The organism is Catellatospora sp. KI3, from assembly GCF_029948125.1.
In the GTDB taxonomy this organism is placed as follows: Bacteria; Actinomycetota; Actinomycetes; order Mycobacteriales; family Micromonosporaceae; genus Catellatospora.
Genome location: NZ_JASAMB010000018.1, coordinates 56,739 through 170,517, shown reverse-complemented (window position 1 = coordinate 170,517; position 113,779 = coordinate 56,739). Strand labels below are relative to the sequence as shown.

The 113,779-nt window shown below is 71.9% G+C and carries 100 protein-coding genes and 2 riboswitches (1 of these 102 running past the window's edge); of the genes, 53 read left to right on the top strand and 47 right to left on the bottom strand.

What is annotated here, in order from left to right; translation table 11 throughout:
- Positions 1–223: 223 nt before the first annotated feature.
- Both QEZ54_RS26195 and QEZ54_RS26190 read left to right on the top strand, forming a co-directional pair.
- Positions 224–442 carry a hypothetical protein gene (locus tag QEZ54_RS26195; RefSeq protein WP_281307367.1) on the top strand — a complete coding sequence of 73 codons (219 nt, stop codon included), beginning with the start codon at positions 224–226 and terminating at the stop codon, positions 440–442.
- Between the two features lie 258 nt (positions 443–700).
- A complete protein-coding gene (locus tag QEZ54_RS26190; RefSeq protein WP_281307366.1) occupies positions 701–2,323 on the top strand; it encodes an ABC-F family ATP-binding cassette domain-containing protein in 1,623 nt (540 codons plus the stop codon).
- Positions 2,324–2,553: 230 nt separating this feature from the next.
- On the opposite strand, the gene QEZ54_RS26185 is transcribed toward QEZ54_RS26190, so the two are convergent.
- Positions 2,554–2,694 (bottom strand): DUF6131 family protein, encoded by a 141-nt coding sequence (locus QEZ54_RS26185; protein ID WP_348650572.1) that lies wholly within the window; start codon positions 2,692–2,694, stop codon positions 2,554–2,556.
- 112 nt (positions 2,695–2,806) lie between these two features.
- Entirely contained in the window at positions 2,807–3,220 is a 414-nt protein-coding gene (locus QEZ54_RS26180; protein ID WP_281307365.1) for a hypothetical protein, read from the bottom strand.
- 169 nt (positions 3,221–3,389) lie between these two features.
- Between QEZ54_RS26180 and QEZ54_RS26175 the strand changes: the two genes are divergently transcribed.
- Positions 3,390–3,572, top strand: coding sequence for a hypothetical protein (locus QEZ54_RS26175; RefSeq protein WP_281307364.1), 183 nt, complete (start codon positions 3,390–3,392; stop codon positions 3,570–3,572).
- Positions 3,573–3,645: 73 nt separating this feature from the next.
- On the opposite strand, the gene QEZ54_RS26170 is transcribed toward QEZ54_RS26175, so the two are convergent.
- The gene (locus QEZ54_RS26170) at positions 3,646–3,858 is read right to left on the bottom strand and encodes a CsbD family protein (RefSeq protein WP_281307363.1); all 213 of its coding nucleotides are present in this window, start codon (positions 3,856–3,858) and stop codon (positions 3,646–3,648) included.
- A 152-nt stretch (positions 3,859–4,010) separates the two neighbouring features.
- Between QEZ54_RS26170 and QEZ54_RS26165 the strand changes: the two genes are divergently transcribed.
- The 4 genes from QEZ54_RS26165 (at position 4,011) to QEZ54_RS26150 (ending at position 10,106) form a co-directional block, all read left to right on the top strand.
- Positions 4,011–5,198: an LCP family protein gene (locus QEZ54_RS26165; protein WP_281307362.1), complete on the top strand. Its 1,188-nt coding sequence runs from the start codon at positions 4,011–4,013 to the stop codon at positions 5,196–5,198.
- A 56-nt stretch (positions 5,199–5,254) separates the two neighbouring features.
- Entirely contained in the window at positions 5,255–6,631 is a 1,377-nt protein-coding gene (locus QEZ54_RS26160; protein WP_281307361.1) for an FAD-binding oxidoreductase, read from the top strand.
- Positions 6,632–6,744: 113 nt separating this feature from the next.
- Entirely contained in the window at positions 6,745–8,964 is a 2,220-nt protein-coding gene (locus QEZ54_RS26155; protein ID WP_281307392.1) for an ATP-dependent RecD-like DNA helicase, read from the top strand.
- A gap of 140 nt (positions 8,965–9,104) precedes the next feature.
- A complete protein-coding gene (locus QEZ54_RS26150) occupies positions 9,105–10,106 on the top strand; it encodes an NAD-dependent epimerase/dehydratase family protein (RefSeq protein WP_281307360.1) in 1,002 nt (333 codons plus the stop codon).
- Between the two features lie 130 nt (positions 10,107–10,236).
- On the opposite strand, the gene QEZ54_RS26145 is transcribed toward QEZ54_RS26150, so the two are convergent.
- A complete protein-coding gene (locus QEZ54_RS26145) occupies positions 10,237–10,740 on the bottom strand; it encodes a nucleoside deaminase (protein WP_281307359.1) in 504 nt (167 codons plus the stop codon).
- Between the two features lie 212 nt (positions 10,741–10,952).
- On the opposite strand from QEZ54_RS26145, the gene QEZ54_RS26140 reads away from it, so the two are divergent.
- The 5 genes from QEZ54_RS26140 (at position 10,953) to QEZ54_RS26120 (ending at position 14,388) form a co-directional block, all read left to right on the top strand.
- Complete coding sequence (locus QEZ54_RS26140; RefSeq protein WP_281307358.1) at positions 10,953–12,236, top strand: citrate synthase; 1,284 nt, start codon at positions 10,953–10,955, stop codon at positions 12,234–12,236.
- An 83-nt stretch (positions 12,237–12,319) separates the two neighbouring features.
- Complete coding sequence (locus tag QEZ54_RS26135) at positions 12,320–12,919, top strand: sulfite oxidase-like oxidoreductase (protein WP_281307357.1); 600 nt, start codon at positions 12,320–12,322, stop codon at positions 12,917–12,919.
- Positions 12,889–13,653 carry a ferredoxin reductase gene (locus tag QEZ54_RS26130; protein ID WP_281307356.1) on the top strand — a complete coding sequence of 255 codons (765 nt, stop codon included), beginning with the start codon at positions 12,889–12,891 and terminating at the stop codon, positions 13,651–13,653. The genes QEZ54_RS26135 and QEZ54_RS26130 overlap by 31 nt, the downstream gene beginning before the upstream one ends.
- A gap of 14 nt (positions 13,654–13,667) precedes the next feature.
- Positions 13,668–13,961, top strand: coding sequence for a DUF6510 family protein (locus QEZ54_RS26125; protein WP_281307355.1), 294 nt, complete (start codon positions 13,668–13,670; stop codon positions 13,959–13,961).
- Positions 13,962–13,998: 37 nt separating this feature from the next.
- The gene (locus QEZ54_RS26120; RefSeq protein WP_281307354.1) at positions 13,999–14,388 is read left to right on the top strand and encodes a PPOX class F420-dependent oxidoreductase; all 390 of its coding nucleotides are present in this window, start codon (positions 13,999–14,001) and stop codon (positions 14,386–14,388) included.
- A 3-nt stretch (positions 14,389–14,391) separates the two neighbouring features.
- Here QEZ54_RS26120 and QEZ54_RS26115 read toward each other — a convergent pair whose 3' ends face one another.
- From QEZ54_RS26115 to QEZ54_RS26105, 3 genes are read right to left on the bottom strand one after another with little or no spacing between them, the layout of a single operon-like run.
- Positions 14,392–15,573 carry an ABC transporter permease gene (locus QEZ54_RS26115; RefSeq protein WP_281307353.1) on the bottom strand — a complete coding sequence of 394 codons (1,182 nt, stop codon included), beginning with the start codon at positions 15,571–15,573 and terminating at the stop codon, positions 14,392–14,394.
- Positions 15,573–16,256 (bottom strand): ABC transporter ATP-binding protein, encoded by a 684-nt coding sequence (locus QEZ54_RS26110; RefSeq protein ID WP_348650575.1) that lies wholly within the window; start codon positions 16,254–16,256, stop codon positions 15,573–15,575. The genes QEZ54_RS26115 and QEZ54_RS26110 overlap by 1 nt, the downstream gene beginning before the upstream one ends.
- 20 nt (positions 16,257–16,276) lie before the next feature.
- Positions 16,277–17,629 carry an efflux RND transporter periplasmic adaptor subunit gene (locus QEZ54_RS26105; RefSeq protein WP_281307351.1) on the bottom strand — a complete coding sequence of 451 codons (1,353 nt, stop codon included), beginning with the start codon at positions 17,627–17,629 and terminating at the stop codon, positions 16,277–16,279.
- Between the two features lie 160 nt (positions 17,630–17,789).
- Between QEZ54_RS26105 and QEZ54_RS26100 the strand changes: the two genes are divergently transcribed.
- A complete protein-coding gene (locus QEZ54_RS26100; RefSeq protein WP_281307350.1) occupies positions 17,790–18,155 on the top strand; it encodes a hypothetical protein in 366 nt (121 codons plus the stop codon).
- Here the strand turns inward: QEZ54_RS26100 and QEZ54_RS26095 are convergent.
- From QEZ54_RS26095 to QEZ54_RS26055, 9 genes are all read right to left on the bottom strand, one after another.
- Positions 18,094–19,005, bottom strand: a complete 912-nt coding sequence (locus QEZ54_RS26095) for a GNAT family N-acetyltransferase (protein ID WP_281307349.1) — start codon at positions 19,003–19,005, stop codon at positions 18,094–18,096. The genes QEZ54_RS26100 and QEZ54_RS26095 overlap by 62 nt on opposite strands.
- Positions 19,005–19,919 (bottom strand): GNAT family N-acetyltransferase, encoded by a 915-nt coding sequence (locus tag QEZ54_RS26090; RefSeq protein ID WP_281307348.1) that lies wholly within the window; start codon positions 19,917–19,919, stop codon positions 19,005–19,007. The genes QEZ54_RS26095 and QEZ54_RS26090 overlap by 1 nt, the downstream gene beginning before the upstream one ends.
- A gap of 35 nt (positions 19,920–19,954) precedes the next feature.
- Positions 19,955–20,329, bottom strand: a complete 375-nt coding sequence (locus QEZ54_RS26085) for a carboxypeptidase-like regulatory domain-containing protein (RefSeq protein ID WP_281307347.1) — start codon at positions 20,327–20,329, stop codon at positions 19,955–19,957.
- A 106-nt stretch (positions 20,330–20,435) separates the two neighbouring features.
- Positions 20,436–21,422 (bottom strand): trypsin-like serine protease, encoded by a 987-nt coding sequence (locus QEZ54_RS26080; protein WP_281307346.1) that lies wholly within the window; start codon positions 21,420–21,422, stop codon positions 20,436–20,438.
- Positions 21,423–21,641: 219 nt separating this feature from the next.
- Complete coding sequence (locus tag QEZ54_RS26075; protein ID WP_281307345.1) at positions 21,642–23,591, bottom strand: M14 family metallopeptidase; 1,950 nt, start codon at positions 23,589–23,591, stop codon at positions 21,642–21,644.
- Between the two features lie 75 nt (positions 23,592–23,666).
- Entirely contained in the window at positions 23,667–25,091 is a 1,425-nt protein-coding gene (locus tag QEZ54_RS26070; protein ID WP_348650571.1) for a trypsin-like serine protease, read from the bottom strand.
- Positions 25,092–25,211: 120 nt separating this feature from the next.
- Positions 25,212–26,192: a TAXI family TRAP transporter solute-binding subunit gene (locus QEZ54_RS26065; protein WP_281307344.1), complete on the bottom strand. Its 981-nt coding sequence runs from the start codon at positions 26,190–26,192 to the stop codon at positions 25,212–25,214.
- Position 26,193: 1 nt separating this feature from the next.
- Positions 26,194–26,616: a roadblock/LC7 domain-containing protein gene (locus QEZ54_RS26060; protein ID WP_281307343.1), complete on the bottom strand. Its 423-nt coding sequence runs from the start codon at positions 26,614–26,616 to the stop codon at positions 26,194–26,196.
- Complete coding sequence (locus QEZ54_RS26055; RefSeq protein WP_281307342.1) at positions 26,613–29,150, bottom strand: nitrate- and nitrite sensing domain-containing protein; 2,538 nt, start codon at positions 29,148–29,150, stop codon at positions 26,613–26,615. The genes QEZ54_RS26060 and QEZ54_RS26055 overlap by 4 nt, the downstream gene beginning before the upstream one ends.
- Positions 29,151–29,441: 291 nt before the next feature.
- Here QEZ54_RS26055 and QEZ54_RS26050 point away from each other — a divergent pair, with 291 nt between their 5' ends.
- Positions 29,442–31,079 carry a PQQ-dependent sugar dehydrogenase gene (locus QEZ54_RS26050; protein WP_281307341.1) on the top strand — a complete coding sequence of 546 codons (1,638 nt, stop codon included), beginning with the start codon at positions 29,442–29,444 and terminating at the stop codon, positions 31,077–31,079.
- A gap of 55 nt (positions 31,080–31,134) precedes the next feature.
- Here the strand turns inward: QEZ54_RS26050 and QEZ54_RS26045 are convergent, their stop codons facing one another.
- Together QEZ54_RS26045 and QEZ54_RS26040 are read right to left on the bottom strand one after the other, a co-directional pair.
- Entirely contained in the window at positions 31,135–32,154 is a 1,020-nt protein-coding gene (locus tag QEZ54_RS26045; RefSeq protein ID WP_281307340.1) for an OmpA family protein, read from the bottom strand.
- Entirely contained in the window at positions 32,154–32,816 is a 663-nt protein-coding gene (locus QEZ54_RS26040; protein ID WP_281307339.1) for a helix-hairpin-helix domain-containing protein, read from the bottom strand. Before QEZ54_RS26040 ends, QEZ54_RS26045 begins: the two co-directional genes overlap by 1 nt.
- A 328-nt stretch (positions 32,817–33,144) precedes the next feature.
- On the opposite strand from QEZ54_RS26040, the gene QEZ54_RS26035 reads away from it, so the two are divergent.
- A complete protein-coding gene (locus QEZ54_RS26035) occupies positions 33,145–34,515 on the top strand; it encodes a cellulose binding domain-containing protein (RefSeq protein ID WP_281307338.1) in 1,371 nt (456 codons plus the stop codon).
- 94 nt (positions 34,516–34,609) lie between these two features.
- Positions 34,610–35,101, top strand: coding sequence for a MaoC family dehydratase (locus QEZ54_RS26030; RefSeq protein ID WP_281307337.1), 492 nt, complete (start codon positions 34,610–34,612; stop codon positions 35,099–35,101).
- Position 35,102: 1 nt separating this feature from the next.
- Here QEZ54_RS26030 and QEZ54_RS26025 read toward each other — a convergent pair whose 3' ends face one another.
- Together QEZ54_RS26025 and QEZ54_RS26020 are read right to left on the bottom strand one after the other, a co-directional pair.
- A complete protein-coding gene (locus QEZ54_RS26025; protein WP_281307336.1) occupies positions 35,103–35,306 on the bottom strand; it encodes a hypothetical protein in 204 nt (67 codons plus the stop codon).
- A 27-nt stretch (positions 35,307–35,333) separates the two neighbouring features.
- Positions 35,334–36,386 carry a hypothetical protein gene (locus QEZ54_RS26020; protein ID WP_281307335.1) on the bottom strand — a complete coding sequence of 351 codons (1,053 nt, stop codon included), beginning with the start codon at positions 36,384–36,386 and terminating at the stop codon, positions 35,334–35,336.
- A 290-nt stretch (positions 36,387–36,676) separates the two neighbouring features.
- Between QEZ54_RS26020 and QEZ54_RS26015 the strand changes: the two genes are divergently transcribed.
- Both QEZ54_RS26015 and QEZ54_RS26010 read left to right on the top strand, forming a co-directional pair.
- Positions 36,677–39,673 (top strand): EAL domain-containing protein, encoded by a 2,997-nt coding sequence (locus tag QEZ54_RS26015; protein ID WP_281307334.1) that lies wholly within the window; start codon positions 36,677–36,679, stop codon positions 39,671–39,673.
- Positions 39,674–39,773: 100 nt separating this feature from the next.
- Positions 39,774–40,502, top strand: coding sequence for a helical backbone metal receptor (locus QEZ54_RS26010; protein WP_281307333.1), 729 nt, complete (start codon positions 39,774–39,776; stop codon positions 40,500–40,502).
- A gap of 280 nt (positions 40,503–40,782) precedes the next feature.
- Here the strand turns inward: QEZ54_RS26010 and QEZ54_RS26005 are convergent, their stop codons facing one another.
- The 3 genes from QEZ54_RS26005 to QEZ54_RS25995 all read right to left on the bottom strand — a co-directional run bounded on the left by QEZ54_RS26005 (position 40,783) and on the right by QEZ54_RS25995 (position 45,937).
- The gene (locus QEZ54_RS26005; protein ID WP_281307332.1) at positions 40,783–42,225 is read right to left on the bottom strand and encodes a carboxylesterase family protein; all 1,443 of its coding nucleotides are present in this window, start codon (positions 42,223–42,225) and stop codon (positions 40,783–40,785) included.
- Positions 42,226–42,350: 125 nt separating this feature from the next.
- Positions 42,351–43,997 carry an FAD-binding dehydrogenase gene (locus QEZ54_RS26000; protein ID WP_281307331.1) on the bottom strand — a complete coding sequence of 549 codons (1,647 nt, stop codon included), beginning with the start codon at positions 43,995–43,997 and terminating at the stop codon, positions 42,351–42,353.
- Positions 43,998–44,296: 299 nt separating this feature from the next.
- Positions 44,297–45,937 carry a PKD domain-containing protein gene (locus tag QEZ54_RS25995; RefSeq protein ID WP_281307330.1) on the bottom strand — a complete coding sequence of 547 codons (1,641 nt, stop codon included), beginning with the start codon at positions 45,935–45,937 and terminating at the stop codon, positions 44,297–44,299.
- 222 nt (positions 45,938–46,159) lie between these two features.
- Here QEZ54_RS25995 and QEZ54_RS25990 point away from each other — a divergent pair, with 222 nt between their 5' ends.
- The gene (locus tag QEZ54_RS25990; protein ID WP_281307329.1) at positions 46,160–47,122 is read left to right on the top strand and encodes a 2-oxoglutarate and iron-dependent oxygenase domain-containing protein; all 963 of its coding nucleotides are present in this window, start codon (positions 46,160–46,162) and stop codon (positions 47,120–47,122) included.
- Positions 47,123–47,252: 130 nt separating this feature from the next.
- Entirely contained in the window at positions 47,253–47,600 is a 348-nt protein-coding gene (locus tag QEZ54_RS25985) for a hypothetical protein (RefSeq protein WP_281307328.1), read from the top strand.
- A gap of 379 nt (positions 47,601–47,979) precedes the next feature.
- Here QEZ54_RS25985 and arfB read toward each other — a convergent pair whose 3' ends face one another.
- Positions 47,980–48,393 (bottom strand): alternative ribosome rescue aminoacyl-tRNA hydrolase ArfB, encoded by a 414-nt coding sequence (gene arfB, locus QEZ54_RS25980; protein ID WP_281307390.1) that lies wholly within the window; start codon positions 48,391–48,393, stop codon positions 47,980–47,982.
- Positions 48,394–48,670: 277 nt separating this feature from the next.
- Between arfB and QEZ54_RS25975 the strand changes: the two genes are divergently transcribed.
- The 5 genes from QEZ54_RS25975 to QEZ54_RS25955 all read left to right on the top strand — a co-directional run bounded on the left by QEZ54_RS25975 (position 48,671) and on the right by QEZ54_RS25955 (position 56,373).
- Positions 48,671–49,945: an extracellular solute-binding protein gene (locus tag QEZ54_RS25975; protein ID WP_281307327.1), complete on the top strand. Its 1,275-nt coding sequence runs from the start codon at positions 48,671–48,673 to the stop codon at positions 49,943–49,945.
- A gap of 108 nt (positions 49,946–50,053) precedes the next feature.
- The gene (locus tag QEZ54_RS25970) at positions 50,054–50,986 is read left to right on the top strand and encodes a sugar ABC transporter permease (RefSeq protein ID WP_281307326.1); all 933 of its coding nucleotides are present in this window, start codon (positions 50,054–50,056) and stop codon (positions 50,984–50,986) included.
- A gap of 62 nt (positions 50,987–51,048) precedes the next feature.
- Positions 51,049–51,924: a carbohydrate ABC transporter permease gene (locus tag QEZ54_RS25965; protein WP_281307389.1), complete on the top strand. Its 876-nt coding sequence runs from the start codon at positions 51,049–51,051 to the stop codon at positions 51,922–51,924.
- Positions 51,924–54,365 carry a glycoside hydrolase family 2 TIM barrel-domain containing protein gene (locus QEZ54_RS25960; protein WP_348650574.1) on the top strand — a complete coding sequence of 814 codons (2,442 nt, stop codon included), beginning with the start codon at positions 51,924–51,926 and terminating at the stop codon, positions 54,363–54,365. Before QEZ54_RS25965 ends, QEZ54_RS25960 begins: the two co-directional genes overlap by 1 nt.
- A 31-nt stretch (positions 54,366–54,396) precedes the next feature.
- Positions 54,397–56,373 carry a cellulase family glycosylhydrolase gene (locus QEZ54_RS25955; RefSeq protein WP_281307325.1) on the top strand — a complete coding sequence of 659 codons (1,977 nt, stop codon included), beginning with the start codon at positions 54,397–54,399 and terminating at the stop codon, positions 56,371–56,373.
- 551 nt (positions 56,374–56,924) lie between these two features.
- On the opposite strand, the gene ribA is transcribed toward QEZ54_RS25955, so the two are convergent.
- Positions 56,925–57,545: a GTP cyclohydrolase II gene (gene ribA / locus QEZ54_RS25950; protein ID WP_281307324.1), complete on the bottom strand. Its 621-nt coding sequence runs from the start codon at positions 57,543–57,545 to the stop codon at positions 56,925–56,927.
- A 279-nt stretch (positions 57,546–57,824) separates the two neighbouring features.
- On the opposite strand from ribA, the gene QEZ54_RS25945 reads away from it, so the two are divergent.
- The 3 genes from QEZ54_RS25945 (at position 57,825) to QEZ54_RS25935 (ending at position 61,446) form a co-directional block, all read left to right on the top strand.
- Positions 57,825–59,168 (top strand): MFS transporter, encoded by a 1,344-nt coding sequence (locus QEZ54_RS25945; protein WP_281307387.1) that lies wholly within the window; start codon positions 57,825–57,827, stop codon positions 59,166–59,168.
- Complete coding sequence (locus QEZ54_RS25940; RefSeq protein WP_281307323.1) at positions 59,165–60,628, top strand: aminotransferase class V-fold PLP-dependent enzyme; 1,464 nt, start codon at positions 59,165–59,167, stop codon at positions 60,626–60,628. Before QEZ54_RS25945 ends, QEZ54_RS25940 begins: the two co-directional genes overlap by 4 nt.
- A 167-nt stretch (positions 60,629–60,795) precedes the next feature.
- The gene (locus tag QEZ54_RS25935; RefSeq protein WP_281307322.1) at positions 60,796–61,446 is read left to right on the top strand and encodes an NAD(P)H-dependent oxidoreductase; all 651 of its coding nucleotides are present in this window, start codon (positions 60,796–60,798) and stop codon (positions 61,444–61,446) included.
- Positions 61,447–61,536: 90 nt separating this feature from the next.
- On the opposite strand, the gene QEZ54_RS25930 is transcribed toward QEZ54_RS25935, so the two are convergent.
- The 4 genes from QEZ54_RS25930 to QEZ54_RS25915 form a co-directional block, all read right to left on the bottom strand.
- Positions 61,537–61,947 (bottom strand): hotdog fold thioesterase, encoded by a 411-nt coding sequence (locus tag QEZ54_RS25930; protein ID WP_281307321.1) that lies wholly within the window; start codon positions 61,945–61,947, stop codon positions 61,537–61,539.
- A gap of 142 nt (positions 61,948–62,089) precedes the next feature.
- Positions 62,090–62,587: a hypothetical protein gene (locus tag QEZ54_RS25925; RefSeq protein ID WP_281307320.1), complete on the bottom strand. Its 498-nt coding sequence runs from the start codon at positions 62,585–62,587 to the stop codon at positions 62,090–62,092.
- Between the two features lie 108 nt (positions 62,588–62,695).
- On the bottom strand, positions 62,696–62,992 hold the full coding sequence (locus QEZ54_RS25920; protein WP_281307319.1) for a GlsB/YeaQ/YmgE family stress response membrane protein: 297 nt from the start codon (positions 62,990–62,992) through the stop codon (positions 62,696–62,698).
- A 92-nt stretch (positions 62,993–63,084) separates the two neighbouring features.
- On the bottom strand, positions 63,085–64,107 hold the full coding sequence (locus tag QEZ54_RS25915; RefSeq protein WP_281307318.1) for a lactonase family protein: 1,023 nt from the start codon (positions 64,105–64,107) through the stop codon (positions 63,085–63,087).
- Positions 64,108–64,241: 134 nt separating this feature from the next.
- Between QEZ54_RS25915 and QEZ54_RS25910 the strand changes: the two genes are divergently transcribed.
- A complete protein-coding gene (locus QEZ54_RS25910; RefSeq protein ID WP_281307317.1) occupies positions 64,242–65,801 on the top strand; it encodes an NAD(P)-binding domain-containing protein in 1,560 nt (519 codons plus the stop codon).
- Between the two features lie 90 nt (positions 65,802–65,891).
- On the opposite strand, the gene QEZ54_RS25905 is transcribed toward QEZ54_RS25910, so the two are convergent.
- From QEZ54_RS25905 to QEZ54_RS25895, 3 genes are all read right to left on the bottom strand, one after another.
- Entirely contained in the window at positions 65,892–66,545 is a 654-nt protein-coding gene (locus QEZ54_RS25905; RefSeq protein WP_281307316.1) for a nitroreductase family protein, read from the bottom strand.
- Positions 66,546–66,628: 83 nt separating this feature from the next.
- Complete coding sequence (locus tag QEZ54_RS25900) at positions 66,629–67,732, bottom strand: glutamate--cysteine ligase (protein ID WP_281307315.1); 1,104 nt, start codon at positions 67,730–67,732, stop codon at positions 66,629–66,631.
- 197 nt (positions 67,733–67,929) lie between these two features.
- On the bottom strand, positions 67,930–69,069 hold the full coding sequence (locus tag QEZ54_RS25895; protein ID WP_281307314.1) for a M20/M25/M40 family metallo-hydrolase: 1,140 nt from the start codon (positions 69,067–69,069) through the stop codon (positions 67,930–67,932).
- 203 nt (positions 69,070–69,272) lie between these two features.
- On the opposite strand from QEZ54_RS25895, the gene QEZ54_RS25890 reads away from it, so the two are divergent.
- Positions 69,273–69,827 (top strand): carboxymuconolactone decarboxylase family protein, encoded by a 555-nt coding sequence (locus tag QEZ54_RS25890; RefSeq protein WP_348650573.1) that lies wholly within the window; start codon positions 69,273–69,275, stop codon positions 69,825–69,827.
- Positions 69,828–69,858: 31 nt separating this feature from the next.
- On the opposite strand, the gene QEZ54_RS25885 is transcribed toward QEZ54_RS25890, so the two are convergent.
- The gene (locus tag QEZ54_RS25885) at positions 69,859–70,863 is read right to left on the bottom strand and encodes a HAMP domain-containing sensor histidine kinase (protein ID WP_281307312.1); all 1,005 of its coding nucleotides are present in this window, start codon (positions 70,861–70,863) and stop codon (positions 69,859–69,861) included.
- Complete coding sequence (locus tag QEZ54_RS25880) at positions 70,856–71,557, bottom strand: response regulator transcription factor (RefSeq protein WP_281307311.1); 702 nt, start codon at positions 71,555–71,557, stop codon at positions 70,856–70,858. The genes QEZ54_RS25885 and QEZ54_RS25880 overlap by 8 nt, the downstream gene beginning before the upstream one ends.
- 132 nt (positions 71,558–71,689) lie before the next feature.
- On the opposite strand from QEZ54_RS25880, the gene QEZ54_RS25875 reads away from it, so the two are divergent.
- The 10 genes from QEZ54_RS25875 to QEZ54_RS25830 all read left to right on the top strand — a co-directional run bounded on the left by QEZ54_RS25875 (position 71,690) and on the right by QEZ54_RS25830 (position 85,479).
- Positions 71,690–72,268, top strand: coding sequence for a DM13 domain-containing protein (locus QEZ54_RS25875; protein ID WP_281307310.1), 579 nt, complete (start codon positions 71,690–71,692; stop codon positions 72,266–72,268).
- A 113-nt stretch (positions 72,269–72,381) separates the two neighbouring features.
- Complete coding sequence (locus tag QEZ54_RS25870; RefSeq protein ID WP_281307309.1) at positions 72,382–72,858, top strand: hypothetical protein; 477 nt, start codon at positions 72,382–72,384, stop codon at positions 72,856–72,858.
- A 141-nt stretch (positions 72,859–72,999) separates the two neighbouring features.
- Positions 73,000–73,485, top strand: a complete 486-nt coding sequence (locus QEZ54_RS25865) for a helix-turn-helix domain-containing protein (RefSeq protein WP_281307308.1) — start codon at positions 73,000–73,002, stop codon at positions 73,483–73,485.
- Positions 73,486–74,007: 522 nt separating this feature from the next.
- Complete coding sequence (locus QEZ54_RS25860) at positions 74,008–75,198, top strand: ROK family transcriptional regulator (RefSeq protein WP_281307307.1); 1,191 nt, start codon at positions 74,008–74,010, stop codon at positions 75,196–75,198.
- A 43-nt stretch (positions 75,199–75,241) separates the two neighbouring features.
- Complete coding sequence (locus tag QEZ54_RS25855) at positions 75,242–76,882, top strand: sugar ABC transporter ATP-binding protein (protein ID WP_281307306.1); 1,641 nt, start codon at positions 75,242–75,244, stop codon at positions 76,880–76,882.
- Positions 76,879–77,919: an ABC transporter permease gene (locus tag QEZ54_RS25850; RefSeq protein WP_281307305.1), complete on the top strand. Its 1,041-nt coding sequence runs from the start codon at positions 76,879–76,881 to the stop codon at positions 77,917–77,919. Before QEZ54_RS25855 ends, QEZ54_RS25850 begins: the two co-directional genes overlap by 4 nt.
- Positions 77,920–78,014: 95 nt before the next feature.
- Positions 78,015–79,070 (top strand): substrate-binding domain-containing protein, encoded by a 1,056-nt coding sequence (locus tag QEZ54_RS25845; RefSeq protein WP_281307304.1) that lies wholly within the window; start codon positions 78,015–78,017, stop codon positions 79,068–79,070.
- Positions 79,071–79,109: 39 nt separating this feature from the next.
- Positions 79,110–80,300: a Gfo/Idh/MocA family oxidoreductase gene (locus QEZ54_RS25840; RefSeq protein WP_281307303.1), complete on the top strand. Its 1,191-nt coding sequence runs from the start codon at positions 79,110–79,112 to the stop codon at positions 80,298–80,300.
- 101 nt (positions 80,301–80,401) lie between these two features.
- Positions 80,402–81,406 carry a sugar phosphate isomerase/epimerase family protein gene (locus QEZ54_RS25835; RefSeq protein WP_281307302.1) on the top strand — a complete coding sequence of 335 codons (1,005 nt, stop codon included), beginning with the start codon at positions 80,402–80,404 and terminating at the stop codon, positions 81,404–81,406.
- A gap of 137 nt (positions 81,407–81,543) precedes the next feature.
- Positions 81,544–85,479 carry a ThuA domain-containing protein gene (locus tag QEZ54_RS25830; protein ID WP_281307301.1) on the top strand — a complete coding sequence of 1,312 codons (3,936 nt, stop codon included), beginning with the start codon at positions 81,544–81,546 and terminating at the stop codon, positions 85,477–85,479.
- 437 nt (positions 85,480–85,916) lie between these two features.
- Here QEZ54_RS25830 and QEZ54_RS25825 read toward each other — a convergent pair whose 3' ends face one another.
- Together QEZ54_RS25825 and QEZ54_RS25820 are read right to left on the bottom strand one after the other, a co-directional pair.
- Positions 85,917–86,786, bottom strand: coding sequence for a phytoene/squalene synthase family protein (locus QEZ54_RS25825; protein WP_281307386.1), 870 nt, complete (start codon positions 86,784–86,786; stop codon positions 85,917–85,919).
- Between the two features lie 208 nt (positions 86,787–86,994).
- Complete coding sequence (locus QEZ54_RS25820; protein ID WP_281307300.1) at positions 86,995–87,771, bottom strand: peptidoglycan DD-metalloendopeptidase family protein; 777 nt, start codon at positions 87,769–87,771, stop codon at positions 86,995–86,997.
- Positions 87,772–87,975: 204 nt separating this feature from the next.
- On the opposite strand from QEZ54_RS25820, the gene QEZ54_RS25815 reads away from it, so the two are divergent.
- Positions 87,976–89,985: a BTAD domain-containing putative transcriptional regulator gene (locus QEZ54_RS25815; protein WP_281307299.1), complete on the top strand. Its 2,010-nt coding sequence runs from the start codon at positions 87,976–87,978 to the stop codon at positions 89,983–89,985.
- Positions 89,986–90,080: 95 nt separating this feature from the next.
- On the opposite strand, the gene QEZ54_RS25810 is transcribed toward QEZ54_RS25815, so the two are convergent.
- Entirely contained in the window at positions 90,081–91,154 is a 1,074-nt protein-coding gene (locus QEZ54_RS25810) for an N-acetylmuramoyl-L-alanine amidase (protein WP_281307298.1), read from the bottom strand.
- A 198-nt stretch (positions 91,155–91,352) separates the two neighbouring features.
- Positions 91,353–92,336, bottom strand: a complete 984-nt coding sequence (gene ftrA / locus QEZ54_RS25805) for a transcriptional regulator FtrA (RefSeq protein ID WP_281307297.1) — start codon at positions 92,334–92,336, stop codon at positions 91,353–91,355.
- Positions 92,337–92,441: 105 nt separating this feature from the next.
- On the opposite strand from ftrA, the gene QEZ54_RS25800 reads away from it, so the two are divergent.
- The 3 genes from QEZ54_RS25800 to QEZ54_RS25790 all read left to right on the top strand — a co-directional run bounded on the left by QEZ54_RS25800 (position 92,442) and on the right by QEZ54_RS25790 (position 96,987).
- Positions 92,442–92,900 (top strand): rhodanese-like domain-containing protein, encoded by a 459-nt coding sequence (locus tag QEZ54_RS25800; protein ID WP_281307296.1) that lies wholly within the window; start codon positions 92,442–92,444, stop codon positions 92,898–92,900.
- Positions 92,901–93,166: 266 nt separating this feature from the next.
- Positions 93,167–93,353, top strand: a riboswitch (cobalamin riboswitch).
- Positions 93,354–93,499: 146 nt separating this feature from the next.
- Positions 93,500–95,980 (top strand): ribonucleoside-diphosphate reductase subunit alpha, encoded by a 2,481-nt coding sequence (locus QEZ54_RS25795; RefSeq protein WP_281307295.1) that lies wholly within the window; start codon positions 93,500–93,502, stop codon positions 95,978–95,980.
- A complete protein-coding gene (locus QEZ54_RS25790; RefSeq protein ID WP_281307294.1) occupies positions 95,971–96,987 on the top strand; it encodes a ribonucleotide-diphosphate reductase subunit beta in 1,017 nt (338 codons plus the stop codon). The genes QEZ54_RS25795 and QEZ54_RS25790 overlap by 10 nt, the downstream gene beginning before the upstream one ends.
- 3 nt (positions 96,988–96,990) lie before the next feature.
- Here QEZ54_RS25790 and QEZ54_RS25785 read toward each other — a convergent pair whose 3' ends face one another.
- On the bottom strand, positions 96,991–97,716 hold the full coding sequence (locus tag QEZ54_RS25785) for an HD domain-containing protein (protein WP_281307293.1): 726 nt from the start codon (positions 97,714–97,716) through the stop codon (positions 96,991–96,993).
- 64 nt (positions 97,717–97,780) lie between these two features.
- Complete coding sequence (locus QEZ54_RS25780) at positions 97,781–98,635, bottom strand: MHYT domain-containing protein (RefSeq protein WP_281307292.1); 855 nt, start codon at positions 98,633–98,635, stop codon at positions 97,781–97,783.
- 214 nt (positions 98,636–98,849) lie between these two features.
- Here QEZ54_RS25780 and QEZ54_RS25775 point away from each other — a divergent pair, with 214 nt between their 5' ends.
- A complete protein-coding gene (locus QEZ54_RS25775) occupies positions 98,850–99,461 on the top strand; it encodes a thymidylate kinase (RefSeq protein WP_281307291.1) in 612 nt (203 codons plus the stop codon).
- A gap of 316 nt (positions 99,462–99,777) precedes the next feature.
- Positions 99,778–100,710, top strand: coding sequence for a sigma-70 family RNA polymerase sigma factor (locus tag QEZ54_RS25770; RefSeq protein ID WP_281307385.1), 933 nt, complete (start codon positions 99,778–99,780; stop codon positions 100,708–100,710).
- 103 nt (positions 100,711–100,813) lie between these two features.
- Here the strand turns inward: QEZ54_RS25770 and QEZ54_RS25765 are convergent, their stop codons facing one another.
- The 4 genes from QEZ54_RS25765 to QEZ54_RS25750 all read right to left on the bottom strand — a co-directional run bounded on the left by QEZ54_RS25765 (position 100,814) and on the right by QEZ54_RS25750 (position 104,420).
- Complete coding sequence (locus QEZ54_RS25765; protein WP_281307290.1) at positions 100,814–101,791, bottom strand: C40 family peptidase; 978 nt, start codon at positions 101,789–101,791, stop codon at positions 100,814–100,816.
- 8 nt (positions 101,792–101,799) lie between these two features.
- Positions 101,800–101,932, bottom strand: a riboswitch (cyclic di-AMP (ydaO/yuaA leader).
- A 300-nt stretch (positions 101,933–102,232) separates the two neighbouring features.
- Positions 102,233–102,967 (bottom strand): PIG-L deacetylase family protein, encoded by a 735-nt coding sequence (locus QEZ54_RS25760; RefSeq protein WP_281307289.1) that lies wholly within the window; start codon positions 102,965–102,967, stop codon positions 102,233–102,235.
- 29 nt (positions 102,968–102,996) lie between these two features.
- Positions 102,997–103,713 (bottom strand): serine/threonine-protein kinase, encoded by a 717-nt coding sequence (locus tag QEZ54_RS25755; RefSeq protein ID WP_281307384.1) that lies wholly within the window; start codon positions 103,711–103,713, stop codon positions 102,997–102,999.
- Positions 103,714–103,820: 107 nt separating this feature from the next.
- Positions 103,821–104,420 (bottom strand): thermonuclease family protein, encoded by a 600-nt coding sequence (locus QEZ54_RS25750; protein WP_281307288.1) that lies wholly within the window; start codon positions 104,418–104,420, stop codon positions 103,821–103,823.
- Positions 104,421–104,563: 143 nt separating this feature from the next.
- Between QEZ54_RS25750 and QEZ54_RS25745 the strand changes: the two genes are divergently transcribed.
- From QEZ54_RS25745 to QEZ54_RS25715, 7 genes are all read left to right on the top strand, one after another.
- Positions 104,564–104,977, top strand: coding sequence for an organic hydroperoxide resistance protein (locus QEZ54_RS25745; RefSeq protein ID WP_281307287.1), 414 nt, complete (start codon positions 104,564–104,566; stop codon positions 104,975–104,977).
- Between the two features lie 4 nt (positions 104,978–104,981).
- Positions 104,982–105,449 carry a MarR family transcriptional regulator gene (locus QEZ54_RS25740; protein ID WP_281307286.1) on the top strand — a complete coding sequence of 156 codons (468 nt, stop codon included), beginning with the start codon at positions 104,982–104,984 and terminating at the stop codon, positions 105,447–105,449.
- Positions 105,446–106,438, top strand: coding sequence for an NADP-dependent oxidoreductase (locus tag QEZ54_RS25735; RefSeq protein ID WP_281307285.1), 993 nt, complete (start codon positions 105,446–105,448; stop codon positions 106,436–106,438). The genes QEZ54_RS25740 and QEZ54_RS25735 overlap by 4 nt, the downstream gene beginning before the upstream one ends.
- Positions 106,439–106,514: 76 nt before the next feature.
- A complete protein-coding gene (locus tag QEZ54_RS25730) occupies positions 106,515–106,931 on the top strand; it encodes a Rieske (2Fe-2S) protein (RefSeq protein ID WP_281307284.1) in 417 nt (138 codons plus the stop codon).
- Between the two features lie 101 nt (positions 106,932–107,032).
- Complete coding sequence (locus QEZ54_RS25725; RefSeq protein ID WP_281307283.1) at positions 107,033–107,980, top strand: hypothetical protein; 948 nt, start codon at positions 107,033–107,035, stop codon at positions 107,978–107,980.
- Between the two features lie 3 nt (positions 107,981–107,983).
- Entirely contained in the window at positions 107,984–109,690 is a 1,707-nt protein-coding gene (locus QEZ54_RS25720; protein ID WP_281307282.1) for an insulinase family protein, read from the top strand.
- A 132-nt stretch (positions 109,691–109,822) separates the two neighbouring features.
- Complete coding sequence (locus QEZ54_RS25715; RefSeq protein ID WP_281307281.1) at positions 109,823–111,250, top strand: hypothetical protein; 1,428 nt, start codon at positions 109,823–109,825, stop codon at positions 111,248–111,250.
- A 102-nt stretch (positions 111,251–111,352) separates the two neighbouring features.
- Here QEZ54_RS25715 and solA read toward each other — a convergent pair whose 3' ends face one another.
- The 3 genes in view from solA to QEZ54_RS25700 are tightly spaced (each overlapping or abutting the next) and all read right to left on the bottom strand, a layout consistent with a single transcriptional unit that may run on beyond the window.
- Positions 111,353–112,480 carry an N-methyl-L-tryptophan oxidase gene (gene solA / locus QEZ54_RS25710; protein WP_281307280.1) on the bottom strand — a complete coding sequence of 376 codons (1,128 nt, stop codon included), beginning with the start codon at positions 112,478–112,480 and terminating at the stop codon, positions 111,353–111,355.
- Entirely contained in the window at positions 112,477–113,217 is a 741-nt protein-coding gene (locus QEZ54_RS25705; protein ID WP_281307279.1) for an amino acid ABC transporter ATP-binding protein, read from the bottom strand. The genes solA and QEZ54_RS25705 overlap by 4 nt, the downstream gene beginning before the upstream one ends.
- On the bottom strand, positions 113,214–113,779 hold the 3' portion of the coding sequence (locus QEZ54_RS25700) for an amino acid ABC transporter permease (RefSeq protein WP_281307278.1). 172 nt of this gene lie beyond the right edge of the window; the window shows 566 of its 738 coding nt (coding positions 173–738); its start codon lies beyond the right edge, outside the window — the gene reads right to left on this strand; the stop codon is at positions 113,214–113,216. The genes QEZ54_RS25705 and QEZ54_RS25700 overlap by 4 nt, the downstream gene beginning before the upstream one ends.

Below are 113,779 nucleotides of genomic sequence, written 5' to 3'. Positions count from 1 at the left end.
TGTCTGATCGACAACGCCGTCATCTGCCATTTCCGTCCATCCCCGTGAGTCGACTCCCGACTCGTCGCGATATCACCTCGCGACCGGGCGGGAGGTTGCACCGGGGACAGAAGAATTTTCGCCTCTGCCTTGCCGTCGACCGCACCCACTGCTCACCTAGGCCGAGCACGCAGTCTCGGCCGCAGATCGGGGTCGACGACGCGCCAGAAGGAGGATTCGTCAGATGAATGGCACGGCGCGCGTGGGTCTCGGGATGTTCGGCGTCTCCATGATCATTCTTTTGCTCACCGCGCCACTCATTGACAATCGCCAGATACTGGCGATCAGCTTCGCTGCGGAGTTCGTAATCCTCGGCGTCGTCTTCCTCCATGCTGGACTGACTCGCGGATCCCCACGTCGCGACGAGAACGCCGAGCGGTGCGTGACTGGGCCAACCGAGTAGATCGAGATGCCCAGGGAGCATGGCAGGGCCATGCTCCCTGGGCTGAATGCATGCAGCCTGCTGAGGAAACGGGTTGCACCTGCGGACTGAAACGCGGCACTATCGAGAACGCCCACGTTGCCTCCACCGGGAGCCTTTGCACATGTGATTCACGGGACGCGCTGAGCCTTCCGCTCGCCCTGCCTGACCGGCCCTACGGCCGTCGGCTCCCGTGCGCCTGTTTTCCGGCGCATCACCCTGTGCTCGCACTCATCCGCCGTGGGGATCACCTTGCTAAAAGCCGTCTCTCTTTCCCATCACTACTCCGGCGACACCCTGTTCGCCGGAGTCGACCTGGTGCTCGGCGCCGGTGACCGGGTCGGCCTCGTCGGCCCGAACGGCGCCGGCAAGTCCACCCTCCTGCGCATCCTGACCGGCGGGCTCAAACCCGCCACCGGCCACGTACGCCGAGCGCCCGGCACCCGCCTGGGCTGGTTCGCCCAGCAGGTCCCCGACCCCGACGACACCGTCGGCCGCTTCCTGGCCTCCGGCCTCGGTGAACTCGACACCGTCCGCACCCGCCTGGCCGATCTGGAGCAGGCCCTCGCCCGAGGCGAAGACGTCCTCGCCGAGTACGGCCACATCCAGGACCGCTGGACCGCCCTCCAGGGCTGGACCGCCGAGACCCGCCTCGCCGAGGTACGCGACCGCCTGGACCTGTCCCATCTCCCCGACGACACCCCGCTGCGCCACGTCAGCGGCGGCGAGCAGGCCCGCCTCACCCTGGCCCGGGTGCTCCTCGACACCCCCGACCTGCTGATCCTCGACGAGCCCACCAACCACCTCGACGCCGAGGGCATCACCTGGCTCGGCGACTGGCTGGCCGCCTTCTCCGGCGGGCTCCTCGTGGTCAGCCACGACCGCGCCTTCCTGGACCGCACCGTCACCCGGATGCTCGAACTCGACGGCATCCACGACGAGCTCCAGACCTACGAGGGCGGCTACACGGCATACCGGGAGGAGAAGGCGAGGCGCTGGCAGCGGCTGCTGCTCGACTACGAGGCGCAGGAGAAGGACCGCACCCGCTGGGAGGCCGACATCGCGCGTACCCGCGAGCAGGCCGCCGGGGTGGAGCAGTCCGTCCGCAGCGGCCTGGGCTCCGACAAGATCCGCCGGTACGCGAAGAAGGTCGCCAAGAAGGCCAAGGCCCGCGAGCGCCGCCTGCGCCGGCAGATGGACTCCCTGCGCTGGATCGACCGGCCCGAGACCCGCCCGGTCCTGGCCCTGGCCTTCCCCCAGGAGGCGACCCCGGACGAAGTGGTCGTCCGCACCCGCGAGCTGGCCCTGTCCCGCTCCGGCCGCACCCTGCTCGACCCTGTCGACCTCACCGTGTACGGCGGGGACCGCATCCTGCTGACCGGCGTGAACGGCGCGGGCAAGACCACCCTCCTGCGCGCCCTGGCCGGCGATGTCCCGACCGGCGGCACCGTCGAGGCTCCGGCCGGGGTGTCCCTGCTTCCGCAGACCCACGACGACCTGCGCCGCCCGACCTCCGTCCGCGACTTCTTCCGCGGCCACGTCCCCGTCTACGCCGACGACGCCGAGCGCCTGCTCGACGCCTACCTGTTCGACTCCGACCAGTGGGACGCCCCGCTGCGTACGCTGTCGGCGGGGGAGCTGCGGCGGCTGCTGCTGGCCGTGATGGTCAACAGCCGGGCCCGAGTGCTGCTCCTCGACGAGCCGACCAACTACCTGGACTTCGACTCCCTCGACGTGATCGAGGTGGCACTCCGCGAGTTCCGGGGCACCCTGATCACGGTCACCCACGACGCGTACTTCGCGGCCGCGGTGGGCCACACCCGCCACTGGCACCTGACCGGCGGCAAGCTGCTGGAGCACTGACGCGCACCCCCCGACCAGAGGCCGTGACCGGAGATCATGACCGGAGATCGTGACCTTGGAGGCCAGCCCAGCCGATGATCGCGGCCAGCGGTCGAAACCCCGGCCCGTAGCCGCTCTCCTGACCGCAAACGACGATCTTCACGCCTGCGGTGAAGGTTCCAGCGCCGAGACGTGACGCGGCGGGCCCGATCGGGCCCGCCGCACGTCATGCTCCTACCGGTAGGGCACTCCTACCAGTAGTGTCGTCTGCCGCCCACGGGGCGGCCGACCGAACCGGCGATCCACAGCACCGCGCCGATGATCAGCAGGATGATGCCGATCGTCCACAGCAGCGAGATGTGCAGGAAGTAGCCGAGGAGCAGCAGAATCAAGCCGAGGATGATCACTTGAGGCCTCCCTCGCAGGCAACCTTTGCCTACATCGCGGAGGTACCCGGCCGCATCGGCCGGTAAACGAGCGAAGATCGCCGGTATGCGGGCAGGATCAGACCGGGGCGAGGACCGGCTCGCGGCGCTCGGCGGCGGCCGTGTCCACCAGCCCGAAGCCCGCGCTGCCGTGCAGGGCCAGGGCGCGCAGCCGCACCATCGCGACCTTGGTCGCCACGTCGGCCATCGGACCGGGCCGGTGCGCCCAGAACGTGGTGAGCAGCGGCTGGGTCAGGTCGGCGAGTACAGCCGGGTCGGTGCCCGGCGGCAGGGCCGCGACGGCCTGGCTGGTGGTGGCGATGGCGTGGTCCAACCCGGCCTGCCAGCCGGGTCCGATCCGGCCGGTGCCCGGGTACGCCGGGTCCGAGCGCCACGCCTGCCACTTGTCCAGCAGCGTGATCAGCTCGGCGCGCAGCTCTTCCGCCCGTTGGGCAGCATCACTCAGAGTGCTGAGCTGTTCACTGGTGGTCATGGCTACACACTCTACGGTTTGCGGCGACCGCAGGTGTCCACAACACGGCACAAGAAAAAGCGGTGCCGGACCGACATGATCACCATACACCTGGCGTCCGTCTTGTCCTGGTTTGCTGAAAACGCCACGCGGGTACGTGAACGGTGTTCCCGACCTGAGGAGGACGGTCATGGCAGGCCACAGCCCAGAGCGCGACTTCATCTCGCCGGTGCCCGAGTCCGACCTGGAGCGGGCGCAGGAGGACACCGAGCGTGAGCACGAGCGGCACCGCGAGGACACCGAGCGGCTGACCGACGACGACCCGCGCGACCCCCGCAACCCCACCGAACCCTTCTCCGGCTCCGAGCACTGAGCTAAAGATACGGGCGGGGGCCGGTGGCTGGTGCCACCGGCCCCCGCCCTATGGCAGAGATGAATGCTCAGGATCAGGACCTGCCGCGCATCGCGTCGGCCGCGGCGTCCTTGGTGTCGTTGAAGGTGTCCTTGGCCTTCTCGCCGGCCTTCTTCATCTTCGCCGACGCCTGGTCCATGTTGCCCTCGGCCTCCAGGCGCTCGTTGTCGGTCATCTTGCCGGTCGCCTCTTTGGTCTTGCCCTTGAGGTCTTCGGCCTCGTTGCTGATCTTGTCCTTGATACCCATGACCAACTCCCTCGGTGCGGTTGCGGCGGTCGGGTTCCCCCCGCACATACCCCGTCGGGACGCCTCGAAACCTCCCCAAACCAATTCAACGGACAAAAACCCATAAACGGTAATAATCGGCTGGTATGGTCTGTCGCCAGGTGAGCCCCCGGATGGAGAGACCCGCGATGACCCTGCCCAAGCGCCCCCGCCGCCGCCTGCCGTTCTGGGGGTTCGTCCTGGCCGGGGTCGGCCTGCTCGTCCTGTCGCTCGGCTTCGGCGGCGCGCTGCTCACCAAGTCGTACCTGCAGAGCCTCACCAGCTCCGTGGAGACCGGCTCGGTGCTGGAGGGGGACGCGCTCAAGCCCGCGCCCACCATCTCCGGGCGCACGCTCACCGGCCCGCTGGACATCCTGCTGCTCGGCCTGGACACCCGGCACGGCTGGGCCGACGGCAGCGGACGCGCCGACACGATCATCGTGCTGCACATCCCGCGCGAGCACGACAAGGCGTACCTGATGTCGATCCCGCGCGACGCGCTCGTCGACATCCCGGCGTATCCGCAGGCCGGGTTCTACGGCAAGCGGAACCGCATCAACGCCGCCTACACCTACGGCTCGCGCAACGGCCTCGACTGGCAGGGCGGTGCCGCGCTCACCGCCAACACCATCCACCAGCTCACCGGGCTGCAGTTCGACGGCGTCGCCGTGATCGACTTCGACGGCTTCAAGGACGTGATCGAGGAGCTGGGCGGCGTGCACATGTGCGTCGATCGCGAGACCAAGTCCGACCACTACATCGTGGTCGACGGCAAGCCTGAGAAGGCGTACGGCAAGCGCAGCGGCGTCTTCCTGCCCAACAGCTACGTGCACCCGGTCGGCTGCCGCGACATGGCGGGCTGGGAGGCGCTGGACTTCGCCCGCCAGCGCAAGAGCGGCCCCAACGGCGACTACGACCGCCAGCGCCACCAGCAGCAGCTGCTCAAGGCGATGGGGGAGAAGGCGGCCACGGTCGGGGTCGTCACCAACCCGCTCAAGGTGACCTCGCTGATCAAGTCGGCCGGCAGCGCGCTGCGGATGGACACCGGGCACGCCGACCTGTTCGACTTCCTGTGGACGCTGCGCGGGCTGCGCAGCAGCGACCTGGTGCTGCTCAAGACCAACAACGGGACGTACCTGCGCGGCAAGGTCAAGGGCACCCAGGCGATCAGCTACGGCACGCTGGAGATGTTCGCCGCCGCGAAGGCCGACACCCTCGACGCGTACGTCACCACCCACCCCGAGTCCGTGTACGGCGACGGCACGGTGCCGATCGGCGCCCCGCCCACCACCGACCCGCACCCGATCCGCGCAGCCGACTGACCCCCTGAACCCCGGCATTTATCCTGGTGGGGAGCTGTGCCAACGGGGGGTTGGTCATGACCGTGCTGGGAACCAGGGCGCTGGGCGGACTGCGGGCCGGATTCGCCGGCACCGTGCTCACCCGTGACGACGCCGCGTACGAGAACGCGCGCACCCTGTTCAACTCGATGATCACCAAGTGTCCGGCCGTGATCGCGCAGTGCGCCAACACCGCCGACGTCGCCCGCGCCATCGCCTTCGGCCGCGCGGAAGGGCTTGAGATCGCGGTACGCGGCGGCGGCCACGGCGTCGCCGGGACCGCCCTGTCCGACGGCGGCATCGTGCTGGACCTGCGCCGGCTGAACCGGGTCACGGTCGACCCGGTCGCCCGCACCGCGGTCGTCGGCGGCGGCGCGACCATGCGCGACCTGGACCGGGCCGGGCAGCCGTTCGACCTGGTCACCACCGGCGGCCGGGTGTCCACCACCGGCGTCGGCGGGTTCACCCTCGGCGGCGGCTCCGGCTGGCTCGAACGCAAGTACGGCCTGGCCTGCGACAACCTGCTCGCCGTGGAGCTGGTCACCGCCGACGGCCAGACCGTGACCGCGAGCGAGAGCAGCCACCCGGACCTGTTCTGGGCGCTGCACGGCGGCGGCGGCAACTTCGGCGCGGCCACCTCGTTCACCTTCCGGCTGTACGAGCTGCCGCAGGTCGCGGTGGCCCTGCTGCTGTGGCGGCCGGAGGCCGGACCGGAGGTCGTGTCGGCGTACCGCGAGTTCATGGAGTCGGCGCCGGACGAGGTCGGCGGCGGCGTCATCTACCTGACCGGCCCGCCCGAGGAGTTCACACCCGAGCACCTGGTCGGGCAGCTGGCCTGCGCGATGCTGGTGGTCTACGCCGGGACGCTGGAGGAGGCGCGGCAGGTCTGCAAGCCGCTGCTGGGGCTGGGGCACGAGGGCGAGCTGCTGGTCGAGGTGCCGTACGCGGAGCTGCAGGGCATGTTCGACGACCCGCCCGGCTACCGCAACTACTGGTCGGCCGAGCACCTGGAGTCGCTGCCCGACGCGGCGGTGCAGCGCTACTGCGAGCGGGCCCGCGACATGGTGGTGCCGTCCCCGTCGCAGCACGTGCTGTTCCCGTACGGCGGCGCCGTGGCCCGCTCGACCGCCGGCTACCCGGTGCCGTGGCGCCGCGCCCCCTGGGTGGTGCACCCGCTGGGCCTGTGGACCGACCCGGAGGACGACCGGCGCGCCATCTGCTGGGCCCGCGACACCCGGGCCGACATGAAGCCCTGGTCCACCGGCGCGGTCTACTCCAACTTCATCGGCGCCGAGGGCGCCGAGCGGGTCGTGGCCGGGTACGGCCTGGAGAACTACCGCCGCCTGGCCGTCGTCAAGTCCCGCTACGACCCCGACAACGTCTTCCACCTCAACCCGAACATCAAACCGGGCTGAGCCCGGGTCCGCCGGGGCTGCGCGTCTCCCGGTTCGTCGCACGGATGCGGCACGATGTCGGGGTGACCGCGCAGACATCCGCCCCCGGGGACGCCCCCGCCCGGCCGCCCGGTGTGGTGCTGTCGGCGGTGCTGGAGCGGATCACGTACGCCAACGAGGAGACCGGCTACACCATCGCCCGGGTCGCCACCGAGAAGCGGGGCGACGACCTGCTCACCGTGGTCGGCGCGCTGCTGGGCGCCCAGCCGGGCGAGAGCCTGCGGATGACCGGCCGCTGGACCTCCCATCCGCGCTACGGCCGCCAGTTCGAGGTGTGGAACTACACCACGGTGCTGCCCGCCACCATCGTCGGCATCGAGCGATACCTCGGCTCCGGCCTGGTCAAGGGCATCGGGCCGAAGCTGGCCGAGCGGATCGTGGCCCACTTCGGCGTGGACACCCTGCGCGTGATCGAGCAGACGCCGCAGCGCCTGATCGAGGTGCCGAAGCTGGGCCCCAAGCGCACGAAACTCATCGCCGCGGCGTGGATCGAGCAGCAGGCCATCAAGGAAGTCATGATCTTCCTGCAGGGTGTCGGCGTCTCCACGTCCCTGGCCGTGCGCATCTACAAGCAGTACGGCGACGGCTCGATCACCGTGGTGCGCGAGGAGCCGTACCGGCTGGCCGCCGACGTGTGGGGGATCGGGTTCCGCACCGCCGACACCATCGCGCGGGCGGTGGGCATCGCCCACGACAGCCCGCAGCGCGTCAAGGCCGGATTGCAGTACACGCTGAGCGAGGCCGCCGACGCCGGGCACTGCTACCTGCCCGCCCCGAACCTGGTCGCCGACGCGGTGAAGATCCTCGCCGTCGCCGACAAGGAGGGCCGCGACCTGGGCGTGCCCGCCGAGCTGGTCACCCGCTGCCTGGCCGAGCTGGTCGACGACGAGGGCGTGGTGCGCGAGCAGGTCCCCGGCGTCGAGGACGGCACGGTGCCCGCCGTCTACCTGGTGCCCTTCCACCGGGCCGAGCGCGGACTCGCCCAGAGCCTGCTCGGGCTGCTGAACACCGGCCGCGACCGGCTGTCGGCCTTCGCCGGCGTGGACTGGGCCAAGGCGCAGGCCTGGCTCAAGGCGCGCACCGGCCACGACCTGGCCCCCGAGCAGGAGCAGGCGGTGCGGCTGGCGCTGACCGAGAAGGTGGCGGTGCTGACCGGCGGTCCGGGCTGCGGCAAGAGCTTCACCGTACGGTCGGTGGTGGAGCTGGCGCGGGCCAAGCGCGCCAAGATCGTGCTGGCCGCGCCCACCGGCCGGGCCGCCAAGCGCCTGGCCGAGCTGACCGGCCACGAGGCGACCACGGTGCACCGGCTGCTCAAACTCCAGCCCGGCGGCGACCCGTCCTACGACCGCGACAACCCGCTCGACGCCGACCTGGTCGTCGTCGACGAGGCGTCCATGCTGGACCTGATCCTGGCCAACAAGCTGGTCAAGGCCGTCGCGCCCGGCGCGCACCTGCTGCTGGTCGGCGACGTGGACCAGCTGCCCTCGGTCGGCGCGGGCGAGGTGCTGCGCGACCTGCTCAACGCCGACGTCATCCCGCGCGTGCGGCTCACCCAGATCTTCCGGCAGGCGCAGGAGTCCGGCGTCGTCGTCAACGCCCACCGCATCAACCGGGGCGAGTTTCCGCAGCTCAAAGGCTTCCCGGACTTCTTCTTCTTCGAGTGCGACGACACCGAGGCGACCGCGCCGCTGGTCGTCGACCTCGTCTCCAAGCGCATCCCGAAGCGGTTCGGGTTCGACGCCCGCCGCGACATCCAGGTGCTCACCCCGATGCACCGCGGCCCGGCCGGCGCGGGCAACCTGAACCTGCTGCTCCAGGAGGCGCTCACGCCCTCGGTCGAGGGCAGGCCGGAGCGCCGCTTCGGCGGCCGGGTGTTCCGGATCGGCGACAAGGTCACCCAGATCCGCAACAACTACGACAAGGGCACCGCCGGGGTCTTCAACGGCACCGTCGGCGTGGTCACCGGCCTGTCCCCGGAGGACCAGTCGCTGACCGTGCGCACCGACGAGGACGAGGACGTGCCCTACGCGTTCGACGAGCTGGACGAGCTGGTCCACGCGTACGCGATCAGCATCCACCGCTCGCAGGGCTCGGAGTATCCGGCCGTCGTCGTCCCGCTCACCACCGCCGCCTGGATGATGCTCCAGCGCAACCTGCTCTACACCGCCGTCACCCGGGCCAAGAAGCTGGTGGTGCTCGCCGGCTCCACCCGCGCGCTGGCCGTCGCCGTGCGCACCCTCGGCGCGGGCCGCCGCCACACCGCCCTCGACCACCGCCTCCTCCCCCTCGCCTGAGGGTAAGGAAGGGCCCCTTCTTATCGCTTTCCGTAGTAGAAGGGCCCCTTCTTGACGGTGTCGGCCGGAGCCCGGGAGCGGGCTACGCCGAGTGCGAACGGGGTGGCAGGCCGGCGCGGGCGGCGGTGATGCTGGGTCGCATGCGACTGCTGGTGCTTGGTGGGACTGTCTTTCTCGGACATGAGGTGGCGGCGCAGGCCGTCGCGGCCGGACACGAGGTCACGTGCGTGGCACGGGGCGTGTCGGGCAGGGTGCCGGACGGGGTGCGCCTGGTCGCCGCCGATCGCGATACCCCCGACGGTCTGTCGGCCCTCTCGGGCGAGTCCTTCGACGCGGTGATCGACGTGGCGCGCCGCCCGAGCCACGTCCGCAGCGTGCTGGACCAGCTCGGCGACCGGATCGGGCACTGGGTGCACGTCTCCAGCTGCTCCGTGTACGCCGACCACAGCGTGCCCGGCCGCACCCCGGCCGACACGCCGCTGCTGCCCGCGGCCACGCCCGAGCAGGACGACGCGGTCGGCGCGAACTACGGCCCGGCCAAGGTCGGCTGCGAGCGGGTGCTGCTCGAAGCGCTCGGGCCGGACCGCGTGTTCCTGTGCCGGGCCGGTCTGATCGTGGGCCCGGGGGACCGGTACAACCGGTTCGACTACTGGGTGTCGCGGCTGGCCCGGGGCGGCGAGGTGCTCGCGCCGGGGGCGCCCGACGAGTGGGCGCAGTGGGTGGACGTGCGCGACCTGGCCGCCTGGCTGCTGCACGCGGCGCGGCACCGGCTCGCGGGCGCCTACGACGGGATCGGCGCGCCGCTGCCCCGAGGCGAGTTCTTCGCCGGCGTCGCGGCGGCGCTGGGCACGAACCCGGAGCTGACCTGGGTCGACCAGGACTTCCTGCTCGACCACGGCGTGAACGAGTGGATGGGCGAGCGGTCGCTGCCGATGTGGGTGGCGCTGCCGGAGTACGACGGGTTCATGTGCCGGGACGTCAGCGGCTCGCTGGCCGCCGGGCTGGTCACCCGGCCGCTGGCCGACACCGTGCGCGACACGTACGCCTGGCTGCCCGCCGCGACCGACCGGGCCGTCCCCGCCAGCGGCATCACCCCCGCCGACGAGGCTGCCCTCCTGGCCGCCTTCCACGCGTCCCGCTGAGCGCCGCGCGCGCCCGAGGTCGGGTGCAGTTTTGGGGAAAGTGCCGGAATCTTGGGCCCGATTCGAGCACCTTCCCCGAAACTGCACGAACGCCGCCGTCGTGGCGCGCGCCGGCGCCGGGCGCCGGGCGTCAGAAGGGGATTTTGTCGATCTTGTCCTGCCAGGCGCGGAAGGGGTCCATCAGGTTCGGGGTTACGACCTGAACGACGGGGGTGGACCACAGCTGCCGGGGCATCTCGAACAGGTTGTAGAATCGAAGGTCGTCGAAGCCGTTGCGGGCGGCGTCGACGCGGGTGGCGCCGTAGACGACGCGGTCTACGTGCGCCCACAGGGCCGCGGCCAGGCACATCGGGCAGGGCTCGCATGAGGAGAAGAGCACCGTCCCGGGGATCTGGAACGCCATCAGCTGGCGGCAGGCGGCCCGGATGGCGGTGATCTCGGAGTGGGCGGTGGGGTCCAGGTCCTTGACGACCCGGTTCACGCCCTTGCCGATGATCTGGTCGCCCTTGACGATCAGGCTGGCGAACGGCCCGCCGCCGAGTTCGACGTTGGTCACCGCGGACTGCACCGCGATGGCCAGGAAGGCCCGGTCGGCCTCCTCGGTCATGATCGTCGAGTGGGGCAGCGTCGCCACCTACTCAGGGTATGCCCAGACCCCGGCCCCGCTGCCTGATCCGGGGGCACAAGGTCTCATAAATCGGCCCAAAATCGGGTAAGTGCCGTTAAAGCACGGGCGGTTCGGCGTGATTCTCCCCTCAGCGAGGGCTACGGCAGGTGCCGAACCGCAGGGCTTACGGTGAAACTTAACTACTGATAAAGGATCTCCCGATAAAGCGAGGGAAAGTCGTGGCGGATGTGAACCTGGAAACCCCGGGCGGACACCTCTCCCTGGATGTACAGCCCGCCGTCGAGGGCGCCTCTGGCCTCGACATCGGCAAGGTGTTGAAGGAGACGGGGTTCGTCACGTACGACCCGGGCTTCGTCAACACCGCCGCCTGTACCTCCGCGATCACGTACATCGACGGTGACGAGGGCATCCTTCGTTACCGCGGTTACCCCATCGAGCAGCTGGCGGAGAAGTCGACCTTCCTCGAGGTCTCCTACCTGCTGATGTACGGCGAGCTGCCCACCGCCGCGCAGCTGAGCGAGTTCTCCGACCGCGTCCGCATGCACACGCTGCTGCACGAGGACATGAAGCGCTTCTTCGAGGGCTTCCCGAAGGACGCGCACCCGATGGCCGTGCTGTCGGCCGCCGTCAGCGCGCTGGGCACGTTCTACCAGGACAGCCTGGACCCGTTCGACAACGACCAGGTCGAGATCTCGACCGTGCGCATGCTGGCCAAGGCGCCCACCATCGCGTCGTACGCCTACAAGAAGTCCATCGGCCAGCCGATGCTCTACCCGGACAACTCCCTCGGGTACGTCGACAACTTCCTGCGCATGACCTTCGGCGTGCCGGCCACGTCGTACGAGATCGACCCGGTCTTCGCCAAGGCGCTGGACCTGCTGCTCATCCTGCACGCCGACCACGAGCAGAACTGCTCGACGTCGACCGTGCGCCTGGTCGGCTCGGCGCAGGCCAGCCTGTTCGCCTCGGTTTCGTCGGGCGTGAACGCGCTGTCCGGGCCGCTGCACGGCGGTGCCAACGAGGCCGTGCTGTCGATGCTGGAGCGGATCCGCGCCGAGGGCGGCGACGTGCAGTCGTTCGTGCGGAAGGTCAAGGACCGCGAGGACGGCGTACGCCTGATGGGCTTCGGCCACCGGGTGTACAAGAACTACGACCCGCGCGCCGCGATCGTCAAGAAGGTGGCGCAGGACGTGCTCGGCCGGATGGCCAAGCCGGACCCGCTGCTGGACCTGGCCATGCAGCTGGAGGAGATCGCGCTGGCCGACGAGTTCTTCGTCTCGCGCAAGCTCTACCCGAACGTGGACTTCTACACCGGCCTGATCTACAAGGCCATGGGCTTCCCCACGAAGATGTTCACGGTGCTGTTCGCGCTGGGCCGCCTGCCCGGCTGGATCGCGCAGTGGCGCGAGATGATCAGCGACCCGGCCACCAAGATCGGCCGCCCGCGCCAGGTGTACATCGGCTCGCCGGAGCGGAACTTCGTGCCGCTCGACCAGCGCTGACGACTGCTCCCAGACCGCCCTTCGCCCCGCTCCCGGCTGGCGAAGGGCGGTTTTTCGCTGCTCAGGTGTGGTAGCTGTAGTGGATGGGCATCGTCTCGCCGGGGTTCCACGGGCGGCGCTCGGCGGCGGCGCCGGAGCTGCCGCCGGGGCAGTACCTGACCGAGGACTTCCCCGTGCTGACCGCCGGGCCGACGCCCCGGGTGCCGACCGACGCCTGGGAGTTCACGGTCGTCACGGAGGCGGGGCAGCGGTACGCGTGGAGCTGGGCTGACCTCATGGCGCTGCCCGGCCAGACCGTCACCGTCGACCTGCACTGCGTGACGAAGTGGTCGAAGCTGGGCACCACCTGGACCGGGGTCAGCCTGGACACGCTGCTGGAGAACGTCGAGACCGCGGCCGACTACGCGCTGGTGCACTCCTACGGCGGGTACACCACGAACCTGCCGGTGGAGGACCTGCTCGACGGGCAGGCGTGGATCGCGTTCAAGTACGAGGGCGAGGACCTCGCGCCCGCGCACGGCGGCCCGGCCCGGCTGCTGGTGCCGCACCTCTACCTGTGGAAGTCGGCCAAGTGGGTGCGCGGCATCCAGCTGCTCAACGAGGACGAACCGGGGTTCTGGGAGAGCGCCGGCTACCACGACTACGGTGACCCATGGCGCGAGCAGCGGTATCAGGGGGACTGAGCCGGCGGCTGGAGTGGCGCGTGGCGCGGCTGGTCGAGCGCCGCGCCGAGACGCCCAGCGCGCAGACGCTGGTCCTGGACGTGCCGGACTGGCCGGGGCACCTGCCCGGCCAGCACGTGGACGTGCGGCTGACCGCCGAGGACGGATACAGCACGCAGCGCAGCTACTCCATCGCCTCGGCGTCCGACGGCTCGCGCCTGGAGCTGACCGTGCAGCGGGTCGACGACGGGGAGGTCTCGCCGTACCTGGCCGACGTGCTGGCGGTGGGGGATCCGGTGGAGCTGCGCGGGCCGGTGGGCGGCTGGTTCGTGTGGCGGCACACCGACACCGCGCCGGTGACGCTGGTCGCGGGCGGCTCCGGGATCGTGCCGCTGATGGCGATGGTGCGCACCCGGCGCGCGGCGGGCAGCAAGGCCCTGTTCCGGCTGCTCTACTCGGTGCGTACGCCGCAGGACTGCATCTACGCCGACGAGCTGCGCAGCCGTGCGCGCGACGACTTCGGCCTGGACGTCGCGTACGTCTACAGCCGGCAGGCGCCGCAGGGCTGGCCCGGCGAGCCGCGGCGGCTCGGGGTGGCCGACGTGAACACGCACGGCTGGCCGGCCGACTTCCAGCCCGCCTGCTTCGTGTGCGGGCCGACCGGCTTCGTGGAGACGGTCGCCGACATCCTCATCGCGCTCGGCCACGAGCCGCGCCGGGTGCGCACGGAACGCTTCGGCCCGAGTGGCCCCTGACCGAGAGGGCGATCATGACTCCGTTCCACGGCCCGTATGACGACGGCGACTACGCCGACGGCAACGCGCTGGCCGGGCCGCTGCGGGAGATCTTCGCGGTGGACCTGACGGCGGCCAGCGGCAGGTGCGCCCACTGCGGCGCCGAGGGGCCGGTGGCGCTGCTGCGGGTGTACGCGCACGCGCCCGGCCTGGTCGCGCGCTGCCCCTCCTGCACGGAGGTGGTCATGCGGCTGGTCCGGGGCCCGAACAGCGCCTGGCTGGACCTGCGCGGCGCGACCAGCATCCGCATTCCGCTCGGCGTTGAATGAGCCTTCTGTGCGATTTAATCCCGGTAGATTCGATCTTATGCCGATTCTGACCGAAGCAGACGTCGCCCTGCTCAACGAAGCCCAGCTCGCGCACGTCGCCGTGACCGCCTTCGACGGCTCGCCGCACGTCACCGCCGTGTGGATCGACACCGACGGCGAGCACATCATCTTCAACACCGCCAAGGGCCGGGTGAAGTACGACGCCCTGGTCCGCGACCCGCGCGTGGGCATCTCGGTGGTCGACCGCGCCGACGACTACCGCGCCCTGTGGGTGCAGGGCACCGCCGAGCTGGTCGAGGAGGGCGCCCGCGCCCACATCGACAAGCTGTCCAACAAGTACCTGGGCAAGGACTACCCGTTCGCCAAGCCGGGCGAGGAGCGCGTCATCGTGAGGATCACGCCGACCGCCAAGCTCGGCCAGGGCTGACCCTCACTCGGTGCGCAGCGCCGGTACGGGGTCGAGGCGGGCGGCGCGCAGCGCGGGCACCACCCCGAACACGACCCCGACCGTCGCCGCGACCGCGACGCTGAGCAGCACCGACCACCAGGTGAGCGCGGCGGGCACGGGGGTCAGCCGGTCGATCAGCACCGACCCCAGCGCGCCGGCGCCGACGCCGGCCACGCCGCCGGCGCTGGTCAGCAGGACCGCCTCGGCCAGGAACTGGGCGGCGATGTCGGCCGGCCCGGCGCCCAGCGCCCGGCGCAGCCCGATCTCGCGGACCCGCTCCCGCACCGACACCAGCATGATGTTGGAGACGCTCACGCCGCTGACCAGCAGCGAGATCCCGGCGGTGGCGGCCAGCACCGCGCCGAGCAGGGCCAGCACCCGGTCCAGCACCCCCACGATCTGGTCCTGGGTGACGACGCTGAACTCGGTCTCCGGATGGCGGGCGGCCAGCTCGGCCGAGATGCGCCGGGTCAGGTCGGCCAGCTGCGCGGGCGCGTCGGCGCGTACCGCCATCAGATCCACCCGGCCGGTGCCCAGCAGCCGCTGCGCCGTCGTGAGCGGGATGTGCAGCTCGTCGTCGCGGTCCACGCCCAGGCTCTGCCCGAGCGGGGCGAACACCCCGATCACCCGGAAGCGCACCCCGGCGACGCCGACCTGCGCCCCGACCGGGTTCGCGGCGCCGAACAGCGTGCGCGCGACGGTGGCGCCCAGCACCGCGACCCGCCGCGACAGGTCCACATCGGTGGGCGACAGGTAGGTGCCGGCCGTCAGCTGCCGGGTCAGCACCCGGGGCGAGTTGTCCAGCGCGCCGACGACGCTGGTGAACATCCTGGCGTCACCGGCCCGTACCGTCTCGCCGGAGGCGACCGAGGCGGACACCCGGTCCGGGTCGCCGACCACCCGCGCCACCGCGTCGACGTCGGCCAGCTGCATCCGGGACGTCGCGGGCATGCCCACCTCCAGCTTGCCGGGCACCACCAGCAGCAGGTTCGAGCCCAGGCTGGACACGGTCCCGGCCACCTCCTGGCGGGCGCCGCTGCCGACCGCGACCAGCGCCGTCACCGAGGCGACCCCGACGGCGACCCCGAGCATGGTCAGCGCGCTGCGCAGCGGGGCGGCGCGCAGCGACGCGGCGGCCACCCGGCACGCCTCGGCGAACCTCATCACCACTCCGTTCCGGTGTCGGCGGTGATCCGCCCGTCGTGCAGCACGATCCGCCGCCGGGCGCGGTCGGCGATGCGGCGCTCGTGCGTGACGATCGCCAGGGCCACCCCGCGCTCGGCGTTCAGCTCCTCCAGCAGCCGCAGCACCTGCTCGCCCGAGGCCGAGTCCAGGTTGCCGGTGGGTTCGTCGGCCAGCAGCACCGCCGGCTCGGTGACCAGCGCCCGTGCCACCGCGACCCGCTGCTGCTCGCCGCCGGACAGCTGGCCGGGCCGGTGCTGCGCCCGGTGCGCCAGGCCGACCCGGTCGAGCAGGTCCAGGGCGCGGCGGCGCCGCTGCGGGCCGGGCACGCCCCGGTACACCAGCGGCAGGGCGACGTTGTCGACCGCGCTGGCCTGCGGTTGCAGGTGGAAGCTCTGGAACACGAAGCCGATCACGCTGCTGCGCAGCCGGGCCAGCCGGCCCGCCGGCAGCGTGCCCGCGTCCTGGCCGTCGATGAGGATCCGCCCGGCCGTGGGCCGCTCCAGGCCCCCGAGCAGGTGCATCAGCGTCGACTTGCCGGAGCCGGAGGGTCCGGTCAGGGCCACGTGCTCGCCGCGGCCGATGCGCAGGTCCACCTCGCGCAGGGCGGCCACGGCGCTCGGGCCGACCCGGTACTCCCGCGACACCTGCCGCGCCTCCAGCACCGCCGCGCCACCGGCGGCCGTCACTCGACGGTCATCCCCTCGCGTACGTGCTCCAGCCCCGCGGCCACGACCTGGTCGCCCTCGGCCAGCCCTTCGAGGATCTCGGTCCGCCCGTCGCCCGCCGCTCCGATCTTGACGGCCTGGGCCACCGCCTTGCCGGCCCGGACCAACCAGACGAAGCTCTGCCCGAGCTTGGTGAACAGCGCGTCGGTGGGGACCGACAGCTTGGCGTTCGTGTCGCCCACCGGCAGGTGCGCCACCGCGGACATGCCGGGCAGCGGCACCGGGTCCAGCTCGCCGTTGAAGGCGAACTTCGTCCGGTACGACACCCCGCCCCGCGCGGCCCGGGTCGGCAGCACGTCGATCGAGGTGATGGACGCGTTGAACCGCGCGCCCGGCGCCGCCTCGATGCTGACGGTGGCCTCGTCGCCGTTCTTGACGTTCAGCACGTCGGTCTCGTCGATCTCGCCGACCAGCGACAGTTCGGTGGTGTCGACGACGGTGACGATGGCCCGGCCCGCGGTCACCGGGTCGCCGACCTCCGGGGTGTCGTTGACGCCGACCTCCCCGGTGCCGCCGACGCCGACGTCGATGCCGGTGATGCTGGGCAGCAGGGACGCCAGCGGCCCCTGCGGCAGGCGGTCGGCCAGCAGTCCGGCGATGACCGAGTTGCTCTCCGGCCCCCCGGGCTGCACCGTGCCGTCGATCGGGGCGACCAGGGTGAGCGCGTCCACGGTGTTCTGCGCGGCTTCGGCGGCCGACTGGGTCAGCAGCCGGGTCACCGCGTTGAGCCCCACCAGGATCTCGTCCAGCTTCTTCAGGTTGTCACGTACGTCGTCGGCGAACTCGTCGAGGTCGTCGATGGTGTCGTCGAGCAGGTCCTCCTGCTCGTCCAGCTCTTCGAGCAGGGTGTCGCGCAGCTCGCCCGGGGGGATGAGGAGCTCGGCGAGGTCGCGGTAGAAGTCGATCGTGTTCTGGTCGTTGTCCTTGCGGTCCTCGATCAGGTCGTGAAGATCGGCCGGGGTGATCTTCTTGATGTCCTTGACCCGGCTGGCGGCCTGCCGGGCGAGGGCCAGCCGCTGCATGGCCAGCGGGGATTCGATGCGGCCCAGCACCTCGCCCCGGTGCACGAACTGCCCCGGCTGCACGGTCAGCTCCACCAGCACCCCGCGGGCGGGGGCGCGCAGCGTGGCCGAGTTGCGCGCGGCCACCTGCGCCGGGACGTCGATGAACTCCGAGACGCTCGCGCGGCGCACCTCGTCCAGCACGATGGCCGGGTCCGGCTCCTCGACCGCCGCCGCGGCCATGGTGAAGGGCAGCGTGGCGGCCGTCAGTCCCAGTACGGCGCGGCGGGCGGTGGAGGCACGGGTCACCCGCGCCAGCCTAGGCCGCATCGTGTCACATTACGGACTTATCACCCTCGTGTCCCGCGAACTTCCCCCGTCGCAGGGCCGATCGGACGATCCGGCGCGGATCCCCGCGGTCGTAGGGTGTCGCAATCTTGACAGCACATTCACAGGGGATCGCGTACCCATGTCGAAGAGAGCCGCGCCGTACCTCCTCCTGCTCATCGGGCTGCTGCTGGCTGTCGGCGGCTTCCTGCTGCGCGACACCAAGGTCACCTGCGCCGGCGAGGAGTTGAGGCCCGGTGAACCGTGCGTCGAGTACTCCGACACCAGCCGCACCGCCTACACCTTCGACGAGTTCTCCGCCAAGCACGAGCGGCAGACCCTGGTCATCATGGGCAGCGGTCTGCTGCTCGTGGGGTGGGGCGCGGTAGGCGCCTGGCGCCAGGGCCGCAAGCAGGACACCGGCGCCTGGGCCGCCCCCGCGCCGGTCACAGCTCCTTCAGGTACGACTGCTGGCTCGCGAATATCTCGTAGCCGAACCAGTCGTTGACCGCGAGTATCGGCGCGTTCTCGTAGTTGTTGCAGGTGAAGGCGGTGTGGATGCCTGCCTGCGCGGCCAGGCGCAGCGACTCCCACTTGACCAGCCGGGCCAGCCCGCGCCCCCGGTACGCCCGCAGCGTCGACGTGGTCTGGGTCATCGCCCGGCCCAGGTCCCGGTTGCCCTCGACCAGCGTCAGCGCGGCGGGCACCCCGTCGACCAGGGCCACCACCCCGACGTCGGGCAGCTGGTCGGGGCTGCGCCAGGTCCGGTCGAGCCAGTCGTCGTAGCGCAGGCCGTCGAAGGGTACGTCGCCGGGCAGGTCCAGCATGGCCGCGTGCTCGACCGCGAACACCGCCTCGGGCCCCACCTCGGCGGCCGAGCGCAGCTCGACCCCGGCCGGAACCGGCGGCCGCGGCGGCAGCGAGCCGGTGTCGACGCGGGAGAAGCGGTTGCGCTCGCCGGGCCGGTAGCCGCGCGCCAGCGCGAAGGCGTGGTCGGCCGGGTCCTGCTCGGCGATGCCGCGCACCTGCCGCGCGCCGATGTCGCGTAGGTGCGCCTCCAGCCGGTCGTGCAGCGCCGAGCCGATGCCGCGCCCGCGGTGAGCGGGGTCCACGACGATATGGATCATGGCAGCGCCGGGCTGCGTGGTGTAGTCGTTGAACGAGGCCGCGCCCAGTGCCACGGGCACGCCGTCGACCTCGGTCAGCAGCCGCAGCATGCGCGAGGCCGGGGTCGCCGTGCGCCACCGGTTGACCTGGTTGGCCAGGCTGACGACATACCAGGGCAGGGCGGCGTAGCGGATCCGGGACAGCTGCGGCACGTCCGCCTCGGTCGCCTCGCGGATGATCGGCTCGCCCATCACAGCTCCTTCAGCACGGACCACTCGGCCGCGCAGACCTGGTAGCCGAGCCAGTCGTTGACCGCGAGCATCGGCTTGTTCTCGTAGTCGTTGCAGGTGATCGCGGTGTGGATGCCGACCTCGGCGGCCTTGCGCAGCGCGGCCGACTTGACCAGCTTGGCCAGGCCCCGGCCGCGGTACTCGCGCAGCGTGCAGGTGCCGGTCGAGGTGCCCCGGCCGGTGGCCTGGTCGGCCTCCATGAACGTCGCGCACGCGGGCACCCCGTCGACGACCGCCACGGTGCCGACGTGGTGCTGCTGGTCGGGGCTCTCCCAGTAGCGCTGGAGCCACAGGTCGTAGGGCGTGCCGTCGTACGACACGTCGCCCGGTTCGTCGATCGAGGCGGCCTGGTCCAGGTCGTAGACCGCGCGCGGACCGGCCTCGGCGAGGCTCAGCAGGGTGACGCCCGGCGGCAGCTCGGGCTGCGGTGGCAGGGTGCGTGTGTCCAGCTGCGAGAAGCGGTCCTTGGCCCCGAGGCTGAAGCCGCGGCTGCGGGCGAAGGCCAGCGTCGCCTCGTCGTCGTTGGCCCACGCGTGCACCCGGGTGGCGCCGATGTCGCGCAGGTGCGCCTCCAGGCGGCTGTGCAGTGCCGAACCGGTGCCCCGGCCCCGGAAGTCCGGATCCACCACCAGCGTCAGCGCGCCGGTGTTCGGCACCGAGGTCTGCAGGTTCAGGTTCGCCGTGCCGAAGCCGACGACGCGGCCGCCGTGCTCGGCCAGCAGCCGCAGCGCCCGGCTGGCCTCGGGCACGGTGCGGAACCAGTTCTCCTGCGCCGCCACGCTGGCCGTGAACCAGGCATAGCTGGCGGTCCGGAGGCGGGCCAGCTCGGGTACGTCCGCCAGGGTCGTGTTGCGGATCAGCAGTTGTTCGGTCACGCCCCCTGTCTAGCAGCGGCCGCAACCCATTTACCTCAGTCGCGCAGGGCGAGGTCCGCGGTCGTGCGCTGCCCGGCCGCGACCGTCACGCGTACGGGGGCGGAGGCGCGGGCGCCGTCCCGGGCGAGCAGGTCGTAGGTGCCGGGCAGCAGCTGCCACTCGTACCGGCCGTCCTGGCCGGTGGTGACGGCCTTGTCCGGGACGGCGGGGGCGGAGCTGTCGGCGCCCGTGGGGACGACCAGCGCGCTCGGCACGGGCCGGCCGGCCGCGTCCTGGACGATGCCCGTGACGGTGCCCCACACGGCGGGTCCGGCGGACCTGTCCGGCGTCGCGGGCGAGCCGGAGCTGCCGCAGGCGGTGAGCGCGGCGGTGATGACGGCCAGCGCGACCAGCAGGCGAACGTGTCTCACAGTTCCTCCTTTGCCTGTGTGATGAGACTGCCCAAGGCGGGGTCGGGTTCCGTACGCTCATCGGGAGGGCGGAGGCCGGTGTCGTCGGTCTCCGCCCTCCCTTCCGTCACGGCTGGTTGATCCAGTAGTTGATGAACGACATCACGGTCGGGTTGAACCGGGTGCCGCTGTTCTGGTTGTTGACGGCCCCGTTGGTGTGGATGCCGCCGATGCACCACCCGCTGCACAGGCCGGGCGTCACGGAGTTGTAGTGGTAGAGCGGGGCGCCGCTCTGGCCGTTGAAGGTGTCGATCTGGTACCAGACCCGGGTGGCCGACTGGCTGCTGATCGGGTCGCTGTCCCACCACATCGTCGCGTAGGGCTTGTCGCCCGGGTAGCCTTCGACGTAGAAGTACTGCCCGGTCAGCGTCTCGCCGGTGTTGTACCACCAGCCGAACCAGCCCACCGTGTTGCCGATGTCGCAGGTGAGCTTGATCAGGCCGTAGTCGTGGTCGGGCGAGCCGGTGCTGATCCAGTCGGACGTCGTCCAGACGTCGTTGATGCCGCCGCTGCACGAGCCGTAGGGCTCGCTCGCGCCGTTCTTGCCGGGGGTCGCCCGGTAGGAGGTCACCCAGCCGCCGTAGTAGACGCAGTGCCCGGCGGTGACCACGACGTCCCGGCTGAGCATGAAGCCGGTGCAGCCGCCCTGGTTCGTCGACAGGTGGACGATCGCGTTCCAGGGGTAGGTGGTCGGCGCGCCCTCGGCGATCCGCTCGTCGGTGCCGATGACGCTGTCGGGGTTGACGGTGCCGCCGGTGCCGATGGCCGACCCGGAGAGCGGGCTCTTGCCGGCGGTCACCCCCTTGCCCTGGGTGTTGCCGCTGGCTCCGGCGCGGGTCACCGAGGCGAACGCCGAGGACGGGATGGTGATGGTCTTGCCGGCGCCGTTGACCATGGTCACGCCGCCGGTCGGGGCGGCGGCCTCAGGCGCCGCGGCGGCGGGGGAGGCGGCGGCGCTGAGCGCGGTGGCCGCCAGGAGGGCGGCGACCAGCAGGCCGCGCCCCCAGAGCGGGGTCGGGGAGGTGGATGGTGCGGGGATGCGACGTCGGCTCACGTCGGCTCCTTCCGGTGGAAGTGTCGGGCCCGATCGGCTCGACACACCACCATAAGGACATATTTAGATCAATGACTATGACCTACCTAAACGTAGCGTGACCGGTTGACGACATGAAGGAGTGGGGGCTGAAGGTTGCGGCATGCCGGTGTCACGCGTAACGGAGCCGGGTACGGCACCCGCCCGCTGGGCAGCCGGGCGGGTGCCGTACCCGTGTCCTCAGAGCGTCAGCGTCCAGCTGTTGACGTAGCCGGTGTCGCTCGACGCCGCGTCCTGCACCCGCAGCCGCCACATGCCGTTGGCGGCCTCGCTCGACAGGTTCACGGTGAAGGTCTGGTCGATGTTGTCGGCGCTGCCGCCGGCCCGGTTGGCCAGCGTGTAGACGCTGCCGTCCGGCGCCACCAGCGCCACCACCAGGTCACCCTTGTACGGGTGCACGATGTGCACCTCGGCGGTGGCCGTCGCCGAGGCGTTGCGCGCGCAGCCGGTGATGGTGATGTCGCTGTAGACCGTGCTCAGGTCCGGGATGGCGACGTCGGTCGGGTTGGTGCCGGTGCAGCCGGGCGCCCCGTTGACGGTCAGCGTGTAGGTCGCGGTCCGGGTCGCCCCGGTGCCGGTCCCGGTCACGGTGACCGGGTACGTCCCCGCCGGGGTCGACGCCGAGGTGCTGACGGTCAGCGTCGCCGACTGCCCGGAGGTGACCGAGGCCGGGCTGAACGACGCGGTCGCGCCGCTGGGCAGGCCGCTCGCGGTGAGGTTGACGGTCTGCGCCGCACCGTTGGTGACCGCCGTGGCGACCGTGGCGGTCACCGCGCTGCCCGGGTTGACCGCGCCCGAGGCCGGGCTGAGGCTCACCGAGAAGTCGTTGGCGGCCGTGCAGTACTGCGCCTGCTTGTTGATGGCCCGGTACGGGCAGTCGGCGTACTCCGACAGCAGCAGCACCGCGTCGCGGTTGCGCGAGGTCTGCGCCGCGATCACCTCGTCGGCCGGGTAGAAGCCGGGGCTGGACGAGACCGGGTACATCTCGAACGTGTACGTCCACACCCGCTGGTCGCCCCAGAGCCAGTCGGTGATGTCGCCGTCGGTGACGTACAGGTCGCTGCCCTGCTCCGGGGTGTAGCCGTTGGTGGCCGCCATCTGCTGGCCGATGGTGGCGAACGTGTTGCGCTCGTCCAGGGTCATGCCCGGGTTGACCGTGTCGGCGGTGGTGTACCCGAACGGCCACAGGATCAGCTCGCCGTACGTGTGGAAGTCGATGTTGGCCTTGACCTGCTGCACCCCGCCGATCCGGCGCGACAGCACGAAGTCGCGCAGCACCTGCGCCTCCGGGGTGGAGAACGCCGACGGACCCCGGTAGGTCTCGCTGGAGGTGCTGCCGCTGGAGCCGCCGCAGCAGCCCCACTTGTAGCCGAAGTTGCGGTTGATGTCCGTGCCCACGCTGCTCGAACCGCTGTTGGGCTGCCGGTTCTTGCGCCAGGAGCGGTAGGAGCCGGTGGCGATGTCGTACTCGCCGCCGTCCGGGTTGAGGTCCGGGATGATCCAGATCTCGCGGGAGTCGACCGCGGCGCGGACCCGGCTGTCCGTGGCGTACTGGTCGGTGAGCAGGTTGGCCAGGTAGAGCGCCATCTCTACGGTCAGGTGCTCGCGCGCGTGCAGGTGTGCGTTGATCAGGACCTCGGGCTCGTTCTCGTCGGTGCCGACGTTGTCGGAGATCTTCAGGGCGGTGATGGCCCTGCCCTCGTACGAGGTGCCGATCTGGGTCTTCGTCGCCAGCGTCGGGTGGTCGGCCACGATCTTGTTCAGCTCGGCGGTCGTCTCGGCGAAGTCGTGGTAGCCCGAGTCCGCCGACGGGAAGCCGTAGGCGATCGCGCCGGGGCTGGCCGCCTGGGCCGGGCCGGGCTGCTGTTCGAGGGTGAAGCCGAGCGCCCGGATGCGGGCCACCTCGGCGCCGGTGGCGGTGATGTAGACCCGGCCGTGCTCGACCAGGTCGATCGCGGCCCCGGTGCGGGCCACGGCGTTGCGGTCGGCCACCGTCCGGGGGCCGACGACGAGGTACTGCGCGGAGCTGTCCGGGGCGCTGCTGGGGCCGACCGGCGCGGCGGCGGCCGGTGCGGTGACGGCCAGGGCCGCGCCGAGGGTCAGCGCGGTCAGCAGGAGTCTGCGTCGCATGGGGAACCAGTCCTTTCCGGGGGTATGGGGCAGGCCCGGCCGACGGGGGAGCGACCGGGCCTGCCAGGAGTGAGGTCAGAGGGTGAGCGTCCAGCTGTTGATATAGCCGGTGTCGGCCGACGCGGCGTCCTGGACACGCAGGCGCCAGGTGCCGTTGCGAACCTCGCTGGACAGGTTCACGGTGAAGGTCTGGTCGATGTTGTCGGCGCTGCCGCCGACGCGGTTGGCCAGCGTGTACGCGCTGCCGTCCGGCGCCACCAGCGCCACCACCAGGTCACCCTTGTACGGGTGCACGATGTGCACCTCGACCGTCGAGGTCGCCGACGCGTTGCCGGTGCAGCCGGACAGGGTGATGTCGCTGTAGACCGTGCTCAGGTCCGGGATGGCCACGTCGGTGCCGTTGGTGGCGGCGCCGCAGGTGCCGACCGCGTTCACGGTCCAGCCGAACGAGGCGGTGCCGCTCTTGCTCGCGCTGTCCGTGGCGGTCACCACCACGGTGGAGGTGCCCGGGGTGGTCGGCGTGCCGGTGATCTGGCCGGTGCTCGCGCTGATCGACAGGCCCGCCGGCAGCCCGGTCGCCGACCAGCTGTACGGCGCGGTGCCCCCGGAGGCGGTGTTGTTCAGCGTGACCGCAGTGCCCACGGTGGTGGTCTGGTTGCCCGGGTTGGCCACCGCGACGCCGCCGGGCGCCCCGCCCAAGGACACGGCCGCGTTGTAGATGTCGTTGGCGAAGTAGCGGACCTCGGTGTACACGCCCGGGTTCTGGGCGCGGGCGCAGCCGGTGCCCCAGCTCGTGATGCCGACCTGGACCCACTCGTTGGCGGCGTTGCGCTTGAACATCGGGCCGCCGGAGTCGCCCTGGCAGGTGTCGACGCCGCCGGAGCTCCAGTTGCCGGCGCAGATCTCCTCGTTGGCGATCAGCCCCGAGTAGTCGCCGCCCGCGCTCTGGCACTGGGTGTCGGTGATGAAGGAGACGTCGGCCTTGCGCAGGTAGCGCTGCTGCGCGCCGCCCTCGCTGGCCGCGCCCCAGCCGGCCACGGTGAACGTGCCGCTGTGCAGGGAGGTGTCGGTGGCGATCTTCAGCAGCGGGGCCTGCGTGATCGGGCTGGACAGGCGGATCAGCGCCCAGTCCTTGCCGGTGCCGTTGTAGCCGGGCGCGCGGTAGACGTAGTTCGACGTCCGGGTGACCCGGCTGGTGCTCTGCAGGTCGACCACGCCCCAGGTGGCGGTGATCGAGCTGTTGTTACCGGTGGCCCCGACGCAGTGGGCCGCGGTGAGCACCAGGCTCTGGGTGTACATGGCACCGCCGCAGCCCATGGACAGGCGCACCATCCACGGGAACTCGCCCTGCGTGGCGAGCACGCCGCCGACGATCGGCTGCGGGCCCCCCGGGCCGACGGGCACCGCCTGCGCGGGCGCCGCCGCGGCCAGGCCGCCGATGACGGCCGCGGTCAGCGCGATCGCGCCGCCCCGCAGGGCCGTTCGTAGTGATTGCCGCACGGATCCTCCCAAGGTCCGACCGGCCGCCCGGCGGCTTCTGGCCCCGGGCAGCGGTGAGTTCCCCTGGAAGGTAACGATTCCAGTGATACATGGCAATATTGAAGTTAGTAAAATCCTTGGTCAGCCTGCGGCGTAGAACAGCTGCGCGCCGGTGTGCAGCGGCACGGGGTCGGTCTGCGGGGCGATCGTCTTGTCGATGTTGCCGCCCTCGGGGTGCACCGCGGCGAGCTCCGGCCGGTAGGTGAACAGCAGCTCGGTGAGCTTGTTCGCCAGCTCGATCGGCATGTCCTCGCCCACCACGATCAGGTTCGGCACGGCCACCGTCTCCACGCTGCGGTCCAGCCCGTACGCCGTCTTCGGGATCATGCCCGCCGCGTAGACGTCCGGGTGCGCCTTGTACAGCGCGGGCAGCACCTCGGCCAGCGGCACCAGCGTGAACCTGCCCGGCGACTGGTCGAACAGCGCGGTGAGGCCGACCGTGGGCAGGCCCGCGGTGTAGAACATCGCGTCCAGCCTGCCCTGGCCCATCATCGTCGTCATCTGCGACAGCGACGCCGAGGTGCGGTCCAGGTCCCGGTCCGGGTTGAGGCCGGCCGCGGTGAGCACCCGCAGCGCCACCAGCTCGGTGCCGGAGCCTTTCGGGCCGGTCGCCACCCGCAGGTCGCGCAGGCCCTTCACCGACGAGATGTGGGCGTCGGCGCGCACCACCAGGTGGGTGTAGCTGTTCCACACCCGGGCCAGGGCGCGCAGCCGGACCGGCTTGCCCGTGAAGGCGCCCTTGCCCGCGGCCGCGTCGGCGGCCACGTCGGCGAAGGTGAACGCGACGTCCACGTCGCCGCGGGCGAGGCGCTGCAGGTTCTCGCCCGCGCCGTTGGTCGGCGGGGCCAGCGCCTCGTACCCGGGCAGGTGCCGGTTGACGACGTCGGCGTAGCCCCCGCCGATCTGGTTGAACACGCCGTTGGTGGGGCCGGTGCCGATGGTGAGGATGCCGTTGTGCCAGGGCGGCAGGCCGCCGTCCGTCTCGGACGAGCACGCCGTCGTGACGGCGGCCAGCAGCACGGCCGACACCAGCACAGCCAGTCGGCGCCGGATCCTCGTCATGTCAGGCGTCTGCCCGGGCACCGGGCTCCAGCGCGTACGCCACGCGGTGGGCGAGCAGGGCCGTCTCGTACCCGATCTGGCCCAGGTCGCAGCCCGGCGCGGTCACCACGGCCAGGAAGGCCCGGTCGCGTACGGCCATGATGAGCAGCACGCCCTCGTCCATGTCCACCACCGTCTGGCGCACCTGCCCGGTGTTGAGGCAGGTCGCGGCGCCGACGGTGAGGCTGGCCAGGCCGCTGGTGATGGCGGAGAGCTTGTCGGACAGGTCCTGGCGCAGTCCCTCGGACGACGCGATGGTCATGCCGTCCACGGACACGGCGAGGGCGTAGGTGACGTCGGCGATCCGTTTGGCGAACGAGGTCAGCAGCCAGTCCAGGCTGTGGACCTCTTCGGCACCGGCGAGCTGGGCGGAGTTCTGAGTCATGGGGTGCTTTCCTTCTTAGCCGGCGAGCTTGCCTGCTGCTCGAGGGCCAGCTCGCGGTGAGCGGCCGCGATACCGGTGGCCAATCCCGACAGCCGGGTGCGGACCACTTCCGGGTCCAGGGCGTCGACACGTGGTCGTCTTGCCGTGCCGCCGTCCGGTGCCAGCACGTCGCCGGGTCGGCGACGCGGCAGCCCCGACGGCAAGAGCTCGCGTTCGTGATGAGCGGGGGGAGCGGCGACGACCGCAGGGATCACCTGGGTCGCCGCGTCGGTGCCGCCGGCCGGACGGGCCGGGAAGTGGGCGGCGGACGGGGGGAGGGCGGATGAGGGGACGGACGGAGTCGGGGGGACTGCCGTGACGGTGATGATCGGGGACGGGACGGTCGGTGAGTCGAGCGTAGGCGATGGCACGGTCGGCGAGGGATCCCGTGCCGGTTCCGTGCCCGCGCGCCTGGTCCGCAGCGTCTCGCCGTCGGGCAGCGCCGGGCCGGGCGCGGCCACGGTCAGCCGCTCGGCCGCGACCGGCGGCGGAGCCAGCAGGGTGGTGGGCAGCAGCACCAGGGCCACGGTGCCGCCGCCGGGGCTGCTGCGCAGCTGCACCGTGATGCCGCGCCGGGCCGCGATCCGGGCCACCACCAGCAGACCCATGGTGCGGGTCAGGTCACTGGTCAGGGTGGACGGACGGGTCAGCCGCTCGTTGATCTCGTCGAGCTGCTGCGGCGGCATGCCGATGCCGGAGTCGAACACGCTGAGGGTCAGGCCGTCCACGCCGCGGCGGCTGGAGACCAGCACCCGGCTGTTGGGCGGGGAGAAGTCGGTGGCGTTCTCCAGCACCTCGGCCAGCAGGTGCACCACGTCGCCGACCGCGTGGGCGACCACGGACAGGTCGGCGATGGCCTGGGTCTCGATGCGGGTGTACTGGTCGATCTCGGCGGCCGCCGCGTGCACCACGTCGATGAGCAGCTCGCTGCGTACGAACCGGCGGCTGGGCTCGCCGCCCGCCAGCACCAGCAGGTTCTCCTCGTTGCGGCGCATGCGCGCGGCGAGGTGGTCCAGCGCGAACAGCCGGGCCAGCGACTGCGGGTCGGTCTCGTCGCGTTCGAACTCGTCGATCAGGTGCAGCTGCCGCTGCACCAGCGTCTGCCCGCGCCGGGACAGGTTGACGAACATCGCCGACACGTCGTTGCGCAGCATCGCCTGGTCGGCGGCCAGGCGCAGCGCCTGCTGGTGCAGCGCGCCCAGCGCCGCGCCGACCTCGCCGATCTCGTCGGCGGGCCCGGACAGCTGGGCGTCGACCCTGGTCGTCGCGGCCTTGGTGAGGCGGCGGACCGTCTCGGCGCTCGGCGCGGCGGAGACCTCGGCGATGGCGGTGGGCAGCTCGTCGGTGGCGACGGTGAGCGCGGCCCGGCTCAGCTTGCGCAGGCCGCGGCTGGTGCGTACGGCCAGGAACACCGCGAACGCCAGCGACACCAGGATCGCGGCGACCGTGCCGCTGCCGGCCAGCCAGGCCTTGCGCACCGCGTTGGCCTGCAGCATGGCGGCCCGGTCGTCGAGGCTGGTGACGACCTCCAGCTCGAACAGGTACAGCCGCCGCAGCGCGTTGGTCTGGGCGATGTGCCAGGCGTCGGGGTCGATGCGCAGCGCCGCCGGGTCGGTGTCGCCGCGCAGCGCCGCCGCCAGCAGCTGCTCGGCCTTGGTCACGTCCTCGCCGCTGACCACCCGGAGGTACCGGGCGTGCAGGCTCGCCCCGGCGATCGGCTCGAGCTGGGCCTCGCGTTCGATCTGGGCGCCGTGCAGCTCGGCGAGCTCGGCCAGCTGGCCGGGCTCGAACCGGTTGCGGCCGAACGCCTCGCGCAGCAGGCCGCGCGCCTCCGACCGGTGGTGCTCGATCGCGTTGAGCACCGAGATGGTGCGGGCCAGCGCGTTCAGGTCCGGGTCCTTGGGCTCGGCGGCCAGCGCCTCGCCGACGGCGACCATCGCGTGGGTGAGGTCGTCGTAGATCTCCTCGGGGGAGCCCTCGCCCTCGCCGCCCTCCGCGTTCAGCGCCTGGGGCTGCTGGGCGCGGTCGCGCAGCTGGGGCAGGGCGGACAGGTCGGCACCGGCCTCGGCCAGCAGCTCGCGCAGGGCGGGCGTGGTCTGCATGACCTTGGCCGTGGTCTGGGTGTAGCGCACCACGGCCTCGTCGGTGCGCTTGCGCTGGGTCGCGAGCAGCTGCGCACCCGCCTTGCCGCCGCGCTGCAGCAGCGCCTCGGTCTCGGCGATCTCAAGTTCGAGCTGGTGGTTGAGCCGGACGGTGGCGGTGAGCGCGTCGGTCAGCACCACCGACTGCCGGGCGTCGTCGATGCTGCGCATCGCCGCCCGGGTCTGGACGCCGCCGAGCACCGCGAGCGCCGCCGTGGCCACGGCGATCGGCAGGAGCAGCCGGTACCGGATCGAGCGCAGCGGCTTGACCCGGCGGCGCGCCGGCAGGGCCGGTTCGGTGTCCCGTGCGTAATGAGGTGCCCACGGCGGCGTGGAGCCGCTCGTGCCTGTCATCCCATGCACCTCCGGACGGTGTGTCGCGCCTTGTTGAGCGTTGCGTGCGCAAACGTGCGCCACAACCCCCGAACCGTCCACCGGACGGCTACTTCGTGGTCATCTAGGACGACACGTTCGTCGGTACCGGTGGGCGGATCTGAGGCGATGGTAGATGTTTCAACGGTGTTGCGCTGAAGCGCTCTCACGTTAACGGCTTCCTGTCGTCACCGGGCGTGTGGCGGCGTCCGGAACCGACGGCTGTGGGTAGCCTGACCCGGATTACCTAATAATCGGTGATTTGGGGGATAGATGAAGACCCGCACCAACCTCGTCCTGACGGCGGTGCTGGCCGTCGCATTGGGCGGCGCCGCCTGGGCGGTGCTGCGACCGGCGGCGTCGGCATCGGACCCGGGCGGCGCGGCCGACGCGCCCGTCGTCACCGAGCCCGCCGTCGAGGGCAAACTGGTCAGCGGCGCCGACGTGCACATGGAGACCGCGCCCGGGGCCGCCGAGGCCGCCGCGCACAGCCACGGGGCGACGCTGGGCTGCACCGACTGGGAGATCTGGACCGCGCGGCCCGCTACCCGGGTCTGGTTCGGCGGATGCGTGAGCGGCTCGCAGACGGTGCACGCGCACCTGGCCGACGGCGTGTTCGAGAACGAGTTCGCCGGGCGCGCGGACCTCGCCGCCGACCGCGACTACGAGCTGCGGGTGCGGTACCGGTTCGACGCGGCGGGCGGGCAGACCACGTGGGGGCCGTACGCGCGGCGCGCCTTCCGCACCGACGCCCAGCGCAAGCCGCTGCCCAACGGCGACCGCTGGGTGGTGCGCCAGCCCGGCTACCGGGTCGAGGAGGTGGCTGACGGGTTCGAGCTGCCGGTGCACATCGCGATGGTGCCCGAGCACTCCGACGACCGCGCCGCGCCGCTGGCGTACGTGACGGAGCTGTACGGCTCCATCAAGGTCGTCACCGGCGACTTCAAGACCCGCACCTACGCCGAGGACCTGCTGAACTTCGACCCCAGCGGCAAGTTCCCCGGCAAGGGCGAGACCGGCGTGACCGGCGTGGTGGTCGAGCCGAGGACCGGCGACGTGTTCGCGGCGGTCCTGCACGAGTCCGGCGGCAGGCACTACCCGCGCGTGATCCGGCTGCACAGCACCGACGGCGGCCTGCGCGCGGCGAAGCAGACCACGGTGCTGGACATGCCGGGGGAGTCGCAGGAGGCCGCGCACCAGATCTCGCAGCTGACCATCGGGCCGGACGGGAAGCTCTACGTCCACATGGGCGACGGCATGACCCCGGAGACCGCCCGTGACCTGTCCTCCTTCCGGGGCAAGATCCTGCGGCTGAACCTGGACGGCAGCGCCCCCGAGGACAACCCGTACTACGACGCCAAGGACGGCGTCACCGCCCGCGACTACGTGTACGCCCTGGGCTTCCGCAACCCGTTCGGCGGCGCCTGGCGCCCCGGCGGCGGCTACTACGAGGTCGAGAACGGCACCTCCATCGACCGCCTCGCCAAGGTGGACCGGGGTGCGGACTACCGGTGGAACGGCGAGCGCGAGAGCATGCGCGAGCCCGCCCTGTACGTCTGGGAGCGCTCGACCGCCCCGACCGCCATCGCCTTCATCGACCCGCAGGTCAACCACGGCGCGGGCTTCCCGCAGGACAAGTACGGCCACATGTTCGTCGCCGAGAGCGGGCCCACCTACGCGCTCGGGCCGCAGGAGCTGGGCAAGCGGATCGTGGAGTTCACGTTCGCCCCGGACGGCTCGGTGTCGGACCCGAAGCCGCTGATCGAGTACAACGGCAAGGGCCGCTCGACCGTGGTCGGCCTGGCCGCGGGCCCGGACGGCCTCTACTTCACCGCCCTGTGGCCCGACGCCGAGGACGACGACCCGACCTCCGCCAACGCCAAGGTCTACCGGGTCCGCTACACGGGCTGACCGGTGACGCAGAGCGCCCCGCGACGAGTGTCGCGGGGCGCTCTGCGTCTGCGGGTCATGGCAGGACGATGAACTCCACCCGGCGGTTGATCGAGCGGTTGGCCTCGGTGGTGTCCGGGACCTTCAGCCGCGTCTCGCCGTAGCCGACCGAGGTCAGCCGTCCGGCGGCGACCCCGTGCGCGACCAGGAAGTCGACCACCGTCTTGGCTCGCGCCCGGCTCAGCGCCAGGTTGGTCTCGGCCGAGCCGATGGTGTCGGTGTGGCCCTCGATGCGCACCTTGACCGTCGGGTTCTCGTTCAGGATCTGCGCGGCCCGGGCCAGCGTCGCCTGCCCGGCCGTGGTGAGCACGACGCGGTTGTCCAGGAAGGTCACCGGCGGCAGGCTGACCAGCGCCTGCTGCACCTCGACCTTGAGCTGGTCGATCACGCTGGCGCCCGAGGCCACCGCCGCGGTCGCGATCGCGTCCTTGGCCGCCTGGGTCTCGATGGTGCCGGTCAGCGTCAGGGCGCCCTCGCGCAGCTCCACCGAGGCGTCGGTGGCGTTCTTGCCCAGGGCCTGCAGCACCGGCGGCAGGCCGGTGAGCCCGGTGCCGCCGACCGTGGCGTCGACGGTGACCTGGTTGTCGACCTCGGCCGAGATCGCGGTCGCGGCCTGCGCCAGCGCGGTGCGGGTGGCCTCGTCGGGCACCCGGCCGCTCAGCGTGACCTTGCCGCCGACCACCTTGACCAGCACCGACGGCAGGCCGGGCGCGGGCGTCGGCGACGGCTCGACCGCCGGGGTCTCGGGGAACTCAGCCTCGGCGACCCGGACGCCCTCCAACGCGCGGACGATGGCCAGCGCCCGGTCCGCCTCGGCGGCCGAGGCGACGCGCAGCGTGCCGTCGCGGCCGATGAAGCTGACCCGGATGCCGGTCAGCCCGGCCGCGGCCAGTGCCTGCTCGGACCGGCCGGTGAGGTTGTCCTCGATCTGGTGCCGGTTGGGGATGTGCTGCGCCACCACGATGCCGGTCAGCCCGACCACGGCGACGGTCAGCCCCACCAGGCGGCTGAACCTGCGGTTGTCGCGGTTGGTCATCAGGCCCGTCCCGTGTCGCGCCCGGCGACCAGGCGGCGGGCCAGGTCCTCGAACCCGGCCTCGTCGCCGTCGGCGAGCAGCTGGGCCTGCGCGGCCCAGGTCACGATGCTGGGCGCGAACTTCATGCCCGCGTTCTCGATCGCCGTGCGCAGGGTGGTCTCGTCGGCGGCGGCGAGCTGGGCGTAAGTGCGGATGCCGGCGGTGTTCAGGGCGGCCTTCATCTTCGGGCCGATGCCCTCGATGCGCTCGATGTCGTCGGCGGGGGTGTCGTCGACCGCGACGGCGACGGCCGCGGCCACGGGGATGTCGGCGTCGGCGGCGTCATCCGGTTCGACCTGCTTGGGCACGGCGGCCTTCACGATCGGGGCGACCTTGGTGACCGGGCGCTGCTGCACCTCGATCTCGTCCGGCTCGGCGGCGGGCTCGGCGGCGGCGACGACCGGCTGCTCGGCGGCGGCCTGCGCGGCGTCGGCCTTGGCCGACTCCATCGCCACCACGTCCTCGCGGATGCGGGACAGGGTGATCGTGTCGACCATCTCCTCGTCGACGACCTCCTCAATGGACTCCGGCTTGCGCCGCGCCCAGAGCAGATAGCCGACGAGCAGGCCCAGGATGAAGGCCGCGATGATTATGAGGAGCGACTGGCCGATGAACCAGGCCACGAAGACCTCCAAAGTGAACGCGCTTTTCGGGGTGAAGCGCTGCGGGAAACTCGGGGCAGCTTCGCATACGCCCGACGGTTGCGACAGAGCGCACCGGCCGGTTGTGGCGTCGTCGGCAGGGGTGGAAGCGGTTCGGCTGCTTGACACTCCACCGCTCGGACACAGGCCCTTGACCGCCCGGCGCGGTGTGCGACCATATCGACGGGAGCCGACGTCGAAACGGCCGCCAGGGTGGGGCAGGCCCGGCCGGACCACGACGTCATGTCAGCCAAGCTTCGACCCGCGTCACCGCGCCGTACGCCGGTGGCGTGCGAAAGGACTCCCGCTCATGACTACCGGACCCCTGTCCCCGACCCGCCGCGCCCGTGCGCTGCGCCTGCGCGCGGCGGTGCTGGCCGCGCTGTCGGCGCTGGCCCTGGCCGTGCTGATGCTGCCGCGCCTGCCCGCGGCTGCCCTCACCGTGACCACGCCGGTCACCGGCAACACCACCTGGTTCGACGCGCTCGGCGCACCCTACGGCGGCTGCGGGTTGCCGCAGGCCGACCTCGACAGCCAGGACTTCATCGCGCTCAACGTGTTCAACACCCCCGGCGACTACGCCTACTCGACGCGGCCCGTGCCGGCCGGGACGAAGGTCGGGGCCTGGGACAACGGGCGCAACTGCGGCCGCTGGGTGCAGGTCACCGTCGGCGACTACTGCACCGGTATCAACGACGGGGCGCCCGGCCAGGCGTTCTGCCGCAACGGGTCGTACGTCGCCGACGGCTACAACGGCGGCGTGCTGAACATGCTGGTCGCCGACAGCTGCGGCGACGCCAACGCGTGGTGCCGGGACGATCCGTACCACATCGACCTGGCCAAGGCGTCGCTCAACCGGTTCGTCAAGAACGGCGCCCCGCTGGCCGACCTGTACCCGAACCACTTCAACAACCGCCACATGACCTGGCAGTTCATCCCCGCGCCGAACTACAGCGGGGACATCGAGATCGGGTTCATGCGCGGCGCCCAGTCGTGGTGGGGCGCGATCGCGGTCAACCACCTGGCCAACGGCATCCACGGGGTGGAGTACTTCGCCAACGGGGCCTGGCAGGCCGCGAGCATGAACAGCGACATGGGCCAGAGCTACATCACCGCGCCGGTCACCTCGGGCGGCACCCAGTTCCAGATCCGGGTCCGCGACGCCAACGACGTCCTGATCAACAACGGCCGGGTGTACACGTTCTCGCTGCCCGCCTCCTGCGGTTCCTCCTGCCCGGGGGCGTACACCGAGGTCGCCTACACCACCAGCGGCGGCCCCTCCGGCAGCCCGTCGGCCACTGCCAGCGCCAGTGCTTCGCCGAGCCCGAGCCCGAGCGCGTCGCCCAGCGCGTCGCCGAGCCCGTCGCCCAGCCCGTCGGGCCAGGCCGGCGCATGCACCGCGACCGGGTCGGTGTCCAGCCAGTGGCAGGGCGGCTGGCAGGGCCAGATCACCGTCACCGCCGGGGCGGCGCCGATCAGCGCCTGGACGGTCAGGTTCACGCTCCCGGCCGGGGCGTCGATCACGCAGCTGTGGAACGGCGTGCTGACGGTCAGCGGCTCGACCGCGACCGTCAAGAACGCGACCTACAACGGCAGCCTGAACGCGCGCGGCTCCACCACGTTCGGCTTCACGGCGAGCGGCACCCCCTTCACCGTCCCCCTCACCTGCACCTCCCCGTAGCGTGTTCGTGCGGTTCCGGGGAAAGTGCGCGAATCGAGGCCAAGATTCCAGCACTTTCCCCGGAACCGCACCGGTCTAGGATGCGCGTGTGTCGATGACGATCACGCATGTGCGCGACCTGGACTCGGTCGTGGGGCGGTTCCTGGGCCACAGCGAGTGGCACGAGATCACGCAGCGGCAGGTGGACCTGTTCGCCGAGGCCACCTGGGACCACCAGTGGATCCACACCGACCCGGAGCGCGCCGCCGCCGGGCCGTACGGGCAGACCATCGCGCACGGCTTCCTCACCATGTCGCTGACGCCGACCCTGCTCGCCGAGATCTGGCGCGTGGACGGCGTCGACATGACCGTCAACCAGGGCATGGACAACCTGCGCCTGCGCGCGCCGGTCCCGGTCGGCGCGAAGGTGCGGATGGGGGCCGACCTGCTGTCGGCCCGCACCCGCCCGCGGGGCTACCACGAGGTCGTGGTGAAGCTGGTGTGGGAGCTGGAGCACGCGGGCCGGCAGAAGAAGGCGGCCACCGCCGACCTGACCATCCTGCTGCGCCAGACCGCCGCGGATCCGGTGCCCCAGCCGGCGGCCTAGCTCAGGGCTGCTGCCCGCTCCAGCGGGCGTCGTCCTCATCCCACTGCTCGTTGCGCTCCTGCACGCGCTGGAGCGCCTGCTCGGCCTCGGCGGCCGTACCGTACGGGCCGAGCAGGTTCTTGGCGGGGCAGCGGTCCTTGCCCGTCTCGACGCGGTGGTGCGCTACGCACCAGAAGTACTGCGGCGGGTTCCCGACATCGGTCATAGAGTCACTATGCCCCGCCGCGCACTCCTACAACACCGAGACGTGTACGTGGTTGGTGTGGTCGCCCGCGGGGGAGTCGCCGCAGTTGGAGCCCGCGGAGCTGTACGACTTCCAGGCGCCGTTGACCCAGATCTTGCAGTACCAGATCACGTACATGATGCCGAGGCGGCCGGCGTTCTTGATGTAGAACGAGGCCAGCTCGTTGCCGTAGGTGCGGTTGGCGCCGCTGGCGGACCGGTTCTCGAACCCGCTGACCCCGGCGGCGAAGTCGCAGGCGCGCCCCTTCGGGTGCTCGCCGTCGCCGCCGCTGCGGTGGCAGGAGACGTAGTGGTTGAACCCGGCGGCCTTGGCCTGGTTCATCGCCCACAGCGTGCGCGGGGTGATGCAGCCGCTCGTGGTCGGGTCGTTGATGCTGCACGTCTCCTTGGGCCACGACCCGTCGGAGTTGCGCGGGGCGGGCTTGGCCAGCGGCGAGTTCGGGTTGATGTACCCGGTGGTGCCGCCGCCGCCCACGGCCGCCCGCAGCTCCTTCTCCACCGCCTTCTTGCGCTTGTCCATGTCGGCGAGCGCGGCCTGCTCGGTCTTGATCTCGGCTGCGAGCGTGGCCCTGGCGTCGTTGATCTCGCGCTGGCGCTGGGTCAGCGTGGCCAGGCGGCTCTGGTCGCGCTCGGTGAGCCGGTCCATCGCGCTGGCCCGCTGGAGCAGCGAACCGGGCTCGCCGCCGCTGATCATGAGGCTGATGACGCCGAGCCGGCTGGTCTTGTACGCCTCCGCCGCGTACGCCCCGACGAGCTTCTTGAGCCCGACCAGGTCGGCCTCGGCGGCGGCCAGTTCGGCGTTGAGCGCCTTCTGCCGGGCCTGCGAGGCCTCCAGCGTCGCCTGCGCCTCCAGGTAGCCCTTGGCCAGGCTGTCGAGGTTCGCGCGCAGCTTGGCCAGCTTGGCGTTGCTGCCCTCGTTCGGCGGCTCGGCCAGCGCGGGCGCGGCCGGGGCCAGCCCGGTCAGCAGCAGGGTCACGACGGCCAGCAGCAGCGCGGCCGTAGTGCCACGCCGTCTCGGCCGCCGGGGCGCGATGGGGGTCACGGGGGTTCCTTCCGTCGGTGCCGCGCGGACTCCGCCGGTGCCGTCCGGGCCGCCGGGGGCGGCGGCCGGGGGAGCGGGCCAGGTGGTGGGGCCACTGGCGGAGTCGGGGTGCGCGACGGTTGGCAGGCGGTACGTGAACGGGGCTCGGTGCCAGGACAGGCGGTCAGACTACCGCGTCGCGGCGGGGCCGCTCAAAAGCGCATTCGAGCGACGCCCGGCCGGGCAGGTAATAGTGTTATCCGGAGGGGATTGTGTCGTCTCGCACCGTTTCGGCGCTATTCACGGCCTGGATGGTGCTGGTTGGCGTGCTCTACTACGCCATCGCACCGGTCCAGGTGTGGCTGTGGGCCGTACTGGGGATCAGCGGCGTCCTGGCGATCGAGCTGGGCATCCGCCGCAACCGCCCCAGACGCGCGCGCCCATGGCACCTGCTCGCCCTCGCGCTGCTCCTCTTCGTGGTCGGCGACGCCGCCTCGGCGCTGATAAACCGCAACGCGGCCACCCCGTACCACGTGCCCTTCCTCGTCGACCTGTGCTACCTGGTCATGTTCATCGTGATGAGCATGGGTCTGATGGGCCTGGCCAGCTCCGGCTCGGCGATCAGGGACCGGGCCGGGGTGCTGGACGCGCTCACCCTCCTGCTCGGCGTCGGACTGCTGGCCTGGGTGATCGTCATCGAGCCCCGCTTCGACACCCCCGGTCTCAGCCCGCTGGACCAGATCACCACCATCGCGTATCCCCTGGCCGATCTGGTGCTGCTCAGCATGGTGCTGCGCATCGTGGTGGTGTCGCGGTGGAGCGCGCCGGTGGTCCTGCTCGCGATCGGCGGTGCGGGCATGTTCGTCAGCGACATGCTGCACCTGTTCGCCCGCCTGGACGGCTTCTGGCACATCGGCGGCCAGCTCGACGTGGGGTGGATGCTGCTCTACTGGGGCTGGGGCCTGGCCGCGCTCCAGCCGCAGATGGTGTGGCTGACCGAGCCCCGCTCGCTGCAGTCCAACGAGCTGAGCGGGCGGCGGGTGGTCATCCTCGCCCTCTCCTCGCTCGCGCCGCCCGCGCTGCTGCTGGTCGAGGGGCTGCGCGGTCCCGTCGACAACGGCGAGATCATCGCGATCCTGACCGTGGCCATGTTCGTGCTGGTCCTGGTGCGGCTGATCGACGCGATGCGCAGCCACACGCAGTCGCTGACCCGGGAGCGGATGCTGCGCGAGGCCGGGGTGGAGCTGGTCGGCTCGACCGATACCGCCCAGGTGTCCGACGCCGTGCGGCGGGCCGCGACCGGGCTGATGCCGCGGGACGCCGACCACCGGGTGGTCCTCTCCCTGAACCAGGCGGACCAGCCCGTCCCGGTCGGTTCGGCCGACGCCGGGCTCCCGAGTACGACCCGGCTCTGCCACATCGGCGACCTGCCCGAGCCGGACGCGCGCGAGCTGGCCGGATTCGACGTGGCGCTCAGCTGCCCGCTGGCCCCGGCCGACGGCGCCGCGGGCGGGCGCCGCATCGGCACGCTGCTGGTCGCCGCCGAAGAGAGCACGCTGCGTACGCTGCAGGGCTCGATCGAGGTGCTGGCGCTGCAGGCCGCGCTGGCCCTGGCCCGGATCACCGCCAACGACGAGATCAACCGGCGCGACAGCGAGGCGTACTTCCGGGCACTGGTGCACAACACGGCCGACGTGATCATGATCGTCGAGTCGGGCAACGAGATCCGGTACAGCAGCCCCTCGGCCATGGCCATGTTCGGCCGCGACCAGCTGGAGGGCACCGACCTGCTCGACCTGGTCGCGCCCGAGGAGCGCGAGCGCAGCGCGGCCTACCTGCGGCGGGCCCGCTGCGAACGGCGCGGCGAGACCACCGACTGGACCGTGTGCGGCGTCGGTGAACGCCGCATCCAGGTCGAGGTCTCCACCCGGGACCTGCGCGACGACCCGACCGTGGGCGGCCTCGTGGTCACCCTGCGCGACGTCACCCAGCGCCGCCGCCTGGAGCGCGAACTCACCCACCGGGCCTTCCACGACTCGCTCACCAGCCTGGCCAACCGGGCGCTGTTCGTCGACCGGGTGACGCTCGCCGTCGACCGGGCCCGGCGCAGCAGCACCATCGCGGGCGTCCTGTTCATCGACCTCGACGACTTCAAGGACGTCAACGACACCCTCGGCCACCCCGTCGGCGACCAGCTGCTCGCGGAGGTCGCCGAGCGGCTGCGCGGCGTGCTGCGCCCGCACGACACCGCCGCCCGCCTGGGCGGCGACGAGTTCGCGGCACTGATCGAGGACGCCGCCGACACCGCCGCGATCGAGGGCGTCGCCGAGCGGGTGGTCCGGGCGCTGTCGATGCCGGTCCCGATCGGCGACCACCTGGTGCCCGCCGAGGCCAGCGTCGGCGTCGCCACCACCCGGCACGCCGACGACGGCGACGAGCTGCTGCGCCACGCCGACCTGGCGCTCTACGCCGCCAAGGGCGCGGGCAAGGGCCAGTGGCGCCGCTACCAGCCCGCGCTGCACGAGGCACTGATCGAGCGCCTGCAACTGCGCGCCGACCTGGACCGGGCCGTGGCCGAGCAGGAGTTCAGCCTGCGCTACCAGCCGGTGGTCGGGCTCGACGGCGGGCAGACCGTCGGCCTGGAGGCGCTGGTGCGCTGGGAGCACCCGGCCCGGGGCACCCTCGCCCCGGACGAGTTCATCGGAGTGGCCGAGGAGTCCGGCCTGATCGTGCCGATCGGTGCTCAGGTGGTCCGCCAGGCGCTGACCGCCGCGGCGCTGTGGCCGACCCGGGTCGGGGTCGGGCCGTACGTCAGCATCAACGTCTCCGCCCGCCAGTTCCGCACCCCCGGCGTCGTCGCCGACCTGCTGCGCCAGCTCGACGACGCGGGCCTGCCGCCGCACCGGCTGATGCTGGAGATCGTCGAGACGCTGCTGCTGCACGACGACGAGGAAGTCTGGGCCGACCTGGCCGAACTGCGCGAAGCGGGCGTACGGGTGGCCATCGACGACTTCGGCACCGGCTACTCCTCGCTCAGCTACCTGCGCCAGGTATCCCTCGACGTGGTCAAACTGGACAAGTCGTTCGTCGGTGCCATCGAGACGTCACCGCAGCAGCGCGCCCTGGTCGAGGGCATCGTCCGGCTCGCCGGGACGCTCGGGCTGGAGGTCATCGCCGAAGGCATCGAGACCGAGCAGCAGCGCGAGATCCTGCGCGACATCGGCTGCGGCTTCGGCCAGGGCTACCTGTTCAGCAAACCCCTGCCCGCCCCCGAGACCACCGCCTGGCTCCTCACCGAACTGAAGTAGTAAGGAAGGGCCCCTTCTTATCGCTTTCCGTAGGTGAAGGGCCCCTTCCTAACGCCGCCTGCCGCAGGCGGCGCGAGGCGGGGGCGCGTAGCGTGGCGGGGTGCGGATCGTGTCGCTGGTGCCGTCGCTGACCGAGGCCGTGGCCGCCACCCTGCCCGACGGCCTGGTCGGGGCCACCGACTGGTGCACCCACCCGGCCGACCTGGCCGTCACCCGCGTCGGCGGCACCAAGTACCCCGACCTCGACCGGGTGCTGGCGCTGCGCCCCGACGTGGTGCTGGTCAACATGGAGGAGAACCGGGTCGAGGACGCCGACGCGCTTCGGGCCGCGGGGGTCGAGCTGTTCGTGACCTTCCCGCGTACCGTCGACGAGGCCCTCACCGACCTGGGCGCCATGCTCACCGCCCTCGGCGCGCCCGCCGAACCCGGCTGGCTGGCCGACGCCCGCGCCGCCTGGGCCGCCGTCACGCCCCCACCCGCCCGCCGGGCGATCATCCCGGTATGGCGCCGCCCCTGGATCGTGCTCGGCGGCGGCACCTTCGCCGGCGACGTCCTGCGCCGCCTCGGCGTCACCAACGCCTACGCCGCCGACCCCGACCGCTACCCCCGCCCCACCCTCGCCGAACTCCGCGAACAGGGCGCCGACCTGGTGGTGCTCCCCGACGAGCCCTACCTGTTCACCGACGACGACGGCCCCGAGTCGTTCCCCGGCCTGCCCTACGCCCTGGTCAGCGGCCGCCACCTCACCTGGTACGGCCCCTCGCTGGCCGAGGCCCCAGGCCTCCTCGCCGCCCGACTCGCGGCCGCCCACGCCCGCCCCGCACCCTGACCCGCCGCCGCCCGCCGCCCGCCGCTCGCCGCCCGCTCGACGCGGAGGATCATGCAGTTTCGGGGAAACTGCGCGAATCCGCCCCAAGATTCCAGCACTTTCCCCGAAACTGCACCCGCCCCGCCCCGCGCGGCCCCGCCCCGCGCGGCCCCGCCCCGCGCGGCCCCGCCCCGCGCGGCCCCGCCCCGCGCGGCCCCGCCCCGCGCGGCCCCGCCCCGCGCGGCGTGGCGCGGGCGGCGTGGCGCGGCCCGTGCCCCTGCGGGGCGGGGTGCGGCGGCGGTCACGGCCAGGCGGCGAGTTCGGCCGCGCGCGGGGCGTGGACCAGCTCGGAGGCGGGCGCGTCGAAGCGCATGACCGGGCGGGTCGGGTCCCAGGCGGGCCAGCCGGGGTCGCCGGTGGCGGCGAAGGCGACCCAGGCGCGGTGCATCATGTCGGCCAGCGGCTGCGGCGGGGCGTCCCCGGCCAGGGCGCGGCCGTCGGGGCTGGCCAGGGTGTCGAAGACGAACCCGATCTCCAGCGCGTGGCAGGCGCCGAGCCGGTCGACGGGTGACCGCCAGGCGAACTCGTACAGCCAGGTGCGGGCGGGCAGGCGGGCGTCGGCCAGCCGGTTGAGCGGCAGGCGCAGCAGCCGGTCGGTGGCGATGATGCCCAGCAGCTCCCCGGGGACCGCCTGCGGCCACGCCGCCCGGTACGCCTGGACGGTGCGGCCCGGTACCCGGAACTTCGCCAGCGCCAGCCGCAGCGTCAGCCCGTTGATCTTCTCCAGCATCCCCGTCGGCACGAACCACAGCCGGTACTCCTCGGCGTTGTACCCGAGCATCACGTCGATCCCGGCGGCCGCGCCCGCGTGCAGCGCGCTCAGCGGGTCGCGCGGCACGGTGTCGCCGTCGACGGCGATGGTGAACCCGATGCCGTTGCCGATCGGCGCGCCGCTGCGGCTGACCGCCACCTGCGCGTCGAGCAGCCGCTTCGGGTCGGCGGCGGCGAACGCCTCGGCCGTGGCCGGGATGCGCAGCCGCTTGGCGACGGCGCGGGTGGGCCGGGCGGCCGCGTCGCGCGGCTGCGCGGTCGGGGCGCCGCTCTGCAGCACCGCCCGCCGGAACAGCCCCTCGGCGTACGGGCTGGTCAGCAGGGCGCCGATGGAGATTGACCCGGCGGATTCGCCGAAGACGGTGACGTTGCCGGGGTCGCCGCCGAAGGCCGCGATGTTGTCGCGTACCCACTCCAGGGCGGCGATCTGGTCGCGCAGCCCCAGGTTCGTCGGCGCGTCGGGGAAGACGCCGAAGCCCTCGACGCCCAGCCGGTAGTTGAGCGAGACGAGCACGACGCCGTCGCGGGCGAAGGCGCTGCCGTCGTACGCGGGCGGGCAGGAGGACCCGTTGCGCAGCGAGCCGCCGTGGATCCACACCATGACCGGGCAGACCGCACCGTCGGCGGGCGCCCAGACGTTCAGGTTGAGGCACTCGGTGCCGGGGACGTCCGGGTCGGGCAGCAGCCGGTCCATCGGCGGCGGGAACGGGGCCTTCGGGGCGGTCGGGCCGTAGGCCAGCGCGTCGCGTACGCCGTCCCAGGGCTGGACCCGGGCGGGGCGCCGGAAGCGGTGCGGGCCGAACGGCGCGGCCGCGTAGGGGATGCCGAGGAACACGGCGATGCCGTCGCTGATCCGGCCGCGTACCCGGCCGGACCGGGTCGCGACGATCGCCTCCGTCGCAATCTCCGTCATGGCCGTATTGTCCGCCGCCCGGGGGTAAGGAAGGGCCCCTTCTTACCGGAATGTGTAGTAGAAGGGGCCCTTCTTAACGCGCCGTCCTCGGCGCGGAGCGGTGAGGGCGGGGGGAGGTGGCGTGGTCAGACCGCCGCGGCGGCGGCGCGGCCGGCCTGGCGGCCGGAGAAGAGGCAGCCGCCCAGGAAGGTGCCCTCCAACGACCGGTACCCGTGCACCCCGCCGCCGCCGAAGCCGGACACCTCGCCCGCCGCGTACACGCCGGGCAGCGGCGTACCGTCGGCGCGCAGCACCCGGCCGGACAGGTCGGTCTCCAGCCCGCCCAGCGTCTTGCGGGTGAGGATGTTCAGCCGCACCGCGATCAGCGGCCCGGCCTTCGGGTCGAGCAGCTTGTGCGGCGTGGCCACCCGGATCAGCTTGTCGCCGCGGTAGTTGCGGGCGCCCCGGATCGCGGTGACCTGCAGATCCTTGGTGAACGCGTGGTCCATCTCCCGGTCGCGCGCCTCGACCTGGCGCCGTACCTCCGCGACGTCCAGCAGCGGCGTCTCGGTCAGCTTGTTCATACCCGCGACCAGCTCGTCCAGGGTGTTCGCGACGACGAAGTCGGCGCCGTTGCGCTTGAACGCCTCGACCGGGCCGGGCGCGCCGGGCAGCACCCGCTTGAGCAGCTGGCGCACGCTCTTGCCGGTCAGGTCCGGGTTCTGCTCCGATCCCGAGAGCGCGAACTCCTTCTCGATGATCTTCTGGGTGAGCACGAACCAGGTGTGGTCGTGGCCGGTCGTCATGATGTGCTCGAGCGTGCCCAGGGTGTCGAAGCCGGGGAACAGCGGCACCGGCAGGCGGCGCCCGGTGGCGTCCAGCCACAGCGACGACGGGCCGGGCAGGATCCGGATGCCGTGCTTCTCCCAGATCGGCGCCCAGTTCTCGATGCCCTCGGTGTAGTGCCACATCCGGTCCGGGTTGATGATGTTCGCCCCGGCGGCCTCGCTGATGGCCAGCATCCGCCCGTCGACGTGCGCCGGCACGCCCGACAGCAGCTTCCTGGGCGGGGTGCCCAGCCGCTGCGGCCAGTTGCGCCGGACCAGGTCGTGGTTGCCGCCGATACCGCCCGAGGTCACGATCACGGCCTGGGCGCGAAGCGCGAATTCACCCGCGGGGGTACGGCTGGACGCCTCGCCCCGCTGCGCGGAGCTCGGTTCGAGCACGGTGCCGCGTACGCCGTCGACCACGCCCCCGGTCACGGTCAGCTCGTCCACCTGGTGCCGGAACGCCAGCTTCACCAGGCCCTTCTCCGCCGCCGCCCGCACCCGCGCGATGAACGGCGCGAGCAGCCCCGGCCCGGTGCCCCAGGTGATGTGGAAGCGCGGCACCGAGTTGCCGTGCCCGTCGGCCAGGTACCCGCCGCGCTCAGCCCAGCCGACCACGGGGAAGAACCGTACGCCCTGCTTGTGCAGCCAGGGCCGCTTCTCACCGGCGGCGAAGTCGACATACGCCTCGGCCCAGCGGCGCGGCCACGCGTCGCACTCGCGGTCGAACCCGGCGCTGCCCAGCCAGTCCTGCAGGGCCAGCTCGCGGGTGTCGCGGATGCCCATGCGGCGCTGCTCGGGGCTGTCGACCAGGAACAGGCCGCCGAACGACCAGAACGCCTGCCCGCCCAGCGCGGCCTCGGGCTCCTGGTCCAGCAGGATCACCCGGTTGCCCGCGTCGGCCAGCTCCGCGGTGGCCACTAGTCCGGCCAGGCCGGCCCCTACGACGATGACGTCGGCGTCCACGGGCGCCACTCTCCTCTGCCCCGCCGCGGCTGTGATGCGCGGCACTGTGCCGCGAGCTTAGCGAACGCGAAACCCATTCGCTTCCGGGGTACCACGTCGGGTTCCGGCGGTGCCCGCTTCCGGGGGCGCCCGCGGCGGTGGCGTCCCGCCTGCGCCGTCGCGCGTTGAAAAACGACGCTGGCCTATCTGGAGGACTGGTGCGGTGTTCCGCGTCCTCTGGATAGGCCAGCGTCGATGCTAGGTGGTGGCGCCAGGTGGTGGCACGGTGACGCGGCGCCACCACCTGGCCGGTCGAGCGGTCACGCCGCCTGGAGGATGAAGGTCCAGGTGGTCGTGGTGGTGCTGGCGGCAGCGGCGGTGGCGGTGAGGCCGCCGTAGCTGCCGGTCGGCAGCGAGCTGCCCGAGTCGGCCAGCAGGCCGGTGACCCGGCCGCCGCCCGTCTGCGAGCTGTTGCTGCGCACCTCGACCCCGGCCGGCGCGGTCAGCGCCGTGGAGGCGGCGTCGCCGTGCATCCAGTACGACACGCCCCAGCTCTGGCTCCCGGTCACCGCCGTGGTCGGCGTGATCCGGCCCGCGCTGCTGGCGATGTCCGTGGCACTGGCGAAGGTCACCCCGCCGACGCCGCGGTACGCCGCGACGACGAAGTTGCCCTTCGACTGCGCCGACAGCGTCACCCGCACCTGGGTGCCCGCGTCCCCGGCCGCCGCGACCTTGGTCCACACGGTCGTGGTGGCGTAGCCGCCGTCGAGGCGGTCCAGCTGGGTCCAGCCGGTCACTCCGGCCGGCGCACCGGCGGTGGCGTGCGTGTTCTGGCTGAGGACCAGCAGCAGCCGGTCGCCCGCCTGCACCGAGGACGGCACCGTCACCGCGTGCTGGGTGGCGTTGGCGTTCGCGGTGGCCTGCCCGACGAAGGAGATCTTCTCCGGGATCGGCGCGACGGTGACCTGCTGGGTGTCGGTGTCGGTGGCGCCCCGGTCGTCGGTGACGGTCAGCGTGACGCTGTACGTGCCGGCCGCCGCGAAGGTGTGCGACGTGGCCGGGACGCTGTCGGTGTCGGCGCTGGTGCCGTCGCCGAAGTTCCAGGCGTAGTTCTGGACCGCGCCGTCGGAGTCGGTGGAGCCCGAGCCCGACAGCGAGCAGATCAGACCGGTGCAGCTCGGCGCGAGGTTCGCGACCGGGTTGGCGTTGGCCGCCCCGCCCGCCCCCTTCAGGATCTTGATGTAGTCGATGTCACCGACGAAGTAGTCGCAGGTGACAGTGGCACCGTCGCACGCGCTCTTGCCGCCGATGGACAGCGGCCGAGGGTTGTTGATGGTGCCGGTCGGACCGTTGAGGCGGCTGGTGCGCACCCCGTCGACGAACATCTCGACGTACGCCGAGGTGCGGTTGCACGTGACGGTGTGCCACTGGCCGTCATTGATCGTGCCGTCCATGTAGCCGGTGCGCGAGGCACCGTCGGCGCCCCGGAACAGGCACTTCGGGCTGCCGCCCGGCGCCTCGAACTTCCAGTAGCCGCCGACCTGGCTGCCCTGCCCCTTCTGCATGATGTTGCCGAAGGAGTAGGTGGTCCGGTAGCGGATGGTGAACGAGAAGTCGCCCGCGTCGGGGTTGAAGTCGTTCGTGTGCGGGACGGTGTTGACGTGCCCCGGCACGTACTCCTTGTCCTCCGGCAGGTGCACGGCGAACCGGTGACCCGTGGCTCCGGCGTACAGCGTGCCGGTGGCCACCTCGTCGCCGATGGTGCCGTTCTTCCCGTTGCCGCTGCTGTCCACCAGCACGGTCGCGCCCGAGGACTCGTCCATGCTGTAGAACGCAACGGTCTTGGTGGCCGTCGCGTGCGCCGGGGCCGCTCCTACGAGGACCCCGCCGACCGCCATGGCGGCGACCACGCTCAACCTTCCGGCGGAGCGCAGCCCCCGTGGCTTGATGCTTGTACGCATGCGTTCCTCCTAGTCGTTGCTTCGGCCTCACCCTTCCATGTGTGAACAGACCGTTGAATGGCCCTTTGGGTTGACCACCTGACGCATTTCCGTCGCAGGTGGAGGGACTGGTTGACCGACGATCGGACGGTTGACCGCCGCACGGTGCATACAGCCGGGCGGCCCTATTCGGGGTATGCCGAGACCGTCGCGCGGCACCGCCGGGTGCGCGAGGATGGGGTCGTGAGCAGCCTGCCGATCATCGACCTGGCCCAGCCGCGTACCACCGTGGCGCACGGCATCCGCGCGGCCTGCCGCGACAGCGGCTTCTTCTACCTGACCGGGCACGGAGTGCCGGATGAGCTGCTGAAACAGCTCGACGCGGCCGCGCGTGAGTTCTTCGCGCTGCCCGAGGCCGACAAGCTGGAGCTGGCGATGGCGCGCGGCGGCCGGGCCTGGCGCGGCTTCTTCCCGGTCGGCGGCGAGCTGACCTCCGGCCGCCCCGACCTCAAGGAGGGCCTCTACTTCGGCACCGAACTGCCCGACGACGACCCCCGGGTACGGGCCGGCCTCCCGCTGCACGGCCGCAACCTCTTCCCGGCCGGGGTGCCCGAGCTGGGCCCGCTCGTGCTGACCTGTCTCGACACCCTCACCGCCGTGGCACAGGAGGTCATGCGCGGGGTGGCGGTCAGCCTGGACCTGGACGAGGAGTACTTCGCCGCCGGATACACCGCCGACCCGACCGTGCTGTTCCGGATCTTCCACTACCCGCCGGCGCCCGACGGCGACGACGGCTGGGGCGTGGGCGAGCACACCGACTACGGCCTGCTCACGCTGCTCGCCCAGGACGACAACGGCGGGCTGCAGGTCAAGACCCCGCGCGGCTGGATCGAGGCGCCGCCGGTGCCGGGCACGTTCGTGTGCAACATCGGCGACATGCTCGACCGGCTCACCGGCGGGTGGTACCGGTCGACACCGCACCGGGTACGCAACACCAGCGGTCGCGACCGCCTGTCCTTCCCGTTCTTCTTCGATCCCGCGTTCACCGCCGCGGTGCCGCCGCTGCCCGGCCGGGCCCGCACCGGCGACGACGGCCGGGACCGCTGGGACGGCCAGGACCTGCGCGCCTTCACCGGAACCTACGGCGAGTACCTGCTGGGCAAGGTGGGCAAGGTCTTCCCCGAACTGGGCGGGGCGGTGCTGTGATCGGCTCTTCGCCTGTTGGATGACGTCCTGTTCACCGTATGGCCAGATTCCGTCCACGTTGCCGGGTGACGGTGATCTGATCCGGTGTGCGGCCATTGCCCCGGACCGTCTGGCAGAACGGGGATCGTCGGTGACCGCTCGGTTCGAGTTCTACGAGCGGGCGCCGATGGGCGTCACCTGGCGCCTGCTGTCCAGCAACAACCGCGATCTCGGCCGCTCCGCGTCCGGGTACGCCGACGTCGGCGAGTGCATCACCGCGGTGGAGGTGCTGCGCGCGGCCCTGACCGACACCGAGCCCGAGGTGTACCGGGTGAACCGGCTGGCCTGGGCCTGGCGGCTCGACGTGGCCGCCGACGCGACGGCCGTGGCCAGCCGCGCCTACCAGCGCCGCGTCCAGGCCCAGACCGCCTGCGGCCTGTTCCTCAAGCTCGCGGCCCTCGCCGACGTCACCCCCGCCGTCCGCCAGTCCCGCACCTGACCACCCCCGGGCGCGCGCCGCCCCCGTCCCCGCCCTTCCGCGCCGACCATCAAGATCGCCGTCTTTGGACAGTCCAGGTGCAGTCACAACTATCGATGCCGGTCGGCTGTCCCGCATCCCGGGACAACGGCCTCGAAGATCACTGTCTGCGGTCACTCATCTGCATCGCCTCCGGCCGTTTCCCCGCATTCTGACCGCACCGGCCGATCTCCCAACGGTGATCGGCGTCCCCGGTCAAAACCCGCGCCTCAAGCACACATTCCGACCCCGATCAGCGATCATCCCCCGGCGCCCCCGGCGCCCCCGGCGCCCCCGGCGCCCCCGGCGCCCCCGGCGCCCCCGGCGCCCCCGGCGCCCCCGGCGCCCCCGGCGTCCCGGGTCAGTCGCCGGGTGGGGTGCGGCGGGATTGCTTGGTCAGGGAGCGGTGGCGCTTGGATTGCAGGCGGCGTGCGTGCGCGCCCTTGCTCATCTTGGTCGGGCGGCGCGGGGCCGGGGGCGGGGCGATGGCGGCGCGCAGCAGGGCGGCCAGCCGCTCGCGGGCGGCTTCGCGGTTGGCGAGCTGGGCCCGGTGCTCGCTGGCGGCGATGGTGATCACGCCGTCGACGAGCCGGTTGGCCAGCTGCGCCAGCGCGCGCAGGCGCTGCGGCTCCGACAGCGCGTGGGAGCGCTCCACATCATAGGAGAGCTCCACCCGGCTGTCGGCCGTGTTGACCCCCTGCCCGCCCGGCCCGGAGCTACGCGAGAACCGTTCCCGCAGCTCGCTACCGGGTATGACGACATGCTCGCTGATCATCAGATCCTGTGCCACGGCTCGCCTCACCCCTCCCGGTCGCCGTACGCCACGCGACGATCATGCCCCACGGAGAGCGTGTGCACACCCCGTTTTAGCGAACTAATATCGACACAACCCAATATATATTAATCGGTTTTGATGGCCCACGTCACAACACCGTCACGGAAAAGACCCCCGGTTGACACATCGACACCGCCCTCGTAGCGTAAGGCCACTTATCCGGTTCAGTAGACGCTTCGCTATATATGGGAGCGCTCCAAATGGTACGGAGGATGCCATGCGACTGACCAGGTCCCGTTGGGCCGTAGTCACCGCAGTCCTTGCCGTCGGCGCCGTGGTCCTCGCCGGTTGCAAGGGCGGGGACGAGCCCGCCAAGCCCGGCGGCCCGGTCGAGCTGAAGATCGCCTTCTGGGGCGACTTCGGCCTCGACGAGCTCAAGGCCAAGTACGAAGCCGCACACCCGAACGTGAAGATCGTCCTCAACTCGGGCGAATACAACGCGCAGCACGAAGACCTGCAGAAGAAGCTGATCGCCGGCTCCGGCGCGGCCGACATCGCCGCCATCGACGAGGGCTTCGTCGTCAGCTTCCGCAGCCAGGCCGACAAGTTCGTCAACCTGCTGGACAAGGGCGCGGGCAAGTACCAGGACAAGTACCTGCCCTGGAAGTGGAAGCAGTCGCTGTCGGCCGACGGCAAGACCCAGATCGGCCTCGGCACCGACGTCGGCGGCCTGGCCATGTGCTACCGCACCGACCTGTTCAAGGCCGCGGGCCTGCCCGTCGAGCGCGACGCGGTCTCGGCGCTGTGGCCCACCTGGGACGAGTTCATCAAGGTCGGCCAGGACTACACCGCCAAGTCGAAGAAGAAGTTCCTCGACAACGCCACCAACATGTTCAACCCGATCCTGGGCCAGCAGCCGGTGGGCTTCTACGACGAGTCCGAGGCGCTGAAGATGGAGGGCGGTCCGAAGATCGCCTTCGACACCACCATGAAGGCCATCGACGCGGGCCTGTCGGCGAACCTGGCGGCCTGGTCGCCGGAGTGGAACGCGGGCTTCGTCAAGGGCGACTTCGCGGTGCTGGCCTGCCCGGCCTGGATGCAGGGGCACATCAAGAACACCGCGCCGGACACCTCCGGCAAGTGGGACGTGGCCGCGATCCCGGGCGGCGGCGGCAACTGGGGCGGCTCTTTCCTGACCATCCCGAAGTCCGGCAAGCACACCGCCGAGGCGTATGAGCTGCTGGAGTGGCTGATCCAGCCCGAGCAGCAGATCGAGATCTTCAAGAAGGTCGGCAACCTGCCCTCCCAGCCGGCCCTGTACAAGGACCCGGCCATCGCCGACTTCAAGAACCCGTTCTTCAGCAACGCCCCGGTTGGCCAGATCTTCAGCAAGACCGCGGAGGGCCTGACCCCGCAGTACCTGGGCAAGAAGAACGGCCCGACCCGCGTCGCGGTCGAGAACGTCATCAACTCCGTGCAGGCCGGCACGACCAAGTCCGCTGACGCCTGGGCCCAGGCGCTCAAGGAGGCGGACAAGGCGGCCAAGGCCTGACCCGCCGCGTTGCAGTGGGGATCTGAAGAGGTGGGCGTCTCCCTACGGCGTCCACCTCTTCGCCCGCGCCGCATCATATCGACCGATCTCGGTTAACTGGAGGTAATCGTGCGCGGGTTGTCACACCGGCTGCACCGCTTCGACGTGCGGCAGATGCCGTACGTCCTCGTCGCTCCGTTCTTCATCCTCTTCGCCGTGTTCGGCCTGTTCCCGCTGGTCTTCAACGGGATCGTGGCCCTGCGCACCTGGCGGCTGGACGACCCCGCCCAGGACGGCTGGGCCGGGCTGGCCAACTTCGAGCGCCTGACCGGCGACGAGGACTTCTGGAACGCGCTGTTCAACACGTTCGGCATCTTCGTGCTGTCCACGGTGCCGCAGCTGTTCGCCGCGGTGTGCATCGCGCACCTGCTGAACCGAAAGCTCAAGGGCAAGATCTGGTTCCGGGTGAGCATGCTGCTGCCGTACATCACGCCGCTGACCGCGTCCACGCTGGTCTTCCTGGTGATCTTCTCGAAGAACAGCGGTGTGGCCAACTGGGTGCTGTCGCTGATCGGGCTGAACGACCCGAGTGACCCGCTGGACTGGCGGGCCGGGAAGGCGCAGTCCTGGATCGCCATCGCCACCATGGTCAACTGGAAGTGGATCGGCTACAACGCGCTGCTCTACCTGTCGGCGATGCAGACCATCCCGCGCGACATCTACGAGGCCTCGGCCCTGGACGGCGCGGGCGCGTGGAAGCAGCTGTGGCGGGTGACCGTACCCATGATCCTGCCGGTCGTGATCTTCACGGTGGTGCTGTCCACCATCGGCGGGCTGCAGCTGTTCACCGAGCCGATGCTGTTTGAGGCCAACCCGGCGGCGGCCACCGGCGGCTCCAACGGCGAGTGGCAGACCATCGCCCAGCTCATCTACAAGGTCGGCTGGAAGAACCTCAACCTGGGCTACGCCGCGGCGATGTCCTGGGCCCTGTTCCTGATCATCGTCCTCGTCGCCGGGCTCAACGCGCTGGTGGCGAACCGGCTCGGAGGAGGACGTCGGTGACCACGACCGTCGACCGGGAGCGCACCGCGCCGCCCGCCACCCCGCCCGCGCGGGTACGCAGAATCAGGCCCTCCCAACTGGGCCGCGCCCCGCAGGACACCCCGGCGGGCGCCTGGACGTACGTCCTGCTCACCGCGTTCTTCCTCATCTCGGCGTACCCGATCTACTGGATGTTCGTCATCGCGACCAGCACCGACGCCGCGCTGGCCGACATCCCGCCGCGCTTCCTGCCCGGTGACAACCTCGGCACCAACCTGACCGAGGTGTTCACCCTCGAGGACGTCTACTTCGCCGAGTCGCTGCTCAACAGCGTGATCGTGTCGACCCTGGTGACGGTGTCGATCCTGTTCTTCTGCTCGGTGGCCGGGTTCGCCTTCGCCAAGCTGCGGTTCAAGGGCAGCAGGGTGCTGATGCTCATCGTCATCCTGACCCTGACCGTGCCCAACCAGCTCGGCGTGGTCGCGCTGTACATCCTGATGGGCAAGCTGCCCGGCCAGGGCGAGGGCGGCTGGAACGGCAGCCTGCTCGCGGTCATCGTGCCCGGCCTGGTCAGCGCGTTCGGCGTGTTCTACATGCGGCAGTTCATCATCGGCGCGGTGCCCGACGAGCTGATCGAGTCCGGCCGCGTCGACGGCGCCACCACCATGCGCATCTACTGGAGCCTGGTGCTGCCCGCGATCCGGCCCGCGCTGGCGGTGCTGGGCCTGCTCACCTTCGTCGGCACCTGGAACGACTTCCAGTGGCCGCTGATCACCCTCGGCGGCTCCGACTACCCCACCTCGATGGTGGCCCTGTTCGACCTGGCCAGCGGCAACTACGTGCTCTACCGCCGGGTGCTGGCAGGAGCGCTCGTCGCCACCCTGCCGTTGATTCTGATGTTGGTAGTCGGGGGCAGGCAGATCGTCCGCGGCATCATGGAGGGTGCGGTCAAATCGTGATGGCGACAGCAAGCAGCATGGTCCGGCTCCACCGGGGCTGGACCGTGTCCGCCCGGGACACCCCGGTCGAGGTCACCGGGGTGCCCGCGAGCGTGCCGGGGTGCGTGCACACCGACCTGCTCGCGGCCGGGCTGATCGAGGACCCGTACCTCGACGACAACGAGGACCGGCTCGCCTGGATCGGCCGCACCCGGTGGGAGTACCGGACCGGGTTCGAGTGGGCCGGCCCCGGCGACGACCGGATCGACCTGGTCTGCGCCGGACTCGACACGGTGGCCGTGCTGGAGCTCAACGGAGTCGAGATCGGCCGGACCGCGAACATGCACCGCGGCTACCGCTTCGACCTGCGCTCGGCGCTCAACCACGGGCACAACGACCTCAAGATCACATTCGATTCCGCGTACGACTACACGGCCGCGATGGCGCGGCAGGTGGGCGCCCGGCCGGGGGCGTACGACGAGCCGTACAACCTGATCCGCAAGATGGCCTGCAACTTCGGCTGGGACTGGGGCCCGACGCTGGTCACCGCCGGGATCTGGCAGCCGATCGGGCTGCACAGCTGGTCCACGGCGCGGCTGGCGCAGGTCCGCCCGCTGGTCACCGTCGACGGCGCCACCGGCCGGATCGAGCTGCACGTCGAGGTGGAGCGCGCCTCCGCCGAGGCGCTGACCGTCACCGCCGAGATCGACGGGATCACCGTGATCGGCGCGGTGCCCGCCGGGCAGATCACCACGGTGCTGCACGTGGAGGTGCCGGACGTGCGGCGGTGGTGGCCGCGCGGCTACGGCGAGCAGCCGCTGTACCCGCTGCGGGTGGTGCTGGCCACCGGGGGCGGGCGCGAGCTGGGCCGGTGGGAGCGCCGGGTCGGCTTCCGCACGGTACGGCTGGACACGGCGCCCGACGCGCACGGCACGCCGTACACCGTGGTCGTCAACGACCGGCCCGTCTACGTCAAGGGCGTCAACTGGATCCCCGACGACACCTTCGTCACCCGGATCACCCGCGAGCGCCTGGCCGAGCGCTTCCAGCAGGCGTGCGCCGCCAACATCAACTACCTGCGGGTATGGGGCGGCGGCCGCTACGAGTCCGAGGACTTCTACGAGCTCGCCGACGAGCTGGGGCTCATGGTCGGGCAGGACTTCCTGTTCGCGTGCGCGGCGTACCCGGAGGAGGAGCCGTTCGCGGCCGAGGTGGCGGCCGAGGCGCGCGAGCAGGTGGTGCGCCTGGCGTCGCACCCGAGCCTGGTGACCTGGACCGGCAACAACGAGAACATCTGGGGCTTCGCCGACTGGGGCTGGCCGGAGCGGCTGCAGGGGCGCAGCTGGGGTGCGGGCTTCTACCACGGACTGCTGCCGTCCATCGTGGCCGAACTGGACCCGACCCGGCCGTACTGGCCGGGCAGCCCCTGGTCTGGCCGCGACGACCTGCACCCCAACGACCCCGACCACGGCACCACCCACCTGTGGGAGGTGTGGAACCGGATCGACTACACGCACTACCGCGACAGCGTGCCGCGGTTCGTGGCCGAGTTCGGCTTCCAGGCGCCCCCCGCGTACGCCACGCTGCGCCGCGCCCTGCGCGACGAGCCGCTGGCCAGCGACTCACCCGGCATGCGGCACCACCAGAAGGCGATCGACGGCGACCTGAAGCTGCGGCGCGGGCTCGACGCGCACCTGCCCCTGCCCGCCGACTTCGACGACTGGCACTACCTCACCCAGCTCAACCAGGCCCGCGCGATCAGCCTGGCGCTGGAGCACTTCCGCTCGCACACCCCGCACAACATGGGCGCGATCGTCTGGCAGCTCAACGACTGCTGGCCGGTCACGTCCTGGGCGGCCGTCGACGGCGACGGGCGGCGCAAGCCGCTCTGGCACGCGCTGCGCCGGTCGTTCGCCCCGCACCTGCTCACCATTCAGCCCCGGCCGGACGGCCCGGCCCTGGTCGCGGTCAACGACACCGACCAGGTCTGGACCGCCCAGGCCGTGGTGACCCGGCACGGCCTGGGCGGCGACGCCCTGGCCCGGACCGAGGTCGCGCTGGCCGTCGCGCCCCGCTCGGCGGTCACCGTGCCGCTGCCCGCCGACGTCGCCGCCTGCGGCGACCGGACCGGGGAGCTGCTGCGCGCGACCGCCGGCGAGGAGACCGCGCTGTGGTTCTTCGCCGAGGACCACGAGATCGACTACCCGCCGGCCCGGTACGAGGCGAAGGTCGTGCGCGGCGGCACCGCGTACGAGGTGACCGTCACGGCCGGGACGATCCTGCGCGACCTCGTGCTCAGCCCCGACCGGCTCGACCCGGCGGCCCAGGTGGACCAGGCCCTGGTCACCCTGCTGCCGGGGGAGTCGGCGACCTTCACGGTGACCGGCGCCGCGCTCGGCGACCCGGCAGCCCTGGCCGCCCGGCCGGTGCTGCGCTGCGTCAACGACATCGCGCGCACCTGACCCCACCCCACCCCTCCCAAGGAGCACGCACATGAACCGAAGGATCCTGGCGGCCGCCGCCGGGGCGCTCGTTCTGCTGCTCGGCACCGCCGGCACCCCCGCTCAAGCCGGGGGCCGCCACGACGGTTTCGTCACCCGCAGCGGCAGCGACCTGAAGCTGGACGGCAAGCCGTTCCGCTTCGCGGGCAGCAACAACTACTACCTGATGTACTCGTCGCAGGCGATGGTCGACGACGTCTTCGCCCGCGCGCAGGTGTCCGGCCAGACGGTGCTGCGCACCTGGGGCTGGCTCGACATCGGCAACGCCGACGACACCGGCTCGGTCTCGGGTAAGAAGAACGGCGTCTACTTCCAGTACTGGGACGGCGCGAAGCCCGCGTACAACGACGGGCCGGACGGGCTGCAGCGGCTGGACTACGTGATCTGGAAGGCGGGTCGCAGCGGCGTCAAGCTGATCATCCCGTTCACCAACAACTGGTCCGACTTCGGCGGCATCGACCAGTACGTCCGCTGGGCGGGCGCCGACAACCACGACGACTTCTACACCGACCCGGTCATCCGCGGCTGGTACCGCGACTGGATCACCCACCTGCTGACCAGGGTGAACCCGCTGACCGGGCTGGCCTACCGCGACGACCCCACGATCATGATGTGGGAGCTGGGCAACGAGCCGCGCTGCAAAGGCTCCGGCCTGTACCCGCCGTCGGCGCAGTGCACCCCGGCCACCCTCACCACCTGGGCCGACGAGATGACCCGGCACGTCAAGAGCGTCGACCGCAGGCACCTGGCCGGCGTCGGCGACGAGGGCTTCTACTGCGACGACGCGACCTCCGCGGACTGGACCGTGAACTGCGGCGAGGGCGTCGACTCCAACGCGCTGGCCCGGCTCGCGGCAGTCGACGTGGTCTCGTACCACCTGTACCCGGACGGCTGGGGCAACCGCACCGCGCAGTGGGGCACCGACTGGATCGCCCGGCACACCCGCGACGCCAAGCTGGCGGGCAAGCCGGTCATGGCGGGCGAGTTCGGCTGGCGCGAAAAGGCCAGCCGCAACCCGACCTACCAGGCCTGGACCGGCGCCGCCTCGCGCGACGGCGGCGACGGGTTCCTTTACTGGATGCTCAACGGCGTCCAGGACGACGGGACGATGTACCCGGACTACGACGGTTTCACCGTCGCCTGCCCGAGCCCGGTGTGCCAGACCATCACCAACGCCGGGAAGATCATCAGCTCGGGCGTGCGCACGTTCCCGCCGGTCGCCGACCACGACACCGCCGTGGTGCCGTACGGCGAGGCGGCGACGCTGAGCCCGGCGGCCAACGACATCGCGTACCAGACGCACGTGCGCGCCGACCGGATCGACCTCGACCCGGCCGTCGACGGCCGCCAGACCGGCCGCACCGTCACCGGCGGCACGTTCGCCCTGGACGCGGCCGGGGTGGTCACCTTCACGCCGGAGCAGGGGTGGAGCGGGAAGGCGACCGTCTCGTACACCATCCGCGACACCGCCGCCCGGCTGTCCAACCCCGCCGACATCACGGTGACCGTGCTGCCCGACCCGACCGCCGCGATCCCGCTGGCCTCGTTCGAGACCGGGGTCGACGGGTGGGCGGCGGGCAGCTGGCAGGCCAACGCGGGCACCCTCAGCCCGCAGACCGCCTTCGTCACCGACGGCGCGGCGGGGCTGCACGCCGACGGCGCCGACGGCGGGTGGTTCGGGGTGTCGTTCCCGGCGGCGGTGGACCTGTCCGGCAAGTCGTACGTCAAGTACGACCTGCGGACGTACGCCGCCGGCACGTCCACCAGCATCGTGCTCCAGGCCGGGCCGTCCTGGACCTGGTGCCAGGGCCCGTTCAACTGGGTCAACCAGGACACCGCCCGGTCCATCGTCGAGGTCGACCTGCACAGCGGCCTGTCCTGCGACCCGAGCCTGCTCAACGAGGTACACGCCATCTACCTCTGGATCAGCCCCGGCTCCTTCGACCTGGACCACGTCCGCGCCGAATAACACCACCCGGTGACACCAGCCGCCCACAGTGGTAGCCGGCTACGACACCAGCCGACCGCGGCGGTGGCCGCCACAGCGAAAGCCGGCTACGGCGGTAGCCGACCGCGGCGGCATCAGCGGATACGGGCCGGGAGTCTGCACTCCCGGCCCGTATTCGCCACGCTTGTTCCGGCATCGGGTATTTTCGCCTGGTGGCCGGGGCATCGGGTGGATCTTCGTGCGCGATGATCGCAGTCTGCGGTCAGTTGCTCGGCTATAAGCCCCTGATTTGTCCACTGGCGGCGATCATCACCGGGAGAGGACCCTAAGATCGCGATCTCCGGTCACTTTCCTGCACGGCTTTGGCGCCGAAACCCGGTTTCTGACCGCAGGCGCTGATCACCACCGGGCGGCGCCGCCAAGATCGCTACCAGCGGTCATTTCCTGGCTGTGAAGTGCGGGAAATGACCACAGGTAGCGATCTTGGCGGCGCCACGCGCCAGGTGCCGCGGGTCCCGCGCCACGGGTTCCGCGCCACGGGTTCCGCGCTAAGTGCGGGCGGTGGTGTGGTGTCAGGCGGGGACGGGGAGTGCGATCGTGTGGTTGGTGTGGGTGACCTTGGCGAGGAGGTAGTTGAGGTTGTCGGGGGCGGCGTGGACGCCGGTGGGGACCACGTCGGCGACCTCGATGCCGTGGTCGCGCAGCTGGCTGGGCTTGTCCGGGTTGTTGGTGAGCAGGTCGACGCGTGGCACGCCCAGGGCGCGCAGCATCTGCGCGGCCGCGGTGTAGTCGCGCTCGTCGTCGCCGAAGCCCAGGGCCCGGTTCGCGGCGTACGTGTCCAGGCCGGTGTCCTGCAGCGCGTACGCGTCGAGCTTGGCGTACAGGCCGATGCCGCGGCCCTCCTGGCGCAGGTAGAGCAGGTAGCCGCCGCGCTCGGCGATGCGCTGGACGGCTTCGCGCAGCTGGGGCCCGCAGTCGCACCGGGCGGAGCCGAAGACGTCCCCGGTCATGCACTCGGAGTGGGCGCGGACGAGTGGCGTCGGCGCGCCCCGGTGGTCGCCGAGGCCGAGCGCGATGTGCTCCTTGCCGTCGGCCAGGCCGGTGAAGGTGAAGACCCGGGCGTCGACGGTGAATCCGTCGGGGAAGCGCAGCGGCACGGTCACCTGCGTACGGATGCCCAGCTGTTCGGTCATGGTCACCAGCTCCAGTGCTGTCGGGCCGGGCCGCGGAAGCGGCGGTCCGGTACATGATTCATGAAGGATCAAGGGGTCGACCGCATTCCCGCATCCGGTGATGTGCCGTTGTGATGTGCGCCGCGCGGGGGCGGTCCCGGCGCCGGGCTTCGTGAAAAGGCGAAGAAGTCTCGTGGTGGCTCTTCTGGGTGTGACCTGCGCCGCGTACCATCCGCGACCATGACCGTGTCCCCCTCTCCGTCCCAGGTCAGCGCCGCCGAGCGGCCGCTGCCCGGGGGCGTGCGCGCCGGCTATGCGCTGGGCTCGCTGGCCACCGGTGCGTTCGGCACCGTGCCGGGCCTGCTGCTGCTGCCGTACCTGACCGACAATCTCGGCGTCGCGGCGGGCTTCGCCGGGCTGCTGGTGCTGCTGCCCAAGGCCTGGGATGTGCTGATCAACCCGGTGGCCGGGCGGGTCTCCGACCGGACCGTGTCGCGCTGGGGTGCCCGGCGGCCGTACCTGCTGTTCGCCGGGCTGGGCGTGGCTGTGCTGTTCGCGCTGATGTTCGCCGGTCCGTTCGGGACGGGGGCGGCGGCGCCGGTGTATGTCGCGGTCGCGTTCCTGGCGACGGCGACGGCGTACGCGTTCTTCCAGGTGCCGTATGTCGCCATGCCCGCTGAGATGACCGAGGACTACAGCGAGCGGACCCGCCTGATGACCTGGCGGGTCGCGGTGCTGGCGATCGCGATCCTGGTGTCGGGTGCGGTGGCGCCGATGGTGGTGAACAGCACCGGCGGGGGTGTCGCCGGGCACCGGTGGATGGGGCTGTTCGTGGCGGCGCTGATCGTGGCCGGGTCCCTGGGCGCGTTCTTCGGTACGGCGAAGGCGCCGACCGGGCGGGTGACGGAGAGCGAGCCGTCGCTGCGGGCGCAGCTGGCCGTGGTACGGGCCAACCGCCCGTTCACCGTGCTGCTGACCGTGTTCGTGGTGCAGTCGGTGGGGGTGGCCACGATGCTGGCCGGGGTCAAGTACCTGGCCGACCACGTGCTGCACCGCCCGGAGGACGGGCCGACGCTGCTGTTCGCCTGCTTCGTGGGTCCGGCGCTGCTGGTCATGCCGCTGTGGAGCCGGGTCGGCGCGCGGCTGGGCAAGAGCCGGTCGCTGGTGCTGGCCTCGGTGCTGTTCGCGGGCGGGGCGCTGGCGCTGGTGCTCGCCGGTTCGGTGCCGCCGGTCGTCGCGTACGTGGTGACCGGCCTGATCGGCGTCGGGTACGCCGGCCAGCAGGTGTTCGCGATGGCGATGCTGCCCGACTGCGTCGCCTACGACGCGGCCCGCACCGGCCGCCGCCAGGCGGGCGTGTTCACCGGCCTGTGGACGGCGGGGGAGACCCTGGGCCTGGCTCTGGGCCCCGGCCTGTACGCCCTGGTCCTGCAGCTCACCGGGTACGTGTCCTCCGACAGCGGCACCGCAGTGGCGCAGTCGGACACCGCCCGGCTGGGCGTGCTGCTCGGCTTCACCGTGGTGCCGGCGCTGCTGGTGGGACCGGTGGTGCTGCTGCTGCGCCGGTACGACCTGACCCCGGAGCGACTCGCATCGGTGCAGGTCGCGGCGGATACCACCGCAGCAGATAGGGTGCCCGCATGATCGACGCATTGCCGCCCCAGGGAATCCCCGCCGAGCAGGTGCTCGCCGAGCTGCGCGGACTGCGCTCGGCCGACCTGCCCACGCACGGCGGCCGCCTGTTCGCCTACGTGTACGACCCGGCCCGGGCCGGGCTGGACCAGCTGGCGATGTCGGCGTACGCCCTGTCGGCGCACGTCAACGGCCTGGACCCGACCGCCTTCCCGTCGCTGCTGGCCACCGAGAACGCGCTGGTCGCGGCGGCGGCGAGGGTGCTCGGCGCCGGTCCGGGCACGGCCGCGCCGGACGTGGTCGGCTCGGTGACCAGCGGCGGCACCGAGTCGCTGATCCTGGCGGTGAAGACCGCCCGCGACGCGCACCCCGAGATCGCGCACCCGCGCCTGGTCATCCCGTCGACCGCGCACGCGGCGTTCGCGAAGGCGGCGCACTACCTGGGCGTCGAGCTGGACCTGGTGCCGGTGGACCCGGTGACCTGCGTGCCGGACCCGGCCGCGGTCGCCGCCGCGATCACGGCGGAGACGGTGCTGGTGGCGTGCTCGGCGCCGTCGTACGCGCACGGGGTGGTCGATCCGGTCGGGCAGATCGCGGCGATCGCGGCGCAGCGGGGCGTGCGCTGCCACGTGGACGCCTGCTTCGGCGGCTGGGCGCTGCCGTTCCTGCGCCGGATCGGGCTGGACATGCCCGCGTTCGACTTCGCGGTGCCGGGCGTGACCAGCATGTCGGTCGACCTGCACAAGTACGCGTACACCCCCAAGGGCGTGTCGGTGCTGCTGCACCGCGACGCGAGCCTGCGCCGCCCGCAGTACTTCGCCTTCGCCGACTGGCCCGGGTACACGATGATCAACCCGGTGATCTCGTCGACCCGCTCCGGCGGGCCGATCGCGGCGGCGTTCGCGACGCTGCGGCACCTGGGCGACGAGGGCTACCTGGAGCTGGCCCGGCAGACCCGCGACGCGGTGACCGGCCTGGCCGCGGCGGTGGCCGCGACCGACGGGCTGCGGCTGCTGACCCCGGCCGACTACACCGTGGTCTGCCTGACCTCCGACGATCCCGAGCTGGACCTGTTCGTGCTGGCCGACGAGCTGGCCGCGCGCGGCTGGCACACCCAGCCGCAGCTGCCGTTCGAGGGCATCCCGGCCAGCATCCACCTGACCGTGACCGCGTCGGTCGCGCCGCAGGTGGCGCAGTTCGGTCCGGCGCTGGCCGAGGCGGCCGCGGCGGCGCGGGCGCAGGGCCCGGTCCGGCTGCCCGAGGAGCTGCTGGCGATGGCGGCGCACCTGCAGCCCGACCAGCTCACCCCGGAGCTGGTCGGCGGCCTGGCGGAGAGCCTCGGGCTGGGCGGGGAGCCGGGTGCGGCACCGCGCCTGGCGGTGGTGAACACGGTGCTGTCCGCCGCCCCGCCGCGGCTGCGGGAGCGGCTGCTGGTCGAGTTCGTCAGCCTGCTGCAGCGTCCGTCCTGGTAGCCGTCCGACGCTTATACGCGACGTGGGCGCGACTCCGCCATCACCCGGATCGCGGAGCCGCGCCCAACTATTCACCAATACGCCTGCCATAACCTGACACTCGGCTCCCGAGCAGCGACGACGGCTCTACATTGGCCTTTTCGCCACCCCATTCAGGGAGCCGGTAAGTGCGAATTCTTCATATCGTGGCGACCCCTCGCGGCGAGCAGTCCCACACGCTGCGGATCGCGCAGGAGTTCATCGACGCCGTGGTCGAGGGCGACAGCGGCGTCGAGGTCGACGTGATCGACCTGTACCGCCACGACCTGCCCGCGATGGCGGGCGACAACATCGAGGCCAAGTACACCCTCATGGTCGGCCGTCCGATCGACCGCAACCACGCCGAGTCGTGGCGCGAGATCGAGTCGCTGATCGAGCACTTCACCTCCGCCGACGCGTACGTCATCACGGCGCCGATGTGGAACTTCGGCATCCCGTACGCGCTGAAGTACTACATCGACTGCGTGGTGCAGCCCGGCTACCTGTTCCGGTACGACGAGACCGGCACCCCGGTGCCGATGGTGACCGGCAAGAAGATGGTCTGCGTGACCTCGCGGGGCGGCGACTACTCGCCCGGCGGTTACCTGCACGCCCTCGACTTCCAGGAGCCTTACCTGCGCACGGTCTTCGGCTTCGTCGGCATCACCGACGTGGCGTTCGTCAACGCCCAGCCGATGGACATCACGCCCGACCTGCGCGAGGCGGCGCTGACCGCGGCGCTGGCGCAGGCGCGGGAGCTCGGCGCGTCGTTCCTGCCGCGAGCGGATGCGCTGGTCTGACCTGAACGGGCGCGCTCACACCTGCTGGGGTGTGGCTACACCAGATGAGGTGTGAGCGCGCGAGGTCGTCGGTCTGCCGGCCGCGCCGGGCTACCTGCGCTGGTTCAGCAGCAGGCAGGTCAGGCGGGCGGTGCAGATGCGCTGCTCTTCCTCGTCGGTGATGACGATCTCGTACGTCACCACGCTGCCGCCCCGGTGCAGCGGGGTCGCGACCCCGGTGACCAGGCCCTCGCGCGCGGCCCGGTGGTGGGTGGCGCTGATCTCCACGCCGACCGCGAACGGCCGCCCGATGGTGGCGCCGTGCAGGCTCGCCCCGATCGAGCCCAGCGTCTCGGCCAGCACGCACGAGGCGCCGCCGTGCAGCAGCCCGAACGGCTGCGTGTTGCCCTCTACCGGCATCGTGGCGACCAGCCGCTCCGGCGTCGCCTCCAGCAGTTTCATGCCCATCCGGTCCGCCAGTGCGCCGTTCATGCCGCCGGCGGGGTCGAACTCCATCTCCATCCGCCGCACGCTACACGCCGGACGGAGCAACGGCCCTGGACACCGTTTCGGGGAAACCGCCGCCTCCGGGGGAGCGGAGGCGGCGGTTTCCCCGAAACGGTGCTACGGGTGCGGGAGGGGAGTACGGGGGTGGTGCCAGCCGTCACGGAGCCGAGCCGCGGCGGTGGCCCAGGGTGGCCACGCCGACGATCCAGCCCACGAACAGGCCGTAGATCGCGCCGGTGCCCGCGGCCTGGAAGCCGCCGAGCAGGGACGCGTCCGAGCGGATGAACGCGGTCAGCAGACCGGCCAGCGCGCCCGCGAAGATGTAGCCGGACCAGCCCGCGATCAGCTGGCTGAACGTGCCGCGAGCGGCACCCAGCTGCGCACCGGTGGTCAGGGCGAGGAAGAGCGCGGTGAAGACCACCACCAGGATCGCCTTGAGGTCCGCGGCGAGCACGTCCTGCACGGACGAGTCGGCGTCGAAGCTCCACGCCGGCCACGCGAGCAGGTTGAGGAACCAGCCGCCCGCGGTGTTGGGGTCGGCGTTGTCGTGCGCCCAGTCCCGGTAGACGGGGCTGCCGAAGACCAGCACCAGGATCAGCGCGGCGATGACGCCCGCACCGGTCGCGGTGCGGTATCGCGAAGCAGTGAGTACCATGCCGCCCCGATAGCCGTACCCGGCGATCGGTAAACTCGCCTGCCCAATGTGTCCTAAAGATGCTTCTTGCCCGGGCGCACAGCGGACGTGCGCCCGAGACGGCGGGGGTCAGGGGGTGCGTCGCTGTACCGGCGGCTGGCTCTGATGGCGGCCGGCGCTCATCTTGGCGGCCAGGTACACGAAGATCATGGCCAGGATCAGCTGGATGATGTGGCGGATCCAGTCGATGCCCTTGGTCTCGCCCACGCCGAGCCAGGTGGCGATGATGCCGCCCAGGGTGGCGGCCAGGATGCCCACCAGCACCGTGGTCAGCGCCGAGATGTTCTGGCGACCGGGCAGCAGCAGCCGACCCAGGTAGCCGACGATGGCGCCGCCGATGATGCCCCAGATGATCGAGCCGATCATGTACGCCTCCCGTGATCATGCCTGCTCCTGGCCAGTATCGACCTGGTTCGGCGGCGTCCGGGGAGGTTCGCCGATAATCGCCCGGCCCGGCGTCAGCGCCTCGGCAGCAGCACGCAGGCGGGCGCGGCCACACCGACCTCGGCCCCGGTGGGCGCCGGAACGCCCGTGCGCGGATCGACCCGCAGCACGGTCACCGAGTCGCCCTTCTGGTTCGCCACATAGATGAGGTCATCGACCTGGGCGAAGTGGCGCGGCCACCGCCCGCCCGCGGGCGCGTCGGCCACCGGCACCAGCTTCGCGCCGTCGACGGCGAACACGGTCAGGCAGTCGGGTCCGCGGTTGGCCAGGTAGACGAACCGGCCGTCGGCCGAGCACTCGATGTGGCTGGGGTAGGTCCGCTCCTGCTCGGGCAGGGTCAGCGCCGCAGCATAGACGTGCTCGGGGCGCAGCACGCCGTCCGCGATGGTGCAGCCCACCACGGTCGCGTCCAGTTCGCCCGCGACGAACACGCCCCCGTCGGGGTGCGCGGTCAGCCAGCGCGGGCCCATCCCGGCCGGGAACGCCACGGCGTCGGCGTGGTGCAGCCGCCCCTGCGCCACCGTGTACCGGACGACCTGGTCGGTGCCGAGGTCGGTCACCCACAGCACGTCGCCCAGCCACTGCGCCAGGTGCGCGTGCGCGGCCTCCTGGCGCTCGGGGTCGGGGCCGCTACCGCTGTGCCGGACCAGGTCCCGCGGCTCCGGTGTGCCGTCGGCGGCGAGCTCGAACAGCGCCACCGAGCCGCCGCCGTAGTTGGCCACCGCCAGCCAGCGGCCGGTGGCGTCCACGCTCAGGTGGCACGGCTCACCGCCGGTCGGTCGGGTGGCCAGGTGGGTCAGCGCGCCGTCGGGGCCCACGGCGTAGGTCAGGACCTCGCCGGCGAACTCGCTGGCCGCGTACAGCCAGGGGCCGGTGGGGTGCCAGGCCAGGAACGAGGTGTCGGTGGCGGGGGCGTCGCCGTGGGGCGCCCGGGTGAGGGCCCCGGTGTCCGGGTCGCGGTGCCAGCCGGTGATCCCGGGCACCCCCTCCTCGGTGTACGCGCCGATGTAGACGAGTTCGTGCCCGGTCATCGCCATGCCGGGCAGTCTATTACGCCGTCCGGAGTCGAGATCCACCCGGTCGGAGCTGAGCTTTTCTCGTGTGTCGCATTGACACATCGACATGACTGCGAAAGGTTTCCTCCGGACATGGAAACGTATGGGGAGACGTGATGACCGATATCCACCCGGTGCAGGGGCGACACCGGTACCTCATCGTCGGGGCAGGCCCGGCGGGCCTGCAGTTGAGCTACTACCTGCAGCAGCGCGGCTGCGACTACCTGACCCTGGAGCGTGAGGCGGCCCCGGCGGCCTTCTTCCGGCAGTTCCCGAGGCACCGGCGCCTGATCTCCATCAACAAGGTGCACACCACCAGCACCGATCCGGAGATCCGGCTGCGCTGGGACTGGAACTCGCTGCTGCACGAACCGGCCGACCTGCCGTTCCCGAAGTACAGCGGCGAGTACTTCCCGCACGCCGACGACATCGTGCGCTACCTGGAGGACTTCGCCGTCCACCACGACCTGCGGGTCCGCTACGGCACCGACGTGACCCGCGTGGACCGCGACGGCGACGGCTTCCTGGTCCACACCGGCCAGGGCACGTACGCGGCCGAGTGCGTCATCATGGCGTCGGGCTGGCAGCGGCCGAACGTGCCGCAGATCAAGGGCATCGAGCACGTCACCGGGTACGAGTCGATGGAGACCGACCCGGCCCACTACGCCAACCAGCGGGTGCTCATCCTCGGCAAGGGCAACTCGGCGTTCGAGACCGCCTCGTCGATGCTCGGCCATGCCGCGATGATCCACCTGGCCAGCCCGCGCCCGCTGCGCCTGTCCTGGAACACCAAGCACCCCGGCGACGTACGCGGCCACCACGGCGCGGTCCTGGACAGCTACCAGTTCAAGACGCTGCACTCGGTGCTCGACTGCACCATCGACGAGATCAGGCCGCTGGACAACGGCAACCTCGAGGTGCACCTGACCTACACCCACGCCGACGGCGAGACCGCCGTGATGGAGTACGAGTCGGTGCTGCGCTGCACCGGCTTCGCCATGGACACCTCGGTCTTCGGCGCGGACTGCCGGCCCGACCTGGTGGCCAGCGGCCGCATGCCGACCACCCGCCCCGACTGGCAGTCCACCAACGTGGACGGGCTCTACTTCGCGGGCACGCTGGCCCAGGACCGCGACTTCAAGAAGGCGTCCTCCGCCTTCATCGACGGCTTCCGGTACAACCTGCGCACCCTGACCGCGCTGCTGGTCGAGCGGTACGAGCAGACCCCGCTGCCGCACGACGCCGTCGCCGCCGACCCGACCGTCCTCACCGATCTGGTGCTGGACCGGATCAACTGGAGCTCGGCGCTGTGGACCCAGTTCGAGTTCCTGGTCGACGCGCTCGTGGTGGACCAGGAGACGGGCCAGGTGCGCCACTACGTCGACCTGCCCGAGGACTACGCGGTCAGCCGCTTCGCCGACGAGCCGCACTTCTACACGTTCGGCCTGCGCTGGGGCCGCGACGAGTACGGCGACGTCTTCGCCATCGAGCGCCACCCCCAGCCGGACCGGGCCAGTGAGAGCGCCTTCATCCACCCGGTGGTCCGGCGCTACCGGGGGACGACCCGCGTCGAGGAGCTGCACCTGCTGGAGGATCTGCTCGCCGAGTGGCGGCGGCCGGAGCGGCACGTCGACCCGCTCCGCGAGTTCTTCACCACCCAGCTCCCGCGCGCTTGAAACAGAAGGAAGGGCCCCTTCTCATCGCTCTGCGACGTAGAAGGGGCCCTTCTTCACCCGGCGGCCCGAAGGCGGCGGGCCGGGGCGGACTCACAGGCGCACCATCACCTCGGACAGCGGCTTGCGGGACAGGTCCGGCACGCGGACCTCGTCGGCGGGGAAGCCCACCGGGATCACCACGCAGGCGCGCTCCTCCGCCGGACGCTGGCACACCTCGTTGAGGAACCCCATCGGGCTCGGCGTATGCGTCAACGTGGCCAGCCCGGACAGGTGCAGCGACGTGATCATCATGCCGACCGCGATGCCCACCGACTCCTTGACGTAGTACGGCTTCGGCGAGTTCGGGCCCTTGTGCACCTCGAACACCACGATCACGGCCGGGGCCGTCTCCAGGAACGGCTTGCGCCAGTCGGTGCCCATCGGCGCGACGGCCTCCAGCCACTCCGTCGAGGCGCGCCGGGAGTAGAACGCGCGCTCCTCCGCCTCGGCCGCCTCGCGCAGCATCCGCTTGCGCACCGGGTCGGTGAGCACGACGAAGCGCCAGGGCTGCAGGTTCGCGCCGCTGGGGGCGCTGGCCGCGGCCCGGATCGCCTCCTCGACCACGCCGGCGGGGATCGGTTCGGCGGAGAAGTCGCGAATGGAGCGCCGGCTCACCATCCGGTCGGCGAAGCCCCGCGCGGTGCGGGCCATCGCGGCGTCGGACTTGCGGCGTACCGGCAACGGCACGGTCGCGATGCTGGTCATGGCATACCTCCCGAGGGGAGTGGGCTGCGAACCAGCATCGCGTACGCGCATACGAGCCGAGTATTGCCAAAAAGCTCTTTACGTCAGCCGGCGGTGTGCTCGGCGAGGTAGTCGACGACGTCGGTCAGCTTGCCCTGCCGCCGCTGCGCGGCCCGCTGCCGCTGGGCGCCGATGCCGCCGTGCCGCAGCGACGCCAGCCACCCGGTGACCGACTCGGCGTCGCCGTTGGCCGCCAGCACCGGACCGACCTCGGCCAGCATCCGGTCGACCAGCTCGAACGCGGGCGTCAGCCGCCCGGTGCGCAGATCGAGCCCGTCCCCGCACAGCCCGTCCCGGGCCGCCCGCCAGTACGCCGTCCGCATCAGCTCGCCGGGGATCTGCGGGCTGGCCGCGCCCTCCTCGACCCGGGCCGACAGGTGCGCCACCAGCGCCCGCACCAGCGCGGCGTACAGCGCCGACTCCTCGGCGGTGATCGGCACGTCGGCGACGCGGACCTCCAGCGTCGGGTGGCTGGCCGACGGGCGCACGTCCCAGAAGACGGTGCCCCGGTCCACCAGCGCCCCGGCCGCCAGCAGCGTCTCCACCACCTCGTCGTAGTGCGCGGCCGAGGCGAACTCCGGCGGCGGGCCCGCCACCGGCCAGCGCGGCCAGGTCATGGTGCGCCAGCTGGCATACCCCGAGTCCCGCCCGTCCCAGTACGGCGAGTTCGCCGTCAGGGTCAGCAGCACCGGCAGGTACGGTCGCAGCTGGTTGCTCACCCGCACCGCGTGGTCGCGGTCGGGCAGCTCGACGTGCACGTGCAGGGCGCAGATGGCCAGCTCGTCGTGCAGCCCCCGGAACGACTCCTGCCCGCGCGTCTGCCGGGGACCCTGCGTCATCGGGGGCGGCAGCGTGGCGCCGAGCACGGGCGTGCCGGAGGCGATCACCCGTACCCCCAGGTCGCGGGCCTGCTTGCAGACCTCCGTGCGCGCCTGGCGCAGCTGGTCCAGCACCTCGGCCGCGCTGGCGCACGGCTCGGTCCGGGTCTCCAGCTGCCAGGTGGTGATCTCGCCGGAGACGCAGCCGCCCAGTTGCGGCCTGGCCGCGTCCACGACCTCCTGCGCCCGGGGCACCGGCCCCCGGGTCAGCGGATCGACGACGAGGAACTCCTCCTCGACCCCGAACCGCGGTGCGCTGCCTGTGCCCATGCGGCCATGCCCTCTCGCTCGCGACCCGGCCGCGCATGCCGCGACCGGCGCGAGCGTAACCGCGGTCACCCCCGCGACCCGCCACAACGCGCCGACCGTTGCCAAATTGGACGGATGGCGCGCCGCCAGGTGGTGGAGGGGAGTTGGGAAGGGGCCCTTCCGCTACGGAATGCGATAAGAAGGGTCCCTTCCTTACCTCAGGGGCGGGGGTGGCGGGCGGGGGTGGTGAGGATGCGGTCGATGAGGGCGGCCAGGAGGGCGGTGCGGGGTGCCAGCTGGCTCACGTCCACCCACTCGGTCCGGCTGTGCGAGCCGCCGCCCACCCCGCCCAGCCCGTCCAGGGTGGCCACGCCCACCGAGCCGGTGAAGTTGGCGTCCGAGGCGCCCGGCGCCCAGGCGCCCTCCGGCTCGGGCTGGCCGAGCGCCCGCGCCGCCTCCTGCGCCAGCTGGAACAGCGTCTTGGTCACCTCGGGCTGCAGCGGGTACCGGTTGACGCCGCCGCCGACGGTGAGCACCGCGTCGGCGAGCCGGGGCGTGATCGCGTGGATCATCCGGTCGACCCGGTCCAGTTCGGCGGCGGTCCAGGCGCGCACGTCCACGGCCAGGGCCGCGCTCTCGGGCACCACGTTGGTCATGGTGCCCGCGCTGAGCACGGTCGGGGTCACGCTGGTGCCGCCCGCGGCCAGCGCCTGCACCGCCAGCACCTGGTGGGCCAGCTCGACGGCGGCGTTGACGCCCCGGTGCGGCTCCACCCCGGCGTGCGCGGCCCGGCCCTTGACCGAGATCCGGTACACCGAACCGCCCTTGCGGGCGATCTTCAGGGCGCCGGACTCGGTGCTCGGCTCGCCGACCAGCACCGCGCGCGAGCGGGCGGCCTGCTCCTCGATCAGCGGCCGGGACGTCGGCGACCCGGTCTCCTCGTCGCAGGTGAGCAGCAGGCCGACCGAGGAGGTGTCGCCGAGCAGCTCCAGCGCGGTGAGCTGCTGCACGATGCCGGACTTCATGTCGCACACGCCCGGCCCGCTGGCGATGCCGCCGGTCACCGCGTACGGCCACTCCTCGACCGTCCCGGCCGGCCACACCGTGTCGTAGTGGCCGAGCAGCAGTACCCGCTGGTCGGTCGCGGGCCACAGCAGGTGCGGCAGGCCGTCCACGCTGATCCGCCGGGCCGGGCGGCCCAGGATCGCGGTGCCCCACTCCTCCAGCAGGTCCGCGCAGCGGGACAGCCGCGCGGTGTCACCGGGTGGGGACTCCAGGGACACCAGCTCGCGCAGCCGGTCATGCAGCACCTCGGTCCGGGCCAGTGCCCCATGGCGTATCGCATCGGCATCGGTCACCGGAAAAGCGTCGCACCGGACGATCCGGGCCAGCCATACGCAACCGTGCGCGTCGGCAGAGCCGCTGGTAGTGCGGCCCGGCCGGGCCGCCGCACGATCGGAGTGGACGCGGCCCCCTCCGATCAGGCAGGATACCGAGGCCGACTGTCGCGTTAGGATTGTCGCGAGTGAATCGATCGCGGGCGGATTAGGAGAGTGACGTCATCGCACACATCGACCTTGGCGTGGACGAGACCCAGGTGCCTGGCATCAGCGGGCCGATGCGCTACCGCCCCGAGACGGCGGCACCGCTCAACGCACTGGCCGAGGCGCTGCTGCGGGCGCCGCACCCGACCCTGACCCAGGGCGAGCGCGAGCTGATCGCGGCGTACGTCTCCGGCCTCAACGACTGCGACTTCTGCTGCAACTCGCACTCGGCGTTCGCGGCCGCGTGGCTGCCGGAGGGGATGGAGCTGGTCCGCCAGGTCCGCACCGACCTGGCCACCGCCCCGATCAGCGACAAGCTGCGCGCGCTGCTGCACGTGGCCGCCGCGGTGCAGGTGAGCGGCCGCAAGGTCACCACCGAGCTGATCGACGCCGCCAAGGCCGAGGGCGCCACCGACCTGGAGTTGCACGACACGGTCCTCATCGCCGCCGCGTTCTGCATGTTCAACCGGTACGTCGACGGTCTGGGCACCTACGCCCCGACCGACCTGTCGCAGTACGACGCGACCGCCCGCCGCATCGTCGAGGTGGGGTACGGCAAAGGCGTGGTGTGAGCCCGGCGCGGTTGTCCCGAACCCCGCCCGGCTAGGGCAGCCTGACTTCGAACCGGCAGCCCTCGCCTACGTTGTGCACCTCGACGCGGCCCCCGTGCGCCTCCACCAGACCACGCACGATGGCCAGGCCCAGACCCCCGCCGGCAGTGTCGCCGGCGGGGGTCCGCGCTTTCGCGCCCCGGAACGCCACGTCGAACACCCGGGGCAGGTCGGTGTCGGTGATGCCGCCGCAGGTGTCGGCGACCGCGAGCCAGCCGCCCTCGGCGTCCCGGCCGCCGGTGACGGTCACGGTGCCCTCCGACGGCGTGTAGCGGATGGCGTTGAGCAGCAGATTCGCCACGATCCGGGACAGCTCCGGCTCGCTGGCGCGCACCAGCGGCCAGCTGCCGGGCTCGGTCACCAGGCGCACGTGCCGGGCCGCGGCCAGCGGCGCGGCCGCGGCGACGGCGTCGGAGACCACCTCGCCCAGCGGCACGTCCACCGGCGACAGCCGCAGCGCCCCGGAGTTGATCCGGGACAGCTCGAACAGGTCGTCGACGAGCGCCGCCATCCGGTCGGTGCCGGTACGGATGCGCCGGTGGTACTCGGCGACGGTGGCCGGGTCGCTGACCACGCCGTCCTCCAGCGCCTCGGCCATCGCCCGCATGCCCGCCAGCGGCGTACGCAGGTCGTGCGACACCCAGGCGACCAGGTCGCGGCGGCCCGCCTCGACCTGGCGCTCGTGCGCGCGGGCGTCCTCGGCCCACATCGCCGAGCGGGCCAGCCGCCGCCCCAGCCACCAGCCGATGGCCAGGCTGACCAGCCCTGCCAGCGGCACCACGATGAGCAGCACGGTCAGGTCGTGCGGCGAGATGAACATGCCCCCGGCCGCCGCGAACACCCCGGCGAGCGTCGCCAGCACGGTCACCGCGAGCAGCACGCAGATGTTCAGCGTGATCGAGCGCCGGTGCAGCAGCCGCAGCAGCAGCGCGCCGGGCAGCCACACCACCGCCGCGCCGCCCAGGGCGGCCACCAGGAGCAGCAGTACGTCACGCACCGCCGCCGCCGGCCGGTTCGTAGCGGTAGCCCACGCCCCACACCGTCTGGATGCGGCGGGGCGCGGCCGGGTCGGCCTCGATCTTCTCGCGCAGCCGCCGTACGTGCACGGTCACGGTCGACTGGTCGCCGAAGGTCCAGCCCCAGACCGACTCCAGCAGCCGGTCGCGGCGCAGCGCGACGCCGGGGTGCGACATCAGGAAGACGAGCAGGTCGAACTCGCGTACGGTCAGCGCCAGCTCCGCCCCGGCCAGCTTCGCGATCCGCGCGACCGGGTCGACCCGCAGGTCGCCGTCGACCAGCAGGGGCGCCGCGGCCGGGGCCGGGGAGGTCCGGCGCAGCACCGACCGGGCCCGCAGCACCAGCTCGCGCGGCGAGAACGGCTTGGTCACGTAGTCGTCGGCGCCGAGCTCCAGGCCGAAGACGCGGTCGGTCTCCTCGCCGAGCGCGGTCAGCATGATGATCGGCACGGGCGCGGCGCCGTCGGCGCGCATCCGGCGGCACACCTCCAGCCCGTCCACGCCGGGCAGCATCAGGTCGAGGATCACCAGGTCGGGCCGGTGCCGCCGGTACGCCTCCAGCGCACCCGGCCCGTCGGCCGCCAGCTCCACCTCGAACTCGGCGTGCTCCAGGTAGCGGCGCACCACGTCGCTGACGGTCGGATCGTCGTCCACGACGAGCACACGGGTGGCCATAGCGCGAGCGTACGGCGTGATCGGCCGGGTGGCCCGCCCTCGCCGCCGACCGTACCCTTACGATCCGCGAACGCGGGGATCCGCCGCACCCGGAGCTCGGGTTAGCGTTTGCGCGAAGGGTGGGAGAACAGAGTGGGACGTTTGAAGCAGCTGCTGCGCAATCCGCTGTACCAGGTGGGGGCCGGGGTGGTGGTGCTGGCCCTGGCGCTGGGCCTGTACTTCGTCGGCCCCTCGAAGCTGTTCGACCCGGGCACCTGGAACGACGGCGCCACCGAGGCGGCCGCCGACGGCGGGCCCGGCGGCGCGGCGGCCTCCCCGGCGCCGGGGCAGGTGCCGGCCCAGGATCCGCACAAGACCGTCGCCGTGGTCGTCGCGCAGGGCGAACTGGTGTCGCAGGAGCAGGCCGGCAAGGGCGTCGTCGAGGTGGTGTGGCTGCCCGACGGCCGTTACCAGGTCATCCTGCGCGACCTGGTCACCTCCGGCGGCTCGGACCTGCGCGTGTGGCTGTCCGACCAGGCGGTGCGGCCGGGCAAGGACGGTGCGCGCGTGTTCGCCGACGGCAAGCACGTGGAGCTGGGCAAGCTCAAGGGCACGAGTGGCACGCAGGTCTATGAGGTGCCCAGCGGCGTCGATCCGAAGACCTTCCGCAGCGTGGCCATCTGGAGCCAGGGCTCAGCCTTCTCCCTCGCCGCCGCGCCGCTGCAAGCCTGAGGACCGGGTCACCGGTTGCGGTGACCCGTATCCCGGTTGTTGATGGTTGCGGCGGAAACGACATGATATGGCTGCATCGACATATGCGAGTTGCGCAGCCTATCGTTCTCACCATGGCGAAAGCACGTACGGTGACTGGGCTCGGGATCATCGCCACTGCGGCGCTGGTCCTCGTATTCGGCAACCAGCCTTTCGTGGAGTGGGTACACAACCACACCAACCCGGACAGCGCGTGGGGCTGGTTCCTGCGGGTGCTGACCTGGCCGCAGTGGGCGTTCGGTCCGGTCGACGGCTCCAGCAGGGCCATGCGCCAGCTGCTGGCCAACGACCTCCGGGCACTGCTGCTGATCCTGTTCGTGGCGTTGATCCTCGGGGTGGTCGCGAAGGCCGTCAGCGGGGGCACCGCCGGATTCTTCCTGGGCTGGTCCGCGCTGATCTTCGCATCGGCGCTGGCGGCCTTCCTCACCTCCTTCATCATCGCCAACCCGACCCTGGTGGGGGCGTTCCAGACCGCGGCCGGCGGCTCTGCGTACGGCCTGTTCGCCGGGTGGATCGTCGGCGCCGTCACGGCCACGGCCAAAGCAGCGTAGGCGCGCCACCTTCCCGAGGGCCCGGTATCCGCTCGGACCGGGCCTTCGCCGCGTCCGGCCGCAGGTCGCCCTGCCCGCCGCGGCCGTCCCTGGATCTTCACAAAGTCGTGAACACACGAAACCTTGTTATGATCACTCACGATGAGCGATGACGTGACGCGTGACGAGGACGGTGTGCGCCGCTCGGTGGAGCACATGGCGATGATGCTCGCGGACATGGGCTTCCCCCGGATGGCCTCGCGGGTGCTGCTGACGATGATGGGCGCCGAGGAGTCCTCGCTGAGCGCGGGGGACCTCGCCGAGCGGCTCGGGGTGAGTGCGGCCGCGATCTCGGGCGCCGTCAAGTACCTGATGCACCTGGGCTTCGTCGTGCGCGACCCCGTGCCCGGCTCCCGGCGCGACTTCTACCGCCTGCCCGCCGAGCCCTGGTACGGCGTGACCATCGCCAAGCGCAGCTTCTACGGGCAGTTCTCCGACGAGGCCGACAAGGTCATCGCGGCGGCGGGCGGTGAGGGCACCGCGGCGGGGGAGCGGGTGGCCGACATGCGCGACTTCTTCCGCTTCGTCGAGGACGAGCTGGGCACCGCTCTGCAGCGCTGGCAGGAGCAGCGCATGCGGCAGCGCTGAGCCCGGCCCACCCTCGGCTTGTTTCGACCGCAGGGGGCGATCTCCGTCCCGAGATCGCTCCCTGCGGTCGAAACGACGGGTTGAAACCCGCCTTCCGACCGCAGCGGCTGATCTTCGGGCGAGGGTCGGGCCGGGACTTTCGGAGCGCAGGGGCAATCTGGGCGCCTTGATCGGCGTCGGCGGTCGGAAACTCGGGTCCCTGTGGAGGGTGTGACCGCGCACGCTGATCTTCCGCTGGGGCGCGGTCGGAGCGGGCGCCGGGCGCGAGTTCGCGGCGCGGACTTTCTCGGCCGTCGCCCGCCCCGGCGCCGTCCCGGCGCATCAGCGCAGCTCGGAGCCAAGAACCACAACGACCGACCTCACCATTGAAGATCAACGTTCTGGCGGCTTCTCTCGAACTTCTGAATGATCAAACAAAAGTTACGAAGAATCCGCTAGAAGCTATGGACGGGATCGGCGAAAGCTCGTAACCTGTGCGACACAACACATTCGCTGTCGTCCGAACAGGTGAAAGGTGGCCGGATGAGCCTCGCCCGAGCGCTCTGGGATCCGCTGCACGTGCGCGTGCTGCGGCTGCTGCGCGACGAGGGCGCGCTCTCGCGCGCGGAGCTGGCCGACCGGCTCGACATCCCGCGGCCGCGCCTGCTGGCCGAACTGGACCGGCTCGTCACCGGCGGCCAGGTCGCCGAGGCCGGTCCGGCCGAGTCGCGCGGCGGGCGCCGCTCGACCCTGGTCGAGCTGAACCCGGGCATGCGCTTCGCCGGGGTCGACCTGGGCGCCACCTCGATCGACGTCGAGGTGACCAACGGGCGGCTGGAGCCGGTGGCGCACTACAGCGAGGTCGCCGACATCCGCAGCGGTCCGAAGGTGATCCTGCAGCGGGTCAACGAGCTGCTGGCCAAGGCCAAGGTGGAGGGTGCGTTCACGCACCTGGACGGCATCGGCATCGGGGTGCCCGGTCCGGTGAGCTTCCGGGACGGGGTGCCCGTATCACCGCCGATAATGCCCGGCTGGGACCGGTATCCCGTGCGCGAGCTGCTGACGCGGGAGCACGGGTGCCCGGCGGTGGTCGACAACGACGTGAACATCATGGCGGTGGGGGAGCGGCACGGCGGCGTGGCCCACTCCGTCGACAACTACCTGTTCCTGAAGATCGGCACCGGCATCGGCTGCGGCATCTTCCTGTCCGGTGAGGTCTACCGGGGCACCGACGGGTGCGCGGGCGACATCGGCCACATCCAGGTGGACGCGAACGGCCCGGTCTGCACCTGCGGCAACATCGGTTGCCTGGAGGCCGTGTTCAGCGGTGCCGCGCTGGCCCGCGAGGCCACTGCGGCGGCCCGCTCGGGCGCCTCGCCGGCACTGGCCGAGCGGCTGGCCCAGCACGGTGTGGTCACCGCGACGGACGTCGCGGTGGGTGCGATCGAGGGCGACGTCACCTGCGTGCAGCTGATCCGCGACGGCGGGCGCCGGGTCGGCACGGTGCTGGCCGGGCTGGTCAGCTTCGTCAACCCGTCGATGATCGTCATCGGTGGCGGCCTGGCGCAGCTCGGGCACATCATGCTCGCGGAGATCCGCAGCGTGGTGTACCGGCGCTCGCTGCCGCTGGCCACCGGGAACCTGCCGCTGGTGCTGTCGGAGCTGGGCCCGCGCGCCGGTGTCGCCGGTGCGGCGGTGCTGGCCAGCGAGATCGCCTTCGAGCAGGCGTCATGAACATCCGGAGCGTGGCCGCGTGGCGGCGAAGCGAGGAGCGGGCATGAGCGAGTTGCTGATGGACGCCCCGGCGTCGGGTGCGCAGGAGGCCGGTGAGGTCGTGCTGCGGTTGTCGGGAGTGGTCAAGACCTTCCCTGGCGTACGCGCGCTCGACGGCGTCGAGCTGGAGGTGCGCGCCGGTGAGGTGCACTGCCTGCTGGGTCAGAACGGCGCGGGCAAGTCCACGCTGATCAAGGTGCTGGCCGGGGTGCACCGCCCCGACGAGGGCCGGGTCGAGTGGCTGGGCGAGCAGGTGTCGTTCGGTTCGCCGCAGGCCGCGATGAAGGCCGGGATCGCCACCATCTACCAGGAGCTCGACCTCGTCGACTACCTGAGCGTCGCCGAGAACGTCTACCTCGGACACGAGCCGCGCAGTCTCGGGTTCGTGCAGAAGGGGACGGCCGCGCGGCAGACCCGCGAGCTGCTGGGGCGGCTCGGGCACGGCGAGATCCCGGCGCGGCGGCTGGTCCGCTCGCTGCCCGCGGCGGGCAAGCAGATCGTCAGCATGGCCCGCGCGCTGTCGCACGAGGCCAAGCTGATCATCATGGACGAGCCCAGCGCGGTGCTGGCCCATGACGAGGTCGGCAACCTGTTCCGGATCATCCGGGAGCTGACCGCGCAGGGCATCGCGGTGGTCTACATCTCGCACCGGCTGGAGGAGATCCGCGAGATCGGCGACCGGGTCACCGTGCTCAAGGACGGGCGCACCTCCGCGGTGAACCTGCCCGCGCGGACCACCCCGACCCGTGACCTGGTCAGCCGGATGACCGGCCGCTCCATCGAGTACGTCTTCCCGCCCCGGGCCCAGCAGGAGCCGGGCGAGAAGGAACATGGCTCGTCCCGGCCCGCCGCCGCTCAAGCGGCGGGCCAAGGGACTCCCCACGTTCCTCTGCTTACGGTGCGCGGGCTGGGGCGCACCGGCGAGTTCGCCGACGTCGACCTGGACGTGCGCGCCGGGGAGATCGTGGGCATCGCCGGGCTGGTCGGCTCGGGCCGGTCGGAGCTGCTGGAGACGGTGTTCGGGGCGCGTACGCCCGATGCCGGGACGGTGGCCGTGGGCGGCCGCCCGCTGCCGCCGGGCAATGTCGCCGCGGCGGTGCGGGCCGGGCTCGGCATGGCGCCCGAGGAGCGCAAGAGCCAGGCGCTGCTGCTGGGCGAGCCGATCTACCGCAACATGACGCTGACCACGTTCAGCGGGTTCGCCACGGCCGGGTTCACCGACGCCGGGCGCGAGCAGGCCGAGGCGATGAAGATCGCCGACCTGCTGGAGCTGCGCCCGCGCGACGTGCGGCGGGCCGTGCGCACCCTGTCCGGCGGCAACCAGCAGAAGGTGGTGGTCGGGCGCTGGCTGCTCGGCGGCACCCGGCTGCTGCTGCTGGACGAGCCGACCCGGGGCGTCGACGTGGGCGCCCGGGCGGAGCTGTACCAGGTGATCCGCGGCCTGGCCGACCAGGGCGTCGGCGTGCTGCTGGTCTCCAGTGAGGTGCCCGAGGTGCTCGGGTTGTCGGACCGGGTGCTCGTGATGCGGGAGGGCCGGGTAGTGCACACGGCCCCCGCCGAGGGCCTGGCCGAGGAGGACGTTCTCGATCTCGTGATGGCGGGCTCGCTCACCGCCACTGACGAACGTACTGAGGAGCAGGCGTGAGCTGGTGGAGAGATGAGGCCCGGGAGCCGCTGCGGCGCAACCTCGGGCTGGTCGGGGTGCTGCTGGCGCTGTTCGCCATCGGCGCGTTCATCCGGCCCGAGCTGTACGGCGACCCCAAGTGGGTCACCAACAACGTACTTGTGATCATGACGCAGGCCGCAGCCGTCGGCGTGGTGGCCATCGGCATGACGTTCGTGATCATCGGGGGCGGCATCGACCTGTCCGTCGGCGCGCTGATCGCGCTGTGCGGCGTGTGGGCCACCACCTACGCCACGCAGAGCTACGGCACCGTCGGCATGATCTTCACGGCGCTGGCCGTCGGGATCGGCGCGGGCGCGGTCAACGGCCTGCTCGTGGCGTACGGCAAGCTGGTGCCCTTCATCGCCACCCTGGCCATGCTGGTCGCCGCCCGCGGTCTGGCCGCCCAGATCTCCGGCAAGCAGACGCAGATCTCCAACGACGCGTTCATCAACAGCATCGCCACCACGCGCATCCTCGGCATCCCGATGCTGGTCATCATGCTGCTGGTGGTGGCGGCCCTGGGCTGGGTGCTGCTCAACCGCACCACCTTCGGGCGGCGCACCATCGCCGTCGGCGGCAACCCGGAGGCGGCCCGCCTGGCGGGCATCAACGTCCGCGGACACACCCTGGCCCTGTACGCGCTGTCGGGCCTGTGCGCCGGCATCGCCGCCATCATGCTCACCTCCCTCGCCACCTCGGCCCAGGCCGCAGCGGCCGACCTGTACGAACTCGACGCGATCGCCGCGGCGATCATCGGCGGCACCCTGCTCTCCGGCGGGCGCGGCACGATCGTCGGCTCGCTGCTCGGCGTGATCGTGTTCTCCACGATCACCAACCTGTTCGCCATCGCGAACCTGCCCACCGAGGTCCAGAACATGGTCAAGGGCGCGATCATCGTGACCGCCGTCCTGGTCCAGCAGTTGCGGTTCGACTCCGTCACCAAGTTCGCCCGCAGGCACGGATTGACCCGTGCGGGCGCACCGCCCGAGGCGGCCGCGGCAACACCCGCTCCATAGGACCGAAACCCGCTCACCCTGCTCCACCTGGGGCGACTGTCGCGTGCGACAGCCGCTTGACCGAACACACCCTCGTGACGACCAGGAGGTCGTAAATGACCAAGCAGAACCCCGACGTGTCCCGCCGTCGCCTGTTCCTCGGCGCGGGCGCGGTCGGCGCCGGTGCCCTCCTCGCCGCCTGCACCAGCAACGAGGCGCCGCCCGCCGTGGCGCAGACCAAGGGCGCCGACAACACCAACCCCAACGCCGCCGCGGGCAAGGCCGTGACCATCGGCTTCTCCGCCCCGGCCGCCGACCACGGCTGGATCGCCGCGATCACCAACAACGCCAAGGCGCAGGCCGCGGCGTACTCGGACGTGACGTTCAAGCAGGTCGAGGCAGGCAAGGACGCGGCCGCCCAGCGTGCCGCGCTCGACACCCTGATCGCCGAGAAGCCCGACGTGATCGTGCTGCTGCCGCACGACGGCAAGGAGCTCAACGCCTTCGGCCTCAAGGCCATGGAGGCGGGCATCCCGGTCGTCAACCTGGACCGCGCCTTCCCGGACGCGCTGGCCTACCGCCTGCAGATCAAGGGCGACAACTACGGCATGGGCGTGGCCGCCGGCCACTACATCGGCAAGACGCTCAAGGCCAAGGGCGTGGCCAGCCCGGTCATCGGCGAGATCGCCGGCATGGACGAGCTGGAGCTGACCCAGGAGCGCAGCCAGGGCTTCGCGGCGGCGCTGAAGACGTACGGCTTCACCGTCGCGAACCGGCGCGCGGCCCGGTTCACCGCCGACTCCGGTCAGAAGGAGGCGGCGAACATGCTCCAGGCGCTGCCGAAGATCGACGCGATCTGGAACCACGACGACGACCAGGGCATCGGCGTGCTCGCCGCGATCACCGCGGCCAGCCGCAGCGAATTCTTCATGGTCGGCGGCGCCGGCTCCAAGAAGGCGATCGAGGACATCGCCGCCGACAAGACCGTGCTGAAGGCGACGGTCACCTACAGCCCGTCCATGGCGTCGTCGGCGATCTCGCTGGCCCGCCTGCTGGGCCAGGGCCGCGGCATGGCCGACCTGGTCGAGCTCGCGGTGCCGAAGGAGATCATCCTCGCCTCGGAGACGATCACCAAGGAGAACGCGAGCTCGTACCTCAAGCTCGGCTTCTGATCGCAGCCTGGTCACTGATCCAAGAAGGAGCCCCACCCCGTGTCCACTTCAGACAGAGAACTGCGGATCGGCATGGTCGGCTACGCCTTCATGGGCGCCGCGCACTCCCAGGCGTGGCGTACCGTGAATCGCGTCTTCGACCTGCCGCTGCGGGTCCGGATGGCGGCGGTGGCCGGCCGCGACCAGGAGAAGGTCGCTGCAGCCGCCGCCCGCCTGGGCTGGGACGACCACGTCACGGACTGGCGCGAGCTGATCGCGCGGGACGACATCGACGTGATCGACGTCTGCACCCCGGGCGACAGCCATGCCGAGATCGCGATCGCCGCCCTCGCCGCCGGCAAGCACGTGCTGTGCGAGAAACCCCTCGCCAACACGGTGGCCGAGGCGAAGGCGATGGTCGCGGCCGCGGACGCGGCGCGGGCGCTGGGCGTACGCACCATCTGCGGGTTCAACTACCGCCGGGTTCCGGCGGTCACGTTGATGCGGCAGATGATCGAGGCGGGACGGCTCGGCACCATCCGCCACGTCCGCGCCGCCTACCTGCAGGACTGGATCATCGATCCGGAGTTCCCGCTGGTCTGGCGGTTGCAGCGGGAGCGGGCCGGGTCGGGTGCGCTGGGTGACATCGGCGCGCACATCATCGACCTCACCCAGTACGTCACGGGTCAGTTGATCGCCGGCGTCAGCGCGGTGACCGAGACCTTCATCACCGAGCGGCCGCTGCCGGGGGAGGCCAGCGGGCTGGCTGCCTCCACCGGCGGCGGTGCGCTCGGGAAGGTCACCGTCGACGACGCCGCGGTCTTCACCGCGCGGCTGTCCGGCGGGGCCATCGCGACGTACGAGGCGAGCCGGTTCGCGACGGGGCGCAAGAACGCGCTGCGGGTCGAGATCAACGGCTCGCGGGGGTCGCTGGTGTTCGACCTCGAGCGCCTCAACGAGCTGGAGTTCTACGACAACGACCGGCCCTCGGCCGAGCAGGGCTTCACGAAGATCCTGGTCACCGAGCCGGAGCACCCGTACCTGGCGGCCTGGTGGCCGCCCGGCCACATCATCGGGTACGAGCACTCCTTCACCCACCAGATGCGCGACTTCGTCCAGGCGATCGCCGACGGCACCGACCCGGCCCCGTCGTTCACCGACGCGCTGGGCGTGCAGCTGGTCCTCGACGCGGTGCAGCGCTCCGCCGACACGGGCTCCTCCTGGACCCCGGTGGAGCACGTCACCGGATAGACGTGGCGGGGCCCGGCCGGACGCCGACCGGCCGGGTCCCGTCACCCACTACGTAGCACGTCATCGCACCACCCTTCGTCCCGGGAAACGGAGCACGACCGATGCCACGACCCATCACCCTGTTCACCGGCCAGTGGGCCGATCTGCCGTTCGAGGAGGTGTGCCGGCTGGCGTCGGAGTGGGGCTACGACGGGCTGGAGATCGCCTGCTGGGGCGACCACTTCGAGGTCGACAAGGCGCTGTCCGACGAGACCTACGTCCAGCGCAAGCGCGACCAGCTCGACAAGTACGGCCTGAGCGTCTACGCGATCTCCAACCACCTCGCGGGCCAGGCGGTCTGCGACAACCCGATCGACGAGCGGCACAAGGGCATCCTGCCCGCTCGGATCTGGGGCGACGGCTCGCCGGAGGGCGTCCGGCAGCGCGCCGCCCAGGAGATGGCCGACACGGCCCGGGCCGCGGCCAAGCTCGGCGTGAACACGGTGGTGGGCTTCACCGGTTCCCCGATCTGGCACTACGTGGCGATGTTCCCGCCGGTCCCGGCGTCCATGGTGGACGCGGGCTACGCGGAGTTCGCCGACCGCTGGAACCCCATCCTCGACGTGTACGACTCCGTCGGCGTGCGCTTCGCGCACGAGGTGCACCCCAGCGAGATCGCGTACGACTACCACACCACCAGGCGCACCCTGGAGGCCATCGGCCACCGTCCCGCGTTCGGGCTGAACTGGGACCCCTCGCACATGGTGTGGCAGGGCTGCGACCCGGTCGGGTTCATCCTCGACTTCGCGGACCGGATCTACCACGTGGACTGCAAGGACACCAAGGTGCGCATGGGCGACGGCCGCCGCGGCATCCTGTCCTCGCACCTGCCCTGGGCCGACCTGCGCCGGGGCTGGGACTTCGTCTCCACCGGCCACGGCGACGTGCCGTGGGAGGACTGCTTCCGCGCGCTGAACGCCATCGGCTACGACGGCCCCATCTCGATCGAATGGGAGGACGCCGGCATGGACCGGCTCGTCGGGGCGCCGCAGGCGCTCGGCTTCGTACGCAACCTGCTCTTCGATCCGCCCACCGCCTCCTTCGACGCGGCTTTCAGCTCCGACTGAGACGCGGCGGGCACCACCGACACTCACGCGCGCCGGTGAGCGCGTGGGCAACACCCCCGCCGCACCCGCGGCGGGGGCTGTGACATGGGACGTGCACTGGCGCACGCCCCTGCCCCTCACCGGAAGGACTTCTGTCCATGCGCACCAACCGTCCCCCGGGATGGCGCCGACTCCTGAGCGTCCTCGCGACCGCGGCGCTGGTGGTGGCGGGATCCGCGTACTCGGCCACTCCGGCCAGCGCGGCACCCGACTTCACCGTCCTGATCTTCTCCAAGACCGCCGGTTTCCGGCACGACTCCATCCCCGCCGGCATCACGGCGATCCAGCAGCTCGGCACCGCCAACAACTTCGCGGTCGAGGCGACCGAGGACGCGGCCCAGTTCAACGACGCGAACCTGGCCCGCTTCAAGGCCGTGATCTGGCTGTCCACCACCGGTGACGTGCTCGACGCCACGCAGCAGGCGGCGTTCGAGCGCTACATCCGCGCCGGTGGCGGCTACGTCGGCGTGCACGCCGCTTCCGACACCGAGTACACCTGGGCCTGGTACGGCAACCTGGTCGGCGCGTACTTCAGCAACCACCCCGCCCCGGCCAACGCCACCGTGAAGGTGGCCGACCACGTCCACCCGTCGACGGCTTCCCTGCCGGAGAAGTGGAACCGGTTCGACGAGTGGTACTCGTACCAGACGAACGTGCGGGGCAAGGCGCACGTGCTGGCGACCCTCGACGAGACCAGCTACCCGGGCGGCTCGATGGGCGTCGACCACCCGATCGCGTGGTGCCAGAACTACGACGGCGGCCGTGCCTGGTACACCGGCGGCGGCCACACCATCGAGAGCTACAGCGAGGCCAACTTCCGGACCCACCTGCTCGGCGGCATCCGGACCGCGGCCGGGACGGTGGCCGCCGACTGCGGCGCCACCGTCAGCAGCAACTTCTCGCAGGTCACCCTGGCCAAGGGTGCGGCCGAGACGGGCGAGCCGATGGGCCTGACCGTGCTGCCGAACCGGGGTGTGCTGCACACCTCGCGCGAGGGCGTGGTCCGCTACACCGACGTCGACGGCAACACCAAGGTGGCGCTGACGCTGCCGGTGTACAGCCACGACGAGGAGGGGATGCAGAGCATCAAGGCAGACCCCGGCTTCGCCGCCAACCGCTGGGTGTACATCTACTACGCGCCGCCGCTGTCCACACCCGCCGGCGACGCGCCGTCGACCGGTACCGCGGCCGACTTCGCGCCGTGGAACGGGGTGAACCGGCTGGCCCGGTTCACGGTCCGGGCCGACAACACCATCGACCCGGCCTCGCAGGTGACCGTGCTGGACGTGCCGACCAGCCGGGGCATGTGCTGCCACGTCGGCGGCGACATCGACTTCGACGCCGCGGGCAACCTGTACCTGTCCACCGGCGACGACTCGAACCCGTTCGACTCGGCGGGCTTCTCGCCGCTGGACGAGCGGCCCGACCGCAACCCGGCCTACGACGCGCAGCGCACCGCGGCCAACAGCAACGACCTGCGGGGCAAGGTGCTGCGCATCAAGCCCAGCGCCGCCGGCGGCTACACCATCCCCTCCGGCAACATGTTCGCGCCGGGCACCGCGAAGACCCGGCCCGAGATCTACGCGATGGGCTTCCGCAACCCGTTCCGGATGAGCGTCGACAAGGGCACCGGCGTGGTGTACCTCGGCGACTACGGGCCGGACGCGGGCACGGCCGACCCGAACCGGGGCCCCGCGGCCCAGGTCGAGATCAGCCGCATCACCGCGCCGGGCTTCTACGGCTGGCCCTACTGCTCCAGCTTCGGCGACGCGTACGGCGAGTGGGTGTTCCCGAACGGGCCGTCGCTGGGCAAGTACAACTGCGCGGGCGGGCCGACCAACAACTCGCCCAACAACACCGGCATCACCACGCTGCCCGCGCTGACCCCGGCCTGGGTGCCGTACAACGGCGGCAGCCCGGCCGACATGGGCGGCGGCGGCATGGCCCCGATGGGCGGGCCGGTCTACCGGTACGACCCGAACAACACCTCCCCGGTGGCGTTCCCGGCGTACTACAACGGCACCTACTTCCACGGTGAGTTCGGCGGTCGCTGGATCAAGAACTTCGTGGTCGGCGCCGACGGCAAGTACCTGAAGATCAACCCGTTCCCGTGGACCGGCACGCAGATCATGGACATGGAGTTCGGCCCCGACGGCGCGCTCTACGTCCTGGACTACGGCACCGGCTGGTTCGGCGGCGACGCCAACTCGGCGGTCTACCGCATCGAGTACGCGCGCCAGGGCCGCCCGCCGGTGGCCGTGGTGACCCCGAGCCGGACCTCGGGCGGCGCGCCGCTGACGGTCGCCTTCTCCTCGGCGGGCACCTACGACCCCGACGGCAACCCGTTCACCTACGCCTGGGACTTCGACACCAACGGCACGGTGGACTCGACCGCGGCCAACCCGAGCTTCACCTACAGCACGGTCGGCCAGCGCACCGCGACGCTGACCGTGAAGGACAGCACGGGCAAGACCGGCAACGCCAGCGTGATCATCACGGTCGGCAACAACGCGCCGACCGTCACGCTGACCCTGCCCGCCAACGGCCAGGTGTTCAGCTTCGGCGACACGGTGAACTACCAGGTCACGGTCGTCGACCCGGAGGACGGGACGATCGACTGCGCCCGGGTCAAGGTCAGCTACGTGCTCGGCCACGACACCCACGGCCACCCGATCACCAGCAAGAACGGGTGTACGGGCTCGATCCAGACGACCAAGGACGGTGAGCACGACACCGCGGCCAACATCTTCGGGGTGTTCGACGCGGAGTACACCGACAACGGCGCCAACGGCCAGCCCGCGCTGACCACGCACGCCACCAGCGTCACCCAGCCGCGTACGCGGCAGGCCGAGCACTTCGGCGCCAGCCAGGGCGTGCAGCCCAGCGCGGGCGCCGGGGCCAACGGCGGGGCGGCGGTCGGGTACATCGAGAACGGGGACTGGATCTCGTTCACGCCGTACAACCTGACCGGGGTCACCACGGTCTCCGCCCGGGTCGCCTCGGCCGGAGTCGGCGGCACGATCGAGTTCCGCACCGGCTCGGCCACCGGCCCGCTGGCGGGCACGATCGCGGTCGCACCGACCGGCGGCTGGGCCAACTGGGTCACCGCCACCGGCACCATCACCCCGTCCACCACCTCCGGCCCGCTGTACCTCGTGTTCAAGGGCGCGGCCGGCTCACTCTTCGACATCGACGAGTTCACCTTCGGGCCGGGCGGCACCCAGCCGCCGGACCCGGGCGGCGACCTCGCCCGCAACCGGCCCGCCTTCGCCTCCAGCACCGAGAACGCGGGCACGCCCGCCTCGGCGGCGGTCGACGGATCGGGTACGACCCGCTGGGCCAGCGCGTTCGGCGACCCGCAGTGGATCTATGTGGACCTGGGCTCGACCAAGACCATCAACCAGGTGAAGCTCACCTGGGAGGCGGCGTACGGGTCGGCGTACCAGGTGCAGACGTCCAACGACGCCACCACCTGGACCACCATCCGTTCGGTGACCGGCGGCGACGGCGGCACGGACGACCTGACCGGCCTGACCGGCTCGGGCCGCTACGTCCGCGTCTACGGCACCACCCGGGCCACGGCCTACGGCTACTCACTGTGGTCGTTCGAGGTCTACGGCGGCGGCACCACCCCGCCGACCTCGACCAACGTGGCGCTGAACAAGCCGGTCACCGCCTCCACCACCGAGAACGCGGGCACGCCCGCGAGCGCGGTGGTCGACGGGGCCACCACCGGCGCCCGCTGGTCGAGCGCGTTCAGCGACCCCCAGTGGATCCGGGTCGACCTCGGTTCCGTCATGCCGATCAGCCGGGTGCGGCTGTTCTGGGAGGCGGCGTACGGGTCGGCGTACCAGGTGCAGACGTCCACCGACGGCACCACCTGGACCACGATCCGCTCCGTCACCGGCGGTGACGGCGGCACCGACGACCTGACCGGCCTGACCGGCTCGGGCCGCTACGTCCGCGTCAACGGCACCACCCGCGCCACCGCCTGGGGCTACAGCCTCTTCGAGTTCGAGGTCTACTCCCCGTAGCCGTGAGCAAGGAAGGGCCCCTTCTCGCCGCTCTGCGTACAGGAAGGGGCCCTTCCCAACGTCCTGCTCCAGGGCGTCGGAGAATGCGAAACGCGCCGGTGATCCAGCTGGCGCGGGCCTTCCGTCCGCAGACGGCGATCTCCATTGGATGATCGCCGTCTGCGGACGAAGGCAGTGGCCAATCGCGGTGCTCCGACCGCAGGAGCCGATCTTCGGCGAAGATCGCCGTTCGCGGGCGCGAAGCACCCCTCCCACACCCCCCAGCACCCCCCAACAGCCACCCGACACCCTCCTGACCCCGCCCTCACATAAACGCTGGCCTATCTAGAGGACGGGTTCGGGCAAATCACTCCTCTGGATAGGCCAGCGTTTATGTAAAGGCGGGGGCCGGGGCGGGGCGGACGGGATGGGCGGCTGCGACGGTCGGACGGGGAGGGTCAGGTGAGGAGGGTGCGGGTGAGGAGGGTGGCGCGGCGGTACGCCGGGACGACCGCGCGGCGGGCGAACACGTCGTGGTCGGCGCGCCCGATCTCGTCCAGGATCGCGGCGTAGAGCGCGTACGCGGCGCGAACGCAGGTGCCGGACGCGCCGGGGAGCAGCGACAGGCCGGGGACGGCGGCGGCGTAGTGCGCGCGGGCCCGCTCGACCTCGTACCCGATCAGGGCCTTGATCGGCGCGGTGGCCCGGCGGCGGGCGGCGGCGTCGTAGAGGTCGGCCGGTGTCACGCCGAACCGGGCCAGGTCCTGCTGCGGCAGGTACACGCGGTCGCGGGCCAGGTCCTCGGCGACGTCGCGCAGGAAGTTGGTGAGCTGGAACGCCAGTCCGAGCTGCCGTGCCGGTTCCCGGGCCGAGGCCGGGTCGGCGGGCTCGAGCAGCGGCAGCATCAGCGTGCCGATCACCGCCGCCGAGCCCTCCATGTACGACAGCAGCGCCGGGTAGTCGGCGTACCGGCTGACGGTCAGGTCCATCGCCATGCTGTCGAAGAACGCCGTGAAGTCGGCCGGGTCCAGGGCGAACACGGCCGCCGTGTGCAGCACGGCGGGCAGGATCGGATCGTCGACCGGGGCGCCGCGCAGCCCGGCGGTGCACCGGTCGGCGAAGTCGCGCAGGCGGCGGGCGCGTTCGGCGACCGGGACCGGGTCGGTGCTGTCGACGATCTCGTCGGCGTGGCGGGCGAACCCGTAGAGCGCGTGCACGTGCGGCCGTTTCCACGCGGGCAGCAGGCGGGTGGCGAGGTAGTAGCTGCGGCCGTGGCGGCGGTGCAGGTCACGGCAGCGGGCGTACGCGTCGGTCAGCGCCTCGGGCACGGCGGCGACCGTCACCGCCGCCATCCGTGCACCTCCCCGCCCGACCCCGGCGCATCCTACCGACCGGCGCCCCGCTGACCGGCGCAGACGTGACAGCCGTCTCGCCCCGGGACACCCCCTGGGACGAGACGGCTGCAGTTTCGGGGAAAGTGCTGGTCTGAAGCCCGCTATTCGCGCAGTTTCCCCGAAACTGCACGAAAGGAGCCGGTCAGCAGCGCGGGACGCCGGGGATGAAGCCGTCGTAGCCGGTGTACACGTAGGCGTCGGAGACGAAGCGGCCGCTGCCGATCCGGTCCCAGATGTTGCTGGTGCCGTACGTGCCGGTGACCGTGGTGCCGGTGGTCTGGCAGAAGATGTCGATCGAGGCGCCGTCGGCGACGGTGCCGACCGAGCTGTAGCCGGTGCCCGGGCCGGAGCGGACCGTCAGCGGCGAGCCCGCCGTGTTGACGGTGCCGTCGGCGGCGCCGCCGGAGCAGCCGTTGTCGCTCTTGTACGTCTTGGTGCCCCAGTACAGCGCGGTCACGCCGTTGAACTTCACCTGGATGTCGTTGCCGTTGAGCCGCTGCTCGTAGTGCAGGTGCGGGCCGGTCGAGCCGCCGGTCGAGCCGACGTAGCCGATGACGGTGCCGTACTTGACGGTCTGGCCCACGGACACGTTGAAGCTGTTCAGGTGCGCGTAGTACGTGGTGTAGCCGCTGCCGTGGTTGATCCGGACGTACTTGCCGTAGCTGGTGCTGCCGAGGTTGGTCACCACGTCCACGGTGCCGGGCGCGCTGGCCACGACGGGGTCGCCCAGGTCGTCGGTGCGGTTGAAGTCGACCGCGTAGGCCGGGCTGTGGTCGGAGCGGGTCTGCCCGGACCACGACTGGTTGCAGGGGAACGGAACCTTGAACGTCGGCGCGGCCATCGCCGGCGCGGCCGGTACGGCCAGTGCCGCGGCGGCGGCCAGCAGGACTACGGCCAGCCGGATGTGGTGACGGTGCACGGGGGGATGCTCCTCACGGTCGTGGGTGGATACCGGATCGCGTGCTGCGCGGGGTGGGCACAGCCTCACCTCCCGCGCTCCAGACCGACTCCAGAACGACTACAGCCGTTCAGCTCGGCGCTCTGGCCCGATCAGGCGACCACGCGTAGGCTCACTAGCGGCGATCATCGACGCTTCGGTCATGTGTTCCTGGGTGGGTTGGCGATGGATCGGCTGGAACTGGGCATCCTTGGACCGCTGGAGCTGCGGCTGGGCGGTGCGACGGTGCCTGTGGACGGCGTGAAGCCCCGGCAGCTGCTGGCCACGCTGGCGTTGCACCACGGCCGCACCGTCTCCGTCGACCACCTGGTCGAGGTGCTGTGGCCGCAGGAGGCGCCGCGCTCGGCCCTGGCCAACGTCCAGACGTACGTCAGCTCGCTGCGGGCGCTGCTGGGCGAGCACCGGCTGCGTCGGCTGCCGCCCGGCTACCGGCTGGAGCTGGCCGAGGCGGAGCTGGACGCGCTGAGCTTCGAGCGGCACGCGCGCGGCACCGACCGCCCGGCGATCGAGCAGGCGCTGCGGCTGTGGCGGGGCGAGCCGGTGGAGAACCTGCCCTCCTCGCCCCTGTGGAGCGGCGAGGTGAGCCGCCTGGTCGAGCTGCGGCGGGCCGCCCGCCAGCAGCGGGCCCGGCTGTGCATCGAGGCGGGGCGCCCCGACGAGGCGCTGGAGGAGCTGCGGCAGCTGGTCGCCGAGGACCCGCTCGGCGAGCAGGCCTGGCTGCTGCTGGTGACGGCGCTGCGCGACGCGGGGCAGCGGGCCGAGGCGCTGTCGGCGTACGCGGTGGCGCGGCGCACCCTCACCGCCGAGCTGGGCGTGGAGCCGGGCGAGCCGCTGCGCCGCGTGCACCGCACGCTGCTGGTCGAGCACGGCACCAGCGCCGACACGCAGCGGCTCGACGGGGCGGCCGCCGTGGTGCTGCGCGGCCTGGCCCGGTTGGGCGCGACGGCGGTCCCGGCCTGGGTGCCCGCCGCGCTGCTGGACCGGCGCGACGCGACCGAGGTGATCGAGGCGCTCGACCGGGGCCGGCTGCTGCGCCCGGCCGGGCCGGACCGTCTGGGCCGTCCCCGCTACGGCATGCCGGTGCTGGTCGGCCTGCTGGCGCCGGACCTGCCCGGCGACGGCATCGAGGCCGCGCTGAGCCGCGTGCTGGGCGGATACCTGATGCTGGCCGAGCGGGCCGGTGCGGGGCTGCCGCCGCAGGTCTTCGGCCCCGGCCTGACCGTGGCCGCGCGGTGGCCGGTGCCCGACGCCGACGAGCTGACCCGCGACCCCATCGCCTGGTTCGCCGCCGAGCGGGACGGCCTGCTGGGCGCGGTCGCCGCGGCCGCCGCGACCGGCCTGGACGACCTGGCCTGGGAGCTGGCGCACGCCATGGTGGCCTGGTTCGACCTGGGCGGGCACACGGCCGAGTGGGAGCAGACGCACCGGGCGGCGCTGGCGGCCTGCCGGGCCGCGGGCAATCCGCTGGGCGAGGCGGTCACCCTGCGCGGGCTCGGGCAGCTGCACCTGTACCGCGACGACTACGCCCACGCGGGCGAGGCGTTCAGCCGGTCCCGCCTGCTGTTCGCGCGCCTGGGCAACCTGCACGGGCTGGCCGCGGCGCTGGCCGGGCTGGGCACCGTGCACCGCGTCCGGGACGAGTTCGACGAGGCGTACGACTGCTACGAGCAGGCCCTGGCGGCCTACACCGAGCTGGCGCACCGCCATGGCGAGGCGTACGCCCAGGGCGCGCTGGGCATGGTGTGCCTGGCCCGGGGCGAGCTGGCGATGGCGCAGCACCACTTCACGGCGGGCCTGACGATCGCCGAGGAGATCGGCGACGAGCACCGCACCGCGCTGCTGACCCGGCAGCTGGGCCTGACCCGGCTGCGCCGCGGCGAGCTGAGCGACGCGCGGGCGTCGCTGACCTCGGCCCTGGACCGGTTCGCGGGGCTGGGGGACAGCCACTGCGCCGCGTACTGCCTGACCGACCTGGCCGGGCTGGAGGCGCCGGAGTCGGCCGTGGACCGGCTCACCACGGCCCTGGAGATCTTCGAGCGGATCGGGGACCGGCGCGCCCAGGCCCAGACCGCGCACCGCCTCGGCGAGCTGCACCGCGGCGACGGCCGCCACGGCCTGTCCGACGCGTACCTCGCCGAGGCCCGCCGCCTCCGCGCCACCGTCGACCTGTCCTGACCCGGTGGGGTAGCGGCAGTTTCGGGGAAAGTGCGCGAAAGGCGCGCAAGATTCGTGCACTTTCCCCGAAACTGCACCCTGCATCGGCGCGCCGGTCAGGCGCGGGTGATGCGGAGGGCGTCGGCGATGACGTACTGGGTGCCGGAGGTCCAGCGGCTCACCGCGACGAGCTGCTGCGCCCCGGCCGAGAACGCGAACGTGCCGAGGCTGCGCCACGCGCCGCCGCCGGTCGTCTGGTTCACCGTGACGGTCTGGCTGCCCGCCGAGCTGTACACGATGAACGGCGTGGCCGCGTTGTACCCGGCGTCGGCCGGATACCAGGTCTCCACCTTGTAGTTGCCGGCGCTGGGCAGGGTCGCCGAGTAGTACGCCGGGTCGCTGGCGGCGACCGGGGTGGCGTACCGGTAGTCGGCGCCGTAGCGCTGGCTGGAGTAGGTGGAGGTGGCCCAGTTCGCCGAGGCGCTGAACCCCGCCGAGCTGTTGTCCACGATGGTCGACCAGGCGGTGCCGCCGGACAGCTTGGCCGCCACGGCCGAGCGCAGCGCGGGCAGCTGGGCGTAGAAGGCGTCGCCGGGGCAGGCGGTGGAGATGAAGTCGCGGTGCCCGTAGATCTTCGTGGCGGCGATGCCGTACCGGTCGCAGATGTAGGCGCACAGGTCGACGAGCTTGTTGAACTGCGTGGCGGGCGGGGTGGCCGAGGTGTACGTGCCCTCGTTCTCGATGCCGATGCCCTGGTCGTTCTGGCCGGGGCAGTGCGCGCCGACGACCATGCCGTTGCCGCTGGTCAGGTGGGACAGGCTGTAGTGGCGGCCCTCCGTGATGTAGCCGCCGCGGCTGACCGTGAAGTGCTGGCCGGTGTCGGACCAGCCGTTGCTGTCCATGTGGTAGTTCTGAATGGACCTGGCCAGCGCGTACGCGTGCGCCTGCGAGTAGTCGGTCGAGTTCGCCGTCGCCGTGTGGTGGATGACGATCTTGTTGGCGTCGGTGGCGATCTGCGACAGCGTCGAGGACGGGTTGCGGGCGCCCCAGGTGGCGCAGCTGGCGATGGTCGGCGCGGCGATCGCGGCGGCGGCCGGACCGGCGATGCCGAGTTCGAGTCCGCCCAGAGCGGCGCCGGTGCCGAGCATGACGGCACCCCGGAAGACGTTGCGTCGGGACAGTGGGGACATGGGGTTCGCTCCACAGTGGGAAGGTGGATGGAACCCGCGCAGCGAAACTTTTCTACCAACGGACCGAAGTTCGCGCAAGATGGCAACCATCGAAGGGTCTCAGCGCGTGTCCTGTACGTAGGGGGACCCGGGAGGGGCGCGCGCTGAGCCCGGTGGATCCGGTGCCGTTTTACGGGGGCGGCACCGGATCCGCCGGGCTCACCGGCCGCGGAACGTGCGCCGGTAGGCCGAGGGCGAGGTGCGCATGCACCGTCCGAAGTGGTGCCGGAAGGTGACGGGGCTGTCGAAGCCCACCGCCGTGGCGACCGCCTCCACCGGCGCGTCCGCCGCCTCCAGCAGCGGCAGGCTCGCCGCGATCCGCTGCTCGATCAGCCAGCGGATCGGGCTGGTGCCGGTGTGCCGGGCGAAGTGGCGCAGGAACGTCCGGGGCGACAGGTGCGCCCGCGCGGCGAGCGCGTCCACCGTCAGCGGCTGATCCAGGTGGGCCAGGGCCCAGGCCATCGCGCGGGCCACGCCGTCGTCGCCGGGCAGCTCGCGCACCGGCGACTCGATGAACTGCGCCTGCCCGCCGTCGCGGTGCGGCGGCAGCACCAGCCGCCGGGCCACGCTGTTGGCGACCTGCGCCCCGTGGTCGCGGCGCACCAGGTGCAGGCAGACGTCCAGCCCGGCGGCGCTGCCCGCGCTGGTGACGACCTGCCCGTTGTCGACGTAGAGCACGTCGGGGGTGACCTCGACCAGGGGGTACCGCTCGCGCAGCAGGGCCGCGTAGCGCCAGTGCGTGGTGGCGGCCAGCCCGTCCAGCAGGCCCGCGGCGGCCAGCGCGAACGCGCCCGAGCAGATCGACACGATGCGGGCGCCCCGGATCGCGGCCGTACCCAGCGCCGCGATCAGCTCGGCCGGGACGGCCGACCGGACGTCGGCCACGCCCGGCACGATCACGGTGTCGGCGGCGGCGAGCACGTCCAGCCCGTGGGCGGCGGTGATGCTGAACCCGCCGACGGCGGGCAGCGGCTCGGGCGTCTGCGCGCAGACGGCCAGGTCGTACCAGGGGACGCCGAGTTCGGGCCGGTCCAGGCCGAACACCTCGACCACGCAGCCGAGCTCGAACGGGGCCATGCCGGCGAAGGCCAGCACGGCGACGCGGTGGCGGGGGCGGGTCTCCAGGCGGACGGGCGACGGCATGGCGAGATGTTAGCGGACAGCGGCGTTACCGCCACTTCTGCGTGATCGCGTACGCCCGCAGGATGGTCCTTGCCCGCCGCACCACCGACCACCTGGAGAAACGACATGTCCGCCGTGCTGTCCACCGCGCCCGCCGCCCGCGACCTGGCGATCGCCCACTTCGCCGCCAAGCTGTCCTACGAGACCGACGTCTCCGACGTGCACGCCGACCTCGAGGCCGGCACGCCGGGCGTGGTCGTGGTCGACACCCGCTCGCTGGAGGCGTGGGAGCAGGGTCACATCCCCGGCGCGGTGCACCTGCCGACCGCCGAGATTCCGGCCCGTGCCGCCGAGCTGATCGGCCCTGACCAGGTCGTCGTCACCTACTGCTGGGGTCCGGGCTGCAACGGCTCGACCCGGGCCGCGCTGGCGTTCGCCCGCCTCGGCCACCCGGTCAAGGAGATGATCGGCGGCTATGAGTACTGGGTCCGCGAAGGCTTCCCCACCCGGACCCCGCTCGGCCTCCGGCACAACTCCGTCGACCCGCTGACCGCCCCGGCCAGCGGCGCCTCCTGCGCCTGCTGACCGACCGCTCAGACCACCTGAGCGTGCCCGCCGCGTTCATGTATCGACGCCACCGTTTATGCTCCATTGACGACACGCCGTGCTCTATGTGGGGTCGCTTTCACGGCCCACCCACTACATGTAGTGTGAGGACATCGCTGGTCCACCCCTCCGGCAACGTGACGATCGCTCACCGCGATCGCCGCAGGCCGGGTCGGGTGGGGCCGTGCGGCAGCCGCCATCGCGACGGTCCGGCCTGTGCCGGGCCTCCGCGAGGCTGCCGCGACAACAGGGAACCCGGTGCGACTCCGGGACTGCCCCGCAGCGGTGAGTGGGAACGAACCCGCCCCGCGAGGACGCGACCTCGCGGAGCAGCACTGGGCCGGCCGGCCCGGGAAGCGGCGGGTTAGGGGGTCGACCAGACCCGGCACGCGAAGCCGGGTCGACCGACCGTGCCCACGAGTCCGAAGACCTGCCAGCGTGCGCGCACGGACCTGACCCGTGCGCGCCGTACACACCGGGCCGCGCGGGACGGTCCACGGTGGATCGCGCGTGCCCCTGGCCGGGCATCGCCGCGCTCCGGCGTGCCGTTCCCCGCTTGAGACGAGGGGCAGCGCACGTTGACCAGCACCATTATGGCCGGTACGCCGACCGGCACGACGACCTGGGACGCCGCACCGGCGGACAGACTCGCACAGCAGCTCGGGGCGGCGGCGCAGGGCCTGCCCGACCTGGACCCCGACACGGTGCTGGCGCCCGTGCTCGCCGGGGTGTGGCCCGGTGCCACCGAGGCCGACCTGCGGCTGCGCGCCATCGAGACCGCCGCGGCGCTGGTGGTGCGGGAGCCGTCGTACAGCAGACTGGCCGCGCGCCTGCTCGCGGCGCACATCGCCGACGAGGCCGCGACCCAGGGCGTACGCGACTTCGCCGACTCGGTCCGGGCCGGGCACGAGGCGGGCCTGCTCGCCGACGACCTGGCCGCGTTCGTCGCGGTCAACTCCGCCGAGCTGGCCGAGCTGGTCGACCCGGCCGCCGACGACCGCTTCGAGTACTTCGGCCTGCGCACCGTCTACGACCGATACCTGCTGCGCCACCCGGTGACCCGGCGGGTGCTGGAGACCCCGCAGCACTTCCTGCTGCGCGTGGCCTGCGGCCTGATGGGCGAGGTCGGCTCCGCCAGCACCGCCGGGCTGCGCCTGCCCGGCAGCGTCGCCGAGGTCGCCCGGCTGTACGCCATCCTCAGCCGCCTGGCCTACCTGCCCAGCTCGCCGACCCTGTTCAACGCCGGGGCCCGGCGCCCGCAGCTGAGCAGCTGCTTCCTGCTCGACTCGCCCCGCGACGAGCTGGAGTCGATCTACGAGCGCTACGGCCAGATCGCCCGGCTGTCGAAGTACGCCGGGGGCATCGGGGTGGCGTGGTCGCGCATCCGCTCCCGCGGCTCGCTCATCCGGGGCACCAACGGCCTGTCCAACGGCATCGTGCCGTGGCTGCGCACGCTGGACGCCAGCGTCGCCGCGGTCAACCAGGGCGGCCGCCGCAAGGGCGCGGCCTGCGTCTACCTGGAGACCTGGCACGCCGACCTGGACGACTTCCTGCAGCTGCGCGACTCCACCGGCGACGAGAGCCGCCGCACCCACAACCTGCACCTGGCCAACTGGGTGCCGGACGAGTTCATGCGCCGGGTCGAGGCCGACGCGAGCTGGTCGCTGTTCGACCCGAAGGACGTGCCGCAGCTGGTCGACCTGTGGGGCGACGGGTTCGACGCGGCGTACCGCGCCGCCGAGGCGGCCGGCCTGGCCGTGCGTACGCTGCCCGCCCGCGAGCTGTACGGCCGCATGATGCGCACCCTGGCCCAGACCGGCAACGGCTGGATGACGTTCAAGGACGCCGCCAACCGCACCTGCAACCAGACCGCCGTGCCCGGCAACACGGTGCACCTGTCCAACCTGTGCACCGAGATCCTGGAGGTGACCAGCGACGACGAGACCGCGGTGTGCAACCTCGGCTCGATCAACCTGGCCGCCCACTGCGGCCCGGACGGCGTCGACTGGGCCGCCCTGCGCGACACCGTCACCGTCGCGGTCCGCGTCCTGGACCGCACCATCGACCTGTCCTACTACCCGACGGGCGAGGCGGCCGGGGCCAACAGCCGCTGGCGGCCGATCGGCCTGGGCGTGATGGGCCTGGCCGACGTGTTCTTCACCCTCGGCCTGGACTTCGACTCGCCGCAGGCGCTGGCCCTGTCCACCCGCATCGCCGAACAGATCGCGCTCGCGGCGTACGACACCAGCGCCGACCTGGCCGTGCGGCTCGGTGCGCACCCGACCTACGCCGACACCAGGGCCGCGCGCGGGGTGCTGCACCCCGACCACTGGGCCGACGCGGCGCACACCGACCCGCGGGCCTGGGCGGCGCTGCGGGAGAAGGTCGCCCGCACCGGGCTGCGCAACTCGCTGCTCATCGCGATCGCGCCGACCGCCACCATCGCCTCGATCGCCGGCTGCGCCGAGTGCATCGAGCCGCCGGTGGCCAACGTGTTCAAGCGCGAGACCCTGTCGGGCGAGTTCCTCCAGGTCAACCGGTACCTGGTGGAGGAGCTGAAGGCGCGGGGCCTGTGGACCGGGCCGCTGCGCGAGCGCATCCTGGCCGCCGAGGGCTCGATCGCCGGGATCGAGGAGATCCCGGCCGAGCTGCGCACCCGCTTCCGCACCGCGTGGGAGCTGCCGCAGCGCGCCCTGATCGACCTGGCCGCCGCGCGGGCGCCCTACATCGACCAGTCGCAGTCGCTGAACCTGTTCATGGCCGCCCCGGAGATCGGCAAGCTCTCCTCGATGTACGCCTACGCCTGGCGGCGCGGCCTGAAGACCACCTACTACCTGCGCTCCCGCCCCGCCACCTCCATCGCCAAAACCACCACCGGCGTAAGGAAGGGACCCTTCTTATCGGAATCCGTAGTAGAAGGGTCCCTTCCTAACGCCGCCGCAGGCGGCGCGGCGACGAGCGGCGGTGCGCCGGTCGCGTCGGCGCAGCCGCTGCTGGCGGCCAAGGGGCTGATCGAGTTCAACCTGGAGAACCCGGAGATCTGCGAGGCATGCCAGTGACCGAGAAGAAGATGCTGCTGGACCCGGGCCTGGACCTGACCCTGCGGCCGATGCGCTACCCGGACTTCTACGAGCGCTACCGCGCCGCCATCCGCAACACCTGGACCGTCGAGGAGGTCGACCTGTCGGCCGACCTGCCCGACCTGGCCGGGCTGTCGGAGGGCGAGCGGCACCTGGTCAACCGCCTGGTCGCGTTCTTCGCCACCGGCGACACCATCGTGGCCAACAACCTGGTGCTGAACCTGTACCGCCACATCAACGCCCCGGAGGCCCGGCTCTACCTGAGCCGCCAGCTGTTCGAGGAGGCGGTGCACGTCCAGTTCTACCTGACCCTGCTGGACACGTACCTGCCCGACGACGCGGCGCGGGCCGAGGCGTTCGACGCGGTGGAGAACATCCCGTCGATCGCCCGCAAGGCGCGGTTCTGCTTCGAGTGGATCGACTCGGTGTTCGACCTGCCGGCGCTGACCACCGTCGACGAGCGGCGCCGGTTCCTGCTCAACCTGATCTGCTTCGCCGCCTGCATCGAGGGCCTGTTCTTCTACGGCGCCTTCGCGTACGTCTACTGGCTGCGCTCGCGCGGCCTGCTCGACGGCCTCGCGGCGGGCACCAACTGGGTGTTCCGCGACGAGTCCATGCACATGGACTTCGCCTTCGCCGTCGTCGACACGGTCCGGGCCGAGGAGCCGGAGCTGTTCGACGAGCAGCTGGGCAAGGCGGTCACCCGGATGATGGAGGAGGCGGTCGAGGCGGAGCTGGCGTTCGCCGAGGATCTGTGCGGGGCGGGGCTGCCCGGCATGACCCAGGCCGACATGCGGGAGTACCTGCAGTACGTCGCCGACCAGCGGCTGGCCCGGCTGGGGCTGCCCGCCCGGTTCGGCTCGGGCAACCCGTTCCCGTTCATGGCCCTGCAGGACGTGCAGGAGCTGGCCAACTTCTTCGAACGCCGGGTGACCGCCTACCAGGTCGCCGTCGGCGGCACCGTGAGCCTGGACGAGGACTTCTGACCCTCACTCCCCGAGAATGGCTCTGAAGCGCTGCTCGGCGAGGTCGAACTGACGGAAGATGTGCGTCTTGACCTCGCCGGGCAGCGGCGTGTCGGCCCGGGACACCAGCTCGCGCAGCAGCGGCACCAGCGGCGAGTACTTGACCGCCGCCCGCATCACCTTCGGCCCGGTGGTGTGCACGATGCCGACCCCGTTGTCGGTGAAGTCGGAGACCTTGATGATCCGGGCCCACGGCTCGGCGTCCAGCGACTCGACCACGTGCTCGCGGTACTGCTCGTCGTGGTCGCGGTCGGGCGTGTAGACCGGGTTGGTGACCGCGTCGACCAGCCGGGCCACCCGGGCGCCGTAGCGCCGCTCGACCTCGGCCAGGGCGGCGTCGTGCGGCGCCGGGCCCTGCTTGTCCGGCACGCCCGCCAGCCGCCACGGCTGGTCCTCGACCGCGTCGTGCAGCAGCGCCGCGATCAGCACGTCCCGGTCGGTCACGTGGTAGTAGCACATGATCCGGATGGCCACCCGCAGCACGTGGTTCAGGTACGGCTCGCGCACCCGGCGCTGCCCCTCGTGCAGCCGCGACGTCAGCTCCATCGCGTCGGTCAGCACCGCCTGGTCCTCCTCGGGCAGCCGGTGTATCTCCAGGGCGAACCGGTCCCGCAGCCCCTGCTCGCCGAGCACCTCGGTGATCGCGTGCAGCGGCATGGTCAACAGGTACGCGGGTGTGGTGGCCTCCATGCCGGTGTTTATATCCGATCAACGCGAGATGCGCTGTGCCTCTTTTGTGGACTGTGGACGACCGTCAGCGGCCGACCCCGGCGGCGCGGTGGGCGTGGGCGCGGACCGGGGCGTGGCCGGTGGCCCGCTGGGCCGGTACGACGGTCGACAGGGACATGCGGTGGCGGGGGCGGCCGGGCTCGCCCTCGAACTCCTCCTGGGTCATCGCCTGCAGCGCGCTGAACAGCGTGGTGATCAGCCCCAGCGCGGCCAGCAGGACGATCGGCACGATGAGCACGAACGGGCTGATCCCGGCCACCCGGCCGTCGCCGCCCAGCTGCACCCGTACCGCCGCCATCGCGGTGTAGTGCATGCCGCACGCCGCCACGGCCATGACCACCGCGGCGCCCGCGATCGACGACAGCCTGCGCACCGAGACCGCGAACCACAGCGCCACCGTGGCGGCGACCACCGCGATCGCGACGGACGCGCCGACCAGGCCCGGGTCGTACCCGATGTGCCCGGCCACGCGCATGGCGGCCATGCCGGTGTAGTGCATCGCGACCACGCCCAGGCCGGTGAAGCCGCCGCCGGTGACGATCCGCACCGGGGAGACGTCGCCGCCCTGCGCCGCGATGAACAGGCCCACCCCGACCGTGAGCACCGCGAGCACCAGGCTGATGAAGGTGACCACCGGGTCGTAGCGCACCGGGCTGTGCGGCACGTCGAAGCCGATCATGGCCATGAAGTGCATGAGCCAGATGCCGGTGCCGCCGATGGCGAGCGAGGCCAGCAGCAGCCAGCGGGCCCGCCGCCCGGCCGAGCGCGCGTGCCGGGCGCGCGCGGTGCAGACCAGGCCCAGCAGGGAGCCGAGGAACGCGAGCACGAACGCGGCGATCGGATTGAAATAGCCGTACGCGAAATGGTGCACTTCACTCATGGCGGCGCCTCCGATAAATGGGGTCGCACCATTGCCACACGCCTCAGTCCGTACCGGTCGCACAGCGTGTGCGCAATTGCAGGCGCGTTCTTGCACTTTCGGGGAATCTGTACGAATCGTGGCGTGAATTCACGCGCCCTCCCCGAAAGTGCGCCGCATCCCATGTCGCGGGCGCGGCCGGGGACGGGTGGCGGGCAGTCGGTAGCGTCGGGGCGTGGCAGGGCATGCGTGGGTGGTCGCGCTGGTCGGAATCGACGGGTCGGGCAAGACGACCCAGGCGGTACGGCTGGCGGCGGCGCTGTGCGCGGCCGGGCTGCCCGCGCGGTACGGCCGCAACGCCGGCGGCCGCCGCTTCCTCGGCCGGGTGGCGCAGCGCTTCGGCGGCCGCGACGCGGCGACCATGCTGGGCCGCCCCGGCCTGCTGTTCGTCGAGTCGCTGCTGCGCTGGCTGGCCATCGCGCGCTCGCTGCTGGCGGCCCGGATCACCGGCCGGGTGGCGGTGATGGACCGCTACACCCCGTGTCAGCTGGTGAGCCTGCGGGTGCACGGCGGCGGCGCCCGCCTGGAGCGCGCCGTGCGCGCCCTGTACTCCGTCTTCCCCGCCCCGGACCGCCTGATCTTCCTCGACGTCGGCCCCGCGCAGGCGTACGACCGGATCGAGGAGCGGGCCAGCGACCACGAGGACATGTCATACCTGGACGCGACATACAGCGCCTACAAGGACATAGCGTCGAGTGCGGTGCCCGTCTCCGGCGCCGGTGACCCCGACGACGTCGCGGCCGCGATCTGGTCCGCCGCCTGGCCCGCGCTGAACACCGCCCGCTGAAGGGATCCCGGACGGGGGATAAAGCGTCATAGCGCGGGTATTCAGAGCTCGACAAGAAATGGCGAGGCACGTCACAGCGTTCTAGTGACACAGGTCGCTGTGCCGGAGCGGGCGCCGTGGTCCCATAAATAGGGCATTGCGGACCTATCCCGACCGGGACACAGCAGGTCGACATGCCTGTATCAGGGAGTTCACAGCTTTTCGTGACACTTTCGATGGGCAACGCGGAATCATCTCCGGGCGTCATCTGTTGTGAAGGTGTCAGCACCGCTAGGCCCTGCGGCGATTACGGGGGAGGACCCGAGACGTGGAGAACATGACCATGCTGCGCACCGACCAGGTGGCTGAGGAGCGCGACCTCGTCGGTGTGTACCTGCACGAGATCTCGCGGACGCCCCTGCTGGACGCGGCGGCCGAGGTCGACCTCTCGAAGGCGATCGAGGCCGGCCTGTACGCCGAACACCTCCTCGAGGGCGAGAAGCTCAAGCGCGGCCTCAAGCGCGAGGAGCTGGAGAAGCTGGTCGCCGAGGGCGAGCGGGCCAAGGACCTGTTCATCCGCGCGAACCTGCGCCTGGTGGTGTCGATCGCCCGCCGCTACGTCCGGTCCGGCATGCCGATGCTCGACCTGATCCAGGAGGGCAACACCGGCCTGGTGCGCGCGGTCGAGAAGTTCGACTACGTGAAGGGCTACAAGTTCTCCACGTACGCGACCTGGTGGATCCGGCAGGCGATCAGCCGTGCCATCGCCCAGCAGGAGCGGACCGTGCGGCTGCCCGTCCACCTGGTCGAGGACGTCAACCGGATGCGCAACGTCGCCCGCCAGCTCACCCGTGAGCTGGGCAGCGAGCCCGAGCCGCAGCAGATCGCCGAGGCCCTGGGCGTGACCGTCGAGCGGGTGACCGAGCTGATCCGCTGGTCGCAGGACACCGTCTCGCTGGACACGCCGGTGGGCGACGACGGCGACACCAACCTCGGCGACCTCGTCGCCGACCGCGACTCGCCCAGCCCCGAGGAGATCGTGCTGTCGGCGCTGGAGCGCCAGCGCATCGAGGGCCTGCTCAACCACCTCGACGACCGCTCGGCCGGCATCATGCGGGCCCGCTACGGCCTCGAGGACGGGCGGGAGCACTCGCTGACCGAGGTGGCCTCGCGCTTCTCGCTCTCGCGCGAGCGCATCCGCCAGCTGGAGATCCAGGCGCTGGGGCGCCTGCGGGAACTCGCCCGCGCCGAGGGCCTCCAGGCCGTCTGAGCGCTTGAAAAGCCCCGCCCATTCGGGCGGGGCTTTTCTGTGCGGTAAGGAAGGGACCCTTCTTATCGCTATCCGTAGCGGAAGGGCCCCTTCTTAACCCTGCTCAGGTGCGCACGCGGCCGTAGCCGTAGGGGGTCATCATGTCGACGCTGGCGATCTTCACGACCTCGCCGAACGTCGGGGCGTGGATCACCTTGCCGTTGCCGACGAAGATCGCCACGTGGCCCAGCCCGGAGTAGAAGACGAGGTCGCCGGGGGCCAGCTGGGACCGCTTGATGTGGGTGACCTCGCGCCACTGGGTCGCAGCCTGGTGGTAGAGGCTCACTCCGGCGGCCCGCCAGGCGGCCAGGGTCAGCCCGGAGCAGTCGTAGCCGTTGGGCCCGTCGGCGGCCCAGACGTACGGCTTGCCCAGCGCCCGGTACGCGAACGCCACGGCCACCCCGGCCTTGCCGGAGACCTTGGGCACCGACCCGGTGTAGCTCGAGCCGCGCTCGTCGGACAGCCCCGCCTGGCGGCGCAGCTGCTGGAGCTTCCTGAGCTCGGCCTCGATCCCCTTGCGCTGGGTGGCGATCGCGGCGGCCCGCGAAGTCAGGTCCTTGATCTGCTGGTCCAGCTCGCCCTTGGTGCGGAACTGGTCGGCGGCGGCGTCGTGGGCCGCGGTGACCTGCTCCTGCTGGTCGGTGGCGAGCTGGTCGAGGGTCTTCAGCCGGGCCAGGGTGGCGTCCCGGCCGCCGCCGGCGAGCAGCGCGTTCCAGCTGTCCAGGCGGCCGGTCTGGTACGCGGTGACCGCGATCGCGGCGACGTTGCGGTGGGCGGCGTCGGCGCGCTGCTGCAGCGGGCCGAGGTCGCGTTCGAGCTCGGCGACCCGGCTGCGGGCCGTCTTGAGCTGGCTGTCGAGTTTGTTGTACGACTCCACGACGCGTTCCAGCTGCGTCGACTTGGCCGAGATCTGCTTGCGCAGGTCGGTGGCGCTGGGTTGGGCGTGGGCGGGGGTGCCCGTCGCGGCCAGCCCGATCAGGGCGGCGGCGGGGGCCAGGAGGCGGACGGCGATGCGCCACCCCCTGCCGTGATGCGATGGCAAGTGCTGTCGGCCCTTCTCCGCAGCCGCCTACCGGGTTAGCTGACGGGTTCGGGCGAAGGGCGCCCTACCGCAGTCACTTCGAGTGACTGCCGATTCACCCCGATGCAAACCTGGGTCCCCGGCTCGCGGCGCCCGCTCGGGAGAGGTCCCGGGGCGCGGTGCGACTCGGCGGCGCTGGTCCGGTGCCGCCCGGGGGTGAGCGGCTGGGAACCGGCCCAGTGTCGGCAACGGTAGCCCGGGATCCGGCCCGGCCCAAGGGCGCATTGACCGAAGTGCCCGATCTGGACACGTTATGCGGAGAAAGTTACATCACCTTGAGTGACGTACCTCGGCCCCGCCCGCCGACAGCCTCCCGCGATCGCGTTAAGAAGGGCCCCTTCCACTACGGATAGCGATAAGAAGGGTCCCTTCCTTACTTCGGGACGGGGGGTGGTGGGGTGGTTACTCGGTGCGGATGACGGTGAAGGCTTCGCAGACGCGGCCGGGCAGGCCGTGGGCGGTGGCGAGGGCGCCGAGGCGCTCGCGCAGCATGCCCTCCAGATCGGGCAGGTGCGACGTCTGCGAGGCGTGCGCGCGCAGCGCCGCCAGTTTGCGGTCGAAGACGCCGGTCACGTCGACGGCGTGGTCGGGATCCGGGCCGCCGGAGTACCAGATCTCGCGGACGGTCCAGGCCGCCAGGCCGGCGGCAGCCAGCTCCGGGTGCGCGAACGGGTTGCGGGCGTCGGGGTAGACCGCGCAGGTCACCGCCTCGCCCGTGGCCAGGTGGTCGGGGTGGCTCGGCCCCGCGATGCGGTCCCAGCGGCGCAGCGGCGAGCTGGTCAGGATGCGGTCGGGCCGGTGCCGGCGGATCGCGGCGACCAGGTCCCGGCGCAGCTCCAGCGACGCGGTGACCGAGCCGTCGCGGTACCCCTCCAGGAACTCGACGGTCTCGACCCCGACGGCGGCCGCGGCGGCCCGCTGCTCGGCCTCGCGCAGCAGCGGCATCTCGTGGCGCGGCGTGTCGTCGAAGCCGCCCGCGTCACCGCGGGTCACCAGCAGGTACGACACCTCGATGCCCGCGTCGACCCAGGCGGCCACGGTGCCGGCCGAACCGAAGTCCACGTCGTCGGGGTGGGCGAACACGCACAGGACCCGGGAGACGTCGGGCAGGGGCGGGGCGGACGGCGGGAAGCTCATGAGTCCTGAGCATAGGCACCGGCCGGGCGTCAGCGGAGGGCGGCGAGGGTCCAGAGGGCGAACGAGGCCTCGCGGGCGCTGGGACGGCCCAGGGCGTTCTTGTCCATGCAGGCGCGGCACAGCTCGGCCAGTGCGTGCGGGAGCCCCGGCACCGCCAGCACCGGCGTCGGCGCCAGGCTGCGCACCGCGGTCGCGTCGCGCGGGCTGCCCCGGTGCGGGTACGGCGACAGGCCGGTGATGATCTGGTACATCAGCGCGCCCAGCGCGTACACGTCGTCGGCGGGCTTGGCGAAGTGGGCCGGGCCGGGGTGGATCAGCTCGGCCAGTCCGAAGTCGACCACCTTCGGCCCGGTCGTGGTCAGCATGACGTTGCCCGGCGTCAGGTCCCGGTGCACCACCCCGCGCCGGTGCGCCACCGCCAGCACGTCGGCGGCGGTCCCGGCCACACGCAGGGCGTCCGGCACCGACAGCGGGCCGCTGTCCAGCACGCTGTTCAGGCTCTGCCCCTGCAGCAGCTCCAGGGCCAGGTAGCCGATGTCGCGGCCGTCCGGCCCCGGCACCACGTCCACGTCGAAGATCTTCGGGACGTGGGGGTGGCGCAGCATCTGGGTCATCTCCGCCTCGTGGCGGATCAGCCGCGAGTAGCGCGGACCCACCACTTTGACCGCGAGCCTGCGGCCCGCGGCAGCGTCGACGGCCTGATAGACCGTGGACACTCCACCGCGCGCCAGAGGCCTGGTCAGCACATATCTCCCCGCGATCGCCGTGCCGATAGGGAGCTCCACGGGCGCCGATTCTTCCGTACTGAAGGGCACAAAGCCATCGCGGGAGCTTGAAATCTTCAATAATTCGCTCACTTTCCGGTGCAGGTACTCCACAGTCCGTGCCGGTCCGCCCGCGCCCGCTCCACCGCGGCGTGCAGTTCGCGCTGGTGCGCCAGGTTCGGCGGGATCGCCAGTTCGCGCACGTCACCGCGGCGTGCTAGGTCGGCGTTGACGAAGGTGCCGTCGGCGGTCCAGGCATAGACCAGGTAGCGGTCGTACGGGTCGCGGCGCTGCGTGTCGGGCAGGATCCACAGGCTGCCGCCGGGCGGGGCGAGCTGCCGCAGGCGGGCGTACGCGCGGTCGGCCCAGCACTGCGCGGTGCCGTCGGTGCCGTGCCGCTCGGGGGCGTCGATGCCGAGCAGCCGCAGCTGGACCTCCCCTGCTGTGTCGACCACCGGGCCGGGGGTGGCCGTGACCGCGATCGAGTCGCCGTCCAGCGGGTACTGGACGCGGACCTGCTGCGCGCCGGGCGGGGGAGCGCCCGGGGCCGGGGCGGCGGTGGGCGCGGGACGGGTGTGCTGGTACCACCACCAGCCGAGCCCGCCCAGCACCAGCACCACCACCCAGAACCCGGTTGCCACCAGCTCCCGCCCCCGCCCGCGCCGCCGCCGCACGCCTCCGATTCTCATTGACGCTGGCCTATCTAGAAGATGGTTTCGGAGAATTCGTGTTGTAGATAGGCCAGTGTCAATATAAGGGCGGGGCGGGGCAGGGCGGGTCGGGCGGGTCACGTTTGGTTGTGGGCAATTGAATTGGGGGCTACGGTGGAGGCATGACTTCTCTGTACACGGCAGTGGTGACCTCGTCCGGTGACGGGCGCAACGGCAAGATCCTCAGTGCGGACGGCCTGCTCTCGGCCGACCTCGCCATGCCGCCGGCGCTCGGCGGGACCGGGGCGGGCACCAACCCCGAGCAGCTGTTCGCCGCCGGTTACGCGGCCTGCTTCCACTCCGCGCTGCGCCTGGTGGCCCGGCAGGCCAAGGCCGACGTGGAGGGTTCGGAGGTGACCGCGAAGGTGGACCTCAACCGGGTCGGGGCCGGGTTCGGGCTGGGCGCGCGGCTGGAGATCAGCCTGCCGGGGGTGGCGCCGGAGGCGGCGCGGGCGCTGGTCGAGGCCGCGCACCAGGTCTGCCCGTACTCGAATGCGACCCGCGGCAACATCGAGGTCGAACTCGTGCTTGTCTGATGCCATGACGCCCGCCGAGCCCTTCGACGACCTGGACCTGCGCAAGCAGGTGTGCTTCGCGCTGTATTCGGCCAGCCGGGCGCTCACCGCGCTCTACCGCCCGGTGCTGGACCGCCTCGGCCTGACCTACCCGCAGTACCTGGTGATGCTGGTGCTGTGGGAGCGGGGCGAGGTGAGCGTGAAGGCGCTGGGCGTGGCGTTGCAGCTCGACTCGGGGACACTGTCGCCGCTGCTGAAGCGGCTGGAGGCGGCCGGGCTGGTGGTGCGCGCGCGCAGTGCGCGCGACGAGCGCTCGGTCCTGGTCGGCCTCACCCCGGCCGGTGACGCCCTGCGGGAGCGGGCGGCCGGCATCCCGCGGGCCATCGCCGAGGCGACCGGCGTGCCCGCACCACAGCTGGCGGCGCTGCGGGACACGCTGCGCGCCATCACCGACGCGGCCCACGAGGCCGTGGGCGAAAAGGAGAGATCGTGACGGTAGGACGTGAGATCCAGCTGGCCTCGCGGCCGGACGGGGTGCCCACCGCGGACAACTTCCGGCTGGTCGAGGTCGAGGTGGCCGAGCCCGGCGAGGGGCAGGTGACGGTACGCAACACCGTCATGTCCGTCGACCCGTACATGCGGGGGCGGATGAACGACGCGAAGTCGTACGTGCCGCCGTTCCAGGTGGGGCGGGCGCTGGACGGCGGGGCCGTCGGCGAGGTGGTCGCGTCGAACTCGCCGGACCTGGCCGTGGGCGACCTAGTGCTGCACGGGTACGGCTGGCGCGACCTGGTCACCGCCGACGCGAAGCGGTTCCGCCGGCTCGACCCGGTCGCGCCGCCGAGCGCGTTCCTGGGCGTGCTGGGCATGCCCGGCCTCACCGCGTACGTCGGGCTGCTCGACATCGCCGCGATGAAGCCCGGTGACACCGTCTTCGTCTCCGGCGCCGCCGGTGCCGTGGGCAGCCTGGCCGGGCAGCTGGCGAAGCTGAAGGGCGCGGCCCGGGTGGTGGGCAGCGCGGGCAGCCCGGCCAAGGTGAAGCACCTGGTGGACGAGCTGGGCTTCGACGCCGCGTTCAACTACCGCGACGGCGACGTGGCCGGGCAGCTCAAGCAGGCCGCGCCGGACGGGGTCGACGTCTACTTCGACAACGTGGGCGGCGACCACCTGACCGCCGCGATCGCCCGCGCGAAGCCGTTCGCGCGCTTCGCGCTGTGCGGCGGGATCGCCGGTTACAACGAGCCCGTGCCGGGGCCGGACAACATGATGGCGCTGATCGGCAAGCGGATCACCATGCGCGGCTTCATCGTCAGCGACCACGACGACCGGATGCCGGACTTCCTGCGCGAGGTCGGCACGTGGTACGCCGAGGGCAGGATCAAGGCCGAGGAGACCGTCGTCGCCGGGCTGGACAACGCCCCGGCCGCGTTCCTGGGCATGATGCGCGGCGAGAACACCGGCAAGATGCTGGTAACCATCTGACCTGCGCAAACGGCTCCAAAGCCACCCGTACCCCCGCTAGTGTCGCCAGGAGGTGATCTCGAAACGGGGGTGCGGGATGGTCGACCACGCGACGCGGCGGGTGCTGCTGGCCGGGGTGTGCGGAGCCGGGCTGGGCGCGGTGAGCGCCGCGTGCGGCGGCGCGGCCGGGCCGCCCGAGGCGGGCCAGTCGGCGGCCGCCAGCCCGGTGTTGCTCGGTCCGGTGACGGACGTGCCGGTGGACGGCGGCAAGGTGTACGAGACCGCGCAGGTCGTCGTGGTGCAGCCCCAGCAGGGCGTCTACAAGGCGTTCACCTCGGTCTGCACGCACCGCCAGTGCCAGGTCGGCTCGGTGGCGGGCAACCAGATCGCCTGCCCCTGCCACGGCAGCAAGTTCTCCGCCGAGGACGGCAGCGTGCTCAACGGGCCCGCCACCCTCCCGCTGGCGGCCAAGAAGGTGACCGTCGAGAACGGTCAGTTCGTCCTGTCGGACTGAGCCCGAGCGCTCGGCCGTCCGGCCCGCTTCGGCGGCCGGATGGCCGATGAGCAGCGCATACGGGGCTGCGCCAAGGTCGACACTGACCTAGGATGCGCCGGGTGACCACCCCCCTGCACAGCCCGCCCGACTTCCGGCCCGAGTCGGCGTACCCCCAGCTCGCCTCGATCAAGGCGGCCGCGCGCGCCGGCGACTGGCCGGCCGTCGCCCGGCACTTCGACAGCCGCCCCGGCACCGACGACATGGTCATGCTCGCGGTGGGCGTCGGAGAGGTGCCCGGCGCCGAGGTGATGCTGGCCAGGGCCGCCGCCGAGGAGGAGGCGTCGACCCTGCCGGAGTTCCTGCTTGGCGCCCGCTGCCTGGAGCTGGCCTGGGACGCGCGCAGCAGCAAGCTCGCCAAGCACGTCAGCCGGGAGCAGTTCGCGCGCATGCGCGAGCACCTGTGCAACGGCGAGCAGCTGCTCATCGACGTGACCGCGCTGGAGCCGCAGCACACCGCCGCGTGGATCTTCCGGATCAAGAACGGGATGGGGCTGAGCACCGGCCTGGCCGAGGCGCGCCGCCGCTACGACCAGGTGGCCAAGCACGACCCGCACTCGTACCGGGCGCAGGTCGCGTACCTCAACCAGATCTACCCCAAGTGGGGCGGCAGCTGGGAGACGGTCTGGACGTTCGTGCGCGAACGGGCCGCCGCCGCGCCGGAGGGCGCGATCAACGCGACGCTGATCGCCGAGGCGCACTACGAGCAGTTCGTGTGGACCGAGGGGGACGAGCGGCGCCGCTTCTGGCAGCGGCCCGAGGTCGTCAACGAGCTGTACGCGGCCGCGCAGCGCTCCGTGCTGCACCCGTCGTTCCGCAACGTCTACGGCTGGGTCACCGCGCACAGCCTGTTCGCCGCGCTGTTCTGCCTGGGCGAGCGGCACGACCTCGCCGCGCCGCACTTCCGGGCGCTGGGTGGACTGGCCAGTGACTTCCCCTGGTCCCACTTCGGCGCCACGGCGACCGAGTCGTTCACCAAGCACCGCGCGATCGCGCTGAGGAAGGGCTGACCCGTGCTGTACACCACCGAGGTCGACGGGGTCCCCACGCTGGTCGCGCCGACGGCCGGCCCGATGAACGTCGGGCTGGTCTTCCGGGTCGGCCAGGCCGACGAGACGCTGCCCACGCACGGCATCACGCACCTGGTCGAGCACCTGGCGCTGCACGACAGCGGCCTGTCCGACTACCACTACAACGGGGCGACCGCGTCGGTCTACACCCACTTCCACATGCAGGGCAGCGAGGCCGACGTGGTCACGTACCTCGGCAAGGTCTGCGCCGGGCTGCGCAACCTGCCGATGCACCGGCTGGACACCGAGAAGGAGATCCTGCGGACCGAGGCCCGCAGCCGGGGCGGCTACCCGTCGATGCCGCTGTGGCGCTACGGCGCGCAGGGCTACGGCCTGCCCGGCTACCCCGAGTGGGGCCTGTTCCGGCTGCGCCCGGAGGACCTGCGGTCCTGGGTCGACACCTACTTCACCCGCGACAACGCCGTGCTGTGGATCGCGGGCAACGGAGTGCCGGCCGGGCTGCGGCTGGACCTGCCCGGCGGGGTACGCCGCCCGCTGCCCGCCGCGACCTCGGCGCTGCCGGCCACGCCCGCCTACTTCTGCGGCGACGACGCCAGCGTGCTGCACACCGCGGTGGTCCGCCGCAGCACGCCCGCCCGGATGTACGCCGACGTGCTGGAGCGCGCGCTCTACCGCGAGCTGCGGCAGGAGGGCGGCTTCTCCTACACCGCCTCCACCTCGTACGACCCGCGCGGCGACGGCTACGCCACCGTCTCGGCGTACGCCGACGCGCTGCCGGAGAAGCAGGGGGCGGTGCTCGGCGGGTTCATCGACGTGCTGGCACGGATGCGCCTGGGCCGGATCGAGGAGCACGACCTGGCGTCGGTGCGTACCAAGACGCTGGAGAGCCTGACCCACCCGGAGGTCGAGGCGGCCCGGCTGCCCGGACACGCGCTGAACCTGCTCACCGGGCAGCCGCTGAGCGGCATCGAGCAGCTGCGCGCCGAGATCACCGCGACGACGCTGGACGACGTGCGCGCGGTCGCGGTCGAGGCGGCCGCCACGGCGCTGCTGCAGACCCCGGCGCGGGGGCAGGCCGACTGGGCCGGGTTCACCGAGGCCCCGACCACCTCGGCCACGGTCGCCGCCGGCACCCGCTACCTCTACCGCGAGGACCCGCAGTACGCGCTCATGGTCGGCGCGGACGCGGTCAGCGTGGTCCAGCCGGAGAGCTTCCAGACGGTCCGGTACGCCGCGTGCGCCGCGATGCTGACCTGGCCGGACGGGGCGCGGCGGCTGGTCGGGCACGACGGCATCGTCGTACACCTGGAGCCGACCCTGTGGCATCTGTCCGGGCCGGGCCTGAGCGTGCTCGACCAGGCGGTGCACCCCTCGCTGCACATCGCGATGCCCGCGCGCGACCCGGAGTCGATCCCGCAGCCGGACACCCGGCAGAAGTCGCGCGGCCAGGCGGCCGCGGCCCCGGTCGGCAGCGGCCGCAACGGGCTGGAGATCGTCGGCATGGTGCTGCTCGGGCTGCTGTCGGGCTTCTTCGCGCTGATCGTGCTGCTCTTCGCGGGGTACATGCTGACCGCCGACACGCTGGAGTCGGCGGACTGGACGATCCTCACGTGCAGCGGCGTCGGCGCGGCCGTCTTCGCCGTCCCGCTCTACCTGCTCCTGCGCACGCGTCGCGCCCGCCGCCGCTGACGGCGAAAGGAAGGGACCCTTCTTATCGCAATCCGATGTAGAAGGGCCCCTTCCTAACCTGCGGAGCGGGGCGGGGGCTGAGCTGCGGGGCGGAGTGCGGCGGGGTGGACGGGAGTGTCCACAATGGGTGGTGTGTTGCCTGAACCGTTGAGCGCCGTCGAGCAGGGTGTCGTCGAGGGGTTCCGCGCCGGGGCGGTGGTGGACCTGAGCGGAGCCGAGGACCGGGACGTACGCGCCGAGGTGCTGCGGGGGCTGCTGCTGGGCGGGCTCGCGGGCGAGCCGTCGCGGCTGGCCCGGCTGCGGCTGACCGGCGCCCGGATCAACGGCCCGCTCGACCTCGACCACAGCCAGGTCGACACCTCGGTCACCCTGCAGAACTGCGTCTTCACCGACCGGATCCGCTGCTACGGGGCCAGCCTGCGCCACCTCGACCTGCAGGGCTGCCGCTTCCCCGGCATCGTCGCGTCGTACGCCGTGTTCGCGGGCACGCTCAACCTGCGCGACAGCCACAGCAGCGCGACGGTCCACCTGATCGGGGCGCGGATCGACGGCTCGCTGATCCTCAACCGCGCCCAGCTGTCCGACCGCGAGCTGGCGCTGTCCGGCACCCGGCTGCACGTCGGCGTGGACATCCTGGCCCAGGGCGGATTCGTCTGCCACGGCGAGCTGCGGCTCAACGACGCCGAGATCGGCGGGGCGCTGCGCTGGGAGGGCGCCACACTGCTCAACCCGGGCGGCAAGGCGCTGTTCGCCCCGGATCTGAAGGTCGGCGCGGTGGCGAACCTGTGCGACGGGTTCACGGTCCAGGGGGCGGTGCGGATGTCGTACGCCCAGATCCGCAGTCGGCTGTGCTTCGACGGCGCGTCCCTGGCCGGCGACGCGCAGCCGCTGATCGACCTGCGCCACCTGGAGACCCGCGAGCTGACCATGCTGACCACCGGTCCGGTCGACGGCGACGTGGACCTGCGCAACGCGCGCCTCGGGGTGCTGCGCGACGACCCGGCCACCTGGCCCCGGCGGCTGCGCCTGACCGGGGCGAGCTACGAGATCCTGTCCGGGCGGCACCTGGGCGTCGGGCGGCTGCCGTGGCTGCGCCGCGACCCCGACGGGTACCAGCCACAGCCGTACGAGCAGCTGGCGGCGGTATACCGGCGGGCCGGGCACGAGCCGGACGCCCGCGCCGTCGCCCTGGCCAACCAGCGCCACCGCCGGGGCACGCTGGGCGTGCTGGGACGGCTGTGGGGACACGCCCAGGACCTGCTCATCGGGTACGGCTACCGGCCGCGCCGCGCGGTCGTGGCCCTGGCCCTGCTGGCCACGGTCGGCACGGTCGCGTTCGCGCTGCACCCGCCGGTGGCGAAGGTGCCCGCCGAGGCGCCGGGGTTCAACCCGTTCGTGTACACGACCGACCTGCTCATGCCCCTGATCGACTTCGGTCAGGAGCAGGCGTTCCACCCCCGGCCCCCGCTGACGTGGCTCGCGTACGCCCTCATCCTCAGCGGCTGGATCCTCGCCACCACCGTGGCCGCCGCCGCGACCCGCCTCCTCCGCCGCGACTGAGCCGCGGGCCTGCGGGCCGCGGGTCGCGGGCTTGGCTGCAGTTTCGGGGAGAGTGCTGGAATCTTGGCCCGGATTCGTGCACTTTCCCCGAAACCGCAGCCGTCACCGGTCCAGGCGGTCCAGGCGGAAGGGGTGGAGGTTGTGGGGGGTCGTTGCGGTGGTCGCCAGGTCGACCATGATCTCGCCGAGGGTCGGGGCGAACTTGAAGCCGTGGCCCGAGCAGGCCGACGCGACGGCGATCCGGGGCCGGCCGGGCAGCAGGTCCAGGATGAAGTCGGCGTCGGGGGTCATGGTGTACCGGCAGGTCTCGGCGTGCAGCAGCGGGCCGAGGCCGTGCAGCCGCCGCCGGGCGTGCGCGGTGAGCAGGTCCAGCCCTGCCTGGTCCGGCTCGCCGGACAGGTCCTCGGGGGTGATCTCCGGTCCGGTCTTGTCCCGCATCAGCTTGATTCCGCCGCCGGGCACGAGCTCCGGGAACATCGAGATCATGTACGGCCGCGCCGCCTGGTGCTCGATCGTCACCGGGAAGCGGGCCGGGGTGTAGTCCACCCCGGTCACCTCGTAGTAGCCGACCTGCTCGCGGGTCACCGTCACCGGCAGCGCGACACCCGTGCCGCCGAGCACGTCGTTCACCCAGGAACCGGCCGCGACCACGGCCGCGGCGGCGCGCAGCCGCTGCCCGTCGACGGTCGCCGACACGCCGTCGCCGTCGGGCCGCAGGTCGCGGGCGCGGGCGCCGTGCCGGATCACCGCGCCGTGCCGGGCGGCCTCGGCGAGCAGGGTCGCCACGCAGTCGTCGGCGTGCAGCACACCGGCGTCGGGCTGGTAGAGACCCTCCATGCCCGGGTCGGGGCGCAGCTGCGGGAAGCGCTCCGCCAGCTCGGCGCCGGTGAGGGTGGTGAACGGGACGCCCGCCGACGCCATCGCCGCCGCCGTGGCGCGCAGGGACGGCAGCCCGGCGGGGCCGAAGTCCAGCCCGCCGGTGCGGGTGACCAGCCGTACCCCCGTGCTCTGCTGCAGGTCGCGCCACCGGCGGTCGGCGTCGCGGACCAGCGTGATGTAGCCGGGGTCGTCGTAGGCCAGCCGGATGATCCGGGACGGCCCGGCGGAGCTGCCGTACCGGTGGCCGGGCGGGAACCGCTCGACCAGCACGGTACGCAGCCCGCGGGCGGCCGCGGCCAGCGCGGTCGCGGCCCCCGTCACGCCACCGCCGATGACCAGCAGGTCCGTCATGGGTTGAGGATGCGGTCGAGGAAGCGGGCGGTGCGCTCCTGCGCGGGGGCGGTGAAGACGGTCGCCGGGTCGCCCCGCTCGACCACCACCCCGCCGTCCATGAACAGCACTTCGTCGGAGACGTCGCGGGCGAACGACATCTCGTGCGTGACCACGAGCATGGTCATGCCCTGCCGGGCGAGTTCCCGCATCACGTCGAGCACGTCGGTGACCAGCTCCGGGTCCAGCGCGCTGGTGACCTCGTCGAAGAGCATCACCTCGGGGCGCATGGCCAGCGCGCGGGCGATCGCGACGCGCTGCTGCTGCCCGCCGGAGAGCCGGCCCGGGTACTCGTCCAGCTTCTCGGTCAGGCCGACCTGGCGCAGCAGGTCGGTGGCGGCCGCGACCGCCTCGTCGCGGCCGGTCCGGTTGACGACCTGCTGGGCCAGCACCACGTTGTCCAGCACGGTCCGGTGCGGGAAGAGGTTGAACTGCTGGAACACCATGCCGATGCGGCGGCGTACCAGGTCCAGGGCCGGTCCGCGCAGCTCGCGGATCGACTGGCCGTCGAGCAGGATGTCGCCGCCGTCGGCCTCCTCCAGCCGGTTGACGCAGCGCAGCAGGGTGCTCTTGCCCGAGCCGCTCGGACCGATCACGGAGATCACCGCCCCGGCGGGGACGGTCAGGTCCACGCCGCGGAGCACGTGCAGCCGGCCGTACCGCTTCTGCAGGCCTTCGATGCGCAGCTTGGGGCTCATGCCGGCCCCCCGGTGGACGCGCCGGCCGGGCGGTTGCGGGCCATGCTCCGGTCCACGAACCGGGCCAGCGGCAGCGTGACCACCAGGAACAGCAGCGCGCCCAGGGTCAGCGCGCTGCTGTTGAACGTCTCGCCCTGCACCTCGCGCCCCGCCCGGACCACCTCGACGATGCCGATCACCTGCACCAGCGAGGTGTCCTTCATCAGCGCGATGAAGTCGTTGAGCAGCGGCGGGACCACACTGCGGACCGCCTGCGGCAGCACCACGTGCCGCATCGCCTCGCTGTGGCTCATGCCCAGCGACCGCGACGCCTCCAGCTGACCGCGCGGCACGGCCTCCAACCCCGCCCGGAAGACCTCGGCCAGGTACGCGCCGTAGGTGACGGTCAGCGCCGCCGCCCCGAACCAGAAGACGTCCGGCTGGCCGAACAGCTCGGGTGCCCGCACCCACCGGGGTAGGAATTCGATGAACGGCAGGCTGCCCGAGATCACCAGGACCACCAGCAGCAGCGGGATGCCCCGGAACACGTCGATGTACGCGACGGTGAGCACCCGCGCGGGCG

Excerpts from the sequence above, each read along its gene's own strand:
- QEZ54_RS25745 (WP_281307287.1), top strand. The coding sequence starts at position 104,564 with ATGACTTCTCTGTACACGGCAGTGGTGACCTCGTCCGGTGACGGGCGC.
- QEZ54_RS25845 (WP_281307304.1), top strand. The coding sequence starts at position 78,015 with ATGACCAAGCAGAACCCCGACGTGTCCCGCCGTCGCCTGTTCCTCGGC.
- QEZ54_RS25905 (WP_281307316.1), bottom strand. The coding sequence starts at position 66,545 with ATGACCAGCATCGCGACCGTGCCGTTGCCGGTACGCCGCAAGTCCGAC.
- QEZ54_RS26065 (WP_281307344.1), bottom strand. The coding sequence starts at position 26,192 with ATGACGAGGATCCGGCGCCGACTGGCTGTGCTGGTGTCGGCCGTGCTG.
- QEZ54_RS25835 (WP_281307302.1), top strand. The coding sequence starts at position 80,402 with ATGCCACGACCCATCACCCTGTTCACCGGCCAGTGGGCCGATCTGCCG.
- QEZ54_RS25750 (WP_281307288.1), bottom strand. The coding sequence starts at position 104,420 with ATGAGAATCGGAGGCGTGCGGCGGCGGCGCGGGCGGGGGCGGGAGCTG.
- QEZ54_RS25770 (WP_281307385.1), top strand. The coding sequence starts at position 99,778 with ATGACCATGCTGCGCACCGACCAGGTGGCTGAGGAGCGCGACCTCGTC.
- QEZ54_RS25975 (WP_281307327.1), top strand. The coding sequence starts at position 48,671 with ATGCGACTGACCAGGTCCCGTTGGGCCGTAGTCACCGCAGTCCTTGCC.
- solA (WP_281307280.1), bottom strand. The coding sequence starts at position 112,480 with ATGACGGACCTGCTGGTCATCGGCGGTGGCGTGACGGGGGCCGCGACC.
- QEZ54_RS26045 (WP_281307340.1), bottom strand. The coding sequence starts at position 32,154 with ATGACCAACCGCGACAACCGCAGGTTCAGCCGCCTGGTGGGGCTGACC.
- QEZ54_RS26055 (WP_281307342.1), bottom strand. The coding sequence starts at position 29,150 with ATGACAGGCACGAGCGGCTCCACGCCGCCGTGGGCACCTCATTACGCA.
- QEZ54_RS25940 (WP_281307323.1), top strand. The coding sequence starts at position 59,165 with ATGATCGACGCATTGCCGCCCCAGGGAATCCCCGCCGAGCAGGTGCTC.
- QEZ54_RS26035 (WP_281307338.1), top strand. The coding sequence starts at position 33,145 with ATGACTACCGGACCCCTGTCCCCGACCCGCCGCGCCCGTGCGCTGCGC.
- QEZ54_RS25880 (WP_281307311.1), bottom strand. The coding sequence starts at position 71,557 with ATGGCCACCCGTGTGCTCGTCGTGGACGACGATCCGACCGTCAGCGAC.
- QEZ54_RS25900 (WP_281307315.1), bottom strand. The coding sequence starts at position 67,732 with ATGGGCACAGGCAGCGCACCGCGGTTCGGGGTCGAGGAGGAGTTCCTC.
- QEZ54_RS26075 (WP_281307345.1), bottom strand. The coding sequence starts at position 23,591 with ATGCGACGCAGACTCCTGCTGACCGCGCTGACCCTCGGCGCGGCCCTG.
- QEZ54_RS25780 (WP_281307292.1), bottom strand. The coding sequence starts at position 98,635 with ATGAGTGAAGTGCACCATTTCGCGTACGGCTATTTCAATCCGATCGCC.
- QEZ54_RS25930 (WP_281307321.1), bottom strand. The coding sequence starts at position 61,947 with ATGGAGATGGAGTTCGACCCCGCCGGCGGCATGAACGGCGCACTGGCG.
- QEZ54_RS26170 (WP_281307363.1), bottom strand. The coding sequence starts at position 3,858 with ATGGGTATCAAGGACAAGATCAGCAACGAGGCCGAAGACCTCAAGGGC.
- QEZ54_RS25830 (WP_281307301.1), top strand. The coding sequence starts at position 81,544 with ATGCGCACCAACCGTCCCCCGGGATGGCGCCGACTCCTGAGCGTCCTC.
- QEZ54_RS25705 (WP_281307279.1), bottom strand. The coding sequence starts at position 113,217 with ATGAGCCCCAAGCTGCGCATCGAAGGCCTGCAGAAGCGGTACGGCCGG.
- QEZ54_RS25870 (WP_281307309.1), top strand. The coding sequence starts at position 72,382 with ATGGCGAAAGCACGTACGGTGACTGGGCTCGGGATCATCGCCACTGCG.
- QEZ54_RS25790 (WP_281307294.1), top strand. The coding sequence starts at position 95,971 with ATGCCAGTGACCGAGAAGAAGATGCTGCTGGACCCGGGCCTGGACCTG.
- QEZ54_RS26125 (WP_281307355.1), top strand. The coding sequence starts at position 13,668 with ATGACTCCGTTCCACGGCCCGTATGACGACGGCGACTACGCCGACGGC.
- ribA (WP_281307324.1), bottom strand. The coding sequence starts at position 57,545 with ATGACCGAACAGCTGGGCATCCGTACGCAGGTGACCGTGCCGCTGCGC.
- QEZ54_RS26025 (WP_281307336.1), bottom strand. The coding sequence starts at position 35,306 with ATGACCGATGTCGGGAACCCGCCGCAGTACTTCTGGTGCGTAGCGCAC.
- QEZ54_RS25920 (WP_281307319.1), bottom strand. The coding sequence starts at position 62,992 with ATGATCGGCTCGATCATCTGGGGCATCATCGGCGGCGCCATCGTCGGC.
- QEZ54_RS26050 (WP_281307341.1), top strand. The coding sequence starts at position 29,442 with ATGAAGACCCGCACCAACCTCGTCCTGACGGCGGTGCTGGCCGTCGCA.
- QEZ54_RS26060 (WP_281307343.1), bottom strand. The coding sequence starts at position 26,616 with ATGACTCAGAACTCCGCCCAGCTCGCCGGTGCCGAAGAGGTCCACAGC.
- QEZ54_RS26135 (WP_281307357.1), top strand. The coding sequence starts at position 12,320 with ATGGGCATCGTCTCGCCGGGGTTCCACGGGCGGCGCTCGGCGGCGGCG.
- QEZ54_RS25815 (WP_281307299.1), top strand. The coding sequence starts at position 87,976 with ATGGATCGGCTGGAACTGGGCATCCTTGGACCGCTGGAGCTGCGGCTG.
- QEZ54_RS26175 (WP_281307364.1), top strand. The coding sequence starts at position 3,390 with ATGGCAGGCCACAGCCCAGAGCGCGACTTCATCTCGCCGGTGCCCGAG.
- QEZ54_RS26130 (WP_281307356.1), top strand. The coding sequence starts at position 12,889 with ATGGCGCGAGCAGCGGTATCAGGGGGACTGAGCCGGCGGCTGGAGTGG.
- ftrA (WP_281307297.1), bottom strand. The coding sequence starts at position 92,336 with ATGCCGTCGCCCGTCCGCCTGGAGACCCGCCCCCGCCACCGCGTCGCC.
- QEZ54_RS25915 (WP_281307318.1), bottom strand. The coding sequence starts at position 64,107 with ATGGCGATGACCGGGCACGAACTCGTCTACATCGGCGCGTACACCGAG.
- QEZ54_RS26015 (WP_281307334.1), top strand. The coding sequence starts at position 36,677 with ATGGTGCTGGTTGGCGTGCTCTACTACGCCATCGCACCGGTCCAGGTG.
- QEZ54_RS25925 (WP_281307320.1), bottom strand. The coding sequence starts at position 62,587 with ATGGTACTCACTGCTTCGCGATACCGCACCGCGACCGGTGCGGGCGTC.
- arfB (WP_281307390.1), bottom strand. The coding sequence starts at position 48,393 with ATGATCAGCGAGCATGTCGTCATACCCGGTAGCGAGCTGCGGGAACGG.
- QEZ54_RS26150 (WP_281307360.1), top strand. The coding sequence starts at position 9,105 with ATGCGACTGCTGGTGCTTGGTGGGACTGTCTTTCTCGGACATGAGGTG.
- QEZ54_RS25740 (WP_281307286.1), top strand. The coding sequence starts at position 104,982 with ATGACGCCCGCCGAGCCCTTCGACGACCTGGACCTGCGCAAGCAGGTG.
- QEZ54_RS26095 (WP_281307349.1), bottom strand. The coding sequence starts at position 19,005 with ATGGGCGAGCCGATCATCCGCGAGGCGACCGAGGCGGACGTGCCGCAG.
- QEZ54_RS26165 (WP_281307362.1), top strand. The coding sequence starts at position 4,011 with ATGGAGAGACCCGCGATGACCCTGCCCAAGCGCCCCCGCCGCCGCCTG.
- QEZ54_RS25800 (WP_281307296.1), top strand. The coding sequence starts at position 92,442 with ATGTCCGCCGTGCTGTCCACCGCGCCCGCCGCCCGCGACCTGGCGATC.
- QEZ54_RS25865 (WP_281307308.1), top strand. The coding sequence starts at position 73,000 with ATGAGCGATGACGTGACGCGTGACGAGGACGGTGTGCGCCGCTCGGTG.
- QEZ54_RS26195 (WP_281307367.1), top strand. The coding sequence starts at position 224 with ATGAATGGCACGGCGCGCGTGGGTCTCGGGATGTTCGGCGTCTCCATG.
- QEZ54_RS26115 (WP_281307353.1), bottom strand. The coding sequence starts at position 15,573 with ATGAGGTTCGCCGAGGCGTGCCGGGTGGCCGCCGCGTCGCTGCGCGCC.
- QEZ54_RS25910 (WP_281307317.1), top strand. The coding sequence starts at position 64,242 with ATGACCGATATCCACCCGGTGCAGGGGCGACACCGGTACCTCATCGTC.
- QEZ54_RS26160 (WP_281307361.1), top strand. The coding sequence starts at position 5,255 with ATGACCGTGCTGGGAACCAGGGCGCTGGGCGGACTGCGGGCCGGATTC.
- QEZ54_RS26005 (WP_281307332.1), bottom strand. The coding sequence starts at position 42,225 with ATGACGGAGATTGCGACGGAGGCGATCGTCGCGACCCGGTCCGGCCGG.
- QEZ54_RS25785 (WP_281307293.1), bottom strand. The coding sequence starts at position 97,716 with ATGGAGGCCACCACACCCGCGTACCTGTTGACCATGCCGCTGCACGCG.
- QEZ54_RS26030 (WP_281307337.1), top strand. The coding sequence starts at position 34,610 with ATGACGATCACGCATGTGCGCGACCTGGACTCGGTCGTGGGGCGGTTC.
- QEZ54_RS25855 (WP_281307306.1), top strand. The coding sequence starts at position 75,242 with ATGAGCGAGTTGCTGATGGACGCCCCGGCGTCGGGTGCGCAGGAGGCC.
- QEZ54_RS25730 (WP_281307284.1), top strand. The coding sequence starts at position 106,515 with ATGGTCGACCACGCGACGCGGCGGGTGCTGCTGGCCGGGGTGTGCGGA.
- QEZ54_RS26180 (WP_281307365.1), bottom strand. The coding sequence starts at position 3,220 with ATGACCACCAGTGAACAGCTCAGCACTCTGAGTGATGCTGCCCAACGG.
- QEZ54_RS26100 (WP_281307350.1), top strand. The coding sequence starts at position 17,790 with ATGTCGAAGAGAGCCGCGCCGTACCTCCTCCTGCTCATCGGGCTGCTG.
- QEZ54_RS25760 (WP_281307289.1), bottom strand. The coding sequence starts at position 102,967 with ATGAGCTTCCCGCCGTCCGCCCCGCCCCTGCCCGACGTCTCCCGGGTC.
- QEZ54_RS25810 (WP_281307298.1), bottom strand. The coding sequence starts at position 91,154 with ATGTCCCCACTGTCCCGACGCAACGTCTTCCGGGGTGCCGTCATGCTC.
- QEZ54_RS25995 (WP_281307330.1), bottom strand. The coding sequence starts at position 45,937 with ATGCGTACAAGCATCAAGCCACGGGGGCTGCGCTCCGCCGGAAGGTTG.
- QEZ54_RS25860 (WP_281307307.1), top strand. The coding sequence starts at position 74,008 with ATGAGCCTCGCCCGAGCGCTCTGGGATCCGCTGCACGTGCGCGTGCTG.
- QEZ54_RS26120 (WP_281307354.1), top strand. The coding sequence starts at position 13,999 with ATGCCGATTCTGACCGAAGCAGACGTCGCCCTGCTCAACGAAGCCCAG.
- QEZ54_RS25955 (WP_281307325.1), top strand. The coding sequence starts at position 54,397 with ATGAACCGAAGGATCCTGGCGGCCGCCGCCGGGGCGCTCGTTCTGCTG.
- QEZ54_RS25960 (WP_348650574.1), top strand. The coding sequence starts at position 51,924 with ATGGCGACAGCAAGCAGCATGGTCCGGCTCCACCGGGGCTGGACCGTG.